Annotated in this window: 85 protein-coding genes (2 of these 85 cut by a window edge); 34 read left to right on the plus strand and 51 right to left on the minus strand. The window is 67.5% G+C overall.

Annotation, left to right across the window (positions count from 1 at the left end; all coding sequences use genetic code 11):
* Positions 1 to 720: the 3' portion of a metallophosphoesterase family protein gene (locus HNP51_RS13920; protein WP_260398523.1), read on the plus strand. 630 nt of this gene lie to the left of the window's left edge; the window shows 720 of its 1,350 coding nt (coding positions 631-1,350); its start codon lies off the left edge, out of view; its stop codon occupies positions 718 to 720.
* 122 nt (positions 721 to 842) lie between these two features.
* Here the strand turns inward: HNP51_RS13920 and HNP51_RS13925 are convergent, their stop codons facing one another.
* Positions 843 to 1,751 (minus strand): LytTR family DNA-binding domain-containing protein, encoded by a 909-nt coding sequence (locus HNP51_RS13925; RefSeq protein WP_184272192.1) that lies wholly within the window; start codon positions 1,749 to 1,751, stop codon positions 843 to 845.
* Between the two features lie 207 nt (positions 1,752 to 1,958).
* Here HNP51_RS13925 and HNP51_RS13930 point away from each other — a divergent pair, with 207 nt between their 5' ends.
* A complete protein-coding gene (locus HNP51_RS13930) occupies positions 1,959 to 4,343 on the plus strand; it encodes a TonB-dependent receptor (RefSeq protein WP_260398522.1) in 2,385 nt (794 codons plus the stop codon).
* Positions 4,343 to 5,977: a carboxylesterase/lipase family protein gene (locus HNP51_RS13935; RefSeq protein ID WP_184272185.1), complete on the plus strand. Its 1,635-nt coding sequence runs from the start codon at positions 4,343 to 4,345 to the stop codon at positions 5,975 to 5,977. Before HNP51_RS13930 ends, HNP51_RS13935 begins: the two co-directional genes overlap by 1 nt.
* Positions 5,978 to 6,217: 240 nt before the next feature.
* Here HNP51_RS13935 and HNP51_RS13940 read toward each other — a convergent pair whose 3' ends face one another.
* Together HNP51_RS13940 and HNP51_RS13945 are read right to left on the minus strand one after the other, a co-directional pair.
* Complete coding sequence (locus HNP51_RS13940) at positions 6,218 to 7,423, minus strand: acyl-CoA dehydrogenase family protein (protein WP_184272182.1); 1,206 nt, start codon at positions 7,421 to 7,423, stop codon at positions 6,218 to 6,220.
* On the minus strand, positions 7,420 to 8,490 hold the full coding sequence (locus HNP51_RS13945) for a phosphotransferase family protein (RefSeq protein ID WP_184272179.1): 1,071 nt from the start codon (positions 8,488 to 8,490) through the stop codon (positions 7,420 to 7,422). Before HNP51_RS13945 ends, HNP51_RS13940 begins: the two co-directional genes overlap by 4 nt.
* A gap of 112 nt (positions 8,491 to 8,602) precedes the next feature.
* Between HNP51_RS13945 and HNP51_RS13950 the strand changes: the two genes are divergently transcribed.
* The 3 genes from HNP51_RS13950 to HNP51_RS13960 all read left to right on the plus strand — a co-directional run bounded on the left by HNP51_RS13950 (position 8,603) and on the right by HNP51_RS13960 (position 13,271).
* The gene (locus tag HNP51_RS13950; RefSeq protein ID WP_184272177.1) at positions 8,603 to 10,099 is read left to right on the plus strand and encodes a carotenoid oxygenase family protein; all 1,497 of its coding nucleotides are present in this window, start codon (positions 8,603 to 8,605) and stop codon (positions 10,097 to 10,099) included.
* Positions 10,100 to 10,170: 71 nt separating this feature from the next.
* Entirely contained in the window at positions 10,171 to 12,033 is a 1,863-nt protein-coding gene (locus HNP51_RS13955; RefSeq protein ID WP_184272174.1) for an AMP-binding protein, read from the plus strand.
* Positions 12,034 to 12,050: 17 nt separating this feature from the next.
* Entirely contained in the window at positions 12,051 to 13,271 is a 1,221-nt protein-coding gene (locus HNP51_RS13960; protein ID WP_184272171.1) for an acetyl-CoA acetyltransferase, read from the plus strand.
* A gap of 21 nt (positions 13,272 to 13,292) precedes the next feature.
* On the opposite strand, the gene HNP51_RS13965 is transcribed toward HNP51_RS13960, so the two are convergent.
* The 10 genes from HNP51_RS13965 to HNP51_RS14010 all read right to left on the minus strand — a co-directional run bounded on the left by HNP51_RS13965 (position 13,293) and on the right by HNP51_RS14010 (position 25,448).
* The gene (locus HNP51_RS13965) at positions 13,293 to 13,778 is read right to left on the minus strand and encodes a PaaI family thioesterase (RefSeq protein WP_184272168.1); all 486 of its coding nucleotides are present in this window, start codon (positions 13,776 to 13,778) and stop codon (positions 13,293 to 13,295) included.
* Positions 13,775 to 14,722, minus strand: a complete 948-nt coding sequence (locus tag HNP51_RS13970; RefSeq protein WP_184272165.1) for a nitronate monooxygenase family protein — start codon at positions 14,720 to 14,722, stop codon at positions 13,775 to 13,777. Before HNP51_RS13970 ends, HNP51_RS13965 begins: the two co-directional genes overlap by 4 nt.
* Positions 14,719 to 16,446, minus strand: coding sequence for a class I adenylate-forming enzyme family protein (locus HNP51_RS13975; RefSeq protein WP_184272161.1), 1,728 nt, complete (start codon positions 16,444 to 16,446; stop codon positions 14,719 to 14,721). Before HNP51_RS13975 ends, HNP51_RS13970 begins: the two co-directional genes overlap by 4 nt.
* A 37-nt stretch (positions 16,447 to 16,483) precedes the next feature.
* Positions 16,484 to 17,962, minus strand: coding sequence for a class I adenylate-forming enzyme family protein (locus HNP51_RS13980; protein WP_184272158.1), 1,479 nt, complete (start codon positions 17,960 to 17,962; stop codon positions 16,484 to 16,486).
* Positions 17,959 to 19,188 (minus strand): thiolase family protein, encoded by a 1,230-nt coding sequence (locus HNP51_RS13985; RefSeq protein ID WP_184272155.1) that lies wholly within the window; start codon positions 19,186 to 19,188, stop codon positions 17,959 to 17,961. Before HNP51_RS13985 ends, HNP51_RS13980 begins: the two co-directional genes overlap by 4 nt.
* The gene (locus tag HNP51_RS13990) at positions 19,185 to 20,867 is read right to left on the minus strand and encodes an aldehyde dehydrogenase family protein (RefSeq protein ID WP_184272152.1); all 1,683 of its coding nucleotides are present in this window, start codon (positions 20,865 to 20,867) and stop codon (positions 19,185 to 19,187) included. Before HNP51_RS13990 ends, HNP51_RS13985 begins: the two co-directional genes overlap by 4 nt.
* A 2-nt stretch (positions 20,868 to 20,869) precedes the next feature.
* Complete coding sequence (locus HNP51_RS13995; protein ID WP_184272149.1) at positions 20,870 to 22,015, minus strand: acyl-CoA thiolase; 1,146 nt, start codon at positions 22,013 to 22,015, stop codon at positions 20,870 to 20,872.
* A 4-nt stretch (positions 22,016 to 22,019) separates the two neighbouring features.
* The gene (locus HNP51_RS14000; protein ID WP_184272146.1) at positions 22,020 to 23,480 is read right to left on the minus strand and encodes a carotenoid oxygenase family protein; all 1,461 of its coding nucleotides are present in this window, start codon (positions 23,478 to 23,480) and stop codon (positions 22,020 to 22,022) included.
* Between the two features lie 91 nt (positions 23,481 to 23,571).
* Positions 23,572 to 24,471, minus strand: a complete 900-nt coding sequence (locus tag HNP51_RS14005) for an SDR family NAD(P)-dependent oxidoreductase (RefSeq protein WP_184272143.1) — start codon at positions 24,469 to 24,471, stop codon at positions 23,572 to 23,574.
* On the minus strand, positions 24,468 to 25,448 hold the full coding sequence (locus HNP51_RS14010) for a DUF1295 domain-containing protein (RefSeq protein WP_260398521.1): 981 nt from the start codon (positions 25,446 to 25,448) through the stop codon (positions 24,468 to 24,470). The genes HNP51_RS14005 and HNP51_RS14010 overlap by 4 nt, the downstream gene beginning before the upstream one ends.
* Before the next feature lie 122 nt (positions 25,449 to 25,570).
* On the opposite strand from HNP51_RS14010, the gene HNP51_RS14015 reads away from it, so the two are divergent.
* A complete protein-coding gene (locus tag HNP51_RS14015) occupies positions 25,571 to 27,772 on the plus strand; it encodes a TonB-dependent receptor (protein ID WP_184272140.1) in 2,202 nt (733 codons plus the stop codon).
* 21 nt (positions 27,773 to 27,793) lie between these two features.
* On the opposite strand, the gene HNP51_RS14020 is transcribed toward HNP51_RS14015, so the two are convergent.
* Both HNP51_RS14020 and HNP51_RS14025 read right to left on the minus strand, forming a co-directional pair.
* The gene (locus tag HNP51_RS14020; protein ID WP_184272137.1) at positions 27,794 to 28,780 is read right to left on the minus strand and encodes a helix-turn-helix domain-containing protein; all 987 of its coding nucleotides are present in this window, start codon (positions 28,778 to 28,780) and stop codon (positions 27,794 to 27,796) included.
* A gap of 322 nt (positions 28,781 to 29,102) precedes the next feature.
* On the minus strand, positions 29,103 to 31,352 hold the full coding sequence (locus HNP51_RS14025) for a glycoside hydrolase family 88 protein (protein ID WP_311769958.1): 2,250 nt from the start codon (positions 31,350 to 31,352) through the stop codon (positions 29,103 to 29,105).
* Between the two features lie 151 nt (positions 31,353 to 31,503).
* Between HNP51_RS14025 and HNP51_RS14030 the strand changes: the two genes are divergently transcribed.
* The gene (locus tag HNP51_RS14030) at positions 31,504 to 32,880 is read left to right on the plus strand and encodes a glycoside hydrolase family 28 protein (RefSeq protein ID WP_184272131.1); all 1,377 of its coding nucleotides are present in this window, start codon (positions 31,504 to 31,506) and stop codon (positions 32,878 to 32,880) included.
* Between the two features lie 138 nt (positions 32,881 to 33,018).
* Here HNP51_RS14030 and HNP51_RS14035 read toward each other — a convergent pair whose 3' ends face one another.
* The 8 genes from HNP51_RS14035 to rhmD form a co-directional block, all read right to left on the minus strand.
* Positions 33,019 to 35,733 (minus strand): TonB-dependent receptor, encoded by a 2,715-nt coding sequence (locus tag HNP51_RS14035; RefSeq protein ID WP_184272128.1) that lies wholly within the window; start codon positions 35,731 to 35,733, stop codon positions 33,019 to 33,021.
* Positions 35,734 to 36,085: 352 nt separating this feature from the next.
* The gene (locus tag HNP51_RS14040; protein WP_184272125.1) at positions 36,086 to 37,555 is read right to left on the minus strand and encodes an oligogalacturonate lyase family protein; all 1,470 of its coding nucleotides are present in this window, start codon (positions 37,553 to 37,555) and stop codon (positions 36,086 to 36,088) included.
* A 25-nt stretch (positions 37,556 to 37,580) separates the two neighbouring features.
* On the minus strand, positions 37,581 to 39,863 hold the full coding sequence (locus HNP51_RS14045) for a hypothetical protein (protein WP_260398520.1): 2,283 nt from the start codon (positions 39,861 to 39,863) through the stop codon (positions 37,581 to 37,583).
* A complete protein-coding gene (locus HNP51_RS14050) occupies positions 39,863 to 41,128 on the minus strand; it encodes a sugar MFS transporter (RefSeq protein ID WP_184272122.1) in 1,266 nt (421 codons plus the stop codon). The genes HNP51_RS14045 and HNP51_RS14050 overlap by 1 nt, the downstream gene beginning before the upstream one ends.
* A gap of 64 nt (positions 41,129 to 41,192) precedes the next feature.
* The gene (locus tag HNP51_RS14055) at positions 41,193 to 42,095 is read right to left on the minus strand and encodes an amidohydrolase (protein WP_184272119.1); all 903 of its coding nucleotides are present in this window, start codon (positions 42,093 to 42,095) and stop codon (positions 41,193 to 41,195) included.
* A 10-nt stretch (positions 42,096 to 42,105) separates the two neighbouring features.
* The gene (locus tag HNP51_RS14060; protein WP_184272116.1) at positions 42,106 to 42,855 is read right to left on the minus strand and encodes an SDR family NAD(P)-dependent oxidoreductase; all 750 of its coding nucleotides are present in this window, start codon (positions 42,853 to 42,855) and stop codon (positions 42,106 to 42,108) included.
* Positions 42,852 to 43,715, minus strand: coding sequence for a fumarylacetoacetate hydrolase family protein (locus HNP51_RS14065; RefSeq protein WP_184272113.1), 864 nt, complete (start codon positions 43,713 to 43,715; stop codon positions 42,852 to 42,854). Before HNP51_RS14065 ends, HNP51_RS14060 begins: the two co-directional genes overlap by 4 nt.
* A 12-nt stretch (positions 43,716 to 43,727) precedes the next feature.
* Complete coding sequence (gene rhmD, locus HNP51_RS14070; RefSeq protein WP_184272110.1) at positions 43,728 to 44,933, minus strand: L-rhamnonate dehydratase; 1,206 nt, start codon at positions 44,931 to 44,933, stop codon at positions 43,728 to 43,730.
* Positions 44,934 to 45,083: 150 nt separating this feature from the next.
* On the opposite strand from rhmD, the gene HNP51_RS14075 reads away from it, so the two are divergent.
* The 5 genes from HNP51_RS14075 to HNP51_RS18885 all read left to right on the plus strand — a co-directional run bounded on the left by HNP51_RS14075 (position 45,084) and on the right by HNP51_RS18885 (position 49,867).
* Positions 45,084 to 45,881, plus strand: coding sequence for an IclR family transcriptional regulator (locus HNP51_RS14075; RefSeq protein ID WP_184272107.1), 798 nt, complete (start codon positions 45,084 to 45,086; stop codon positions 45,879 to 45,881).
* Between the two features lie 26 nt (positions 45,882 to 45,907).
* The gene (locus tag HNP51_RS14080) at positions 45,908 to 46,669 is read left to right on the plus strand and encodes an SDR family NAD(P)-dependent oxidoreductase (protein ID WP_184272104.1); all 762 of its coding nucleotides are present in this window, start codon (positions 45,908 to 45,910) and stop codon (positions 46,667 to 46,669) included.
* Between the two features lie 10 nt (positions 46,670 to 46,679).
* A complete protein-coding gene (gene lldD / locus HNP51_RS14085; protein WP_184272101.1) occupies positions 46,680 to 47,819 on the plus strand; it encodes an FMN-dependent L-lactate dehydrogenase LldD in 1,140 nt (379 codons plus the stop codon).
* Positions 47,820 to 47,915: 96 nt separating this feature from the next.
* Entirely contained in the window at positions 47,916 to 49,217 is a 1,302-nt protein-coding gene (gene pelA / locus HNP51_RS14090; RefSeq protein ID WP_184272098.1) for a pectate lyase, read from the plus strand.
* A gap of 38 nt (positions 49,218 to 49,255) precedes the next feature.
* Positions 49,256 to 49,867, plus strand: coding sequence for a GntR family transcriptional regulator (locus HNP51_RS18885; protein WP_184272095.1), 612 nt, complete (start codon positions 49,256 to 49,258; stop codon positions 49,865 to 49,867).
* Here the strand turns inward: HNP51_RS18885 and HNP51_RS14100 are convergent.
* The 7 genes from HNP51_RS14100 to HNP51_RS14130 all read right to left on the minus strand — a co-directional run bounded on the left by HNP51_RS14100 (position 49,864) and on the right by HNP51_RS14130 (position 56,880).
* Complete coding sequence (locus tag HNP51_RS14100) at positions 49,864 to 50,607, minus strand: methyltransferase domain-containing protein (RefSeq protein WP_184272092.1); 744 nt, start codon at positions 50,605 to 50,607, stop codon at positions 49,864 to 49,866. The two genes, HNP51_RS18885 and HNP51_RS14100, sit on opposite strands and share 4 nt — an antisense overlap.
* Entirely contained in the window at positions 50,604 to 51,230 is a 627-nt protein-coding gene (locus HNP51_RS14105; protein ID WP_221415935.1) for a pimeloyl-ACP methyl esterase BioG family protein, read from the minus strand. The genes HNP51_RS14100 and HNP51_RS14105 overlap by 4 nt, the downstream gene beginning before the upstream one ends.
* Positions 51,218 to 52,504 carry an adenosylmethionine--8-amino-7-oxononanoate transaminase gene (gene bioA / locus HNP51_RS14110; RefSeq protein WP_184272089.1) on the minus strand — a complete coding sequence of 429 codons (1,287 nt, stop codon included), beginning with the start codon at positions 52,502 to 52,504 and terminating at the stop codon, positions 51,218 to 51,220. The genes HNP51_RS14105 and bioA overlap by 13 nt, the downstream gene beginning before the upstream one ends.
* On the minus strand, positions 52,504 to 53,124 hold the full coding sequence (gene bioD / locus HNP51_RS14115) for a dethiobiotin synthase (RefSeq protein ID WP_184272086.1): 621 nt from the start codon (positions 53,122 to 53,124) through the stop codon (positions 52,504 to 52,506). Before bioD ends, bioA begins: the two co-directional genes overlap by 1 nt.
* Entirely contained in the window at positions 53,121 to 54,257 is a 1,137-nt protein-coding gene (locus tag HNP51_RS14120; RefSeq protein WP_311769957.1) for an 8-amino-7-oxononanoate synthase, read from the minus strand. Before HNP51_RS14120 ends, bioD begins: the two co-directional genes overlap by 4 nt.
* On the minus strand, positions 54,254 to 55,249 hold the full coding sequence (bioB, locus tag HNP51_RS14125; RefSeq protein WP_184272083.1) for a biotin synthase BioB: 996 nt from the start codon (positions 55,247 to 55,249) through the stop codon (positions 54,254 to 54,256). The genes HNP51_RS14120 and bioB overlap by 4 nt, the downstream gene beginning before the upstream one ends.
* Before the next feature lie 173 nt (positions 55,250 to 55,422).
* On the minus strand, positions 55,423 to 56,880 hold the full coding sequence (locus HNP51_RS14130; protein WP_184272080.1) for an alpha/beta fold hydrolase: 1,458 nt from the start codon (positions 56,878 to 56,880) through the stop codon (positions 55,423 to 55,425).
* Between the two features lie 110 nt (positions 56,881 to 56,990).
* Between HNP51_RS14130 and HNP51_RS14135 the strand changes: the two genes are divergently transcribed.
* Positions 56,991 to 58,436 (plus strand): LytTR family DNA-binding domain-containing protein, encoded by a 1,446-nt coding sequence (locus tag HNP51_RS14135; protein ID WP_184272077.1) that lies wholly within the window; start codon positions 56,991 to 56,993, stop codon positions 58,434 to 58,436.
* Positions 58,437 to 58,508: 72 nt separating this feature from the next.
* On the opposite strand, the gene HNP51_RS14140 is transcribed toward HNP51_RS14135, so the two are convergent.
* Positions 58,509 to 60,158 carry an ATP-binding protein gene (locus tag HNP51_RS14140; protein WP_184272074.1) on the minus strand — a complete coding sequence of 550 codons (1,650 nt, stop codon included), beginning with the start codon at positions 60,156 to 60,158 and terminating at the stop codon, positions 58,509 to 58,511.
* Positions 60,159 to 60,312: 154 nt separating this feature from the next.
* Positions 60,313 to 61,140 (minus strand): BLUF domain-containing protein, encoded by an 828-nt coding sequence (locus tag HNP51_RS14145; protein ID WP_184272071.1) that lies wholly within the window; start codon positions 61,138 to 61,140, stop codon positions 60,313 to 60,315.
* 273 nt (positions 61,141 to 61,413) lie between these two features.
* Between HNP51_RS14145 and HNP51_RS14150 the strand changes: the two genes are divergently transcribed.
* Positions 61,414 to 62,469, plus strand: a complete 1,056-nt coding sequence (locus HNP51_RS14150; RefSeq protein ID WP_221415934.1) for a chemotaxis response regulator protein-glutamate methylesterase — start codon at positions 61,414 to 61,416, stop codon at positions 62,467 to 62,469.
* Positions 62,466 to 63,302 (plus strand): protein-glutamate O-methyltransferase CheR, encoded by an 837-nt coding sequence (locus HNP51_RS14155; protein WP_184272068.1) that lies wholly within the window; start codon positions 62,466 to 62,468, stop codon positions 63,300 to 63,302. The genes HNP51_RS14150 and HNP51_RS14155 overlap by 4 nt, the downstream gene beginning before the upstream one ends.
* Positions 63,303 to 63,322: 20 nt before the next feature.
* On the opposite strand, the gene HNP51_RS14160 is transcribed toward HNP51_RS14155, so the two are convergent.
* From HNP51_RS14160 to HNP51_RS14170, 3 genes are read right to left on the minus strand one after another with little or no spacing between them, the layout of a single operon-like run.
* Positions 63,323 to 64,933, minus strand: a complete 1,611-nt coding sequence (locus HNP51_RS14160; RefSeq protein ID WP_184272065.1) for a methyl-accepting chemotaxis protein — start codon at positions 64,931 to 64,933, stop codon at positions 63,323 to 63,325.
* A complete protein-coding gene (locus tag HNP51_RS14165) occupies positions 64,930 to 65,454 on the minus strand; it encodes a chemotaxis protein CheW (protein ID WP_184272410.1) in 525 nt (174 codons plus the stop codon). Before HNP51_RS14165 ends, HNP51_RS14160 begins: the two co-directional genes overlap by 4 nt.
* Positions 65,451 to 68,315, minus strand: coding sequence for a hybrid sensor histidine kinase/response regulator (locus HNP51_RS14170; RefSeq protein ID WP_184272062.1), 2,865 nt, complete (start codon positions 68,313 to 68,315; stop codon positions 65,451 to 65,453). The genes HNP51_RS14165 and HNP51_RS14170 overlap by 4 nt, the downstream gene beginning before the upstream one ends.
* 340 nt (positions 68,316 to 68,655) lie before the next feature.
* Here HNP51_RS14170 and HNP51_RS14175 point away from each other — a divergent pair, with 340 nt between their 5' ends.
* Positions 68,656 to 69,042 (plus strand): response regulator, encoded by a 387-nt coding sequence (locus tag HNP51_RS14175; RefSeq protein WP_184272059.1) that lies wholly within the window; start codon positions 68,656 to 68,658, stop codon positions 69,040 to 69,042.
* A gap of 1 nt (position 69,043) precedes the next feature.
* On the plus strand, positions 69,044 to 69,352 hold the full coding sequence (locus HNP51_RS14180) for a hypothetical protein (RefSeq protein WP_184272056.1): 309 nt from the start codon (positions 69,044 to 69,046) through the stop codon (positions 69,350 to 69,352).
* A gap of 61 nt (positions 69,353 to 69,413) precedes the next feature.
* On the opposite strand, the gene HNP51_RS14185 is transcribed toward HNP51_RS14180, so the two are convergent.
* Entirely contained in the window at positions 69,414 to 71,018 is a 1,605-nt protein-coding gene (locus HNP51_RS14185) for a M20/M25/M40 family metallo-hydrolase (RefSeq protein WP_184272053.1), read from the minus strand.
* Positions 71,019 to 71,170: 152 nt separating this feature from the next.
* Between HNP51_RS14185 and HNP51_RS14190 the strand changes: the two genes are divergently transcribed.
* Positions 71,171 to 72,646 (plus strand): cobyric acid synthase, encoded by a 1,476-nt coding sequence (locus tag HNP51_RS14190; RefSeq protein WP_184272050.1) that lies wholly within the window; start codon positions 71,171 to 71,173, stop codon positions 72,644 to 72,646.
* On the opposite strand, the gene HNP51_RS14195 is transcribed toward HNP51_RS14190, so the two are convergent.
* The 5 genes from HNP51_RS14195 to HNP51_RS14215 all read right to left on the minus strand — a co-directional run bounded on the left by HNP51_RS14195 (position 72,643) and on the right by HNP51_RS14215 (position 80,806).
* The gene (locus HNP51_RS14195; protein WP_184272047.1) at positions 72,643 to 74,940 is read right to left on the minus strand and encodes an ABC transporter permease; all 2,298 of its coding nucleotides are present in this window, start codon (positions 74,938 to 74,940) and stop codon (positions 72,643 to 72,645) included. The genes HNP51_RS14190 and HNP51_RS14195 overlap by 4 nt on opposite strands.
* Complete coding sequence (locus HNP51_RS14200) at positions 74,937 to 75,992, minus strand: HlyD family secretion protein (RefSeq protein WP_184272044.1); 1,056 nt, start codon at positions 75,990 to 75,992, stop codon at positions 74,937 to 74,939. The genes HNP51_RS14195 and HNP51_RS14200 overlap by 4 nt, the downstream gene beginning before the upstream one ends.
* Positions 75,989 to 77,473: a TolC family protein gene (locus HNP51_RS14205; RefSeq protein ID WP_311769956.1), complete on the minus strand. Its 1,485-nt coding sequence runs from the start codon at positions 77,471 to 77,473 to the stop codon at positions 75,989 to 75,991. Before HNP51_RS14205 ends, HNP51_RS14200 begins: the two co-directional genes overlap by 4 nt.
* 218 nt (positions 77,474 to 77,691) lie before the next feature.
* On the minus strand, positions 77,692 to 80,457 hold the full coding sequence (locus HNP51_RS14210) for a TonB-dependent receptor (protein ID WP_184272038.1): 2,766 nt from the start codon (positions 80,455 to 80,457) through the stop codon (positions 77,692 to 77,694).
* Between the two features lie 91 nt (positions 80,458 to 80,548).
* Positions 80,549 to 80,806, minus strand: coding sequence for a hypothetical protein (locus tag HNP51_RS14215; protein WP_184272035.1), 258 nt, complete (start codon positions 80,804 to 80,806; stop codon positions 80,549 to 80,551).
* On the opposite strand from HNP51_RS14215, the gene uxaC reads away from it, so the two are divergent.
* Genes uxaC through HNP51_RS14230 form a run of 3 tightly spaced genes read left to right on the plus strand, consistent with a single transcriptional unit; the run spans position 80,805 to position 85,189 of the window.
* A complete protein-coding gene (uxaC, locus tag HNP51_RS14220; RefSeq protein ID WP_184272032.1) occupies positions 80,805 to 82,220 on the plus strand; it encodes a glucuronate isomerase in 1,416 nt (471 codons plus the stop codon). The genes HNP51_RS14215 and uxaC overlap by 2 nt on opposite strands.
* The gene (locus HNP51_RS14225; protein ID WP_184272029.1) at positions 82,217 to 83,686 is read left to right on the plus strand and encodes a mannitol dehydrogenase family protein; all 1,470 of its coding nucleotides are present in this window, start codon (positions 82,217 to 82,219) and stop codon (positions 83,684 to 83,686) included. Before uxaC ends, HNP51_RS14225 begins: the two co-directional genes overlap by 4 nt.
* Before the next feature lie 3 nt (positions 83,687 to 83,689).
* Positions 83,690 to 85,189, plus strand: coding sequence for a UxaA family hydrolase (locus tag HNP51_RS14230; protein ID WP_184272026.1), 1,500 nt, complete (start codon positions 83,690 to 83,692; stop codon positions 85,187 to 85,189).
* A gap of 19 nt (positions 85,190 to 85,208) precedes the next feature.
* Here the strand turns inward: HNP51_RS14230 and HNP51_RS14235 are convergent, their stop codons facing one another.
* The 4 genes from HNP51_RS14235 to kduI all read right to left on the minus strand — a co-directional run bounded on the left by HNP51_RS14235 (position 85,209) and on the right by kduI (position 89,683).
* On the minus strand, positions 85,209 to 86,870 hold the full coding sequence (locus HNP51_RS14235) for a pectate lyase (protein ID WP_184272023.1): 1,662 nt from the start codon (positions 86,868 to 86,870) through the stop codon (positions 85,209 to 85,211).
* A gap of 128 nt (positions 86,871 to 86,998) precedes the next feature.
* Positions 86,999 to 88,045: a sugar kinase gene (locus HNP51_RS14240; protein ID WP_184272020.1), complete on the minus strand. Its 1,047-nt coding sequence runs from the start codon at positions 88,043 to 88,045 to the stop codon at positions 86,999 to 87,001.
* Positions 88,046 to 88,066: 21 nt separating this feature from the next.
* The gene (kduD, locus tag HNP51_RS14245; RefSeq protein WP_184272017.1) at positions 88,067 to 88,825 is read right to left on the minus strand and encodes a 2-dehydro-3-deoxy-D-gluconate 5-dehydrogenase KduD; all 759 of its coding nucleotides are present in this window, start codon (positions 88,823 to 88,825) and stop codon (positions 88,067 to 88,069) included.
* A gap of 12 nt (positions 88,826 to 88,837) precedes the next feature.
* On the minus strand, positions 88,838 to 89,683 hold the full coding sequence (gene kduI / locus HNP51_RS14250; protein WP_184272376.1) for a 5-dehydro-4-deoxy-D-glucuronate isomerase: 846 nt from the start codon (positions 89,681 to 89,683) through the stop codon (positions 88,838 to 88,840).
* Positions 89,684 to 89,849: 166 nt separating this feature from the next.
* Here kduI and HNP51_RS14255 point away from each other — a divergent pair, with 166 nt between their 5' ends.
* Positions 89,850 to 90,491: an RpiB/LacA/LacB family sugar-phosphate isomerase gene (locus HNP51_RS14255; protein WP_184272015.1), complete on the plus strand. Its 642-nt coding sequence runs from the start codon at positions 89,850 to 89,852 to the stop codon at positions 90,489 to 90,491.
* 77 nt (positions 90,492 to 90,568) lie between these two features.
* On the opposite strand, the gene HNP51_RS14260 is transcribed toward HNP51_RS14255, so the two are convergent.
* Entirely contained in the window at positions 90,569 to 91,618 is a 1,050-nt protein-coding gene (locus HNP51_RS14260; RefSeq protein ID WP_260398518.1) for a LacI family DNA-binding transcriptional regulator, read from the minus strand.
* A 172-nt stretch (positions 91,619 to 91,790) separates the two neighbouring features.
* Here HNP51_RS14260 and HNP51_RS14265 point away from each other — a divergent pair, with 172 nt between their 5' ends.
* From HNP51_RS14265 to HNP51_RS14275, 3 genes are all read left to right on the plus strand, one after another.
* Entirely contained in the window at positions 91,791 to 92,618 is an 828-nt protein-coding gene (locus tag HNP51_RS14265) for a 2-keto-4-pentenoate hydratase (protein ID WP_184272008.1), read from the plus strand.
* A 140-nt stretch (positions 92,619 to 92,758) separates the two neighbouring features.
* Complete coding sequence (locus HNP51_RS14270) at positions 92,759 to 94,009, plus strand: MFS transporter (RefSeq protein WP_260398531.1); 1,251 nt, start codon at positions 92,759 to 92,761, stop codon at positions 94,007 to 94,009.
* 72 nt (positions 94,010 to 94,081) lie between these two features.
* Complete coding sequence (locus tag HNP51_RS14275) at positions 94,082 to 95,062, plus strand: alpha/beta hydrolase (protein ID WP_184272002.1); 981 nt, start codon at positions 94,082 to 94,084, stop codon at positions 95,060 to 95,062.
* Here the strand turns inward: HNP51_RS14275 and HNP51_RS14280 are convergent.
* Positions 95,059 to 96,615, minus strand: coding sequence for a carboxylesterase/lipase family protein (locus HNP51_RS14280; protein ID WP_184272372.1), 1,557 nt, complete (start codon positions 96,613 to 96,615; stop codon positions 95,059 to 95,061). The two genes, HNP51_RS14275 and HNP51_RS14280, sit on opposite strands and share 4 nt — an antisense overlap.
* 172 nt (positions 96,616 to 96,787) lie before the next feature.
* On the opposite strand from HNP51_RS14280, the gene HNP51_RS14285 reads away from it, so the two are divergent.
* From HNP51_RS14285 to HNP51_RS14300, 4 genes are all read left to right on the plus strand, one after another.
* Complete coding sequence (locus HNP51_RS14285; protein ID WP_184271998.1) at positions 96,788 to 97,681, plus strand: ABC transporter ATP-binding protein; 894 nt, start codon at positions 96,788 to 96,790, stop codon at positions 97,679 to 97,681.
* A 10-nt stretch (positions 97,682 to 97,691) separates the two neighbouring features.
* Positions 97,692 to 101,267: a M1 family aminopeptidase gene (locus HNP51_RS14290; RefSeq protein ID WP_184271995.1), complete on the plus strand. Its 3,576-nt coding sequence runs from the start codon at positions 97,692 to 97,694 to the stop codon at positions 101,265 to 101,267.
* A gap of 135 nt (positions 101,268 to 101,402) precedes the next feature.
* Positions 101,403 to 101,777 carry a BlaI/MecI/CopY family transcriptional regulator gene (locus HNP51_RS14295; protein ID WP_184271993.1) on the plus strand — a complete coding sequence of 125 codons (375 nt, stop codon included), beginning with the start codon at positions 101,403 to 101,405 and terminating at the stop codon, positions 101,775 to 101,777.
* Positions 101,774 to 103,489 carry a M56 family metallopeptidase gene (locus HNP51_RS14300; protein ID WP_184271990.1) on the plus strand — a complete coding sequence of 572 codons (1,716 nt, stop codon included), beginning with the start codon at positions 101,774 to 101,776 and terminating at the stop codon, positions 103,487 to 103,489. Before HNP51_RS14295 ends, HNP51_RS14300 begins: the two co-directional genes overlap by 4 nt.
* 6 nt (positions 103,490 to 103,495) lie before the next feature.
* Here HNP51_RS14300 and HNP51_RS14305 read toward each other — a convergent pair whose 3' ends face one another.
* Complete coding sequence (locus tag HNP51_RS14305; protein WP_184271987.1) at positions 103,496 to 104,380, minus strand: LysR family transcriptional regulator; 885 nt, start codon at positions 104,378 to 104,380, stop codon at positions 103,496 to 103,498.
* Between the two features lie 103 nt (positions 104,381 to 104,483).
* On the opposite strand from HNP51_RS14305, the gene HNP51_RS14310 reads away from it, so the two are divergent.
* On the plus strand, positions 104,484 to 105,986 hold the full coding sequence (locus tag HNP51_RS14310) for a CoA-acylating methylmalonate-semialdehyde dehydrogenase (RefSeq protein ID WP_184271983.1): 1,503 nt from the start codon (positions 104,484 to 104,486) through the stop codon (positions 105,984 to 105,986).
* 47 nt (positions 105,987 to 106,033) lie between these two features.
* Here the strand turns inward: HNP51_RS14310 and HNP51_RS14315 are convergent, their stop codons facing one another.
* Together HNP51_RS14315 and HNP51_RS14320 are read right to left on the minus strand one after the other, a co-directional pair.
* The gene (locus HNP51_RS14315) at positions 106,034 to 106,735 is read right to left on the minus strand and encodes a TetR/AcrR family transcriptional regulator (protein WP_184271980.1); all 702 of its coding nucleotides are present in this window, start codon (positions 106,733 to 106,735) and stop codon (positions 106,034 to 106,036) included.
* Positions 106,732 to 108,255 (minus strand): carboxylesterase/lipase family protein, encoded by a 1,524-nt coding sequence (locus HNP51_RS14320; protein ID WP_184271977.1) that lies wholly within the window; start codon positions 108,253 to 108,255, stop codon positions 106,732 to 106,734. Before HNP51_RS14320 ends, HNP51_RS14315 begins: the two co-directional genes overlap by 4 nt.
* 199 nt (positions 108,256 to 108,454) lie before the next feature.
* Here HNP51_RS14320 and HNP51_RS14325 point away from each other — a divergent pair, with 199 nt between their 5' ends.
* Positions 108,455 to 110,689, plus strand: a complete 2,235-nt coding sequence (locus HNP51_RS14325; protein WP_221415932.1) for a TonB-dependent receptor — start codon at positions 108,455 to 108,457, stop codon at positions 110,687 to 110,689.
* Positions 110,690 to 110,752: 63 nt separating this feature from the next.
* Here the strand turns inward: HNP51_RS14325 and HNP51_RS14330 are convergent, their stop codons facing one another.
* The gene (locus HNP51_RS14330; RefSeq protein WP_311770666.1) at positions 110,753 to 112,207 is read right to left on the minus strand and encodes a short-chain fatty acyl-CoA regulator family protein; all 1,455 of its coding nucleotides are present in this window, start codon (positions 112,205 to 112,207) and stop codon (positions 110,753 to 110,755) included.
* 86 nt (positions 112,208 to 112,293) lie between these two features.
* Here HNP51_RS14330 and HNP51_RS14335 point away from each other — a divergent pair, with 86 nt between their 5' ends.
* Positions 112,294 to 113,829, plus strand: coding sequence for an acyl-CoA carboxylase subunit beta (locus HNP51_RS14335; RefSeq protein WP_184271974.1), 1,536 nt, complete (start codon positions 112,294 to 112,296; stop codon positions 113,827 to 113,829).
* A 9-nt stretch (positions 113,830 to 113,838) separates the two neighbouring features.
* Positions 113,839 to 115,343, plus strand: the 5' portion of a protein-coding gene (locus HNP51_RS14340) for an acetyl/propionyl/methylcrotonyl-CoA carboxylase subunit alpha (RefSeq protein WP_184271971.1). It continues 472 nt past the right edge of the window; 1,505 of the gene's 1,977 nt are visible here — the first part of the coding sequence; the start codon lies at positions 113,839 to 113,841; its stop codon lies beyond the right edge, outside the window.

Below are 115,343 nucleotides of genomic sequence, written 5' to 3' on the forward strand. Positions count from 1 at the left end.
GCCGGCGGCTTCCTTTATGCCCAGACGCCGCAGATGCCGACGCCGGGCAATCACGAATACGGGCGCGGCCCGGTGCTGAACCCTCAGTGGCGGCGTCAGTACACCCTGCCGGAAACCGGCCCGGCGGGCGTCGAGAAGCTGAAGGAGACGGCCTGGACCGTTGACTATCAGGGTCTGCGCCTGATCTCGGTCGACGCCCCTCTGTTCCACGGCGACGAGGCCATGCGGGGCGAGATGGTGCGTTGGCTGGACGGACTGCTGGCCAACAATCCGAACCGATGGACGGCGCTCTTCCTGCACTTCCCTTTGTTCTCGATCGATCCGGATCGCGACAACTCGCGGGTGCGCGACGCGTTGAAGCCGCTGATCGACAAGTACGGCGTCGATCTGGTGCTGCAGGCCCATGATCACGGCTATGCGCGCGGGGCCATAGGAACCGGCCCCATGCTCAATGCGGGGCCGGCGCGTCCGTCCGATCACGGCTCGACCTATGTGGTCTCGGTCGCCGGGCCCAAGATGTATCCGGTCGCGGATCTGGGCTGGGCCTCGCGCTCGGCCTCGCGGACCCAGACCTTCCAGACCCTGGATGTGTCGCCGGACGCCGTGGTCTATCGCGCCTTCACCGCGACGGGCCGCGAACTGGACGCCTTCCGTCTGACCAAGGGCGCGGACGGCGTCGCGCGCGTGGAGACCCTGGCTGCCCAGCACGACGACGAATAGGGCTGGGCGGCGGATCAGTGAGGTCGGTTGTCGAGCAGACCTCATCCCACACTCGTGCAATCAAACCTCGGCCGACGGGAGGGAGCGGCGCCTTTCAGTCAATGAACCGGTGGAAGGGACGATCAGGTCGGACGGCTGTGCTGTTTCCGCAGGTTGTCCAGATAGGTCCGGCTGACAGGCAGAAGAGTCCCGTCGGCGATAAGGACGGAATAGGCGCCGCTGGAGGTTTTTTTGAGCTCAATGATCGCCGAGTAAGCTACCCAGAACGAGCGGTGAACCTGAGCGCCCCCAACAGGGTGGGCGGCCGTGATCGCGTCGCTGAAGCGGGAGTGGACCAACTTCTGGCCCGCTGTCGTCGCTACGCGAACATAGTGATCTTTAGCCTGGAGAAATAGCAGGTCCCCTTGAAGGTCATCGGATAGTCGATGGAGGATCGGTGGCGACGGCGGTTCTGCTGAGTGGCTCCGCGCGGCCTGAGGCAGATCGGGATAACGGTAGCGTGGCGTTCCAACCATTCTGTCAAAGAGGTAGTTCACGCCCACCCAAAGTACGGTTCCTGGCAGGATGTTGCGCAGAAACTGCATGGTGAAATCCAAGCTGAACGCCGGGGCTACTCGGGTCGCCGACATCAGCCCGCCTCCGCCCAGCGAGCGACCGAATTCCACCATGGGCGCATACACCCCCAGCATAAGGACCGCGATCGCTACGGGCCCGAGTACGGTAATCAGCCAGAGAGGCGGACGCCAGGGAGCCAGAAGGCGATAGACCAACTCGCTGCCCACCGCCGCTCCGATCCAGATCATCTGGATGAAGCCGTACCAAAAAGTCCAGGAGATGATCAGCGATGTCTCTGGCCCGACGACAGTGCGGTTCCAGCCAAAAGCCAAGGCGACCACAAATGGTATAGCAAGATGCAATGTGGCCGAGGCCAACCACGCTGACCCCACCTCCGCCGTCATAGCCTTGCTGTCTTGGATCATGCGCCCCGCCTCGCTCTTGCTCAGGCTAGAAGTGCGGCTGAGATGGGTCAAGGCTGGCTTCCCTAGTGACTCTTGGTCCTTCGAGGCCCCGATGTTCGCGACCGCGAGTGGCGCTGGCGCTGTGACAGGTCGTTATTCGCGAAACTTATTAGTCCGGACATTTACGTTGGCGGGATAGGTCTGGTCGAGCGTTTTTCGCCCTCATAGACAAAGAGCGGATGCGGCGCGTTTCGAACGTCGCACGAGGGGGAATCAAGGATGACAAAGCATCAGATATCCAAAGCCGTTCTTTTCGCGTCAGCTGGCTTGCCAATATTTCTGGCCTCTGGCCTTGCGTGGGGACAATCGAGCTCGCCAACGGAGCCGACCACCCAGGTCGACGACATTGTGGTGACGTCGCGCCGCACTGCAGAACGCCTTCAAGACGTCCCGCTCCCTATCACGGCGTTTAACGAGCGCATGATCGAGGATGCCGGCATCTCGAATCTCGACGACGTGGCGCAGATGACGCCGGGTCTGACTTTCTATTCTCCTTTCGGTGAACAGATTCCCACGCCGGTCATTCGCGGTATCTCCCAGACCAATATCTTTGGCGAAACCAACGCGGCGGTCTTTGTTGACGGCGTCTATGTCTCGGGGCGTCAGGGATTAAATCTCAGCCAACTGGACATCGCACGGATCGAGGTGGTGAAAGGCCCGCAAAGCGCCCTCTACGGCCGCAACAGCTTCAGCGGCGCCATCAACATCATCACGGCCGAGCCGTCGGACGTGTTCTCGGGCAAGGGTGAGGTGACGGTAGGCGATCATGGCCGCCGCGCCGCTCGACTGTCCGTCAGCGGCCCTCTGGTCGCGGATAAGCTCTCGGGCCGACTGGCGGTCGGCTACGACCGCTGGGACGGCGCTTTCGACAATACGATCAAGGACGGGCCGGACATTGGCGGCTCCACCTATCAGACCCTGCTGGCCAGTCTGGCGGCTCACCCGACGCCGCGGCTGGATCTGGGGGCCAGCCTGTACGTCTCGCATGATGAAATCGATCAGGCGGCGGTCGCCTCGGTTGCAGCCAACTGCGAGCGCAACAGCGCAGGCGCGTATCAGACGGTCTGCGGCGAGATCGCCCAGGCGCCGGTCAACGCCGCCTTTGGCGCCATTCGCGGGGCGACCGGCGACACACGCGACCTGACCAAGATCAGTCTGACCGGGGAATGGCGCGGCGACTTCCTGACCGTCAACGCCCTGACAGGGTTCAGCGACCTGACCTATGAATCCGTGACCGACGGATCGCGGACGGCGACCGGCTCCACCTTGTTCCTGTACGAAAAGACCGGCGGGCCGCCGTTCCGGTTGGGCGCTTTCGCGGTCGAGATGCTGCGTATCGCCCGGCCTGTCGAGGTCCAGGAGTTCAGCCAGGAAATCCGGGCCAGCACGCCCCAGGACCGTCGCGTGCGCGTCTCGCTCGGGGCCTTTTACTATGAGGTTGAAACCACGACCGGTGATGTCGGGATTCAGGCCCTGACGCCCAAGCCGGAGGATTTCAGCAGCTTTGCGCCGAACATTCGGCTGCCGTTCCCGCCCTTTGCCGTCGTGGCCCCGGTCGGCAATCTGGCCTTTGGCGGCTGGTTCAACGGTACGGACGTCGATCCCAACGCCAACTCGCGGGCGGACACCAAGGGCTGGGCCCTATTCGGCTCGGTCGACGGCGAGATCACGCCTCAACTGACGGCGCGGGCCGAGCTTCGCTACGCTTATGACGAGCAGTCTTTCGTCTCGCCCGCAGGTGTCGCCCAGTCCGACGACTGGAAGGCCGTGACCTCGCGCTTCACCCTGGACTGGCGGGCGCGGGACGGCTTGTTGGTCTATGCGACCGCGGCGCGCGGGGCCAAGCCGGGCGGGATTTCGTATGATGTCCAGTCGGCGCGGATCAACAGCTATGACCCCGAGACCTTGTGGAACTACGAACTGGGGCTGAAGACGACCAGCACCGACCGTCGGTTCACCAGCGATCTGTCAGTCTATTACATCGACTGGCAGGATATTCTGATCCCGCAGATCTATACGCCTGCGCCGCCGGCCTTGCCCTATGCGGTGGAGACCAATGCCGGTTCGGCCAGCGTGTACGGGGCGGAGCTGCAGTCTCAGATGCGCTGGACTCCCACATTCACGACATCGCTGGGTCTATCCTACAACGACGCACGCTTTGACGACGCGGTGCTGGCCACCTATGCGACCTTCCCCAGCTATGCAGCCACGGGCGGGGACGTGTCGGGCAATCAACTGGCCCAGACCTCGAAATGGCAGGCCAACGGCTCCTTCACCTATGAGCGGGATTTGACAGCGGACTGGCGATGGACCCTGAGAGGCGACGCCTTCTACCGGACCAAGCAGTTCAACGGGGCGGACAACCTGTCCTGGGTTCCGTCGCGCGGGACGGTCAATTTGAGGACCGGCGTGCGGTCAGATCGATGGACGATCGAAGCCTTCGTCGACAACCTGTTCGACGACGTCAAACCGACCGGCGCCTTCCGCGACGTTTCCTTCACCAACACGGCTGACGGAGCCAACGTCACTTTCTTCCCGTGGCGGATGTCGGTGTCCTATTCACCGGGGCGGACGGCGGGCCTGGTAGTGCGGGCGCGATTCTGATGAGGGGCTTTATCAAGCGTGGGACGGGCGGCGCCACGGTGACCTTGGCGATAGGGGCGGTGATCCTGCTGAGTGCGGCGGCGCCCGCGCCAGAAACAGCGACGGCGCCGGATCCGACGCCGGTAGTGCAAACCCGAAATGGCGCCGTCCAAGGCGTCGTGCAGAACGGCGTGGCCATTTTCCGCGGCGTCCCTTTTGCGGGATCAACCGCCGGTGAAGCTCGTTGGCGGCCCCCCGTTTCGGCCGAAAACTGGGAAGGGGTCCGTAGCGCCGTTTCACACGGCCCGGCGTGCCCTCAGTCCACCCGCATCAGGGATCGGGCGTCGGCGTTCGGCATGAGCGAAGATTGCCTTAGCCTGGCCGTCTATAGTCCGGATCTGCGGCCCGACGAGAAGGCGCCGGTGATGGTCTATCTGCACGGGGGTTCGGCGCGCTTTGGGTCGGGCGCGCTTTATGATGGACGCGCTCTCGCGCGTCGGGGCGTGGTGGTCGTCACCATCAACTACCGTCTCGACAGGCTGGGGTTGTTTGCGCATCCAGCCCTGTCCGCAGAGCACCCGGATGAGCCGCTGGCCAACTATGGCCTCATGGATATGGCCGCGGGCCTAGACTGGGTTCAGGCGAATATAGCGGCGTTTGGCGGCGATCCCGACAATGTCACCATTTTCGGCCAATCGGCAGGCTCCGTGGCCGTGACGGCCTTGATGGTGTCGCCGCTGGCGGAGGGAAAATTTCATAAGGCGATCGCTCAAAGCGGATCGCTTAGCATCGAGTATCCCCGCTATCTGCATCGGTCGACGCCCGCGTCTCCGTCGCTTGAAGGTGACGGAGAGACCATGGCGGCCAAGCTGGTTTCCGAGGCCCGTCCGGCGCCGAAAGGCGAAGACGCCGCCGCCTGGCTTCGAGCGTTGCCGTGGCAGGAGATCATCGCCTATTCCGATACTGAGATGGCTAACGCCATGCAGCCGGTTATCGACGGTCGTGTCATCCCGGAGAACATCGGCGTGATGTTCAGGGAGGGGCGAAACCATCGCGTTCCCCTCATGATTGGCTCGACGAGTTGGGAAGAAGGGATGGTGTCGCGTTTCCCCATGCCCTTGCGCGTGGTCCTGCGAGACATCGCACCGGAAGAAGCCCGCCAAGTTTACGGCAATATAGATGATCGCGCCTTGGCCGAGCAGTGGTTCGTCGATACCGCCTTTCATGTGCCGCCGAAGTTCTTCGCTACGGAAACGGCGGCTCAGGGGCAGCCTGCCTTCGTCTATCGGTTCGCCTATGTTCCGGAGTTCCTGACCCTGAAGAAGCCGGGAGCGAGCCACGGCGACGAGGTTCCTTATATCTTCGGCTATGATGGTGATAAACTAATCAGCGTTGTTGATCAGCGCGATGATCGTATTGATGAAGTTGGGCGAAAAATATCAAATATGTTAGGTGATTACTGGACGCATTTCGCCAGAACCGGAAATCCCAATGGACCGGGGCTGCCAAACTGGCCAGAGTATGATCCTAAAAGCGACCCCGTATTGTCGGTGGAACCGCATCCGGAGGTGCGCCCCGGCATTGAACAGCGACGCACCGACTATCATCGCCAGCGCTACGAGACGGTGATCCTTTCGTCTTCCGGATCAGACTGACGCAATTGCGTTCGGGCGCGACGAAAGACTAGATGTCCTTTGTCGCGCCTCGAGCGGTCAGGCCTGTTAGGCGTCTTCCGAGAAAGCCTGGATCGGCCCTGACGCCGCCTTATTGGCGAGACGCGCCCAGCGGCCCAGATCATTGGTTCACCCGCGCGACGAACCCGACCCTGACGCCGAAGCGCAGCGGGGGGAAGAATGGCGCGCACCCATCCCAGTCGTTACGGGTCTTGGTGATGACTATGCGAGTCCGAAGCCGTCAGCGGCGGCCTCGAGTGTCTCGCGCTTGATTCTTTTGGCCAGGCTCCAGCGGTGGACCTCGCTGGGGCCATCATAGATGCGGAAGGCGCGCACTTCGCGGAAGATCTGTTCGACCACGGTGTCGCCCGAGACGCCGGTTCCGCCCATGATCTGGACGCAGCGGTCGGCGACGCCGAACAGGGCCTCGGACACGGCGACCTTGGTCATGGAGCTTTCGGTCGTGCCTAGGGCGCCGGTGTCCAGCACGCCGGCGCACCAGTCGATCATCAGCTCAGCCTGCTTCAGTGCGATCAGGTTGTCGGCCAGCATGAAGCCGACGCCCTCATGGTCGATCAGCGGCTTGCCGAAGGCGTGGCGTTTGACGGCGTAGGCGGCGGCGATCTCGTGCGCGCGGCGGCAGGCACCGAGCCAGCGCATGCAGTGGCTGAGACGGGCCGGGCTGAGACGGACCTGAGCATATTTGAAACCCTGATGCGGGGCGCCGAGGATTTGGTCGCCGGGCACGCGCAGGTCTTCGAGGGCGATGATCGAATGGCCGCCGGGCATGGAGGAATCGATCGTCTCCATCACCCGCTCGACCCGCACGGCGGGGTCGGGCAGGTCCACCAGGAACATGGTGGCCGCGACCTTGCCGTCGCCCGCGTCCGTGCGGGCCATGACGATGCCGACCGAGGCGCCGACCGCGCCGGTGATGAAGGCCTTGCGGCCGTTGATGCGCCAGCCGTCGCCGTCCGGCACGGCGGTGGTCTTCAGCATGGAGGGGTCGGCGCCCGCGCCGTCGTCGTCGGCGGGTTCGGTCATGAAGAAGGCGGAGCGCGCCTGACCGCTGACCAGGGGGGCGAGGAAGCGGCGCTTCTGAGCCTCGCTGGCGACCTGGCCCAGCAGGTACATATTGCCCTCGTCCGGGGCCATGACGTTGAGGGCGACCGGGCCTAGCGGCGACAGGCCGGACGCCTGAAGCACCAAGGCCGTCGCCCGCTGCGACAGGTGCGAGCCGTCGGCCCCGATGTGCGGCGTCATCAGCCCGGCGGCGCGCGCCACGGTCCGCAGTTCGACGACCAGATCTTCGGTCGGACCGTGCGACGTGGCGCGCGGGTCCTTCTCATAGGGAATGACGACGTCGCGCACGAAGCGTTCGACGCGCGCGGCGATGGCCTGGCCCTGATCGAGATCGTTGCGGCTCATGATGTCGTCTCCGTCTGGGCCCAGGCGAGGGCGGCGAGGGCGGGCAGGTTGTCGGCCATGGTCTGGGCGTGGGCGGAGGCGGCGGTGCCGCGCGCGATCCGGCCCATGATCCCGTGGAAGATGGCCGCCAGCCGGAACATGTTGAACGCCATGTAGAAGCGCAGTTCGTCCGCCGTGGGTGGCGCGCGATCGACCCGCTCGCAATAGGCGGCCAGATAGTCGGCTTCGCTGGGAATCCCGAGGGCCTTCAGGTCGGCGCCGGCAAAGCCGCCGATCATGGACGGCGGCAGACGGTACATCATCAGGTGATAGGTGAAGTCGCCCATGGGATGGCCCAGGGTCGACAACTCCCAGTCCAGCACGGCCCGCACCTCGGCGCTGTCAGGGGCGAAGATGAGGTTGTCGGCGCGGAAATCGCCGTGAACCACGCATGCGGCGCCGTCGTCCTCGGGCATGTTCTCGGGCAGCCAGGCGACCAGCCGGTCCATGTCGGGATCGCGCCCCGCCAGGTCGTCTTCCTGATACTGCCGGGACCAGCGCTGGATCTGGCGCGCGAAGAAGGCGCCGGGGCGGCCGTAGTCACCCAGGCCGAGGGCTTGGATGTCTAGGCTGTGCAGGCGGGCAATGGTGGCGTTCAGGGCGTCGAAATGCGCGGCCCGCTGATCCGGCGTCAGATCGGGCAGGGTGGGGCTCCAGAAGATGCGGCCCTCGACCATCTCCATCACCATGAAGGTCGAGCCAATGACGGCCTCGTCCTCGCACAGGGCCAAGGGCGCGGGGACGGGAAAGCCGGCGGCGTGCAGGGCCGAGATCACGCGATGCTCGCGCTCGACCGCATGGGCGCCTTTCAGGACAGGGCCGCCCGGCTTGCGGCGCAGGACGTAGGATTTTCCCGGTGTGTCCAGGCGATAGGTCGGGTTGGACTGGCCGCCGTTGAACTGGCGGATGTCGAAGGGGCCGCGCACGTCCGGCGCCTGCTGTTGCAGCCAGGCCGTCAGGCGCTCGACTGGCAGCTCATGCCCCGCCCGCACGGGGCCGGACCCCTCGAAGGTGATGGTCTGGGACATGGGCGAAACCTTGTTGAATGGGTGATCACACGCCCGGCTCAGCCGCGCCGATCTATGACTTGCGTAAATAGACCAAAAAGGCGAGGCTTCGTCCAGAGCCAGGAGATGAGCCATGCAGATCGAGCGGTTGTCGCCCATCGTCGCGACCCTGAAGCCCAGTAATCACCCCTACCTCAGCGGGCCGTGGACGCCTCAGCATGAGGAGGTCAACGCCGTTGATCTGGAGGTGATCGAGGGGGCGATCCCGGCGGACATCGACGGCGTCTATATCCGCAACACCGAGAACCAGATTCACACGCCCCGGGGCCGTCACCATCCCTTCGACGGCGACGGGATGCTGCATCAGATCAGCTTCCGCAACGGCAAGGCCGACTATCGCAACCGCTTCGTGCGCAGCCGCTGTTTCCAGGCGGAGCAGCAGGCGGGCGAGAGCCTGTGGGGCGGGATGATGGACGGACCGGAAGTGTCGAAGCGGCCCGGCTTCGGCGCCCATGGCGGCATCAAGGATTCGGCCAGCACCGACGTGGTGGTCCATGCCGGCAAGGCGCTGGCGACCTTCTACCAGTGCGGCGAGGCCTATCAGCTGGACCCGACCTCGCTGGAGGATCAGGGCGTGGCGCCCTGGGCGCCGCTGGACGGGGTTTCGGCCCATGCGCGGGTGGACGAGCGGACCGGCGAGCTGCTGTTCTTCAACTACTCCAAGCACGCGCCCTATATGTATTACGGCGTGGTCGGCCCGGACGGGCGGCGCACCCACTACACGCCCGTTCCCTTGCCGGGCGCGCGTCTGCCGCACGACATGATCTTCAGCGAAAACTACACCATCCTGAACGACTTCCCGCTGTTCTGGGACGAGAAGGCGCTGAAGGCGGGCTATCACGCCGTGCGCTATCGCCCCGACATGCCGTCGCGTTTCGCCGTCATTCCCCGCTACGGCGAGGCCAAAGATATCCGCTGGTTCGAGGCGGCGCCGACCTATGTGCTGCACTTCCTCAACGCCTATGAGGAGGGCGACGAGATCGTCATGGACGGCTATTTCCAGGAAAAGCCGATGCCGGACCCGCTGGGCGACCTGCCCGAGATCTACGCCGAGCACGCCCACATGATGGCCTTCGTCGACGAGAACAGCTTCCGCCCGAAACTGCACCGCTGGCGCTTCAATCTGGTGGACGGGACGACCAAGGAAGAGCGGCTGGACGACCGGCTGGTCGAGTTCGGCACCATCAATCAGCAGTACGCCGGCCAGCCCTATCGCTATGCCTACAGCACCACGACCAAGCCGGGCTGGTTCCTGTTCAACGGCTTCATCAAGCACGATTTGAAGACCGGCGAATCCTGGACCGTGACCCTGCCCGATGGGCGTTACGCCAGCGAGGCGCCGTTCGCGCCGCGCATCGGGGCGACGGACGAGGACGACGGCTATCTGGTCAGCTTCATCATCGATGAGAACGCGGGCCGGTCGGAGTGCATCCTGATCGACTGCAAGCGGTTCGAGGACGGCCCCGTCTGCCGCATCGCCCTGCCGCACAAGATCAGTTCCGGCACCCACGCCTGCTGGGCCGACCGCCGCTTCCTGACCGCCGAGGCGGACGCCGCCGACGCGGCTTGACCCCGCGTCGTTCTGCATCTCATCTTGCTTTTATTAGCAGACCGTCTTGAGGCGGCGATCGGGAGGGTTTCATGGACGCATCGGATCAGATGTCGGAGCAGTGGCGCACCGCAGGCTTCCGCGACGCCGGGCTGATGCCCGTCGATCTGGACGTGCGGCGCGAGGCGGACGGGGCGATGGTGATGCGCTCGCGCGTGGCTCTGGCCGCGCATGACTGGAACCTGCCGCGCGCCTTTGCCGGGGTGGCGGCGCGCCGGGGGGCGGAGACGGCCCTGGCGCGGCGCGATCCGGCACAGGGCGGGGCCTGGTCCACGCTGGACTACGACGGTCTGAAGCGCCGCATGGACGCCGTGACCCAGTGGCTGCTGGATCATCCGCAGCATACGGGCGGGCCGCTGATGCTGATGGGCGCCAACAGTCCGGCCATGGCCGCCTTCCTGTTCGGGGCCATGGCGGCGGGCGTGCCGACCGCGCCCGTCAGCGCCCACTACGCCCTGCTGGGCGGCGATCTGGGGCGGTTGAACCACGTCATCCGCAGTCTGAAGCCGTCGATCCTGCTGGTGGAGGACGCGCGCATGGTCGCGGGCGCGATCGACGCCCTGGACCTGGGCGACGCCATCGTCATCACCGCGACGCCCGAGGCCCTGACCCGTCCCAGCCTGCCTCTGTCCGAGGTCATGGCGACACGGCCTGGCCCAGATGTCGCCGCGAGCATCGAGGGGTTGCAGCCTGATCAGGTCGCCCAGTTCATGATGACCTCGGGCTCGACCGGCCTGCCCAAGGTCGTGCCGCTGAGCCTGAAATCGGTCGCCGCCAACACCGCCCAGGCCGCTCAGGTGATCGGCGAAGGCTATGCCTGGTCGGGGCAGATGCTGGGCTGGATGCCGTGGAACCATGTGGCGGGGGCGGCGGTGCTGCGCGCCGTCCTGCTGGCGGGCGGCGCCTTCTACATCGACGACGGCAAGCCCATGCCGGGCCTGTTCGAGGAGTCGATCCGCAACCTGCGCGAGTTGCCGGTGCGCTACTATGTCAACGTCCCCACCGGCTACGCCATGCTGGCCGACGCGCTGGAGGCGGACGCCGAGCTGCGCCGGACCTTTTTCTCGGACCTGCGGGTCATGGTCTTCGGCGGCGCGGCCCTGAGCCAGTCGGTCAGCGACCGGATACAGGCCATGGCGGTGCAGGAAACCGGCCATCGCATCATGCTGACCTCGGCCTATGGCGCGACCGAGACCACGGCGGGCTTCATGGTGGTGCATCAGTACACCGACCGACTGGGGCTGGGTCTGCCGGTGCCGGGCGTCGAGGTGAAGCTGGTCCCGCACGACGCGGACAAGTTCGAGGTGCGGGTGCGTGGCCCCAACGTCATGGCCGGCTATCACGACGACGCGGCGCGGACCGCCGAGGCGTTCGACGCCGACGGCTATTACCGCATGGGCGATCTGGCGACCCTGGCCGACCGGGACGATCCGGCCCAGGGCGTCTTCTTCGCCGGGCGGCTGGCGGACCAGTTCAAGCTGTCTACCGGCTCCTGGGTGTTCGGGGCGCAGATGCGCGAAGCGGCCTTGCAGGCCCTGGCGCCTTTGGCCGCCGAGGTGGTGCTGTGCGACGACAACCGACCGTGGCTGGGCGTTCTGGCCTGGCCCTCGGCGGCCGGTATCAAGGCTGCGCTGGACATGGAGGTCGTTGAGGCCCTGACCTCGGGCGCCCTGGCGCAGGCGGCGCGGGAGCGGCTGGCCGCGCACAACGCCTTGGCCCACGGCGCCAGCGGCCGTATCGCCCGGTTGGCCTTCCTGACCACGCCGCCCGATCCGAACGCCCACGAGGTGTCGGACAAGGCCACCATCAACCGCCGCGCCGTCATCGACAACCGCAAGGCCCAGGTCGACGCCCTCTACACCGAGCCGCCGGGGCCGGGCGTGGTCGTCGCCTGAAACAGAGAGAATATCCGATGGTCTATATCCTGGGCGGTTGGCAGTCCGACTTCAAACGCAACTGGGCCCGCGAAGGGTTGGAGATCGGCGACGGTTTCGCCGAGGCCATGCACGGCGGTCTCGACGCCGTGGGCATGGCGCCGGGCGAGGTCGAGGTCGGCCATGTCGGCAACTTCGTCGGCGACCTGTTCTCGGGGCAGGGGCAGTTGGGCGGCTTCTTCGCCATGGCCGAGCCGACCTTCGACGGTCTGCCGACCTCGCGGCACGAAGCGGCCTGCGCCTCGGGCAGCATCGCCCTGCTGGCGGCGATGGCGGACATCGAGTCCGGCCGCTATGGAACCGCCGCCGTCCTGGGACTGGAGATGATGCGCAACGTGCCGGGCGAGACGGGGGCCGCCTATCTGGGGGCCGCCGCCTGGGTCGGGCATGAGTATCAGGGCGCGCGCTATGTCTGGCCGCGCGCCTTTTCGGAACTGACCGACGAATACGACCGTCGCTATGGCATCGACGAGGCGCACCTGCGCCGCATCTCCCAGATCAACTTCGCCAACGCCAGGCTGAACCCGAACGCCCAGACGCGGGATTATGTCTTCAACGACGCCAGCTTCTCGGCCGACGACGAGGCCAATCCGGTCATCGAGGGGCGGGTGCGCAAGAGCGACTGCGGCCAGGTGACGGACGGGGCGGCCATGGTGGTCCTGGCCTCGGCCGAGCGGGCGGCGGACTACGCCCGGCGGCGCGGCGTGCCGCTGGAATCCCTGCCGCGCATCAAGGGCTGGGGCCATCGCTCGGGACCGATCAGCTATCAGCGCAAGGTCGAGGCCAGCGCCGGGGCGCCTTACGTCTTCCCTCAGGTCAAGCGCGCCATTGACGAGGCGCGGGCGCGGGCGGGCCTGTCGCTGGACGGGATCGACGCGGTGGAGACGCACGACTGCTTCGCCATGACCGAATACATGGCCATCGACCATCTGGGCCTGACCGCGCCGGGCGAGAGCTGGAAGGCGATCGAGGCGGGGGATATCGAGATCGGCGGGCGACTGCCGATCAACCCGTCGGGCGGGCTGATCGGCTGCGGCCATCCGGTCGGGGCGACCGGGGTGCGGATGGCGCTGGACGCCTTCCGCCAGACGACGGGGACGGCGGGCGGCGGTCAGGTCGAGGGGGCGCGTAACGTCCAGACCCTGAACATCGGCGGCTCGACCACCACGACCGTCAGCCTGGTGATCGGCCGCGACTGAAGCCTCAGGCCTCGGGGCGGCTCAGCCGTCCTGAGGCCGGACGCGGATGGCGATGGCGGCGGAGCCGTGGGCGATGGTCAGGCCGTCGGGCGTCGAGACCGTCACCTCGGCCACCACCTTGCGCGGGTCGGCATAGACCGCGCGGCCCTCGGCTATCAGCCGTCCGCAGCCGATGGGGGCGGCGTTGAGGAAGCGCATCGACAGGTCGGTGGACAGCAGGAACTCGCCCGGCTTCAGCAGGGTCATGGCCGCCCCGCCGCCGACGATGTCGACCAGTGCCGCCGTCACCCCGCCATGGACCAGACCGACGAAGTTGGAGTGGCCGGGGTCGATGTCGCACTCGACCCGCATGAAGCCTGCAGCCGCCTCGACCGGACGGGCGGCCAGGCGGTTGACGAAACCGCCCGGCCAGACCGTTTCGATCCAGCGGCGCGCCAGCTCCAGCCCGCTCTGCGCCGGGTCGAGGGCGAAGGCGGGCGGCTGGATCATCTGGGGCGACGCGGTCATGCGGCGGTGCTCCGGGGCGCGGTCAGGCCGGCGAAGCGGGTGGCGGCGGCGCGGTATTCGGCCTCCAGCCGATCCACTACGACGGCGGTCGGCTCGACGGCGCCGACCTTTTGCAGGCCCTGACCGGCGGCCCAGATGTCGCGCCAGCGCTTGTGCGCGGCGTCGCCGGAATAGTCGCGGGTGATGGGACCGCCCAGGGCGTCCGGGTCCATGCCCGCCGCGCGCAGACTGGGCTTCAACCACGATGCGGGCGTGCCCGTGATGGCCGAGGAGACGATCAGGTCGTCCGGCCCGCAGTCCACGATCATCTGCTTGTAGGGGTCCTGCGCCCGGCTCTCGGCGGCGGCCAGGAAGCGGGTGCCCATATAGACCATGTCGGCGCCCGCCGCGACGGCGCCCGCCACGCCCGCGCCGTCGGCGATGCCGCCGCCGATGGTCAGCCAGCCGTCGAAGAACTCGCGCACCGCCGAGACGAAGGCGAAAGGCGACAGGTGGCCGGTGTGGCCGCCGGCGCCGGCGCTGATGCAGGCCAGGCCGTCCACGCCCGCGTCCGCCGCCTTCTTGGCCAGGGCCATGTTGACCACGTCGGCGAAGACCAGGCCGCCATAGGCCTTGACCGTCTCCATGACCGGCTTGGGCGAGCCCAGGGCGGTGATGACGATGGGCGGCTTGTACTGGGCCACCAGGGCCAGATCCTCGGCCAAACGGGCGTTGGTCGAATGGGTGATCAGGTTGGCGACCCAGGGACCGTCGCCCGGCGACAGGGCGTCGGTGATCTGGCCCATCCAGGCGTCGAGGTCGGCGACGGTGCGGCAGTTGGGCGTGGGAAAGGCGCCGCCGATCCCAGCCTTGCAGGCGGCGATGACCAGTTCCGGTCCGCTGACAAGGAACATGGGCGCCGCGATCACGGGCAGGCGCATCGGGTGAGGGAAGGCGGTGGTCATGCGGATTTCAGGTGTCCGGATTGGTCGCCCAGGGACTGGCGCAGTTCGCGCTTCAGCACCTTGCCGACGGGGTTGCGCGGCAGGAGGGCGATGACCTCCAGCCGTTCGATCTGCTTGTAGACGGCCACGTGCTTGTCGCCGGTCAGGAAGCGGTTGATGTCGCCCAGGTCAGCGCTCTGACCGGGCTTGAATACGACGAAGGCGCACAGGCGTTCGCCCAGGTTCGGGTCGGGCGCGCCGACCACGGCGGCGTCGGCCACGGCCGGGTGGCCGATCAGATGGCCCTCGATCTCCTCAGAGGAGATGTTCATCCCGCCGCGAATGATGACGTCCTTCAGACGCCCGACGAAGCGATAGAACTGCAGCCGGTCGCCGGCCAGTTCGAACAGGTCGCCGGTGCGGAACCAGCCGTCGCCGTCAAAAGCGCGGGCGTTGATCTCGGGTGCGCGCCAATAGCCGGAGAAGACTGTCGCCCCCTTGACCCGCAGCTCGCCGGGAAGGCCCGGCTCGGTGATCTCCTGCTCGGTCTCGGGATCGACCAGACGGGTGAAGATGCGGTCGTGCAGCAGGGCCTTCCATTCAAAGCCATCGCCCAGGCGGGGGAACAGGACGGCGCGTTCGGCGGCGTCGGGCACGTCCTTCTGGGCGCTCGGGAAGGAGGCGCCTTCGTTGGAGCCGAAATAGTTGACGATCTGGACGCCGTATTTCTCGTGGAAGGTGCGGACCATCCATTCAGACAGGGGCGCCGAGCCCGAGCCGATGGCGCGCAGCCGACCAAAGTCCACGCCCTCCAGCAGGGCCTCGTTCTGAAGCAGCAGGTTCAGGATGGCGGGCGGGGCGACGGTGTAGTCGATCTTCTCGTCGCGGACCTGTTGCAGGAAGATCTGCAGGTCGAACGGCTGATGCTGCACCAGCACCCCGCCCAGCAGCAGCCAGGAGACGAAGCTGGTCGAGATGCCCGCCATGTTCACCATGGGGAAGGGGTTCAGCAGGACCGCGCCGGGCTTCAGGTCGGCGGCGTCGGTGACGCCGGCGCCCATGATGATCCATTCGTTGTGGCTGCGCGGCACGCCCTTGGGCTCTGCCTCGGTGCCCGAGGTCCAGCAGATGGTGACGATGTCGTCGGCGCAGATGTTCGCCGCGCGGGCGGCGGCGCGACCGGCCTCGATCTCGGCCTCATCCAGCCCGGCGGCGCGGGCGTCGAGGTCGATGGTTCCGTCGGGCGCATGGCCGCCGACGACCAGAACGGTGTTCAGGGCCGCGGCGCCCGTCTGGACCGCCAGCATCATCTCGGCGTGGGCGTGCTTGCCGATGCGGGCGGCGGTGACGACGGCCTTGGCGTCGGTCTTGCGGAGAATATAGGCCAGTTCGTGCTCGCGGTACTGGACCGGAGCGGGGGTGACGATAGCGCCGAGCCGGATGCAGGCCAGATAGATCAGGCCCAGTTCAATGACGTTGGGCAGCTGCACCGCCACCACGTCGTCACGGCCGACCCCGGTTGCGTGAAGGACAGCGACATAGCGCGCCACCCTGTCCTCGACCTCGGCCCAGGTCAGGCGGGCCGGGGCCCCGCCCATGATGGCCTCGCGGTTGATCGGATCGACCACGGATTCGGCGTCGGGCATGGCGGCGACGTGGCGGCGGAACAGATCGTCCAGCGTCTCCTCGCCCCACCAGCCCCTGGCCTTGAAATCGCGGATGCGCTCCTCCGGCACGACGATCATGTCGGTCTTCTCCCTGGTTCTCTTTTACGTCTTCCGGTCATTGAGGCGCCGGATAGATCAGTGACTTCACCTCGCCGCGCACCACCTTGCCCACCGGATTGCGGGGCAGGGCGGCGACGATATGAAGGGTCTTGGGGGTGCGCACCGGGCCGACGGCCTCGCGCACGAAGGCGGTCAGGGCCTCGGGCGTCACCGAAGGGTCGTCCAGGGCCGCGACGGCCTCCAGCCGCTCGCCCCAGACGGGGTCGGTCACGCCGAAGGCGCAGGCCTCGCGCACGGCGGGGTGGGCGTTCAGCGCCGCCTCCACCTCGCCGGGATAGATGTTGTAGCCGCCGCTGATGATCAGTTCCTTTGAGCGGCCCAGCAGGAAGAGATAGCCGTCCGCGTCCAGCCGTCCGATGTCGCCGGTCTTCAGCCAGCCCTCGTGGCGGGCGGCGTCGGTCTGCTCCGGGTCGTCCAGATAGACGGTGGCGGCTAGGTCGCCGCGCACCAGGATCTCGCCCTCCGCCTCGCCCGTGCGGACCGCGCCGTCGGCGCCCAGCAGGGCGACCGGCGTGTCCGGGAACAGTCGCCCGACCGAGGTCCGCAGTTCGGGCCGGGCCATCTCGGCGGGCGACAGCCCGGCGATGGTCATGGGGGCTTCGGTCTGGCCGTAGAGGGTTGAGAGCACCGGGCCGAAGCGCGTGACCGCCTCGGCGATCCGGGCGGGCGGCATGGGGGCGGCGGAATAGGTCAGGTGACGCAGGCGGGCGAAGTCGTCGGGGCCGAAGCGGCCTTCCTCCATCAGCAGATAGATCAGGGTCGGCGGCATGAAGACGGTGGTGATCCGGCTCTTCAGCTCGCGCAGAATGGCCCCGCGCTCGGGCCGGTCCAGAAGGACATGGGCCCCGCCCGCCGCCAGCACCGGCAGGATGTAGTGGGAGGCCCCGTGCGTCAGCGGCGCGACGGCCAGGTTCACGTCATCGGGGCCGAAATCGTAGAAAGCGTGCAGCGAGCGCAGCGCCGCCGCCCCGCTGCGCACGCTTTGCAGCACCCCCTTGGGCACGCCGGTCGAGCCGCCGGTGAATTTCAGGGCGAAGGGACGTTCGGGATCGTCGGAAATCGGGGGCAGGGTCGCCGCATCGGCCGGGGCCGGGCGCCAGTCGTCGAGCGCAAGCGGACGGGCCGTCTCGCCCATGGCCTGGGCGTGTTCGACGTCGTGCAGGGTCAGGCTCAGACCGGCGCGCTGCTGGAAGAGGCTGTTCAGGCGCGGGCCGTTGCGCGGGTTCAGCGGCGTCCAGACCGCCCCGGCGCGCAGGATAGCCAGATAGGCGACGACATGGTCGGCGCTGTTCGCGGCGCACAGGCCGACGCGGTCGCCAGGTCTGACATCGCGCGCGATCAGGTCGGCGGCGGCGGCCTCAACCCGGTTGATTAGCTCGCCGTGGCTGAGGACGAGGTCGCCGTCGAACAGGGCGGGACGGTCGCGCTTGGCGGGCAGGTTGTCGTAGATGGCGCGGATCGGGTGTCGGATCATGCCGCCGGGCGCTCCAGAATGGTGACGACGGTCGCCGCCTCCTCGACGCCGAGGAAACCGCCGCCGTTCTCGGCGGCTGCGATGCGGGCGCCCGCGACCTGACGGTCGCCGGCCTCGCCGCGCAGGTGCTGGATCAGTTCATACAGCTGGCCGATGCCGGTGGCGCCGACCGGGTGTCCCTTGGCCACCAGACCGCCGGAGGGATTGACCGGGGTGCGGCCGCCCAGGGCGAAATCGCCCGCCCTCAGCCGCGCCCCGACCTCGCCGGGGACGGCTAGGCCCAGGTTCTCGATCTGCTGAAGCTCCGCATAGCTGGTGGCGTCGTGAACCTCGGCCAGGTCCACGGCCTCCGGCCCCAGACCGGCCTGCTCATAGGCGGCGCGGGCGGCGCGGCGGCCGATATGGTTGGCGTAGTCCTCGGGCGCGCGGTCGGTGGCGCTGACCAGGGCGCAGCCGCGCACCCGCACGGCGCGGGCGGCGGCGCCCAACCGCGACAGACCCTTGGCGGTACAGACCACCATGGCCGCCGCGCCGTCGCTGACGGGGGCGCACATGGCGCGGGTGAAGGGGAAGACGATGGGCTTGTCGGCCATCACCTGATCCACCGTCATCGGCGTGCGGTACTGCGACTTGGGGTTGAGGGCAGCGGCGGTGTGGTTCTTGGCGGCGAGGCGGGCGAAGTCTTCCTGGGTCGTCCCGAAGCGGGCCATGTGGGCGCGGGCCTGGGCGGCGTAGAGGTCCATGAACAGGCTGCGGCCTTCGCCCGGCGCTTCACCGCCCATGGCGGCGATATAGCCCAGCACGCCCTCGCGGTCGTGGATGTCGGTCCCGCCCATGAAGGCGGCGGCGACGCGCTCGGGCCGGTCGGGCCAGACCATCTTCTCAGCCCCGACGATCAGGGCGATATCGCCCGCACCCGCGCGCAGCCACTGGATCGCCTGATGCAGGGCCGTCGAGCCCGAGGCGCAGGCGTTCTCGACATTGACCACGGGAATGCCGGTCAGGCCCAGCGGCCGCAGGGCGATCTGGCCCCGCACCGTGTTCTGGCCTTCCAGCATGGGCTGGCGGGTGTTGGAGAACCAGGCGGCCTCGATATCGCCGACCTGCGCGCCCGCGTCGGCCAGGGCTTCGCGCACGGCCTCAGCGGTCAGGCTCTTCACCGTGTCGGCAGGGCGTTTGCCCAGGGCGGTCATCGACACGCCGGCGATGAAGACCGGCGTCGTCATGCTGTCGGACGACGACGCTGGACGATGCGGAAGCGCGCGGCGACGAAGGCCAGATCGGCCAGACAGGCGTTGCCCGCCGGGTTCAGTCCGCTGACGTGATAGTCGCTGTAGGCGGCGGCGAAGTTGATCCACATCGCTCCGGTCAGGTTGATCGTCAGATTGGCCCCGGCCTGCTCATAGAGCGGCGTCGAGCGGTCGATGAAGGCCTCATCCGTCGAATAGAGATAGGACGAGATCGAGCCCTTGGTGCGGGCCAGATGGGTCGCCTCGGCCACGGCGGCGTCGGCCTCCATCGTCACCACGAACAGGACCGGGCCGAAATGCTCCTCGGCGTAGAGGTCGGGCGCGGAGCCGGCGACGCCCAGCACCAGGGGCGTCAGGGTGCGCGCCTGGGGGAACTGCGGGTGGGCGTAGGGCGCGGCTTCGCGCAGGACGCGGACGCCGGGACGCCGCTCCACGGCCCCGCGCACGTCGGCCACAGCCTTCAGGCTGACCTCGCCCTGGACGGCGCCCATGATACCGGCGGCCAGGGCCGGGTCTTCGGCGATGGCGTCGATCTGGGCGACCAGGGCGGCGGCGAAGGGCTCGGCCAGAGCAAGGGTGACATAGACCACCTGCGGGCTGGTGCACATCTGGGCCGAGAACAGGCTGGCGGCGCGGGCAACGGCGCGAGCGGCGGCGTCCAGATCGGCGACGGATTCGACCACCACGGTGTTGACGCCCGCCGTCTCGGTGAACAGCAGCTTGCCCGTCACCGTCCGTTCCAGATGGCCGCCGTAGCGGGGGCTGCCGGTGAAATCGACGATCTGGACGGCGGGATGATCGACCAGAACCTGGGCCACCGGCTCGGCCAGGGTGTCGACGGCCAGGGTGATCAGGTTGGGATCGAAGCCGAAGTCGGCCAGCACCCGACGGCATTCGCGCGCGACGATGGCCATGGGCAGGGCGGCGATGGGGTGGGGCTTGAGGATGACCGGATTGCCGGTCGCCAGACTGGCGAACAGGGCCGGATAGGCGTTCCAGGTCGGGAAGCTGGCGCAGCAGATGACCAGGCCGATGCCGCGCGGGACCAGGACATAGGTCTTGTCCAAGCTGACCGCTTCGCCGGCGAAGTCGCGTTCGTAGCGGGCGCTGCGGGTCACGTCGCGCATAGCTTTGGCGGCGTAGGCCAGGGCCTCGATGCCCCGGTCCAGGGCGTTGGGGCCGGAGCCGCTGAAAGCTTGCGTATAGCTCTGACCCGCGACGTGCATGACGGCCTGGGCCATTTCGAAGTTCGCGTCGTAGAGGCGCATCGCCATCTCGGCGCACAGGGCCAGACGCAGTTCCGGATCGGCGGCACGCCAGTCGGGCCAGGCGGTCTGGCCGGCGGCGATCAGGGCCTCGGGATCGCAGCGCGGATAGGTGATCCCCAGCGCCTTGCCGGTGAAGGGCGAGACCTCGGAGCCGACGCGGTCGATCACGCCGGGCAGGTCCAGGTCGAAGGGACGATTGAGCTGGGCCTCGAAGGCGGCCTTGCCCGCGACGGGCTTGTCCGGGCCGTGGATCTTGGTCGAGGGCGAATCCTTGAACGGCGACCAGGCGGCGCGGGCGGATACGGCCTTGATCGCGGCCTCGATCAGGGGGGCGTGACGTTCGATGAGGGCGCGGCGGGCCTCGGCGGGCGGGAAGGGCGCGTTCATGCTCAGCCCATCCGCTCGACGATCATGGCCGAGCCGACGCCTTGCGCGCCCGCCGCCACGACCAGACCGTAGCGGCCTTCGCAGGCGTCCAGCGCATCGAGCAGGGACGACAGCAGGATGGCGCCCGTGGCGCCCATAGGGTGCCCCTTGGCCAAGTGGCCGCCGCCGACATTGACCTTGTCGCTCAGCGTCGGGTGTTCCCGCGTGAACTTGGCGATGGTGACGGCGAAGGCCTCCATGAACTCGATCCGGTCCATGTCGGCCAGGGTCAGCCCGGCCTGGTCCAGCACCCGGTCCATCGCCGTGAAGCCGGCGGTCAGGGAGGCGGCGGGATCGCCCCCGGCCTCGGCCCAGGCGAGGATGCGGGCGCGGGCGCCTTCGGCCTGGCTGGAAATCAGGGCCAGTCCGGCGCCGTCGCTCATCGGCGGGGCGTGCGACACGGTATGGCGGTGGTCGATGACCCGTCCCTCTAGCGCCTCGGCGTAGGGCGCGGCCAGGGCGGCGAAGGCCGGGGGCAGCGACGCCAGGCTCTCGCTGCTGGTCTTCGGGCGCGCCGCTTCCTCGTGCGACAGGCCGTTTAGCGGAATGCGCGAGGCGGTCAGCGGCGTGCCCTCGGCGAAGGCGGTGCGCTGCTGCGAGGTCAGGGCGGCGGCGTCCATCTCGGCGCGCGTGACGCCGATGTCCTCGGCCAGACGGTCGGCGGCGACGGCGACGGGGAGGTAGCGGGTGCGCGGCGGGAAGCTGGCGTCCTCGTAGTAGTCGGCCTTGTCGCCCATGAACGGGACGCGGGACATCATCTCGACCCCGCCAGCCAGGGCCGAACCCACGGCGCCGGTCTGGACCAGAGCCGCCGCCTGACCCACGGCGGTCAGGCCCGAGACGCAGTAGTTGTTCAGGGCGAAGGCGAAGGCGGCGTCGTCCAGCCCCGCGTGCATCTTGCTGACCAGGGCGACATTGGCCCCCTGGGCGCCGACCTGGCCCACGCAGCCCAGGATCAGGGCCTCGGCGGCGCGGGGCGCGTGGCCGCGCGCCTCCATGGCGTCGATCAGGCCCGTGACCAGTTCGTGCGGTTTCAGCACGGCCAGCCCGCCGTCGGGGCGGGCCTTGCCGCGCGGGGTGCGGACGGCGTCGTGAATATAGGCGCTCAACGGATCAACCCTTCGCCATCTGGTCGCCGCGCGCCCACGTGCCGTGGAAGCCGGCGGGCACCCGTGCGGGCAGCAGGACGCGCGCCACCGGCCCGGCCTCGAAGTTCTGGGCGTCGATCACCTGGACCTCGGACCGGCCCGTGTTTTCGTCGGTGACGAAGGCGATGACGTAGCCGTCGTCCTCGGCCCGCGCGTCGATGCGCGGGGCGAAGGCGGGTTCGGAGCCGAACATCTGCGGCTCGTAATCATAGGTCCGCGCGGCGCCCGTGGTCAGGTCGTACTTGATCAGACCCTTGAAGCGCTGAAGCTCCGTCTTCGACATGGCCACGTGATAGGACCACTGGGTCGGCTGGGCGGAATAGTCGAGGTTGACGACCGGGAACTCGCCAATGCGGTCGTCCAGCTGGCGTTTCTTGACCTCGCCGGTGCGCATGTTCATCCGCCATTCTACGGGCACGGCGTTCAGCGCCAGCACGTTCACCATGGCCGCATAGGGGCCGTAGGCCGGGTTCGGCGGATAGCCGTTGGGCGTCATCATGCAGGCGGTCATGACGACCTCGTCGCCGTCCTCCCAGCTGTTGACGACGTGGTAGATGTAGCAGCTATCCGTCTCGAACCAGCGGATCTGGTCGCCGCGGCCGCGGCGCGGCGCCACGCCGAAGCGGGCGGGCTGGTCGGCGAAGTGGATGTTCCACTGGCTGTTGCGCAGGCCGGCGTCGGTGAAGACCACCGGCAGGTCGTGCAGGATGACGTAGTTCTCGGTCAGCCCCATGTCGTGGGGCAGGCGCGGCCCCGGCAGCTCGACGCGCTCGAAATGGGTCAGCTCATTATCGGCGCTGACCGTGCCGTAGGTCATCCACGGCTCGTAAAGCGAATAGTCGAAGAAGACGAACTCGCCGGTGCGCGGATCGACCTTGGAATGGGCCGAGACGTGGCGCGGCAGCTTGCCGCCGAAGGTCTCGATTCCGACCGTTTCCAGCGTGCGCGCATCCACCCGGACCGGATGGCCCGAGATGTACCACAGCGCCATCAGCGAGCCGTTGTGCAGGACTACGTCGGTATTGGCCGTGTCCTTGTAAACCTTGTCGCCGCGCGTCGAGGCGGGATTGGCCCGCGTCGAGGGCAGCATGACCCCGCCCGCGCCGCAGCCGCCGTTCAGGTCCGCCACGTGGTCCGCCGAGCGGACGTAGCGATTGCGGTACTCGGCCTTGCCGTTCTCGAAATAGACAGCGTGCAGCATGCCGTCGCCGTCGAACCAGTGGTGCATCCCCTCGGGCGCCTGGGCCGGGTTCGGGCCGTTGCGATAGAAGCAGCCGTAGAGGTCTTTCGGGATCTCGCCGATCACCTCCAGATTCAGCGCGGTCGTCTCCTTCGCCACGGGCTCATAGGCCCCCTGGAGATAGGGGTTCAGCGTGTTCAACGGGCTGAGCGGTCCGGTTTCGATCCGGCGGGCGTCGTCGGCCATGACGGCTGTTCCTTCCCTGTTCGTGAGCGAGATCGCGCCTCGCTCATCCTTGTCTGCTGCGACCATGAGCGGTTAAGTCGCTTAACGCAAGTTACTTTGACAGCGTCGGCGACAGCGGCGCGGCCATCAGCTGATCAAAGGCGGCGTTGCCGTCGGTGAAGGTCTTCCAGCCGTGCAGATCCATCAGGGCGGCGGCGTGGGCGGTCAGGTCGTCGGGGGCGAAATCGGCGGCGAAGGCCAGGCCGGGCCCCTCGATTTGCGCGGCGGGCCGCACACGCCCGGCCCCCGCCACCAGGGTCTCGCCGTTCAACGGACAGTCCGGCGCCATCAGCCAGCTGGCGACCGGGGCGACCCGTTCCGGCGCCATGCGAGCGGCGCTGTCGGCGTCCAGATAGTCGGCGGTCATGCCGGTGGCGGCGTAGGGGGCGATGGCGTTGCAGGCCACGCCGTGCGCCGCGCCTTCCAGGGCGATGACCCGCATCAGGCCGATCAGCGCCGCCTTGGACGAAGAATAGGCGGCCATGCCGTGGACGCCGTGCAGCCCCGCCGCCGAGGTCGACATCAGGATGCGGCCCGAGCCCTGGGCGCGCAGATGGCGATAGACGGGCAGGGTCGGCGTCAGGGCGCCGAAGAAGTTGACCTCGAAAACCTGCCGAAAGGCGTCGGTGGTCTGCTTATGCAGGGTCTTGGCCTCGGGCGCGCCCGCGTTGTTCAGCAGGCCGTCGACGCGACCGAAGGCGTCCAGAGCGACGGCCAGCAGCCGCTCACCGGAATCAGCCTCCTCGACGGCCAGGGGCGCGCCGACGGCGCGACCGCCCAGGGCGAGAATCTCGGCCACGACCGCTTCCGCGGAGCCGGGCGCGTCGGCCGGGCGGGGGCGGGTGTTGACCACCACGGCGGCTCCGCGCCGGCCCAGGTCCAGGGCATAGGCCCGACCGAGGCCGCGTCCGGCGCCGGTGACGATGACGACCCGATCTTGAAGCGCGCTCATGCGTCTGCGCCTTCGGTCTTGATGGCGCTCTTGGGTCGCGGCCAGGGCAGGAAGCGGGGCGTGCGGGCGCAATAGGCGGCCCAGGCTTCGGGCCGGGTGCGCGCCATGTGCTGCTCCTTGAACGGCGCGGCGGAGGCGTAGCCCATGAACCAGCCGGTATAGAGGGGCGCGAAGATCGTGACCCAGCCCCACGGATGGGCCAGGGCCAGCACGAACCAGCCCGCCCACATGACGCTCTCGCCCAGATAGTTGGGGTGGCGTACGAAGGCCCAGGCGCCCGTATCCAGCAGGCCGCCTCGGTTGGCCGGCGCCCGCTTGAAGGCCGCCAGCTGGCGATCCGCCGTGCTCTGCAACAGGAAGCCGGCCAGCCAGACGACGACGCCCAGGGCCAGCAGCGCGCTCGGACGCGGCGTCGGCGCCGTCAGGATGAAGGCGAAGGGGGCGCACCACAGCCAGACAGTCACGCCTTGCAGCAGATGGACCTGGAAGCCGCTCCACCACAGCCAGCTGGGGCCGAAGCTCTTGCGCCAATGGGCATAGGGTTGGCGCTCGGCGTGGATGTTGTGACCCCAGGTCTGGACCGCCAGCCGGATCGACCAGACGCCGAGGCTGAGCAGGAACAGGCCGCTGAACAGGTCCAGCGGCAGGCCGGACAGGGCGAAACCCGTCCCCGCCGCCGCCGCCGGGGCCAGCGGATAGGCCACGTCCATCAGTCCGTGATTGCGCTTCACCGTCCCCGCCAGCCAGCCCAGGGCGACCACGGTCAGCACCCCGCCACCGCTGGCGAGCCAGATGAACAATGTTTCACGCAACAGGGAGGGCGGCGCGGCGAAGGCGGCGGCGAAGGCCGCCAGAGGCGCGGCCATCATGACGTAATGCCATGCTTTTCCGCGTGTTTTCGAGGGCATGACGAAGAGCCAGATCGCCACGAGCGCGACCCAGGCCGAGGCGGCCAGTATCCATCCATCCAGTCTCATGCGACGGCTCCCTTTATGACTTGCGTAAAAAGACTTGCAAACAAGGTTCGTTAGCGCAAGCTTCGGTTTGACCGCTGGAGCATCCGATCAACGGAGCCGGGGCGCGGTCGAGGGAGCGAAACATGAGGAAGACCGCATTCAGCGCGTCGGTCGCGACGCTGCTGCTGGCCACGGGGATGGCCGCACCCGCCATGGCCCAGACCACGCCGACCGAGGGCGCCGTCACGCTCGGCGACGTCGTCGTCACGGCCCAGCGTCGCGAACAGAGCCTTCAGGACGTGCCGATCGCCGTCACCGCCTTCAACGCCGAAACGCTGGAGCGCACGGCGGCGACGGGCATTCAGGACGTGGCGGGCAAGGCGCCGGGCGTGACCCTGACCCAGTTCAACATCGGCGAGCCGCAGATCTTCATTCGCGGCGTCGGCACCACCAGCGATTCCGCCGCCAGCGATCCCTCCATCGGCGTGTCGATCGACGAAGTCTCCATCGGCCGCGCGGGCGCCAGCTCACTGGCCTTCCTGGATGTCGAGCGGGTCGAGATCCTGCGCGGACCGCAGGGCACCCTCTACGGCCGCAACGCCTCGGGCGGGGCGCTGAACGTCTATACGAAGAAGCCGCGTTTCGAGAATTCGGCCCAGCTTACTGGCCGTCTCGGCAGCTTTGACGAGCGCGGCGTGGAGGCCGTGCTGAACCGCCAGCTGGGCGACGACACCGCCGGTCGTCTGGCGCTGCGCTGGAACCAGAACGACGGCTACGCCGAGAACGTGCCGACCGGCCGAGGCTTGGAGGGCGGCGAACAGTTCGGCCTGCGCGCCCAGGTGCTGCACAACGCCGGCGACTGGAGCTTCCTGGGCGGCGTCGACTACTCCAAGGACGACATGCAGGGCCACGCCCGCATTCCCGTTCTGGCCTCCTCCACGCCCGCGCCCTTCGTGACCTTGGTGAACAGCCTGCGCGCCGGTCTGGACGTGCGGCAGAGCTTCTCTTCGGCGGACAATTATCAGAAGCGGGAAAACTGGGGCCTGACCGGGCGCGCCCAGTGGTCTGGCGCCGAGAACTTCGACGTCATCTCCCTGACCTCCTATCGCGACAACGACTACAGCTGGCGCGACAACCTGGGCGGACTGCCGTTCCCGGGCTTCCCCCTGTCGGTCGATGACCGCGCCAGCGAGGCGGCCAAGCAGATCAGCCAGGAATTCCGTCTGACCTCCAAGTCCGGCTCTTCGATCGACTGGGTCGCCGGCGTCTACATGTTCCGCGAAGAGGTCGAGCGGTCCGAGCGGTTCGTGGTGCAGACGGCCCTGCCGATCGCACCGCCGTCGCTGGGCGGCGACACGACCTTCAATCAGGACGCCACCAACTCCAGCTACGCCGTGTTCGGCCAGGCCACGATCCCTTTCGCCGACATCTGGGAGCTGACCGCCGGCGCGCGCTGGACGCATGACGAGCGCGAAGTGCATCAGGTGGCCCTGGACAATGAGAACGGCGCCAACGCCCCTCCCGGCATTCCGCTGGGGCCGACGGGTTCGCCCTATAACGTCAAGGCCGACGCCACCTTCGAGGAACCGACCTGGAAGCTGGCGCTGGCGGTCGAGCCGATCGACAACATGCGGTTCTACGTCAGCTATGATCGCGGCTATAAGGCCGGCGCCTTCCCCAGCGCCGCCCAGACCGGCGCCCAGGCGACCAAGCCACTGCGTTCCGAACTGCTCGACAACTACGAGATCGGCGCCAAGACGACGCTGGCGGGCGGGCGGCTGCGCCTCAACGCGGCGGCCTTCATGCTCGATTACACCGACCTGCAGGTCTATGAGCTGCTGGGCCTGACCCTGGTCACGTCCAACGCCGAGGCCGAGGTGCGGGGCTTCGAGGTCGAGACGGCGCTGGCGGTGAACCACAACATCACCATCGGCGGCTCCTACACCCAGCTGGACGCCGAATACACGTCCAACGCAGTGTCGGGCTCCCTGGCCCTGCCGTACAAGGGCAACCGTCTGCCTCGCTCGCCGGAAAGCCAGTTCACCCTCTACGCCGACGGTCAGTGGGACGCCTTCGGCGGCACGCTCTCGGCGCGAGCGGACTATCAGTGGACGGATGACTTCTACTTTGACCCGTCGAACGCACCTGAGGTGCTGGTGCCGTCCTACGGCCTGATCAGCGCCTTCGCCTCCTGGGAAGCGCCGAGCGGACTGAAGGTCTCGGTCTACGGCAAGAACCTCGGCGACGAGGAATATCAGCAGCACATTATCAAGAACGCGAGCATCGGCTTCAGCGTCTTCGGCGCCCCGCGCTCCTTCGGCGTGGCGGTCAGCAAGACCTTCTGACGGTCCTTCCTGTCGTCAAAACTATCGCCCGTCCGGCTTCGCGTCGGCGGGCGATTTTTCTTTGCCTGACGCCCCGGTCGCGGCCTCGAGCTCCCAGCGGATGCGACGCGGGTCCAACGGTTCGCCGCTGTCCAGATCGCAGACCACGGGCGTGATCGCCTCACCGCTGGCTCGGTCCACCAGTGTTAGGGGGGCTTCGTCGGGTTCGATCAACCATCTCTGGCTCCAGCCGTGCATGGCCAGGACGATGGGGTAGAGGGCCAGCCCCGCCTCGGTCAGCCGATACTCGAAACGCACGGGCGCGGTCTGATAGGGCCTTTTCTCCAGTACCCCGTGAAGCACCAGGCGGTTCAGGCGGTCGGCCAGAATGTTGGTCGCCACCCCAAGAGCGGCGTGAATTTCGTCGAAACGCCGAAGGCGGAAAAAGGCCGCCGACAGCACCGCCCAGCTCCAGTAGTCGCCCATGATCTCCGTTGACCGGTCAATGATGGGGCGGTCGGTCTCGATCGGCGCCGACCGACGGCGGCGCGACGTTGGCGGAGGTATGATGATCAACCCCGGGCCCGGCTTCCAGTCGACCCTATCGGGTTTTACTTCGACGCCGTGCGCGCGTGTGAGGACGGCAGGCTTGAGGCGTCGACCCGACTCGCGGTCGAAAAAGGCGATGGCGTAGCGTTCCTGAAGGGGCGACTGGGCCCAGACCTTTTCCCATTGTCCCTGCACCACCGCGACGCCGAACATGTCGAGGCCCATCTCGGTCAGGCGATATTCCGTCCGCGTCCCGGTCGCGACCTGCTCCTGGCTGAGAAGACCGGCTGCGACCAGCTTCTGCAATCGGTCGGTCAGCACGCTGCGGGGCGTACCCAGGCGTTCACGCCACACCCCGAAGCGCCGCACGCCATAAAAGGCCTCGCGCAGGATCAACTGCGTCCAGGCGTCGCCGGTGATCGCAAAGGCGCGCGCGACCGGATTGCCCATGATCAGGGAGCGGATATCGGGTTCGGTCAACTGAGATACTCGTCCGCCGCGCGCTCTCATGCGCAGGCTTGATCCTCCCTATTTGCCCCTCTTGCTAGCCCGGCGCAATTCAATCGCTTGATGAACTCGGCCAGGACCTGAGGCCCGGTCGTGGACGGGCCGCCGTCCGGGGTTTCCGAGAACTGGCGGACCCGTTCGCTGTAGTCGAAGCGCCACGCGGTCGGCGGCGCGGCGGCGGCCTGTGGCGTCTGTCGGCCGAACCGGACGGCGGCTCGGCCATGACCATGGTCGCTCGCATCACCGAGAACCGCTGAAGGACGATATGGAGGGCGTCGGCCTCTTCTCGGAGCAGCTAGTAGCCGAAAGCCGTGTCGCGAACATGATTTTCCCAGGCCTCACGGGTCTTGAAGTCCAGACCGCCGTCCCAGGCGGAGCCCATATAGTAGGTGAAGGGCTGGCCGGGCGTGACGCGGACCAGGATCAGATAGTTGTCGGCGTCCTCGGCGAAGCCTTCGACCAGGGCCGGGTCGACGGCGATGGCGATGCCGATCGAGCCGTGCTCGGGGTTGGCGGGCTCCCAGAACATCAGGCGGCCGTTGGCGGCGTCGCGGGTGACGGCGCCGGCGCCCGCAGCGTTGCGGCGCTTGGAGATGCCGATGCCGACGATCAGGGGCTCGGTGGTGTCCGAGTTCAGCGTTGAGGTCATGCGGGTGAAGTTGGTGCCCAGCGGCAGGGAGAAGTCGCGCGTCTCCCAGACCTTGCGGGCCACATCGACGGGCCAGGGGCGGTAGTCGACGCTGAAGCGGGCCTCGTCGCCCCCGGTTTCCTCGATGCGGTAGGTCGAGAAGTTGCGGCTGGTCCACAGCTTGTTCTCGAACCAGATCCCCAGGCCGCCCGAGCCGCGCCCGCGACCGACGTCGTAGTAGTCCAGGCCCTCGCCGTGATCGACGTGGTAGTTGGGGAAGCGCAATTGGCGGTCCATGTAGGGATAGCGCACGCGCTTGGCCCAGACGTCGACGCCGGAGCCCGAGGGCGCCTCGCGCGCCTCCAGCGCCGGGCCGTAGATGCGGTGGGCGACGCGGTCGTTCTCCCACAACAGATCGTCCAGACGGTCGGGGGCGAAGCGGACCACGGCGCGGGGCTGCTGCTGGTCGGCGGGCGGCGGCGTCAGGCGCTCGACCTCGGCGGGGCGGGCCAGCGCAGTCGGGTCGTAGGAGAGGGCGCGGGTGGCGTGCATCTCCTCGGCGCGGCGCTTGATCTCGGCCTCGCCGACGACGGTGACGGGGGCGGGGGGCGTCGGGGTGGTGGCGGCGATGACCTCGGGCGTGTCGCGGGCGGGCTCGGCCAGGGGCAGGGCCTTTTGAGGCCCGTTCAGATCGGCGACCTCCAGCCCCGCCAGCAAATAGGTTCCGGTGGTGTAGAGGCCGACCTCGTTCGGGTCGGTCGGCACGGGCATGTCGCCGGTCTTCTGCGTGGCGCCGATCAGGCCGCTGGGCAGGACGTGGCGGTTCAGCGCCGCCCAGCCCTTGAGCACGGCGGGTTCATAGGTCGCGCGGTCCAGCAGACCGTGGTTGATGCCCCAGGCCATGGCGTAGACATAGAAGACCGAACCCGAGGTCTCGGCCTGCGGATAGAGGTCGGGGGCCAAGAGGCTGGCGCGCCACAGGCCGTCCTCCTGCTGCAGGTCGCGGACGCGCCTGGCCATGGCCTGGAAGATGTCGACGTAGTCCTGTCGGCCCGCGAAGTCGGCGGGCATGGCCTCCAGCGTGCGGGCCAGGCCGCCCATGACCCAGCCGTTGGCGCGGCTCCAGTAGATGGGCTGGCCGTTGGCCTCGGTGCGGCCTTCGAAGCGCTGGTCGCGCAGGAAGAGGCGCTGCTCGGGCACCCACAGGCGGTCGATGGTGCGGCGGAATTCCTTGTCCATGGCGCGGATGTATTTGGGATCGCCGGTCACGGCCGACATGCGCGCCAGCACGGGCGGGGCCATGTAGAGGGCGTCGGCCCACCACCAGATCGAGGCCTCGGTCTCGGCCGTGCGGTTCAGATGCGGCACCATGTAGTCCAGCCGTTGGCGCAGGGGCATCAGCACCCCGTCCTGACCCCGGCGCGAATAGAGCTCAATGTAGAGGTCGCCAATGGTCTGGTCGTCGGCATTCAGCATGGTCGGGCCGGAGCGGGCGCCGCGCAGGCTGTAGTTATAGTGCTCGGCCACCGCCGTCAGAAAGCGCAGGGTCTCGGGATCGTCCGACACGCGGGCCAGTTTCGCCGCGCCGATATAGAAGGTGGCGGCCACCCAGTTGGACGACATCTGCGTCAGGTTGCTGCCGGTCGAGAGGGCGAGTGGACGCTGCGCCATGTCCTTGATCTGTGACGAGGCGACGTATTCGACCGCCGCCATGGTCTGTTCGCGCGAAGGGCGGGCGTCGGCGCGGAAGTTCAGGTCGGGGCGCGGCCTGGCGGTCAGCCATTCGGCCTCGACGCCGGGGTTCGACTGCGGCGCCCAGGGCTGACCAGCGGCCGACTGGGCCAGTGCGGGAGAGGTCAGGACGGTGCTGGCCAGCAGGAAGGCGGCAATCGTCGGCACGGCGCGGCGTAGCGTCACAGGCGTTCTCTCCGGTACGAACCCCGATGGGTTTGGGGTTTCACTATTTGCTTTGTCGTACCATAAAATGGTGATCGAGCAGCGCAAGTCGGAATGACACCGCGCGACAAGACGCCGTCGCCCAAGGCGGCCAGTATATTGAGGAACGCCCATGCATCGCCGCTCCCTGCTGCAACTCGGCCTGACCGGGGCCATCGCCACCGCCGCACCGCCCGCCTTTGCGCAATCCACCGGCCGGACGTTCGACGCCGCCGACTTCGGCGCGGTGGGCGACGGGGAGGCGGTCAACACCCGCCCGATCCAGGCCGCCATCGACGCTGCGGCGGGCGCGGGCGGCGGGACCGTGGTGCTGAAGCCCGGAGTCTATATGTCCGGCTCGCTGTTCGTGAGGTCGAACGTGACCCTGCTGATCGGACGCGGCGCGACGCTGAAGGGGCTGCGCGATCTGGCCGCCTATCCCATGGTCCGCACCCGCGTCGCCGGGATCGAGATGGAGTGGCCGGCGGGCCTGTTGAACATTTACCAGCAGAAGAACGCCAAGATCACCGGCGAGGGTCTGGTGGACGGCGACGGCAAGGTCTTCTGGGACAGCTATTGGGCGCTGCGCCGCGAGTATGATCCCAAGGACCTGCGCTGGGCCGCCGACTATGACTGCCGCCGTCCGCGCTTGATCCACGTCTATGACTCCGAGGCGGTCGAGGTGTCGGGTCTGAACCTGGCGCGGTCAGGCTTCTGGACCGTGCATGTCTGCTATTCGCGCGACGTGAAGGTGTCGGACCTGATCATCCGCAACAACCTGGGCGGACGCGGTCCCTCGACCGACGGGATCGATATCGACTCGTCGGAGCGGGTGCTGGTCGAGCGTTGCGACCTGTCGGTCAACGACGACGCCATCTGCATCAAGGCCGGACGCGACTGGGACGGTCTGCGCGTGGCGCGGCCCTGTCGTCAGGTGAAGATCCGGGACTGCATCGTGCGCGACGCCCTGGCCGGCATGACCTTCGGCAGTGAGACCTCGGGCGGGTTCGAGGACATCGAGGTGTCGGGCCTGCGCATCGAGTACCCGGTGCCGCTGGGCATCTTCTTCAAGTCGGGCCACACGCGCGGCGGGGTGATCAACAACATCGCCCTGAAGAACATCCATTTGCAGGACGTGGCGACCCTGTTCCGGGTAAACCTCAACTGGTATCCGAACTACTCCTACGCCCAGATCCCGGCGGGCATGACCGACATTCCCGACTACTGGCGGGCGCTGGCCACCCCGGTGCCGCGCGAGCAGGGCATCCCTCGCATCCGCGACGTGCGCCTGTCGAACATCAAGGCGGTGGGCGGCAAGATCGGCTTCGAGGCCGCCGCCTATGAAGAGGCGCCCTTGCGCGACTTCACCTTCGACCGGCTGGACTGGGACGTGCGCGAGGCGGGGACCATCGCCAACGCCGAGAACTGGCGCTTCCGCGACTGCAGGATCGACACCCTGGACGGGACGGGGCCAAAGGTGACGGCGTCGCGCGGGATGGTCGGCCTGTAGCGCTCGACCGCTTCTGATATCAGAGCCCCGGCGCCTCAGGCGTCGGGGCTTTTTGCTGGCCGGATGCCGGACAAAAAAAGAGGCCCGGAGCGAGACGCTCCGGGCCAAGTCATGCACTGAAAGGTTCAGGGAGGAAGATCAGTATTTCCAGCGCAATCCGATAGCGACCTCGCGGCCGGTGTGACGGTAGTTCGACACGCGGTCCGTCGCATCGACGTAGCGGTCGTTGAACTCGTCGCTCAGGTTCAGGGCTTCCAGAGAGAAGGTCAGGTTGTCACTGATGTTGTAGGACATCGACGCGTCGAAGTTGACGGTGTCATTGACGCCTTCTTCCGAGTTGCCGTTCCCGCCCGGGAAGGCCAGCAGATAGCCGCTGCGATAGGCGGCTGAAACGCGGGCCTGGAACCGATCCACCTCATAGTAGAGGGTTGTGTTGAAGGCGTTCTTAGACTGGTTCGTCAGCGGGCCCTTGCGGCCGTCGCCATACTCGACCTCGGATTTCACATAGGTGTAGTTGCCGATGAATCCGAAGTTGGACCAGAAGCCGGGCAGGAAGCTGAAGGGCTGTTGATACTGGATTTCCAGACCGTGCAGGGAACCGCCGGCGCCGTTAACCTTGCGCGTGACGTCGAAGTTCTCGTCCGGCGAGGCGGGGGTGCCGGCCAACAGGCTGTCGTCCAGGCCCAGGCTGGCCCACGGCACCGTCTCGGTGACGGTGGTGATGAAGCTGTCGATCTCCTTGTAGAAGACGGCTGCCGCCAGTAGGCCCTCATTCTGGAAATACCATTCGGCCGCCACGTCGAAATTGGTGGCGCGGAAGGGCTTCAGCAGCGGGTTGCCGTATGAGACGCGACGCGTCGGCGTCGACAGGCTGCCGCCCGGCGTCAGGTCGCCCAGGGCCGGACGCGACATCACCTTGGCGGCGCCGAAGCGGATGACCAGATCGTCGCGCGGCTCGATGGCCAGGTTGAACGAGGGCAGGGTGTCTGCGTACTCGTTGTTCACCGTGACGTAGTCGGTGTTCAGGAAGCCCTTGGACGTCGTCTCCGTGATTGCACGACGAATGCCGGCGTTGCCGCGCACCGTCATGCCCAGCAGTTCCGTGTTGAAGTCGGCCTGGACGAAGATGCCCTTGTCCGTCTCCTCGACTTCACGGATGCCGTTGTAGGTCGGGACCAGTTCGTCGTCGAAGACGCTGAGGAACTCGTTGATCTTCCAGATATCGGGAACGATGTAGCTGAGGTCCGAACCGGTCGGGATATCGAGCTTGCCGTCGATGCTGACGATCTTGCCCAGGGCGTCCACGCCGACGACGCGGTCAGCGCCGGTCAGGACCGACGCGGCTTGCTGATAGCCGAAGGTGTCAAAGCCGTAGGTGCGATACTCGCCGCCCGCCTTGATCGTGAACTCGGGCGTGTAGTCGTATTCCAGCGCGCCGGCGAAGACGCTGTTCTCGAAGTTGGCGCCGCCCGAGCTTTTGCGGCGCTCGGTCAGGGTGAAGCGCGAGCCCGAGGTGACGTCGAAGCCGTAGTTGATCATCGGCAGGCGGTCGTTGCCGCGGAAGTCGTAGGTGAAGCCGTTCTGATTGTTGGCGTCGAACATGTAGGAGAACGACTGCGGCGTGCGGGCTTCGGACTTGTTGGCGCCGATCTTGGCGGTGCCGCGCAGGCGGTCGGTGAACTCGTGACGCAGGTTCAGCGAGGCCTGGTAGAAGTTGCTCTCATCGCGGGTGAAGCCGTTCTCCGAACGGATGTCGACATTGTCGAACACGCCGTAGGAGATGACGTTCTTGTCCTTGTCGATGGCGTAGTCGCGCACGATGGTGTCGCGCACGCCGCCAGCGGCGCGGCTAAAGCTGATGGCCTCGATGTTGGGGCTTTCCGCCTCGACGTTGAAGCGCGACCACATCAGGTCCAGCACGACTTCGGTGCGGTCTGACGGACGCCATTGCAGCGACGTGGTCAGGCCCAGGCGGTCCTCATTGAAGCTACCGAAGGTGTAGCGCGGGATGCGCGGATAGAAGGCGTTCAGCAGTTCGGTCCGCTGGCCGCTGGTGGTGCAGGGGATGCAGCCGGCGAAGTTGTTGCCCGCGCCATAGGCGGCGTTGGCATCGCCGGCCTGCCAGCGGGTGGTGTTGAAGCTCTCGCTGATCGGCGCGCGCTCCGAATAGGCGACGGAGGTCAGCACGCCGAAGGTGCCACTATCGTTCGACCAGCTCAGCAGGCCGGCGACGCGCGGGACGGTCTTTTCCGACAGATCATTGTAGGAGCCCTGAACCGACAGGGCCGAGTTGAACCCGCTGCCCTTGAAGTCCAGCGGACGGCCGGTCTGCAGATCGACAGTCGCGCCCAGCGAGCCTTCCTCGATCTCGGCCGACTGGGTCTTGCGGACCTTGATGCTGTTGAACAGCTCGGAGGCGAACATCGAGAAGTCGAAGCCGCGGCTGCGGTTGCCGCCGTAGGCCGCCTGGGCTTCCAGGCCGTTGATGCGGACGCGGGTGAAGTCAGCGCCCAGGCCGCGCACCGAGATGGTGCGGCCCTGGCCGTTTTCACGGTCGATGGTCACGCCGGGCAGGCGCTGGATGGCCTCGGCCAGGTTCTGGTCGGGGAAGTCGGCGATGTCTTCGGCGAAGATGGCGTCCACGGCGCCGGCTTCGCGGCGCTTGATGTTCAGCGCCTGCTGAAGGCTGGAGCGGAAGCCGGTGACGACGATCTCATCGACGGTGGTGGCTTCTTCCTGCTCGGGAGCCGGCGCGGCCTCCTGGGCGAAGGCGGGCGCAGCGCCCCACAGCAGGGCGGTCGCCGAGACGCCGGCGATGCACAGAGTCCGGGCGTGGTTGAAGGGCCGTTCCATGTTCTCTCCCCGCACCGAGGCTCGTGGCACCGGTGTCATTTGTTGGTATGGCGTCGCGCATAGTTGGATGCGGATGCGTGCCACTTCTTGCAACAGCTTCCCGTCTTTTGCAACACGCTGATGTCGGTCGGACATTCTGAGGGCATGAAGGCGTCAGAAATGTGTTTGTATCCAAAAGGATGATCGACCGTGAGACGCTTCGCCGTCGTCGGCCAACGCTGTCGTTTTCAAGAGCATGCTGCGCTGAAGACGGCTGGGATGCGATCTCGAATTGCGGAACGTTGGTATCTCGTTGGGCGTGATGGCGGCAAGGCCCCGGATCGCTCCGGACCTTGCCGCATGTCTGATCCCGTCAGGCCGCGCGCGCCACCTCGACGGCGTAGACGTGGTTCTTGCCGTGCATGTTGGACACGAAGACGATCCAGCGGCCGTCCGGCGTGAAGGTCAGATTGGGCTCCAGCCGGTAGTCGTGGTTGGACAGGTCCACCAGTCGCTCCGAGCGCAGGTATTCGACGCTGATCTGGTCCTCCTTGTCGCTGGAGGGGTCCTCGTCGACGATAGGCTCGGGGCGCAGCAGGACGATCCATTTGCCGTCCGGGGCGTGGGCCACCATGTCGCCGTCGCCGCCGTCGCCGGCGAACATCCGGCCGTCGGGCGAGACATTGTAGTGGACCGACCAGTCGTTCTGCTCGACCCGGCGATAGACGCGCTTGCCGGTTTCAAGATCGACCGAGGCGACCCAGAAGACCTGACCGCGCGGGGTCTGCAGATCGTACAGCACCTGTTTGCCGTCGGGGCTGAACCACTCGTGCCCGAAGATCTCGAAATTCATGGTCCGCGTGTGGGTCTTGCGCAGGTCCGAGCCGTCGACCTTCATCGTCCACATGCGATCGACCCGGTGCCAGGGGCCTTCGTGGCAGAAGATGATGCGGTCGGGATCGGTCGGCGAGAACTGGGTGTGGCCGATCCACTCGTTGGTCGAGTGGATGACGCGGCGCTCGCCGGTGGCCATGTCGATGACGAAGATCGCCATCGGATAGCGCGCGGCCCAGCGTTGCAGCATCCGCACCCCCTTGGCGCGGGCGAAGTTCAGCGGCTTTCCGTCCGGGCCGGTAGCTGCGTACTCAGCCTGGTCGAAGCGGCGGTTGCGCGGGTCGCCGACGCCCGGCTGTAGCGGCTCCGACCCATGGGCGACAAAACCCAGCAGCAGGGTCTCGTCGGCGTTGACCGAGTTGACGGCGCCGTTGGGGATTCGGGCGATCCGACGCGTGCGCTTCGTGTCCACGTCGATGACGTAGATCGTCTTGGCGCGGTCCATCAGCTGGGCCTCGCCCGGCTCGGTGACCGAGTAATAGACGTTGCGACCCTTGCGCCCGGTGAACATCAGGTCGGCGTTGCGATCGGGGACCAGGACGCTCAGCGCCCAGGTCTTCAGGTCCACCGTCGAGATGCCCTGGGGCGTTGAGATGACCATCAGGTCCGGCGCGCCCGCCTTCGCCGGCAGGAACATGTTCTTGTAGAAATAGGGCTTGCCGCCGCCGTCCGGCGTCAGGCGGCGGATGCGGTGGCCCGTCTTCTGGTCGATCCAATCCGTCGGCACGGGGCTGGACCATTGCGGCGGCTGGTGCGGCGTTTCCTGGGTCGACGGCGGGGCGGTGTTGGGCGCGGGCCATGCCGGAACCTGACCGGCCGGGGGCAGGGCGGGTTGCAGTTGTTGCGCGCCTGCGGTCTGGGCCGAGGCTGACGTGGCGGCGCCGGTGGCGGCCCCCAGAGCGGGGGCGGCCAACAGGGCCTTGAGGGCGGAACGGCGGGAGGTCGTCATGGGGCGGTCCTCTTGATCATCGTCATCAGGGCGCGGGGGTCAGGCCTTCGACCCGCACGCTCCAGCCTTCTTTCGGGAAGCCGGGCGCATGGCCGGTCGAGCCGTCCCAGCCGCCCGCCATCAGACCCACCGCCATCAGCAGCGAGCCGTTGGACGGGAAGTAGGTCTCGGCCGCGCGGCGATAGCCGGCGCCGTCCGGGTTGACCGCCATGGCGACGCCGCCGGCCCCGGCGGAGACAGGCACCAGTTCGTCGGCGTGCTCGTCCAGGTGGACGCGCGGCGTCATGCCGGTGACGCCCCACTGGTTGTTCTTCAGGTCGGCGAACAGCCAGTCGACGGCCTTGTCCGGCTCGCCGAGACGGGCGGCGGTCATGGCCATCATGGGGAAGTCCCAGCCCCAGGTCTGGCGCACGTCCCAGTTCTGCTCCACCGCCTCGAAGGTGCGGCGCATGGCGTTCGGGTCGATGCGCGCGCCGGGGATGAAGCCATAGGCCATCAGGAAGGAGGGGTGGTCGCGGTTCTTGCACTGACTGGCCGCCGCATGCTTGCGGCAGGCGTCGGACATGGCCGTGTACCAGAAGTCCGGCACGCTTTCGACCGGCAGGTAGAGGCCGTCCTTCATCGCGGGCGGGGCGATTTTCGCCAGCGCCTGATCCCAGTCGGCGCGGCGCGGCTGGTCCTGACGGAGCCGCCATTGCTGCGCGGTTTCCAAGGCCCAGCGGAAATACTCGACCTCGAAGGTCGGGTTGATCGTGGTCAGGGGATCATAGTTTTCCTGCGCCGGGATCAGGGGCGTGCCGAGGTTCAGGCGGCCGTTCTGCTCGATGGGCCAGGAGGCCAGAAGGTCGGCGGTGGTCTCGACCAGTTCGGCGTAGCGGCCGAGCACGGCAGGGTCCTTGTCCGCGCGCCAGACCAGTTCGGCCAGCAGGATGGGGTGCGGCTGCTGCCACATGATGAAGGGGGAGACGAGGCTGGGGCTGTTGCGGCCTTCCGGCCCGACCATCTTGGGCCACCAGGCGCCCTTGACCCCGTGACGCGCGGCCTCTGCGCGGGCGTTGTCGAGGTTGCCCAGATACCAGGGCAGGCTGCGCTCCAGCAGTTCAGGACGGCCCCACATGGCCTGCCAGCCGGCGTGCCAGGGGTGCATCTCCAGATGGAACTTGCCGTACCAGGAGTTGGAGAAGAGGCCCTCTTCCTGCGGCGGCAGTTCGCCCGCGCCGTTCACCGCCGACAGATATTGCGACAGGACCACCCGGCGCTCCAGCTCGGCGGCGCGCGGGTCGGTCGAGCCGGTGAAGTCGACGGCGCCGCCCTCAGTCCAGAAGGCGTTCCAGTGGCGGGTCACGGCCTGAACGCCGGAGGAATAGGCCGGGGCCTTCGTCGTGTCGGCCTCTTGGTCAAAGCGGACCATGACGGTCAGCCGCTCACGCCCATTGGCGACGACGCTGAAGCTGTCGGCGCCGCTCTGCTCGATCTTGCCCGAGGCGATGATGCCGGAATGATAGGCGGTGTCGTCCAGGGTGCGGCGGATCCGGACGTCGCCCGTGTCGAAGGCGACGACGTCCAGGCTCTGGGCGCCCGCGCCGTCGAAGCTGGTCGGATCTGGATTGATAGCGGGGTTCACGCCGGGATAGCGGACCTGAACGCCCAGACCCTGAGACGCGACGAGCGGCGACGCGATCTCGACCATCACCATGTCCAGCGTCGGGTGGACGCGGGTCACGACCTCGACCGGCTGGCCGTCATAGATGAAGCGGCTGGTCAGGGTTCCTGACCACAGGTCCAGCGTCTGGCGCGTGTCCGCCACCTTGGCGAAGTCCAGGGCGCGGCCGTCATTCAAAGTCAGGCCGATGCGGCTCAGCGAAATGCGATGCGGATTGGCCCGCAGCCAGGTGTAGGCGGGGTTGGTCTCGGCGTCGGCCCAGGACTTCATCCAGGCATAGGGCTGCTCGCCGCGCCCAGGGACCGGCACGTTTATGAGCCCGTTTTGCTCGGTATAGCCCTCAGGGTTGGGGAAGCTGTGCCAGGCCCACTGGGCCATGGTCAGCAGGGGGGCCAGTTCCGAATACTGCTCAGGGAAGGTCTGTAGGCCGGTGATGTCGGCGGTGAATCCCAGGTCGCCGTTGCCCAACTGAATCGGGGCGTGCCGGTTGATGGCGGTCAGCGTCACATTGTGACGCTGGGCCAGGGCCTGCCGGTCAATCGGGGCCGCTGGAGCGACCGCCACCGAGGGGGTGACGGTCTGGGCGCAAGCTGCAGTCGGGCCAGCCAGCAGGGTGAAGGCGAGGAGGGCGGAACGCAGACGCATCACTTGGCCTCCGCCCGACCCAGGCCGGCGCCCTTCCATCCATACCAGGCGACCACGGCGAAGCAGGCGGCGGGCAGCAGGAAGGCGATGTTGGCGCCGTAGAGGTCGGCCAGCTTGCCCATGGGCCAGGGCAGCAGGACGCCGCCGCCGATCGCCATGACCATGAGGGACGAGGCCTTCTTGGTGCCGGCGCCCAGACCGGTGGTGCCCAGGGCGAAGATGGTGGCGAACATGGTCGACATGAAGAAGAAGACGGCGATCAGGGCGATGGGCGACACCTTGTCGATGCCGGCCGCGACCACCAGGGTCAGGGCGACGTTGATGACGCCATAGGTGGTCAGCAGGGTGCGCGGCCTGACCTTGAGCAGCAGGCCCGTGGCGGCGAAGCGTCCGACCAGATAGCCGATGGCCGCCAGCGACAGCATGAAGGCGCCCTGCTGCGAGGTCAGGCCCTGCCAGTTGTGGGTCACCAGATTGATGAAGTAGGCGCCGATGCCGACCTGGGCGCCGATGTAGAGGGCCTGGGTCACCACGCCGGCGATGAAGTGGGGCTGCTGCGACAGAGGCTTGGCCGGGGCGTCGCCTGCGACGGCGTCGCCGTGATCGGCCAGGCCGGTCTCCGGCAGGCGGGCGCGCCAGACGACGGCGGCGAAGATCAGGACCGCGACGGCGATCAGGCCATAGACGATCTGGATCGAGCGGGTCGCGCCGCCCAGGGCCTCGGTGGTCGAGGGGCTGAAGAAGACCGCGCCGCCGATCATCGGGCCGATGAAGACGCCGAGTGCATTGAACGACTGGGCCAGGTTCAGGCGCTGCGAGGCCTTGGCCGGGTCGCCCAGGACGTTGACGTAGGTGTCAGCCGAGGTTTCCAGCACGCACAGACCGGCGGCCAGGACGAACATGGAGCCGACGAAGGGCAGGAAGCTGCCGGCGTTGGCGGCGGGGATGAACAGGAGGGCGCCGAACGCCGTCAGGGCCAGGCCCGAGACGATGCCGAACTTGTAGCCGCGTGCATTCAGCAACATGCCCGCGGGCAGGCTGAGCAGCAGATAGGCGCCGAAATAGGCGATCTGCAGCCAGGAGCTGTCCGCCTGGCTGATGCTGAGCGTCTCCTGGAAATGCTTGTTCAGCACGTCCAGCAGCCCATAGGCCAGGCCCCAGATCAGGAAGCAGCCGATGGCGAAGGCCAGCGGGCCGCGCAGGCTGCCGGCGGCGGGGAAGGCGAGACCGCCGGGGGTGTGGGCGGCGTCGGTTTCGATACTCATGTCGTCCTCTTGGGCTTCCTCGGGTCCGGCGCCGTCTTGATGCGGGCTCGGCGTATGATGGGGGTCAGATGCGGTAGATCGCCTCGGCATTGGCGGCGAACAGACGGTCGCGTTCATCGATCGAGAAGTCGGCCGTGATCGCGTCGAAGGCGGAGTAGAAGGCGTCGAAGCTGCCGTGGACCCGCTCGACCGGAAAGTCGCTGGCGAACATGGCGCGATGCGTGCCGAAGGCCTCAATGCAGGTCAGCACCACGGGCTGGATGCTGTCGGGGGTCCAGGCGCGGTCGGTGATGCCGAGGCCGGAGATCTTGATCGAAACCTGCGGGCGCTCGGCCAGGGTCTTCAGCCCGGCGCGCCAGACGGCCATGCCCGCCTCGTCGCGGTCGGTCGGCAGACCGGCGTGATTGATGATCAGGGGGGTGTCGGGATGGGCGTCGGCCAGTTCCACGGCGCTCGCCATCTGCGACGGATAGAGCTGCAGGTCGAAGGACAGGCCGTGACGGGCGAGCTTGGCGAAGCCTGAGCGCCACACAGGGTCGAGCAGGGGATCGGCGGGGTTGTAGGTTTTCAGCGGATCGGCGTGCCAGCAGACGATCTGGCGCACGCCCCGGACATTGGGGCGCGCGGCCTGGGCCTCCAGCAGGGCGTCCAGATCGGGATCGGTCAGGTCGGCGCCGGCGACGATGCCGTGCGGATAGCCGTAGTCGTCAGCCAGGGCTTGCAGCCAGTCGGTCTCGGACAACTGATGCCCGCGCGGCTGGCCGGCCTCGACGTGGACGATCTTGCCCACACGCCAGCCCGCCGTGTCGGCCAGATAGTCTCCCAGCAGATAGTCTTGGTGCGCGATCGGGGCCATGTCCCCCGCCGGATTGTTCGGCAGGGGATCGTCCTGCAGCCAGCCGTAGCGGGCGCGCGAGAGGTCCCACAGGTGGACGTGGCAGTCGACGATGCGAAGGTCGCGGCCCACCCGAAGCTCCCTAGTAGGTCGTGCGGCCGCCCGACGTATCGAACGTCGAGGCGGTGGTGAAGCTGCATTCTTCCGACGCCATGAAGCAGACCATGGCGACGCTTTCCTCGACCTCGCCCAGACGGCCCATCGGGATCTTGGAGCGCATGTAGTCGACCTGGCTTTGCGGCATCTGCGCCAGGATGGGGCTTTCGAAGGTGGCGGGGGTCAGGCTGTTGGCGATGACGCCCTTGCCGGCCAGTTCCTTGCCCAGCGACTTGGTGAAGCCGATCACGCCGGCCTTTGACGCCGAATAGGCGCTGGCGTTGGGGTTGCCTTCCTTGCCCGCGACCGAGGCCACGTTGACGATGCGGCCGTAGTCGTTGGCCAGCATGTAGGGGACGATGGCGCGCGAGCAGTAGAAGACGCCGTTCAGATTGATGTCGACGACGCGCTTCCAGCTGTCGAGCGGGAACTCGTGCACCGGAACCGTGGCGCCGGTGATGCCGGCCGAGGCGACCAGGATGTCGATGCGGCCCAGGGCCTCATGCGAGGTCTTGGCGGCGGCCTCGACGGCAGCGGCGTCGGAGACGTCCAGCGCGACGGTTGCGGTCGCGCCGACTTCCTCGGCGGCGGCCTTCAGCGCATCAGCATTGAGGTCCCAGAGGACCACCTTGCCGCCCTCGGCGACGATGCGGGCGGCCGAGGCCTTGCCGAGACCGGAGGCGCCGCCGGTGACGACGGCGGTGCGGCCGATGAAGCGACCTTGATAGGCGCTCATGCTGCGGCGTCCTTCGACCAGGCGACGACCGACTGGCGCTGGCGGCCCAGCTTCTCGATGCTCAGCTCCATGACGTCGCCGGCCTTCAGGTAGAAGGGCTCGGGCTTCTGACCCAGACCGACGCCGGGCGGGGTCCCGGTGGTGATCAGGTCGCCGGGCTCCAGCGTCATGAACTGGCTGACGTAGGACACGATCTCGGCCACGCCGAAGATCATGGTACGGGTGTTGCCGGTCTGCATGCGCTTGCCGTTGAGGTCCAGCCACATATCCAGGGTCTGGACGTCGCCGACCTCGTCCCTGGTGACGATCCAGGGACCGACCGGGCCGAAGGTGTCGCAGCCCTTGCCCTTGTCCCAGGTGCCGCCGCGCTCGGTCTGGAAGGCGCGCTCGGACACGTCGTTGATCAGGACGTAACCCGCGACATGGTCCAGGGCGTCGGCCTGTTCGACGTAGGAAGCCCGCTTGCCGATGACGATGCCCAGTTCGACTTCCCAGTCGGTCTTCTCGGAGCCGCGCGGAATGACAACGGTATCATTCGGGCCCGTCAAACAGGAGACGGCCTTGGTGAAGACCACGGGCTCGGCCGGGATGGGCAGGTTGGACTCGGCGGCGTGGTCGGCGAAGTTCAGGCCGATGGCGATGAATTTGCGCACGCCGTTGACCGGCACGCCGTAGCGGGGCGCGCCCTCCACCCGGGGCAGGGTCTCGGGATCAATCGCCTTCAGCGCGGCGAGGCCTTCGCCCCACAACTGATCCGGTGTGATGTCGGCGACCACGCCCGACAGGTCGCGGATACGACCCTCGGCGTCGAGCGTGCCGGGCTTTTCCTGGCCCACAGGGCCGTAACGCAGCAGTTTCATAGTGAGGCCTTCTTAGCGGGCGTAGGGGCGGTGCAGGGCGATGTCGCGGTTCAGCTCGACGCCGAAGCCGGGCGCATCAGGCACCTTGAGCTTGCCGTTCACGGGGACCGGCTCGCCGATGAGTTGCGGATGGAACATGGGCACGACCTCGTCGGCGCCCGGGGCCATCATCAGGAACTCGGCGAACGGGCTGTTATGGCGCGTCACGACGAAGTGGTAGGAATAGACGGACGATCCGTGCGGGATCATCAGCACGCCCTTGGCGTCGGCCATGGCGGAGATCTTGATCAGCTCGGTGACGCCGCCGCACCAGCCCACGTCCGGCTGGATGATGTCGCAGCATTCCATCTCCAGCAGCATGCGGAAGCCCCAGCGGGTGGCCTCGTGCTCGCCGGTGGTGACCAGCATCCCCTTGGGCGCGTTCTTCTTCAGCGCCTGATAGCCCCAGTAGTCGTCGGGGCTGAGCGCCTCCTCGATCCACTTCAGACCCATCTTGTGGGCTTCGTGCGCCAGGCGGGTGGCGTAGTTCAGATCCAGCGCCATCCAGCAGTCGAACATCAGCCAGAAGTCGTCGCCGCAGGCGTTGCGCATGGCCTCAAGCTCGGCCAGGTTCTTGCGCAGGCCTTCCTCGCCTTCTGCGGGTGCGTGGTGCAGGGGCATCTTGCCGCCGATGAAGCCGAGTTCCTTGGCTTTGTCGGGTCGGGCGCCCGTGGCGTAGAAGGTCAGCTCATCCCGCACCGCGCCGCCCAGCATGGCGAAGACCGGCTCCTGACGCAGGCGGCCGAGCAGGTCCCACAGCGCCAGATCGACGCCGGAGATGGCGTTCACCACCAGACCCTTGCGGCCATAATACTGGGTCGAGAAATACATCTGATCCCAGATCTTCTCGACCTCGGACGGATCGCGCCCTTCCAGGAAGCGGGCCAGGTGTTTCTCGACGATATAGGCGGCGGGCTCGCCGCCGGTGGTCACGGCGAAGCCGACCACGCCGTTGTCCGCCTCGATCTCGACGACCAGGGTGCCCAGCACATTGATGCCGAAGCTGCGGCGGCTCTGGCGATACTCGGGATACTTGGCCATCGGCGTGGCGATGTGGTCGTCGATCCAGTGACCGTCGCCCTGATCGTGATAGTCGGCGCCTCCCCCCTGATTGGCGCCCGTGCCGTCGTTCTTCACGACGAAGGCGCGGACGTGTTTGATCTTAGGCAGACGGCTCATTGAGAAATCACCGAGATGCGGTAATTCTCTCCCAGTATGCGGGATGTCACTGGCGTTCCTCCGTGCGACCCGTCAAACTTGCCAACCTTTTGAGCGGCCCGCTTGCGTGTTTTGCTACATTCTGGGAATGAGGATTACGAGATGGGACGAATGACGTCAATCAAGACCGAGCAAGTCGAGGGCGAAGAGGAAGTCGGGGTCAAGGCCTCCGGCAGCCAGACCCTGCTGCGTGGACTGGATGTCATCGACGCCCTGATGGAGGGTTCGCTGCCGCTGGCCGAGCTGTCCGAGAAGCTGGAGCTGACGCGCAGCACCACCCACCGCCTGGCCTCGGCCCTGGTGGATCGCCGCCTGCTGTCTTTCCGCCCGCGCGAAGGCTACAGCCTCGGCCCCAAGCTGCTGGAGCTGGGCCACGCCGCCAGCCAGCAGATGCACCTGCCGCGCGTGGCGCGCCCCTATCTGGAGCATCTGTCGGCGGTGACTGACGACACCGTCCATCTGGGCGTGCTGGACGGTCGCCATGCTCTTTATCTGGACAAGGTCGCCGGGCGTCGCCGGGTCAACATCGGCTCGCGCCTTGGGGAGCGTCATCCCATCGCCTCGACCGGCCTGGGCAAGGCCTTGATCCTCGACAAGTCAGAGCCCGAATGGAGCGACTTCTACGCCCCCGAGGGCACGCCGTTTGATTCCGCCGCCCGCGCCGTCTGGATGGAGCGGATGCGCGGATATGCGCAGAAGGGCTACGCCTTCGACCTGGAAGAGAACGAGGATCAGGTCCGCTGCGTCGCCGCGCCGATCCGTTCGGTCGACGGCCATGTCGTGGCCGCGATCAGCGTCTCGTCCGCTGCACAATATATGTCCGACGCCCGGATGGCCGAGCTGACCAAGACGGTCACCGATGCCGCCAACGCCATCAGCGGCGACCTGGGCTGGACCCCGAAACCCTGAAGCAACTGAGACTGTACGGAGCCCCCATGCTGCTTAAAGACAAGGTCGTCCTCATCACCGGAGGATCGCGAGGCATCGGGGCCGCCGTGGCCGTGGAAATGGCCAAGCAGGGCGCGGACGTCGCCATCAACAGCAACTCGGGCGGCGCGGCCGCCGCCGAAGTGATCGCCGCCGTCGAGGCCCATGGTCGGCGCTGCATCTCGGTCGAGGGCGATGTGGCCCTGCCGGAAACGGCGACGGCCTTTGTCAACGCGGCGGTCGAGGCCTTCGGCCGTGTGGACGTCTTTGTCTCCAACGCCGGCATCTGCCCCTTCCACGCCTTCCTCGACATGCCGGCCGAGACGCTGAAGCGTACGATGGAGGTCAACCTGCACGGGGCCTACTTCATGACCCAGGCGGCGGCGAACCAGATGGTGAAGCAGGGCAATGGCGGGGCCATTGTCGCCATCAGCTCGATCTCGGCCCTGGTCGGCGGCGAGTTCCAGACCCACTACACCCCGACCAAGGCGGGGGTGCACAGTCTGATGCAGTCCTGCGCCATCGCCCTGGGGCGTCACGGCATCCGCTGCAACTCGGTGCTGCCGGGCACCATCCTGACCGACATCAACCGGGATGATCTGTCCGATCCGGCCAAGCGCGAATACATGGAAGGCCGCATCCCGCTGGGTCGTCTGGGCCAGCCCGAGGACATCGGCGGCGCCGTCGCCTTCCTGGCGTCTGACATGGCGGCCTATGTCACCGGCGCGGCCCTGCTGGTCGATGGCGGCGCCTTTGTGAACCTGCAGTAGGGCGGGCGGCGTGAAGGCGGCCTCCATCACCGATTATCGCGAGCTGGCGCGTCGGCGCCTGCCGCGCTTTCTGTTCGAATACATCGACGGCGGCTCCTACGCCGAGACGACGCTGGGGCGGAACATCACCGACCTGCGCGACGTGGCCCTGCGCCAGCGGGTGCTGCGCGACGTGTCGAACATCGACCTGTCGACGACCCTGTTCGGCCAGAAGGTCAGTCTGCCGGTGGCGCTGGCGCCGGTCGGACTGGCGGGGATGAACGCGCGGCGCGGCGAGGTGCAGGCCGCCCGCGCCGCCGCCGCCTTCGGCGTGCCCTTCACCCTGTCCACGGTCGGCGCCTGTTCGATCGGCGAGGTGGCGGCGGGCAGTCCCGCGCCCTTCTGGTTCCAGCTCTATATGATCCGCGACCGCGCCTTCATGGCCGACCTGCTGGATCTGGCGGAACAGGCGAAATGCCCGGCCCTGATCTTCACCGTCGACATGCCGGTGCCGGGCTCGCGCTATCGCGACTACCACTCGGGTCTGGCGGGGGCGTCGGGCTTGTTTGGCGACATGCGGCGCGCGATGCAGGCCGTGGCCCATCCGGCCTGGGCCTGGGACGTGGGGGTCAGGGGCGGTCCGCACTCGCTCGGCAATGTGGCGCCGGTGCTGAAGGGCAAGACCGGCATCGACGACTTTTTCGCCTGGATGCGCGACAATTTCGATCCGACCGTGACCTGGGATGATCTGGCCTGGGTGCGCGAGCGCTGGAAGGGGCCATTGATCATCAAGGGCGTGCTGGACGCCGATGACGCCAGGCGCGTCGCCGACCTGGGCGCAGACGGTCTGGTGGTGTCGAACCACGGCGGGCGTCAGCTGGACGGCGTCCTGTCCTCGACCCGCGCGCTTCCGCCCATCGCCGATGCGGTCGAGGGGCGGCTGACCATTCTGGCCGACGGCGGCATCCGCAGCGGTCTGGACGTGGTGCGGATGCTGGCCCTGGGCGCTGACGGCGTGCTGATCGGTCGGGCCTGGGCCTATGCCCTGGCCGCGCGCGGCGAGGCGGGCGTCAGCCACGTTCTGAACCTGATGGCCGCCGAGATGAAGGTGGCCATGGCCCTGACCGGCGTCACGCGCGTGGACCAGTTGGACCGCAGCACCCTGGCCTGATCCTCCGTCCCGCACTTGCGACCTCATTTCCATTATGTAAGATCAAAATATACATAATGAGAAATGACACGGTTCTGCGTGTCTGGGGAACGTCTGATGAAGCATCTGTTTGCGACCGCCGCCCTGACCCTGAGCGCCTTGACCGTCATGGCCCCAGGCGCGGCGCGGGCCGAGGTCATCCGCGCCAACACCCCCGCCGTCGGTCTGACCATCGACCGGATCGGCGCCTTGCCAGATGCGGAGCGCGGCGCCTGGGCCGACTATCTGGCCCGTTCGCAGGCCCAGCATCTGGCGGACCGCGCCGCCCTGGCCGCCGAGCTGCCCGCCGGGGCGACGCCCCCTCCGCCGCCCTTGGCCATTCGCGGCAACAGCTCGCACATGCCGCTGGATCGCCCGGAGGAATGGTACGGCACGGCCGAGGCCCGCGCGGTCGCCGACGCGGTCGTCAGCTTCCAGACCCCTGCCGGCGGATGGAGCAAGAACCAGGATCGCAGCCTCAAGCGTCTTCCGGGGCAGCGCTTCTCCAACGACGCCGAGACCATGGAACAGAACCCGGCCAATTTTGACGCCCCGGCCGACCGCTTCTGGACCTTCGTTGGCACACTGGACAACAACGCCACCTGGACCGAAATGCGCTATCTGGCCAAGGTCGCAGCCCAGGCGCCGGGGCGTGAAGGCGACGCCTGGCGCGCCAGCATCATCAGGGGCGTCCACTATCTGCTGAACGCCCAGTATCCGAACGGCGGCTGGCCGCAGATCTGGCCGCTGGAGGGCGGTTTCCACGATTCCATCACCTTCAACGACAACGCCGTGGCCGAGGCCGCCATGGTGCTGCGCGACGTGGCCAACGGCGCCGAGGGCTTCGGCTTCGTGCCGCCGGAACTGGAAGTCCGCGCCGCCGAAGGGGTGAAGAAGGCCATCGACGTCACCCTGGCCGCCCAGGTGCGCAAAGGCGATCAGCTCTTGGGCTGGCCCCAGCAAGTCGAGCCCATGCGTCTGGTCCCCACCAGCGCCCGCAACTATGAGCCGCGCTCGATCGCCAGCGGCGAGACCACAGATATCCTCGAGTTCCTGATGGGCGAGCCCAACCCGTCGCCAGAGGTCAAGGCGGCGATCCGTGGCGGCGTGGCCTGGCTGGAATCGGTGCGCGTTTACGACAAATCCTTTGAGATGACCGACGACGGCCGCAAGCTGATCGACAAGCCTGGCGCCGGCCCCCTGTGGTCGCGCAACTATGACCTGGTCACCGGCCGCCCGATCTTCGGCGACAAGGACCAGACCATCCACGACGACGTCAACGGCATCTCGATCGGGCGCCGCAACGGCTATTCCTGGTGGCTGGCCGCCCCGCAGCGCGCGCTGGACCTCTATGCAAGGTGGTCGACCCTCCATCCGTAGGATGGACACTGCTATTATAGATAATCTATCAAGGCGGCGTGACCGCCAAGAATCCCAGCCTTTCACCGGACGGCATCGCCGACGAACTGACGGTTCGGATCGTGCGGGGCGACCTCGCGCCAGACGCCAAACTGCGGCAGGACCACATCGCGGAGGAGTTTCAGGTCAGCCACGTGCCTGTCCGAGAGGCCTTTCTGCGTCTGGTCGCCAGGGGGCTGGCGGTCAGCAAGCCGAATATCGGCGTCAGGGTCGCGCCGCTGGATCAGGCGGCGCAGCGCGAGGTCAAGCTGATGCGCGCGGCGCTGGAGCCCGTGGCCCTGATGCATTCGGTGCCCAACCTGACCCAGGACGAGATCGGCCGGCTTGAGGCTCTGCGGCTAACCTGCGATCAGGCCGACAATATCCATGACTGGGAGGCGGCCAATCGCGCCTTCCATCTGGGGACGATGGCCGCCTGCGGCATGCCGCGCCTGTTGGAAGAGGTGGGCAACCTGCAACTGCACGGCGCGCGCCATATGCTGGTCCAGTACAGGGCGCGGTGGAAGCCGCGGCCTGACGCCGATCATCGCGCCCTGATGGCGGCGATCCGCACGCGCGACGTGAAGGCGGCGGTGGCCACGGCCGAGCGCCATCTGGGGCGGTCGGTCTAGATCTTGCGCGCTATCAGCCAGACGGGCTGATAGGTCAGGGGGACGCGCCCGGATCGCCCGAACCTCTGGTCATAGTTCTGGCAGAAGGCGTCGAGGTCGCGGCGGCTCCACGGACGCTTGGCGCGGCCGTTGACGCCGGTGTCGCGCAGATGACGCAGCACCGCGTGCGGCGAGGCGAACCATAGAGCGCGGCTGTAGGACTTCGCCTCGTGGACGGTCCAGCCGGCCGGCAGCAGGTCGGCTATGCCGGACGCGGACAGCAGCGAGGGCGCGGCGGCCTGACTGCCCAGGGCCTGAAGCTCAGGGAAGTGATCGGGGCCAAAGCCGGACAGGGCCAGCCAGCCGCCGGGGCGGACGGCGCCGCATAGGCGCCGGGTCAGGGCTTGCGGGTCCGAAATCCACTGGATCATCGAGGTCGAGATCGCCAGGTCGAGGCTGTCGGGCAGGGGCAGGGTCTCGACGTCGCCAGGGCGGTAGTCGGCCTCTGGCGCAAAGGGCAGGGGCGCCGCCGCCAGATCATTCAGGTGCAGGGTCTCAATGGGCAGGCGCTGCAGCAGAAGGCGGGTCAGCTGGCCTGTGCCGTATCCGGCCTCGAAGACGCGGGCGAAGCGGGCGTCGGCGGCGTGATGCAGCAGGCGACGGGTCAGGCCTCGGGCGATCAGCTTCTGGACCAGGGCGCTGTCGTCATAGGTGGCGAAGCCGCGACGGAAGCTGCGCTGAATGCGAGCGGCGGGGTTCATGCCAGGAGGTCGCGCCAGTCGGCGAAGGCGGGGAAGGGATTGTGGCCGGTCTCGAGCCAGCGCACCCGGTCGGCCTGTTCGCGCCAGGCGGCCTCAAGATTTTCGGGCGGGAAGATGCGGTCGTTGCGACCGAGCCAGATGCGGTCGAAGCCCGGATCAGGGGCGGGACCGCGGGCGATGACGGCGAACAGCTCGTCTTGCAGGGCGGGAATGTCGCAGTCTTCGGGAAGAGGGCTGCCGGCGCGACGGGCGAACTGGCGCAGGCTGGTCTCCGACAGGTTCTCGGCGGTCTGGCGCACCCGCTCGGGCGGAATGCCGAAGCGCTCGTCGCTGGGATGCAGCGAGCCGCAGGCGGCGATCTTGCGGTGGAACTCCAGTTCCGTCGAGGCGAGCGCATGGCCCGCCGCCGCGACGCCGAAGGAGTAGGCGATCACGCTGCGCCGGGCGTAGGGCGCGAGCGGCTCAAGGTCGAAGTCCAGGGTGCGGTAGTCGCTGAGCAGCAAGACGTCGGCTGATCCGCTGAGGTGGGCGAAGGGCGCGTGGCCCAGGGCCCAGCCGCCGAAGACGACGATCAGCTCGTCGGCGCCGTTCTGTTGCAGCCACTGGCTCTTCATGCGCTCCATCCGGCGATGTCCAGCATGGCGGTGGTGATGCGCGTCAGCTCGTCGGGCCGGGTCACATAGGGTGGCATGGCGTAGAGCAGCCGACCGAAGGGGCGCAGGAAGACGCCGGAGGTCTTGGCGAAGGCGTGGACGCGGGACGTATCCAGCGGAGCCTTCATCTCGATCACCCCGATGGCGCCGAGGACGCGGACATCCTGAACGCCCGCCAGCGACCGGGCGGGGGCCAGTTCGGTCTGAAGCTGGGCCTCGATGCGGCGGACAGTTTCTCGCCAGTCGTCGCCTTGCAGGAGGTCCAGACTGGCGCTGGCGGCGGCGCAGGCCAGGGGATTGGCCATGAAGGTGGGGCCGTGCATCAGCACGCCGGGCGATCCGGCGGAGATGGACTCGGCCACTGTTTCATGGGCGACCGTGGCGGCGAAGGTGATGTGGCCGCCGGTCAGGGCCTTGCCGAGACAAAGGATGTCGGGGACGACGTTGACGAAATCCATGGCGAACATCCGCCCGGTGCGGCCGAAGCCGGTGGCGATCTCGTCGAAGATCAGCAGGACGCCATGCGCGTCGCACAGGGCGCGCAGGCCGGTCAGATAGGCGGGGTGATAGAAGCGCATCCCGCCCGCGCCCTGAACCACGGGTTCGAGGATGAAGGCGGCGATCCGCTCGCCGTGAGCTTGAAGCAGCTGCGCCACCTCGGACAGGCCGTTGCGGGCCGGGTCCTCGTCCCAGTCGGCGTCGAAGGGGATGGGCGGGGCGGCGACGAAGTGTTCGATCTGAAGCGCGCGACCGTACTGGCCGTGCATGCCGGTGTCGGGGTCGCACAGGCTCATCGCCTTCCAGGTGTCGCCGTGATAGCCGCCGCGCACGGTGGCGAAGGCGGTCCGGGCGGGAAAACCACGCGCCACCTGGGCCTGCAGCGCCATCTTCAGCGCGACCTCGACGGCGACCGAGCCGCTGTCGGAATAGAAGATGCGGTCCAGGCCCTCGGGCAGCATCGCCACCAGCCGTCGGCCCAGGTCGATGGCCGGGTCGTGGGTCAGGCCGCCGAACATGACGTGCGGCATGCGGTTCAGCTGGGCCGTCATGGCGGCGACGATCTGCGGGTGGCGATGGCCGTGGGCGGCGCACCACCAGGAGGACATGGCGTCGATCATGCGGGCGCCGTCGGCCAGCGTCAGCCAGACGCCCTCGGCCTCGACCACATGATGCACCGGACCGGGCTCGCGCATTCCCGCGTAGGGCCGCCACAGGTGGCGACGGTCGAACTGAAGCGCGTCCATCACAGGCTCTCTCGGATGGCGGCGACGTCGATGGCCTTGAAGGCGGCGACCAGGGCGTCAGGGGTCAGGTCGGCGAGGAAGGGCAGTCGTCCCAGATCGCGCACCTGGCCCATCTCGGCGATGGTGCGGCGGCTGTCGGCCATCTCGTCGCCGACGAAGGCGACACCCGCCACCGTGCAGCCCATGCTTCGCAGGGCGGTCAGCGACAGCAGGCTGTGGTTGATGGTGCCCAGGCTGGTGCGCGCCACCAGAACCACGGGGGCCTTCCATCCAGCGATCACGTCGAGGAAGAGGTGCTGACGCGTCAGCGGCACCATCAGCCCTCCGGCGCCTTCGATCACCAGCGGTCCCTCGACCGGAGGCGGTGCCAAGCGGGCGAGGTTGATCTCGACGCCTTCCGCCTCCGCCGACAGGTGGGGTGAGGCGGGCAGTTGCAGGCGATAGGCCTCGGGCAGGACGGGACGGCCCGACAGGTGGGCTACGGTCTCGCTGTCGGTGGCTTCATCCAGACCGGATTGGACCGGCTTCCAATAGGTCGCGCCCAGCGCGCGGGTCAGCCCGGCGCTGAAGACGGTCTTGCCGATGCCGGTGTCGGTTCCGGTGACGATGATGGTGCTCATAGGTAGGCGGATCCAACGTCGGACAGGGTTTCAAACAGGCCCGTGACGGCGGCCTGATCCGCGGCGCCGGTGAGCGAGATACGCAGCCGCGCCGTGCCCTTCGGCACCGTCGGCGGGCGGACGGCGCGCACGTCATAGCCGCGCGATTGCAGCGTCCGGGCCACGGCGACGGCCGCGCCGTCCGCGCCGATGCGCACGGGCAGAATCTGGCTTTCGAAGCCGTTCAGTCCGCACAGGCGTTTGGCCTCGGCGTGGGCGTGGGCGATGCGGGTCCAGGCGCGTTCGCGGATGTCGGGGCGGTGGCGCAGGGCCGCCAGGCTGGCCCGCACAATGGCGGCGTTCAGCGGCGAGGGGGCGGTGGCGAAGATGAAGGGGCGGGCCTTGTTGACCAGGGTCTCGATCAGCACCGCGTCGCCGCAGATCAGGGCGCCCGCTGCGCCCAGCCCCTTGCCGCAGGTGTGCAGGGTCAGCAGGTTCGGGTCGTGCAGCAGGGCCAGAGCGCGGCCCGCGCCCATGGGGCCGAACAGGCCGGTGGCGTGGGCCTCGTCCACCACCAGGACGGCGTCGTGGCGACGGGCTAGTTCCGAGAACTGATCCAGCGGCGCGAGATCGCCCTCCATGGAATAGAGGCTTTCGACCGCCAGCCAGACGCGGCCGGTCCCGCCCTCCGCGCGCCAGGACAGAATCTCGGCCTCGGCGGCGGCGACGTCGTTGTGGGCGAAGGCGCGTGTCTCGGCCCGGCCCAGCCGCATCCCGTCGTGGGCGCTGGCGTGGATCAGGGCGTCGTACAGGACCAGATCGCCCTGCATAGGCAGGGCCGAGAAGAGGGCGTGATTGGCCTGAAAACCGCCGCCGATGAAGAGGGCGGCCTCTGCGCCGAAGAAGGCCGCAGCTTCCTGTTCCAGGGCCTCGTGTTCGGGGTGGTTGCCGCGCAGAAGCCGCGACCCCGATGAGCCCACCGGCACGCCCCGGTTCAAGGCGTCGAGCGCGGCCTGTTTCAGCAGGTCGGACCCGGCCAGGCCCAGATAGTCGTTGGAGGCGAAGTCGAGGCCGACCGCCGGCGCCCGCGCCCGCAGCCGATCGCGTGCGGCCAGGGCGTCCAGGCCGGCGCGATGGCGCGGGTGGGAGATCACGCGGCCTGCTCTTGGGCCTGCTCCCGGGTCTGCTCCTGGGCGGGCTTGGGGCAGACAGGGGCGGTCTCGGCGCGCAGGTTCAGCTTGTTGAACAGCAGGGCGTCCTTGTCCTCGCCGGGGTTGTCGGCGGTCAGCAGGGTGTCGCCGACGAAGATGGAGTTGGCGCCGGCGAAGAAGCACATGGCCTGAAGTTCGTCGCTCATCTCCGAACGCCCGGCCGACAGGCGGACATAGGCGCGGGGCATCAGGATGCGGGCCGTGGCGATGGTGCGGACCATCTCGATCGGGTCCAGCGGGGCCATGTCGGCCATCGGCGTGCCCTTCATCGGCATCAGCATATTGATCGGCACAGATTCAGGCGGCTCTTCCAGCGAGGCCAGGGTGCGCAGCATGTCGATGCGGTCGTCGGCGGTCTCGCCCATGCCGACGATGCCGCCCGAACAGACGTTGATCCCCGCCGCGCGGACGCGGTCCAGGGTGTTCAGCCGGTCGGCGAAGGTGCGGCTGGTGATGACTTCGGAATAGTAGCGTTCCGAGGTGTCGATGTTGTGGTTGTAGTAGTCCAGACCGGCTTCCTGAAGCTTGGTCGCCTGATCGTCGCTGAGCATGCCCAGGGTCATGCAGGTCTCCAGACCCATGGCCTTGACGCCGCGAACCATGGCCAGGACGGCCGGCATGTCGCGTTCCTTGGGCGAGCGCCAGGCGGCGCCCATGCAGTAGCGCGTGGCGCCCGCCGCCTTGGCCTTGCGCGCCTCGTCGAGGACGCGCTGGACCTCCATCATCTTGGACGCCGACAGCTCCGAGTCGTAGCGCGCCGACTGCGAGCAGTAGGAGCAGTCCTCGGGGCAGCCGCCGGTCTTGATGGACAGCAGCTTGGAGCACTGGATCGTGCTGGGCTCGAAATGCGCCCGGTGCACCGTGTGGGCCCGGTAGAGCAGGTCCATGAAGGGTGCGTGGTAAATCGCGCCCGCTTCCTGTCGATTATCTATCATTTTGGCTTTTCGTGGAAAATGTCCGAATCTCAGCCAAAATAATAGATAGAATATCCGTAGTCTCGCTACGGTTGGTATATAATATATAATCTTCGCGCGGTGATCAGTAAGCGCCGACCTGTCTGATGCTGATAGCCCCCGCAGCCTGAGCTGCGGGGGCTTCGGCGGCCGGCTCAAGCGAGCGCGAAGGTCGGCGGCGGGACGCTCAGTTGGGTGTCGCTGACGGCGTCCTCACGGAAGAACTTCACCAGCAGCGTCTGCACCTCCGGGTGAGCCTCGAAAACATTGTGGCCGGCGTGCTCGACCAGCACCTGAGTCTTGCTCTGGAACTGGGCGATCACCTCGGCCTGTTCCTCCAGCGGGGTGCGGCCGTCGAGGGAGCCGGCGACCAGCAGGGCCGGGGTCTCGATGCGGAGAGGGGCGCGGAAGGCCTCGCCCAGATCAACCCCGGGGATGGCGCCCAGCAGATGCGGCATGGGCATATTGAAGGCGTCGCCCAGCACCGCCGTCTTCGCCTCGCGGGTGATCAGCGCCAGGCGTTCGGGCGAGACGCCTGAGGCCATATCCATGGCCTCGGACATGCCGCCGAGGTTGAAGAAGCGGTGCGGCGGCGGGAACAGCGGCGCCAGCACGTCGGTCTTGCCTGCGTCGAGCGCCATGTAGATTTTCGGCAGCATGGACAGGGAGGGCGGATTGGCGACCATGGCCGAGGCCATGTACTGGATGCCGAAGCCGCCCATCTGCATGTCGATCGTGCCGTTCTCGGCGGCCAGGGCCACAGTCACGGGGCTGGCCTCGAACCGCTCATGCACGCGGCGCATCAGGGCCGGCATGCTGGGGATGGCCGCGCGGACTGTCGGATCCTGTCCCATCAGGTGATCGACGCGGTTCAGGAACATGTCGATGTGGGCCGGGCGTTTAACGGTCTGGTCCTGACCTTCCAGGCTGGCCAGGGCGACGCGACCGATCGAGTTCGGGTGCCGCTTCAGCACCGACAGGGCCAGGTGGGTGCCGTAGCTGATGCCCCACAGATTGACCTTTTCCACGCCCAGATGGCGGCGCAGGTCTTCGATGTCGTCGGCGTTCTGCTCGGTGTTGTAGCCGGTCATGGCGATGCCGGCGCGGGTCCAGTCGATCCAGGCCTTCTGCATCTCCTCGCGGTACCAGGCGGTGATCCCGGCGTGGGTCATGGCGGGGAAGGGGGTGGTCGTGGCGCGGTCAGGAATATGGCCAGACAGCCCGACTCCGCGCTGATCCAGAGCAATGACGTCGGCCACTTCTCTCAGCGCCATGAAGATCGGAAAGCGCGGCCCCATGGCCGTGCGCGGGCCGGATCCGCCCGGTCCGCCGGCCAGATAGACGATGGGCGCTCCCGGGTTCTTCGCGGTCGAGGCGAAGCGCACATAGCCGATGCGAATGCGGCGCGAGCCGGGAATGCGGCGGTCTTCGGGAACCTCGAAGAAGCCGCGTTCGGCGTCGACTTCCTCGCCGTTGCCGGCCTTGAAGCGGAACGGGCCGGCCTCGGGCTGGCCGTCCTGCGCCCAAGCGGTTTTCGACAAAAGCGCCAACCCGGGAAGCGCGAGGCCGGCGGCGGCGAGGATGGAGCGGCGGTTCAGGGATGTGTGTTTCATGACCCCGGGTGAAGCAGGCTTTGCGGCGCTTCGGGGCGCAGTTCGGCGAATGGCGTTTCCCGGTCGGTGAACGGCAGCGCTCTACGGCCAATGGCGCTAGGGTCGCGGCCATGTGGCGGATTCTCTTCATCGCGATTCTCTGGACCTCGCTGCCGACGGCGTTGCGAGCGCAGACCCAAGGTCATGACTGGCAGGCTTGTCGCGGGGAGCCGGGGGCCGCAGCGCCCGTCCTGCACGACTGTCGCCCGATCCAGGGCGTCATCGATCCGCAAGGGCGTGAGCTTTGGCTGCGCTCTGTCGTTCAGCGCCCGAGCGGCGACGATCCTGTCGCTCTCTATGTCGTCGGCGCCGCCTCCTCGGAGGTCTGGCTTAATGGTCGGAAGCTGGGCGCAAACGGGCGCCCCGGCGCTTCGCCTTCGACGGAAACGCCGGGGCGTTATGAAACGGCCTTTCCGATCCCGCAGCGGATGTGGCGGGCCGCGGACAACGTCGTGGTGGTCCACATGTCGTCCTTCCACGGGGTGGTGCGTCTGGATAATCCGGTCGGCGGGCTCATGGTCGCCCCCTATCCCTGGCCGTCGCGCACGATCCCGGTGGCGATCACTTTTCTCTTGGCCGGCGCCCTGTTCGCCGCCGCCTTCGGCTTCGCGGTCATCTACAGCCTGCGCCGCTCGGGCTCGAGCCTGGCGCTGGCGGGTCTGGCCGGGGTCGCGGGTCTGCAAGCCGTGTTTGAGAGCCTGCGGGCGCTGATCCCCTACGCCTATCCCATTCATGGCCTGCGGCTGGTCGGCATCTGGGCCCTGACCGCCGTCTTCGCGGTTCTGTTGGTGTCCTATGTCGTGTCGCGCTTCTGGCCGCACGCGCGACGTTCCTTGATGGCCCTAGCCGTCGCCGCCGTGGCTGCGACCTGGCTGGCCCCCGGCTTCGATCTGAAGACGGCGCTGGCCCTGATGGTCGGTCTGGCGCTCGCCGGCGTCGCCGCCGTCGCGGGGGTGCGGCGCCGCCTGCCGTCCGCCCGCCTGACCCTGGCCTATCTCGCGATCTTCATGGCGATCGGCCTGCTCTTTCCCAACTGGCTGGTCGATCTGTCCTACTTCCTGTTCGCCGCAGGCTTTGTGCTGCCGCTCCTGATGGCCGAGGTGGTGCGGCTGGGACGCGAGGATCAGCAACGCGAAGTCGCCCTGTCTCGCGCGGTTGCGCGCCCCGATTGCCTGACGGTGGCGTCGTCACGCGGGGTGGAACGGATCCCGCTGGGCGACATCGTCGCTGTTGTCGGCGCGGACGACTATGTCGAGCTCCAACTCACCAACGGGCGAAAGAGGCTGCACGCCGCGCGCCTTGACCGGCTCGAAGCGGACCTGCCTGCGGGTTTCCTGCGGGTCCACCGTTCGGTGATCGCCAACCTCGTCCACGTCCGAGGCTTCGAGCGCAAGGGCGGGCAAGGCCGCTTGCTGATGGATGAGGGCGCGCCCTTGCCCATCAGCCGAAATCGCCTCCCGACGGTTCGTGACGCTCTGGATGAACCTCATCTTCAGGGCGCCGACGCAAACAGTTGAACCCGCGTCGCTGACCCCCTCTGCTCGAAGCTGGACGATCGCAATCCGGTGTCGAAGGCCGTCTGGAGCGCTTCACACCCGGGGAGCGATAGCCTGGGATATCGTGGCGAAGAGTTTGTCGATCTCGATGGGCTTGGCGACCAGGCCGTCCATGCCGGCCTGGCGATACTCGGCGACCTGGTGGTCCATGGCGTTGGCCGTCAGGGCGAAGATCGGAGTGCGGGCCTGTCCGTTGTCCCGTTCGCGCTGCCGGATGATGGACGTCGCTGTCGGCCCGTCCATTTCAGGCATCTGAACATCCATGAGGATCAGGTCCCAGGGGGTGTCCTCCCACGCGGCGACAGCGGCGCGTCCATCCGGCACGATCACGGGCGCGATGCCCACCTGTCGCAGCAGGGTGTCGATGACCAACTGATTGGCGCGGTTGTCTTCGGCCACCAGCAGGCGCACCTGCGGCTGGTATTGGGAGGCGGGGGGCGAGCAGGGCGTTTCCGGCAGGGGCGGGACATGGCCGACATGTTCCAGCGGCAGACGCACGGTGAAGGTCGCGCCCTCGCCAATCGCACTGACGGCGGAAATGTCGCCGTTCATCAGCCGGACCAGGTCTCGGCAGATGGCCAGGCCCAGACCTGTGCCGCCGAAGCGCCGTGTCGTCGACAGGTCGCCCTGCTCGAACTTTTCGAACAGGCGCGTCAGGGCCTCCGGCGAAATGCCCATCCCGGTGTCGCGCACGGCGATGACCAGCAGGCCGCCCTGGCGATCGACATCGACCTCAACCAGCCCGGTCTCGGTGAATTTGACGGCGTTCGAGATCAGGTTGTTCAGCACCTGGCGCAGGCGCAGCGGGTCGCCCAGGTAGGCGCCCTCGGCGCGGCGGGACACGTGCAGATCGAACTGCAGCCCCTTCTGAGCGGCCAGGGCGGAAAAGGTGTTGTGCGTCGCCGCGATCAAGTCGCCAAGGTCGAACTCGAGCGTCTCCATCTCCAGCTTGCCGGCCTCGATCTTGGACAGGTCCAGCATGTCGTTGAGGATGCCCAGCAGACTTTCGCCCGATTGGCGGATGACCTCCAGCCGTTCGGCCTGTTTCGCGGGCAGGACGTCGCGGGCCATGGCCTGGGCCATGCCCAGGACGCCGTTCAGCGGGGTGCGGACTTCGTGGCTCATGGCGGCCAGGAAGGCGGACTTGGCGGCGTTGGCGGCGGTGGCCTCGCTGACCGCCTGGTTCAACTCGGCCTCGGCCTGCAGGCTTTCCGAAATGTCGCGGATGATGGCGGTGTAGATCATGCCGGTGCGCGTCGTCAGCTTGGACAGGCCGACCTCGATCGGCGCCAGCCGGCCTTCCTTGGTCAGGCCGGTGACGTCCTGGCGATTGCTCATTCGGCGGCTGAGGATGGCGCCGGCGGCGAAGCTCTGAACCCGCTGCTGATGGGCGGCGCGGCGGTCTTGCGGGATGAGCAGCTCGATATGTCGTCCCAGGACCTCGGGCGCCGAGTAGCCGAAGATGACCTCGGCGCCCTTGCTGAACAGCAGGATCCGCATGTCCTGATCGGCGACGATGATGCCCTCGGACGAGATGTTGAGGATGCTGTTGAGGATGTCTTCCAGGGTTTCCGGCAGACCCGCCTGAACCGCCAGCGTCTTCTTCAGGGCGCCGCGAGCGTCGCGCCAGCGTGACCGGGAGTCGTGGGGGCCGGGCGGTCCGCTGCGATTGGCGCTCTTCATCAACGGGGGCTCCCCAGCAGGTCTCTTTTTCGAGCCCCCGACCATAGGGGAAAATGCGGAATTTAGAGCGACGTTCTCCGAACTTTTTGAAATTTAATTCAACAAATACATTGTGTTGCTCTTGAAGTGGCGGGTCTCTGGCTGTCGGGGCGTTTTAGTGCGCCTGAGGCGCATCATGGTGGCTCGGAGCCATGCGGGCGCGGCCGCAGGTGCTGTCCAGGCAGGCTGAGGCGAGGGTGCAGGCGCCGGGGTTTCCGCGGGTCTTCCGCGGCGGGGCCTGCTGCAGGTCGCGCGCCACCCCCAAGAGGTCCGATGCTGCGCCCGGCGTCAGGTCCGCGAGGTTGAAGCCGCCCTGCAAGGTCTGTTCCCCGTGCAGGCGTGCGAAATCTTCGGGGAACATGCCGCAGCAGAAGCTGAACCCGCTGAATTGGCGCTGTGCGGTGGGGCGATCCTCGATCAGGCGCAGGTCGCGGTGCTGCGGGTAGCAACTGATGGCGCGGTAGGCCTGATGCACGGCGTCCCTGTCGCCTTCCAGCGCCTGCAGGATCCGTCCTTCATGGACGTAGATGATGCCGGTGAGGCCGAGGCTGGCGTGCAGGATTCCGGCTTCGGCGTTGATGTAGGCCAGGGTCGGCCGCAGGCTTTCGGCGCCGCTATGGGCGATGTGGCTCTGATAGACGAGGCGGTGCAGGCGGGGGGCGTATGCGGTGTCGGGCGGGCGAGCCGAGGTCTCGGTCAGGCGCGCTTCAGAGAGACGGCGCAGCACCCCGATGTTGCCCGCGTCGTCGCCATCGAATTGCACGCCAAGGCCTTCGAAGGCATCGTGAATCGCACGCAGGGTGCGCGCGTTGGCGTTCACCGGTCCGCGAATGCGCTCCAGCCGCTTGATGGTCTCAAGGCTAAGCCCCGAGAGCCGCGCCAGCTCGCTTTGCTCGGTTCGCGAAAGCGCGCGAGCGGCCCGAATTTGCTCGCCCGTCAGCATCAGAATGTTGAATGTCATTTTGTATTTTAAGCAATCAGATTGCGCTTGAGGGGTAATACAATATTCCTGCGGTAAGGAAATTGGCATTTCTTATGTTGTTATTGCCTGTCGTGTAAGTGTTCTGCGTCTTCCATCATTGATCTATCTCATCTGTCTGCGAATTTAATCGTAACTTTTGATCCGCTATTCATTCTGAACGACTTCGTTTTCGGATCATTCATTTGAAGTGATTGCCCGGCGCGGTTGCAGTGACGCTGTTAGGGGAGGAAGGCAATGGCGAACGCCTCACAGGCGATCAAAGTGATGATCGTTGATGACTCCGCCGTCGTGCGCGGGGTCGTTCGACGTCTGCTGGAGGCGGAGTCCCAGATCGAGGTGACGGCGGCGGCGTCGAACGGCGAACTGGCGCTGAAGGAACTGCGCCAGTTCGCGGTCGATGTGGTGCTGCTGGATATCGAGATGCCGGTCATGGACGGGCTGCAGGCGCTGAAGCGGATCGTCGTCGAGCACCCCTCGGTCAAGGTGATCATGGTCTCGACCCTGACGCGTCGCAACGCCGAGATCAGTCTGGAGGCGCTGAAGATCGGCGCCGCCGACTATGTGGCCAAGCCCGAGGCCGGAATCGCCACGGCGACCGAGTTCGGTCGCGACCTGATCGCCCGGATAAAGGCCCTGGCGGCGCGCCGAGCTTCGCGCGTCAGCGACGCGCCCAAGCTCGTTGCGCGCTTTGCGCCGACACGTCGCCCTGTGGTGCGGGCCCTGGGCATCGGCGCCTCCACCGGCGGTCCACCCGCTCTGCTGAAACTGTTCCGGGCCCTGCAGGGCGGGGTCGGTTGGCAGCCGATCTTTGTGACCCAGCACATGCCCGCGACCTTCACCGCGCTGCTCGCCGAACAGATCGAGCGCGCAGCGGGGCGTCCCTGCGCCGAGGGCAAGGATGGCGAGCCGGTCCGGCCGGGGCGCATCTATGTGGCGCCGGGGGGCTGGCACATGACGGTCGAGAACGGCCCGACCTCGCCGGTCATCCGGCTGGATCAGGGCGCGCCCGAGCACTTCTGTCGCCCTGCGGTGGACCCCATGTTGCGCAGTCTGGCCGCCGTCTATGGCGACGGGGCGCTGGCGGCGATCCTGACCGGCATGGGGGCGGACGGGGGGCTGGGCTGCGAGGCGGTGGCGCGCGCCGGGGGGCGGTTCATCGCTCAGGATCAGGCCACCAGCGCGGTCTGGGGCATGCCTGCAGCGGCGGCGGCGACCGGGCTGGCCGAGGCGGTTCTGCCGCTGGACGACATCGGGCCCTGGCTTAGGCGCGTAACGGAGACCGCCGCGTGACCGGGCCGGATTTCGAGCACTTCTGTCGTCTGGTGAAGGACCGTTCGGGCCTCGTCCTGACCGCGCACAAGGGCTATCTGGTCGAGAGCCGGTTGAGCCCCTTGGCGCGCGCCGAGGGTCTGGCGGGCGTGCCGCAGTTGCTGGAGCGGCTACGCCTTGGCGGGGCGTCGGTGGAGCCGCTGCTGCTGCGCTGCGTCGAGGCGATGGCGACGCACGAGTCCTTCTTTTTCCGCGACGGCACGCCGTTCAACCTCTTGGCCGGGCGGGTTCTGCCGCAACTGGTCGAGGCGCGGGCGGCGACGCGGACGCTGCGGATCTGGTGCGCCGCCTGTTCCAGCGGACAGGAGCCCTATTCCATCGCCATCCTGCTGAAGGAGATGGGGGGGCAGCTGGCGGGCTGGCGGCTGGAGATCGTGGCCACCGACATGTCGCGGCCGATCCTGAAGAAGGCGGAGGAGGGGTTTTACAGCGACTTTGAGGTGCGTCGCGGCCTGACCGATGCGCGCCGCGACCGCTGGTTCGTGCGCGACGGTCACGGCTGGCGGGTCAGCCCCGAGCTGCGGTCTCTGGTCAGCTTTCGACCGCACAACCTGCTGAGCGACAGTCTGCCGGGCGTGTTCGACGTGGTCTTCTGCCGCAATGTGCTGATCTATTTCGACGTGGAACAGAAGCGGGCGGTGCTGCAGCGCATGGCGCGGACCCTGGCCGAGGACGGGGGTCTGTTTCTGGGTAGCGCCGAGACGGTGCTGGGCGTGACCGACGCTTTCGAGCTGACGCCCGGCGCATCGGGTCTGTTTCGTCGCGCCTCAGGCAAGGCCGCCCGCACCGCCTGAGCGGTGCGGGGGGTCATGTCCTAACCGCGCATGAAGGATTCGATCTCGGCGCGCAGGGTGTCGAGCTCGCGGGCCTTTTCCGTCAGGGCGGCCGTGGCGGACAGCATGTCGGTCGCCGCCTGAGCATTGTCCGAGGCGGCGGCGGTCACGGCCACGATGTTGGCCGAGACCTCGCGGGTGCCCATGGCGGCTTCCTGCACATTGCGGGTGATCTCCTGCGTGGCGGCGCCCTGTTCCTCGACGGCGCTGGCGATGGCGGACGAGGCTTCGCTGGCGCGTTCGATGGTGCGGCGGATGCTTTCGATGGCGCTGACGGCGGCGTGGCTGGCCTTCTGGATCGAGTTGACCTGATCGGCGATCTGCTTGGTCGCGCGGGCCGTCTGATCGGCCAGGTTCTTCACCTCGGAGGCGACGACGGCGAAGCCCTTGCCAGCCTCGCCCGCGCGGGCGGATTCGATGGTGGCGTTCAGGGCCAGCAGCTTGGTCTGGGCGGCGATTTCCTGGATCAGGCCGACGACCTCGCCGACCCGTTCCGCCGAGTCCGCCAGACCGCGCATGGTCTCGTCGGTGGACAGGGCTTCCTCGACCGCCAGACGCGAGATGCTGCTGGACTGCTCGACCTGACGGGTGATCTCCTGGATCGAGGCCGACAGCTCCTCGGCGGCGGCGGCCACGGTCTGGACGTTGGAGGAGGCCTCGTCAGAGGCCACAGCGACGGCGGAGGACTGGCTGTTGGTCTCTTCGGCGCTGGCGGCCATGCCCTGGGCCATGCTGCTGAGCGCGGCGGCGGCCCCGGCCACGTCTTGGCTGAAGTCGTTGACCCGGTCGATGAAGCGAGCCTGTTCCGTGACGACCCCCCAGGTCAGCATCATGCCCGTCATCCGCCCCTCGGGGTTCTTTACGGCGGCGATGTTGAGGTCCAGCTTTTGATCGCCCAGCTGGATCATGGCGCGGTGCGGCAGGCTGCGCGGATCGGCCAGCATCCGGCGCTGATGCTCGGGGTGCTTGTGGAAGATGTCGATGGACTGGCCGAGCATCTGATCGACCGGGATCGGCAGCAGGTGCTGAAGCGGGCGCAGGGTCTCGATGGAGCGACGGTTCACATAGGTCAGGCGCAGCTCTTCCGGTTCGCACAGCATGACGTTCAGCGGCATGTCGTCCAGCATCTGCAGCAGGCGCTGGTTGTCCCGCTCGGCCTTGACCCGTTCGGTCTGCAGCGACCAGGTCGTCATGGCGGCGACGTAGCGGCCCTGATCGTCCAGCACGGCGCTGACCAGCAGGTCCAGGTGCTCGCCGCCGATCTCGATGGTCGCCTTGTGCGGCAGGTTACGCGGGTCGGCCAGCATGCGGCGCTGATGCGCCGGGGCCTTGTGGAAGACGTCGATCGAGGCGCCGACCAGATCGTCGGCCCGGATCGGCAGAACGTGCTCGATCGAGCGCAGCGTCGTCAGCGTGGCCTTGTTGGCGTAGATGATCTGGAAGTCGATCAGGTCGCAGATCATGACGTTGAACGGGGCGTCTTCCAGCAGTTGCTGGAAGTCGGGCGTCCATTCCGCCGTCGCCTGAGCGGTCTGGTCCAGGTTGCGGGGGGCGAGGGGGCGGGCGCTGCGCGCCGTGGCTCCGCTGGTCATGATCGGTCTCCGTGGGTAGCGAGGTCCGCCGTACGGCGGGTTGAATCGGGGGTGTCGCCGACAGGCGGCGAGGCCAGGGTCAGGACCGCCTCGGTCCGCAGCACCAGCATGAGGTCGGTCTCCAACCGGTAGAGTCCGTCGCACAGGTCGCGCCAGGCTGGCGACAGGGTCGGCGGCGTCGACTCATGCGCCGAGGGCGGCAACCACAGCACGTCGCCGACGTCGTCGACCATCAGGGCGTAGAGCTCGCCCGAGGCCTGTTCGACGATGACCGAGACGCCGCTGGCCCTTTGGTCTTCGGCTTGCGGCGGCAGGCCGAGGCGGCGGCGCATGTCGATGGCGGTGACGATGCGGCCGCGCAGGTTCAGCGAACCTGCGATCTCTGGCGGGGCCAGGGGCACGCGGTTGATCGCGGTCTCGGCGATCACGTCCTGCACCTCCAGGACCGGCACGCCAAAGGTCTGGCCGCCGATCTGGACCGAGACCAGCCCGGCCTCAGTTGTTGGATTCAGCGCGTTCACGCCGCCGCGCTTTCGGGCGACAGGGCGCTGGAGACGGCGTCCAGCAGACGGGTGGCGTCCAGCAGACGGGTGGCGTCCAGCGCCGGACCGCCGCCGTTCAGCAGGGTCAGGCTGAGCAGAGGGGTGGCGTGCCATTGTTCGGCCCCGGCCAGGATGCGGGCGAACTCGCGCGCGCGGCTGGGCTGAAGATCGGCCAGGATCAGGTCGAAGACCTCGCTGGCGTCGTGATGGGCCAGGGCCCCTTCGGCGTCCGGGGCCACGGTCACGGCATAGCCGGCGCGCGCCAGCAGCGGGCCCAGCAACAGTTGGGTGAAGGCGCTGGGGTCAATGATCAGCAGGCGTTTCAGGCCAGGGATGGGGCCGTCGATGAGCGCGGCGGGTTGTCCGGCCTCCGCCGCCGAGGCGGTATCGAAGGCGCGGCGCCAGTAGGCGTCGACGTCGATCAGGTCGGCGGCCTGATCCATGACGATCAGGCTGCCCAGGGTCAGGCCGCCCGCGCTGTTGATCTCAGGCTGGGCGGCGGTCTCCACGATGTCCACGATCTCGCCGATCAGCATGCCCAGGGCCTGTTCGCCGCGCGCGAAGACCAGCAGGGGGCGACGGCCTGGGCCGCTCCAGTCGGGCGCGCGACCATCGGCGCCGAGGATGGGCATCAGACGTCCACGGTATTGCAGCACGGCGCGGCCTTCGACCTGTTCGATCTGTGCGGCCTCGATTTCTTCGATGCGGGAGACGGTGGTCAGAGGCGCAGCGCGCAGGGTTGCGTCGGCGGCGCGGAACAGGAGCATGGCTTCCTCCTTCGGCGGCGGGGCGGCGTCAGCCTTGCGGGCGGCGTCGTTGGCCAGCCCGGCCAGATGACCGGAAATCTGATCGACGCCGGCGGTGCGCGCCGTGCCCTTGGGGTCCAAGATCAGGATGACGGCCCCGTCGCCCAGGATGGTCGCGCCCGAATAGAGGTTGAGGTGACGCAGCACCCCGGCCACCGGCTTGACCACGATCTCCTCGATATCGAAGACCCGGTCGACGATGACGCCGAAGGTGCTGGCCCCGAAGTGGGTGACGACGATGCAGGTTTCGTTGGCGGCCTTGCCCTGGTTTTGGGCTGGGCTCTCGTCGTCCAGCTTGAGCAGACGTTGCAGCGACACCAGCGGCAACAGACGCTCGCGCAGCCGCAGGACGGGCGCGTCCTCGATCTGTTCGATGCTGCGGCCCGAGGCGCCGCTGGCGCTGACCAATTCGATGATCGACGACTGGGGCAGGGCGAACCGCTCGCCGCCCGCCTCGACGATCAGGGCCGAGACGATGGTCAGGGTCAGGGGGATGCGCACGGTGAAGCAGGCGCCCTGACCCTCGGTGGATCTCAGCTCGATCACCCCGCCTATCTGCTCGATGTTGGAGCGGACGACATCCATGCCGACGCCCCGGCCCGAGACGCTGGTGACCTGGGATGCGGTCGAGAATCCGGCGCGGAAGATCAGTTGCATCGCCTCGGCGTCGCTCATCTGTTCGGCTTCGGCGGCGCTGAGCAGGTCCAGGGCGACGGCCTTGGCCCGCAGGCGCGAAACCGACAGGCCGCGCCCGTCGTCGGACACCTCGATGACGATGGCACCGCCCTCGTGGCGCGCCGAAAGGGTGATGCGGCCCGCCTCCGCCTTGCCGGCGGCGCGGCGCTGTTCCGTTGTCTCCAGCCCGTGATCGGCGGCGTTGCGGATCATATGGGTCAGCGGGTCGCGGATCAGCTCCATGACCTGCCGGTCCAGCTCGGTCTCCTGACCGGACATGTGCAGTTCGATGCGCTTGCCGAGTTCCTGCTCGAGATCGCGCACCAGGCGCGGCAGCTTGGCCCAGGCGCCGCCGATGGGCTGCATCCGGGCGACCATGACCTTTTCCTGGATTTCGCTGGTCACCTGATTGAGGCGATGCAGCGGGCCTTTGAACGGGCTTTCCGGCTCCAGCCTCAGGGTCTGGATCATCTGGTTGCGGATCAGCACCAGTTCGCTGACCGAGCGCATCAGCTGTTCCAGCACCTCGACGTTGATGCGGATGGTGGCGGCGGACTTGCCGGCGCCCGCAGGTTGTGGGGCGTCGTCGCATGGCGGCGGCGCTGCGGCGGGCGTCTCTGTAAGGCTCAGGGCGCAGGCGCGCAGTTCCGCCACGTCCTCTGGCATGGCGCCGAGGGCGTCCAGCGCGACGGCGATGGCGGCGAACAGGGCGTCCTGCATCCCTTCTTCCAGACGGATGTCGGCGATGTCTTCCAGCGCGCGGATCAGGGCGGTGGGGTCGCCGCCGCGCGCCGCACCCAGCAAGCCTTGCAGCAGGGCGGCCTGCAACAGGATGGGGTCGGCGTCGCCAAACTGCGCCTCAAGCGCGGGCAGGCGCATCAGCGAGGGGGTGGCGGCTTCGGCGGCGGCGTCCAGGGTAGCGTCGCCGCCGAGGCGTTCGATCAGGGGGCTGGCCGTCGATGAGGTGGCGGGCGTTGGCCCCGCCACAACGCTGGCCGCCTCAAGCCGGGAAATCAGAGCGGCGTCTTGACCTTCAGGCTCGTCGCCTGTGGCGTCCAGGGCGTCGATCAGGCTGCGGATCAGGTCCACGGCTTCCAGAATGGTGGTGACGGCGGCGGCGCTGACGGTCAGGGAACCGTCGCGGAAACCGCCCAGAACTTCTTCCGCCGCATGGGCGACGCGTTGCAGCCGCACCAGGCCGATGAAGCCGCACGCGCCCTTGATGGTGTGCATCAGGCGGAAGACGCTGGCCAGGGGCTCGGGGTCGTGCGGATTGCGCTCGAACCGCACCAGTTCGCTGTCCAGCGCCTCGAGGCCCTCGCGTGTTTCCGCGATGAAGTCGCCCAGAACCTCGTCCACAGCCTCTCCCTGATCTCTGCGGCGGCAGTTCCGACGGAGGGCTGGCGCCAAACGCATAAACGCGTGGAATGGCGTTGTTATCTATAGATTCGATCCTTCGGCTATAAATAAACGTGTTCAGAGCCATAATAATTTTGCCAAAATTATAATGATATATGCTCGACTTATGCGCTAACGGCGCATGCTATTATCAAGTTCGTGGATATATTTGCCCTTCTGGTGTATTTGTCTGTTCTTGTGTTGTTCAACTCATGAAAATTGATCTGCATCAATGTCCAGACTTTATTGACGATATCGCCGTTCATCTTGCTGCGATCACGGAGGGTGATGGAGGGCGAGAATGGCTGTTGATCAATCAATGAAGATCCTGGTCGTCGACGACTACAAGACGATGGTGCGGATCGTACGGGGGCTGTTGAACCAGCTTGGCTTCATGAACGTGGACGAGGCGACGGATGGCCCGACGGCCTTGTCGATGATCGGCGCCAACGGCTACGGCCTGGTCCTGTCGGACTGGAACATGGCGCCGATGACGGGCTTCGAACTGTTGAAGCTGGTGCGCGCCGATCCCAAGACCAAATCGCTGCCCTTCGTTCTGGTCACGGCCGAGGCCAAGGTCGAGAACGTCATCGCGGCGCGTCAGGCGGGGGTGAACAGCTACATCATCAAGCCCTTCAACCACGCGGTGTTGAAGCAAAAACTGACGGCGGTACTGGGGGAGTTCTGAGATGTCTCAGACGGACGATATCGTCGCGGAGATCCGTCGGGACCTGGCGATGGCGGCGGAGGTGCTGATGGCCGCCAGCGAAGCCGGGCTGCGGGATGTCGCCCTGCTTCGCCAAGGCGACGACACGGCCCTGGCGCGGATCGAAAACGGCTTTCTCAGTGTTCTGGAAGCCTGCGCCTTTGAGGATCTGATCGGTCAGCGGTTGGCGCAGCTGCAGGGCGCGGCGGCGGCCGACAGCCTCGAAAACGGTCCCGCTCGACACGGCCAGGGGCTGGATCAGGCGGCGGCGGACGACCTGTTTGACGCTTGACAAAACGAAGCCCCCCGCACGAGGCATGCGGGGGGCTCGGCCGTTTCGCTTGTGAACGCCCTCAGTCGGCGGCCGGGTAGGCGAACGGATCGGTCGGCGTCGGCTCGGTCGGCAGCGGCATGCGCGGCAGGGGAGCGTCGCGGTTGGCCGCGTTCAGCAGGAAGCTGGCCAGGATGACCGCCGCCTGACGCAGATCTTCGGGCTTCAGGTGGTCATAGCTGTCGATGCTGGTGTGGTGGATGCGGCTGGAATAGTCGAGCGGGTCCTGGATGAACTGATAGCCGGGAACGCCCACTGCCTGCATATAGACGTGGTCGGTGCCGCCCGAGGGGCGCAGCGAGACGGTGGTCGCGCCCATGCTGGCGAACGGGGCCAGCCACTCCTGGAAGATGGGGGCGGCGGCGACATTGCCTTCGGCGTTGATGCCGCGGATCTTGCCGGAGCCGTTGTCCAGGTTGAAGTAGGCGACCAGGTCGCGATAGCCGGGGCGCGGCTCGACCGGCCAGCGGTTGCGCCAGGTGCGGTTGCCGGGCAGGGCGGCCAGGGCCGGGTCCGTCGCGGGCGCGCGCGTGGCCAGATAGCGGTCGACATAGGCCAGCGAGCCGAGGATGCCTTGCTCTTCGCCATTCCACAGGGCGAAGCGGATGGTGCGCTTGGGCCTGACCTTCATCTGCGACAGGATGCGAGCGGCCTCCATGACGACCGCGCTGCCGGCCGCGTTGTCCTGGGCGCCGTCCGAAGCGACCCAGCTGTCCAGGTGGGCGCCGGCCATGACGTATTCGCCCGAGCGGTCCGAGCCCGGAATGTCGGCCAGGATGTTGTAGGCGTTGACGTCCTCGTCGTGGAACTGGACCTCGCTTTGCAGCGACAGCATCGGCGGGGTGTCGGTCAGAGCCAGGCGGGCGAGGCGGCGATAGTCCTCGGCGGCGATCTCCATGCCCGGCAGCTTGGGCGTGGCGCCGACCTGATAGGTGTAGCCCGTGCCGTGCAGCAGGCCGCCGTCGCGCTGGGACATACGCACCCAGGCCAGAGCGCCTTCCTCGGCCAGGAAGGCGTCGAGACGGCCGGCGAATTCGGCCATCTTCACCTGGCGTTCGACGGGGACGTGGGCGTGCTGCGGCTGGACGTAGGTGTTGCGGTCGCGCAGTTCGGCGTCGGTCCAGCGGCGGAAGGCCGGCTCGGTCGGCTCAGAGCCGGTGTTAGGCAGGGTGAGCATGACGATCTTGCCCGACAGCTTGCCGCGCCACTTGTCGAAGTCCTCGACCTTGGTGATCGGGGCGACGACGACGCCGGCGCTGATGGTTCCGTTGGTCGAGGGCGTCCAGGCCACTGGAATCGCGCGCAGATCGATGGCGCGCGGCGCCGTCATGCGGGCGCTGGAGTGGACGATGGACCAGCCGCGGCCGAACTCGAAGCCCTCGGCGCGGACGTTCGACAGGCCCCAGTCGCGGAAGCGCTGCTGGCTCCACTGCTCCGCCTGACGCATCTGCGGCGAGTTGGTCATCCGCCCGCCGATCCGATCGGTCAGATAGGCGGCGGTCTGCATGACCTCGCTGTGGTTCAGGCCCTGGTCGATGATGCCGTTGATGGCGACGCGGTCGACCGACTGGGCCAGGGCAGGCGTGGCGATGCACAGCGCCGACAGGCCGACGAGCAGACGTTTCATGTGTGGAAGCCCCCGAGAATCAAAACTGCGGGGATTTGACGCCATGCGCGGGCGCTCTGCAAATCACGGCGACGCTGGCGCGGGTCTTTGGTTGACCCGGACAAGGGCGCGGCCCTAGGTCCAGTGATGAGACGGATGTGCGCGGAGGGCCAATGGCGGCGCTGATGATTCAGGGCTGCGGCTCGGACGTGGGCAAGTCAGTGCTGGTGGCGGGCCTGTGCCGGCTGTTCGCCAATCGCGGCCTGACGGTGCGGCCGTTCAAGCCGCAGAACATGTCCAACAACGCCGCCGTCACCGCGGCCGACGCCGAGGGCCGGGCGGGCGAGATCGGCCGCGCCCAGGCGCTTCAGGCCCTGGCCTGTCGCACCCCGCCGACGGTCGACATGAACCCGGTCCTGCTGAAGCCGCAGAGCGACACGGGCGCGCAACTGATCGTGCGCGGGCGCGTCGAAGGCGTGTGGCAGGCGGCGGGCTATCAGGACCGCAAGGCCGCTCTGCTGGACGTTGTGGTGGACAGCTTCCGTCGTCTTCAGGCCGAGGCGGATCTGGTCATCGTCGAGGGGGCGGGCAGTCCGGCCGAGACCAATCTACGCGCCGGCGACATCGCCAACATGGGCTTCGCCCGCGCGGCCGAGGTGCCGGTGGTGTTGGTCGGCGACATCGACCGGGGCCATGTCATCGCGGCTCTGGTCGGCGCTCACGCCGTGCTGGACGAAGGCGACCGGGCGATGATCCAGGGCTTCCTGATCAACAAGTTCCGGGGCGATCCTGCCCTGTTTAACGAAGGCCGGGCCGAGATCGAACGCCGCACCGGCTGGGCTGATCTGGGCATGGCGCCCTGGCTCATCGATGCGCGCTCCCTGCCGGCCGAAGACGCCGTTGTGCTGGACAGGGCCGTCGGGACCGGGGCGGGGCGGCGCGTGCGCATCGCCGTGCCCATGCTGTCCCGCATCGCCAATTTCGACGACTTTGATCCGCTGCGGCACGAGGCGGGGGTGGACTTCGGCTTCGTCCCGCCGGGTACGGCCCTGCCGGGCGACGCCGATTTGATCATCCTGCCGGGGACCAAGGCGACCCTGGCGGACCTGGCCTTTCTTCGGACCCAGGGCTGGGACATCGACCTCGCCGCCCACGTGCGGCGCGGCGGTCGGGTGCTGGGCGTCTGCGGCGGCTATCAGATGCTGGGCCGCACCATTAGCGACCCGGATGGGGTCGAGGGCGTGGCCAGATCGGCGCCGGGTCTGGGTCTGCTCGACGTCCAGACTGTGCTGGCGGGCGAGAAGACGCTGCGTCAGACCAGCGGGCGGTTGGCGATTTCGGACGCGGCGTTCGCCGGTTACGAAATCCACATCGGTCAGACCGGGGGGCCGGACACGGCGCGTCCTTACGCTCGGATCGAAGGGCGAGCCCATGGCGCGACGTCCGCCGACGGGCGGATCACGGGCCTCTATGTCCACGGCCTGTTTGATAGGGTCGAAGCGCGGGCGGCGATCCTGGCTGACCTCGGCGCATGCTCCGACGGAGTGGATCAGACGGAGCGGGTCGACCGCGCGCTGGACCGCATCGCGGCGGTGCTGGAAACGCATTTCGACATCCCAGCGCTCAGCCGGATCGCGGGCCTGACCTAGCCGACGGCGGGGTTGGACGAACGGTCGCCGAGCCTCCGCCAGGCGACCGCGCCGAAGGTCACGGCCAGTACGGCCAGCGTCAGCAACTCCGGCGCGACCTCGGCCACGTTCGCGCCCGCCGCGTTCAGCTTGACGAAGGCCTGGATGGCCGAGGTCGAGGGCGACAGGCGGGCCAGCCAGGCCAGCGGTTCAGGCATCAGGAACAGGGGCCAGGCGGCGCCGCCGAGGAAAAACAGCGGCACCGAGGTCGCGACCAGGATCTGCATGGCCCGCTCATGCCGGTCGAACAGGCTGCCGATGGCCAGACCCAGGGCTGAGACGCTGGCGGCGAAGACCGGCACGGCCAGGAAGATCCCGAACAGGTCGCCCATGCGCGGATAGTCCTGAAACCAGAAGACGAAGCCGAAATAGAAGAGGCTGGCGACGCAGCCGATCAGGGTCAGGGCGGCCCACAGGCCGAGGAAGCTGCGGGTCGAAAGCGGTTGCGCGCCCGTCTCTCGACGCAGTCCGGCGAACAGGGCGGCGCCCAGCAGAAGAGTCTGTTGCAGGATGATGGCGCTGACCGCAGGGACCGCATAGCTGCCGTAGCCGTCCGTCGTGTTGTAGAGCGGGCGCTGCACCACGGTCGGGGCGCGTTCCAGCAGACGCGTCGCCTCGATCACCGGGGTCAGGGTCTGTTCGGCGGCGGCGGCTGCAGCTCCGCCCAGCGCCTTGCCCATGGCCGTGGCGCGAACCAGATAGGCGCCGTTCAGATACAGACCGACCCCCTTGGCGTCGCCGTGGATCAGCGACGACTCGAACCGTTCGGGGATGTGCATGACCGCGTCGACCTCGCCGTTGCGCAGCATTCGTTCGGCCTCGGAAGGCGAGGCGGTGACGACCGAGGCGTCCAGAGCGCGTGTGGCGTTCATTTCCTGAACCAGTCGTCGGCTCAGCGCCGAATGGTCCTGATCCACGACGGCGACGGGCAGCTTGACCGGCGTCTGACCCACATAGGCCATGGGGTAGTAGAAGGCGTAGGCGACCACGGCCAGAAGGATGGTGCTCGACAGGGGCCGGTGCTTGAAGATGCCGGCGAAGGTCCCGACGAAGGCGCCGCCGAAGCTGCGCGTGGGCAGGGACAGGCTGAGGTCTTCCGGCTTGGGCGCGCGTCGGGCGCGGCGATGGGCCAGGGGGACCGACAGGGCGAAGGTCCCGACCGCGACAGCCAGCAGGATCAGCAGAGGCTCTATTGATGCGGCGATGTCCGAGCCCAGCACCATCTGTTCGTTCTGCAGCCGCAGGTAATGGGTGAAGGGCAGGACGGCGCTCCACACCTGGGCGAAGGCCGGGCCGTGCAGCAGGGGCAGGGTGCCGTTGGAAAAGGCGATGGCTGACCCGGCATAGACCGCCGTGGCCGAGAAGCTGACGTCCATGTCGCCGGTCAGCGTGACCAGCAGGGCCGAGATACCCGCCGTGGCCGCCATCAGGGCGAACAGGCCGCCCAACAGCACCAGCAGGCTGCCTTCCACGCCCCAGCCGCGCCAGCCGCACAGCCAGGCGATCCAGACCGCGCCCCACAGGGTGAAGGCGAGGACATAGGGCGTCAGCTTGCCCGCCAGCGCCGCCGCCAGCCGTCCATCCATACGCGCCGACCAGGCCTGCAACGACCCGCCGCGCAGTTCGCGTCCCACTCCCATGACGGCGGCGCAGGCCATCAGCAGATGCAGGACGCCGGGCATGATCAAGCCGCCGAGGAAGAGCTCGAAACTGAGGTGCGGATTGCCCAGGATGGTGACTTGCACGGCGGGCGTCTTCAGTCGGGCGGCGGGAACCCCCAGCGCCCGCGCCCGGTCCAGGATTAACGGAGCGGCGGCGCTGGTCAGGGCCGTGGTCTGGGCCGAGGCGGCGAGCGAACCGACGGTCTGGAAGGCGCCGGTGAAATAGACGATCACCGCGTCCGGCTGGCGAAAGGCGTTCTTCTCCGCGCCGCGCGGGATGTAGGCGAGGCTGTAGATCTTGCCCGAGCGCATCAGGGGCCAGGCGGCTTCCAGATCGGTCGGCTGGGCCACGACCCGCACGCCGGGGCTGGCCTCCATGTGGCGGATGGCGGCGCGGCTGAAGGCGGAATGGTCCTGATCGACCACAGCGACCGGCACGTCGCGCACCACGCCTTGGTACAGCATGGCCCCGACCACGACCATCAGCACGACCGGCATGACGATCAGCAGGATCAGGTCCCAGCCGCTGCGGGCCAGATGCGCGACCTCGGCGCGCAGGGCGCGGCCGAAGACGCCGCCGGTCGGCGTCGTCACCGGGCGGGCCAGTCGAACAGGACGCTCATGCCGGGACGCAGGCCCTGGACCGGGGCGACGGGCTTGGCGTGGATCTCGAAGCTGCGCACGTCATAGCCGCGCGACTGGCGGGTGGCGCGCCAGGTGGCGAAGTCGCCCTGGGGGCTGATGAAGCTGACGCGGAAGGGCACGCCTTTGCGGTTCAGCGCGGGAATGTCGCCGCGCACGGTGTGGCCGATCTTCAGGCCGTTGAACTGGTCCTCCCGCAGGTTGAAGGCGACCCAGGCGTGATCCAGATCCACCACGGTGAAGACCGGCACCCCGATCAGCACCAGTTCGCCGGGGTTGGAGAAGCGTTCGGCGATCTCGCCGGCTGAGGGCGACGTCATTCGCGTTTCAGCCAGCAGCGACGCCGTTCCACCGAGGCCGGCGCGGGCGGCGGCGACTTGGGCGTCGGCGATGGCCTTTTCCTCGCTGCGGGTCCCCGCGACGGCTTTCAGGTATTGCTGCCGGGCGGCCTCGGACTGGGCGGCGGTGGCGGCGCGGGCGGCGACGGCCTCGTCGCGACGCTGGGTCGAGATAACGCCCTCGGCGTACAGGTTTTCAGCCCGCCGCGCGGTCTGGGCGGCCAACTGGGCCGCGGCCTGGGCGCTGCGCCAGATGGATTCCAGCGAGCGGATGTCTTCGGGACGGGCGCCGACCCGGCTGAGTTCCTGCACCGCCTGGGCGCCTTGCAGGGCGGCGGCGGCCTGTTGATCGGCGGCGGTGATCTCGGGGCTGGAGAGGATGGCCAGCACCTGTCCCGGAACGACGCGGTCGCCGGCCGAGGCCAGCATCTTCTCGACACGGGCGGGGGCCTTGGTGGCGACGGTGAAGGTCTCGGCCTCGACCATGCCCTGCACCTGCGGCGGGGCCGGGCGCGCCGCCAGGAACAGGCCGATGACGACGAAGGCCAGCACGGCCAGCGCCGCCACGGCGATCAGCAGGGTCCGGACGGGCGGTGCGCGGTGTGGACGGGGCGGCGGCGAGGTCGGGTCAGCGGCAATATCAGCGACGGGGGCGGTCTCGGTCATGGGGCGATCACCCGGTCGGCGCGTTGCAGATAGCTGATGAACTCGTCGCTGCGGTCGCTGGCGGCCAGCAGGGCGGCCAGCGCCAGCTCATACTCATAGGCCGCCGCCGCGCGCTGCAGCCGGGCCGCGCCCAGCAGGGTGCGGGCGTCGATGACGGCGGAGGCGGGCGCTTCGCCCTCCCGGAAGGACAGGTCCTGAACCCGCAGATTCTCGGTCGCCGCCTCCAGACTGGAGTCCAGCGACAGGAACTGACGGCGCGACAGTTCGACCAGATTGTAGGTGCGGATGATCAGGATGCGCACCTCGTCGCGAGCCTGACGCTCCAGCTGTTCGGCGGCTTGCGACCGGGCGCGGGCGGCGCTGATCATCCGCCCGCGATCCAGCGAGGACATCAGGGTGTAGCGGGCGCCGACGCCGACGGCCCAGTCCGGCTCTGTCGGCAGGGCGTCCTCGCGGTTCAGGTTGTAGGCGCCGAAGGCGTAAACCGACGGACGCAGCCGCGACCGCGCCAGATCGACGCCTGCCTCGGCCAGATCGCGGCCCGCGCCGGCCAGAGCGACGCGGGGATTGTCGGCGGTCCCGGCTTCAATGAAGTCGTCGACAGGGCCGGGCGGGGTCGAGTTGACAAACAGCGGGCTGGTCGGGGCGACAGGGGCGGTCACATCCAGCATCCGGGCCAGGCTCTGGACCGCCGTGTCATGCTCCAGTTCGGCGCGATCTACCTGACGCTGGGCGGCGTCGCGGGCCACCTGAACCTGTAGGCGTTGAGCGGCGCTGAGGAAGCCCTCGCGTTCCATAGCCTGGGCGTTGCGCAGGTGCAGGTCGAAGCCGTCGCGCGTGTCGCGGGCGATGGTCAGGGCCTCGCGCGTCAGGATCTGGCCGAAATAAACCCGCACCAGATTGACGCTTTCCAGATTGCCCGCCTCGGCCTGCCGGGCGCGCGCCATGTCGACATTGGCGCCGGCCGCGTCGCGCAGGGCCGGGATGGCGCCGCCGGTGTAGATCGGCATGACGGCGGTGGCGACGGGACGGAAGCTGGTATCGGCGGTCTTCAGCCGCACGCTGCCGGGCAGACTGGCGAAGAACTCGGGCAGGGCGGTTTCCAGCCGGTCGTTGATGGCTTGCAGGATGTCGCCGGGGACCCCGGGCAGGTCGCCGATGATGCCGGGCAGCAACTGATTGGCGACGGACTCGGCCTGGCCGAGGGCGTCGGACAGCGAGATGTCGAAGGTCTTCTGATAGCGCAGCACCTGGGCGTCGACGGCGATGGTCGGCCGGTTCAGCGTGCGCGCCGCGGCCGCCTGTTCCTCGGCCGCCGTCACGTCGGCGCTGGACGCGCGTCGGATGCTGGAGGCAGCGTCAAGCCGAGCGGCGGCCGCTTCGAAGCTGAAAGGAACGGTCTCCTGGGCATGGGCCGCGGACGCCAGAAGGGCGGGTGTTGCAAGCGCCAGAGCGACCAGGCCGACGCCGCGCCGCCACACGCCCCGAGCTCTCCGTCCTGATCTCACCATCGAGGCGACATCCCCCTGAAGGATCAGACGGTCAGCCGACCGTCGGGCCAGCGCAAGGCACGAGCTTGGCTATAAATCGCGCGAGAGGGCTTCGGGTTGCATGCCTTCGAAGGTCCAGAAAAAAAGAGGCGCCGACGATCAGATCGTCGGCGCCCAGTTCACCGCTCAGGAGTGCGGTGGAAGTCGGCTCAGAACTTGTATCGGAAGCCCGCGAAGACCTGACGACCGGTGTGGTGGTGGACCGAGACCAGGTTGTAGTCGCCGACGTATTGGGTCGGGACCTCGTCGGTCAGGTTGATGCCTTCCAGCGTCAGGGTGAAGCTGTCGCTGACCTGCCACGAAGCCGAGGCGTCGACGTTGAAGGTATCGACCACGCCCTCGATCGCATTGCCGTTCCGGCCCGGAACCTGGGTCAGATAGCCGTCGCGATAGGTGCCCGAGACTCGGGCGCTGAAGCGCTCGTCCTCATAGTAGAGCGTGCCGTTGTAGGCGTTCTTGGACAGTTCGGTCAGGGTGTTGGTCGTGCCGTTCGGATACTCGATTTCCGAGTCCACGAAGGTGTAGTTGGCCATCACGCCGAAGTTCGACCAGATGCCCGGCAGGAAGGTGAAGGGCTGCTGATACGAGACCTCAAAGCCGGTCAGGTCGCCGCCGTCGGTGTTGACCGGCTTGTTGAACACCCAGTCCGCTGAGGCCGAGCAGCCGACGACCGTGCCGCAGGCGGCGGTTGCGACGCTGTCCGGTATGCCCAGGCTGTTGCCGGTGAAGGGACCGGTGGTCGTCTGGGTGGCGATGAAGGTGTCGATCTTCTTATGGAAGACGCCGAGCGACAGGATCGACTCCGGCGCGAAGTACCATTCAATCGCGGCGTCATAGGTCGTGGCTTTGGTGGCTTCCAGCATGGGGTTGCCCGAGCTCACGGTGCGATTGTTGCCGGACACGGAGACGCTGCCGCCGGGGGTCAGATTGCCCAGGCCCGGTCGCGACATGACCTTGGCGGCGGCCAGGCGAACCAGCAGGTTTTCGCGGGGCTCGATGACGATGTTGGCCGAGGGCAGCCAGTCGGCGTAGTTGCGCGAGGCACGCACCTCGATCGGCGCGCCAGCCGCGATTTGATAGCCCTTGGACGACTGGTCGGTCGAGACGTAGCGCGTGCCGATGTTGCCGCGGATCGGGATGGTCGTGTCCAGATCGAAGTCGATCTGGGCGTAGGCGCCGGTGGTCTTTTCCTGAACCGAGCGGTTGTTGCCGCTGGCCGGTTTCCAGCTCAGGGCGTAGCCGTCCAACCCGAACAGGTCCGAAGCCTTCTGATAGTCCGGGATAAGCCAGTTCAGCGCCGTGCCAGAGGGAATGTCCCAACCGTCGGAGAAGCCGACCGTGCGGCTGTAGCCGCTGATCGCGGCAGCGGCCACCGAGGCGGGGATGCAGGCTTCGGCGTTCGCCGTCACCGCCAGGGGCGGCGTGCAGGAGGCCGGATCGCGACGCTGCTCGGTCGTGGCGAAGCTGTAGTCCTTGAAGAAGTAGCCGGTCTTCAGCTGGAAGCGATCACTGATGTCGAAGGTCGTGTTGACCTGAACCGTGTCATAGGTGTTGTCCGCCGTCTGGGGACGCATACGGATCTGCGTCAGCTTCCACTGGGCCGGATCGTTGACGTCGAAGCCGTAGGTGATCAGCGGCAGGTTCGAATTTTGACGATAGTCATAGACGTAGTTCTGCGAGTCGACCTTGTCGAACAGGAGCGTCGTCTGGATCGGGTTGTCGTGCTCAGACTTGCTGGAGCCGACCAGGGCGTCCATGCGGAAGCGGTCGTTGAACTCGTGCTTGAAGTTCAGGGTGACCTGGGTGAACTCGGTCGACAGTTCATCGTAACGCGACTCCGAACGAACATCGACGTTGTCGAAGCGCCCGTAGAGCATATTGCCATTGGCGTCGACGAACGAGTCGCGAACGATGATGCCGTTGCGTCCAGCGTTTCCGCTGGCGCTGAAGTCCGGCGCCTGCAGGAAGTGCTCGAAGCGGGTGGCGCTGAAATCGGCGTAGAGGACGTCCAGACTGACTTCGGTCGCGTCGCTGGGCCGCCATTGCAGGGCGGCGGTCAGGCCCAGGCGGTCCTGATCGTGTTCGAGGATACCGTAGCGCGGCAGGCGCGGCGTGAAGGCATTGATGACGCCCTGGCCCTGGCCGGCGCGACCGATGTTTCCACCCTGCCAGCGCACGGTGCTGTGCCCTTCTTCCAGGGCTTCGCGGCTCGAATAGGCGACCGAGAGCAGGGCGCCGAACTTACCGTCGGCCCAGGTGTTGGAGATCAGGAAGGCCCCGCGCGGGTCCGCATTCTGAGCCAGATCATTGTAGCCCATCTGACCCGAGACGGCGATGGTCAGGCCGTCCTTGTAATCGAACGGGCGCGCAGCGCGCAGGTCGACGGTGGCGCCCAGCGAGCCTTCCTCGGTTTCGGCCGAGGCGGTTTTGCGCACCGTGATGCTATTGAACAGGTCAGAGGCGAAGACGTTGAAATCGAAGCCGCGTCCGCGGTTGGTGCCGCCTGAACTATCGGTGCCGCCGGTGGTGCCCAGGGCCTCCATGCCGTTGATGCGGATGCGAGTGAAGTCGGGGCCGAGGCCACGCACGGAGATGTTGCGGCCTTCGCCCGCGTCACGCGTGATAGCGACGCCCGGGATGCGCTGGATGGCCTCCGCCAGATTCTGATCCGGGAAGTCGGCGATGTCTTCGGCGACGATGACGTCCACCGCGCCGGCTTCGCGGCGTTTGACATTCAACGCCTGAGCCAGACTGCCGCGGAAGCCGGTGACGACGACTTCATCGACGGTGGTGGCCTGGCCGTCGGCGGAGTTGGCGTCCTGGGCGTAGGCGCCGCCAGCCATTGCGAGCGTTAGGGCGCCCAGCGAGGCGCCAAGGGTCAGCGCGTAACGCGCACGGGTAGCGTGGTGGGTCATCTATGTCCTCCTCCCAGTTGGGCCTTTCGAGGATCGTTGCGTCCCCGTTCCGGCCTCCGCGATCGCGGGAACCGGTGTCATTTGGCGTTTGTCAGCCTGTGCCACCGGTGTCATACAAAGCTACGCACAGTTTTTGACGTGTGGCAAGACGAGGGCGAACGCCGTTTCCGTCAATGTCGCAGGCCGGAGCTGGGCCCAGCGAAATACGACCGATCGACCGCAGCAGACGGTCGGCGAACAGGGAGACGACCATGCCGCTGCTGATTGCCGCGACCGCAACCAGGGTCGAATCAGGGTTCGTCCGACCGTTGTTTCCGACCGCCTGACTCCTTGCTTCGAGTATCTGCATGACCCAGCCGCTTCGCCTGAACCCCGACCGCCTGTTCCCGGCCGACGCCGACACGCGCGCAGTCGCGCGTCGTCTCTACGCCGAAGTGAAAGGCCTGCCGATCATCAGCCCGCACGGTCACACGGACCCCAGCTGGTTCGCGGGCAACGAGAACTTCGCCAACCCGGCCGAACTGCTGATCACGCCCGACCACTACGTCTTCCGCATGCTGCACTCGCAGGGCATGGCGATGGAGGACCTGGGGGTGCCTCGCGCCGACGGCGGTCCGGTCGAGACTGATCCGCGCACCATCTGGCGGCGCTTCGCCGAGAACTATCACCTGTTCCGCGGCACGCCCTCGCGCATGTGGCACGACTGGGTCTATGCCGAGGCCTTCGGCATCGACGTGCGCCTGTCGGCCGAGACGGCGGACCACTATTACGACGTCATCGACGCCGCGCTGAAGACCGACGCCTTCAAGCCGCGCGCCCTGTTCGACCGCTTCAACATCGAGGTGCTGACCACGACCGAGAGCCCGCTCGACACCCTGGAGCACCACAAGGTCATCAAGGCCTCGGGCTGGAAAGGGCGGGTGCTGACCGCCTATCGCCCCGACCCGGTTCTGGACCCGGATTACGAGGGCTTCCGCGACAATCTTAAGGTTCTGGCTGAACAGACCGGCCGGGATACCCAGAGCTGGGAAGGCTACCTCCGGGCCCTGCGCGACCGCCGTGCCTTCTTCATCGAGATGGGGGCCACTTCGACCGATCACGGCCACCCGACCGCCTTCACCGCGGACCTGTCGAAGGGCGAGGCCGAGGCCCTGTTCAAGCGGGTCTCGACCGCTCCGGCCAGCGCCGCCGATGCTGAACTGTTCCGTGGCCAGATGCTGACCGAGATGGCCGCCATGTCGGTCGAGGACGGGCTGGTGATGCAGTTGCACCCTGGCAGCTTCCGCAACCATTCGGCCACGGTCTTCAACCGCTTCGGCCGCGACAAGGGCTGCGATATTCCGACCCAGACCGACTATGTCCGGGCGCTGAAGCCGCTGCTGGACCGGTTCGGTTCGGACACTCGCCTGACCCTGATTCTGTTCACGCTGGACGAGACCTCCTACAGCCGCGAACTGGCCCCGCTGGCGGGCCACTATCCCGCGCTGAAGCTGGGCCCCAGCTGGTGGTTCCACGACAGCCCCGAGGGCATGCGCCGCTTCCGCGAGCAGGTCACCGAGACGGCGGGCTTCTACAACACCGTTGGCTTCAACGACGACACGCGGGCCTTCCTGTCGATCCCGGCCCGGCACGACGTGGCCCGGCGCATGGACTGCGGCTACCTGGCCAAGCTGGTGGTCGAGCACAGGATGGAAGAGGACGAGGCGCATGAGCTGGCCCACGCCCTGACCTATGGTCTGGTCAAGGCGGCCTACAAGCTGTGACCCGCCTCAACGACGCGGCCCTGTCGAGCCTGCCCGCCGACGTCGCCCGTCCGGCCTATGACCGCGCCCAGGTGAAGACCGGCGTGGTCCATCTGGGCATTGGGGCCTTCCACCGCGCCCATCAGGCGGTGGTGTTCGACGATGTGCTGGCCAGCGGCGACCTGCGCTGGGGCGTGCTGGGGGCCTCGCTGAGGTCGCCAGGCGTGCGCGACCAACTGAACCCTCAGGACGGGCTCTACACCCTAGTCGTGCGCGACGGGCCGGCGGAGCATCTGCGGGTGATCGGCGCCGGACGCGGGGTTCTGGTGGGGCCGGAAGACCCTGCGGCCCTGGTCGCGGCCATGGCTGACGCCGAGGTTCACATCGTCACCCTCACGGTGACCGAGAAGGGCTATCGCCTTGATCCGGCGACCGGCGACCTGCTGCTGGACGATCCCGAGGTGGCCGCCGATCTGGCGGACATTGAGGCTCCGCGCACCGCGCCGGGCTTCATCGTCGCGGCCTTGCGGGCGAGGAATGCCAAGGGGCTGAGGCCCTTTACCGTCATCAGCTGCGACAACCTTCCGCACAACGGCCAGCGCATCCGCGCTGGGGTGCTGGCCATGGCCCGGCGGATCGACCCGGCTCTGGCTGGCTGGATCGAGGCCGAGGGGGCTTTCCCCCAGACCATGATCGACCGGATCGTGCCGGCGACCATTCCCGACGACATCGCCCGCCTGACCGCTCGTCTGGGCGTCGAGGATCAGGGCATGGTCAAGGCTGAGCCCTTCACTCAGTGGGTAATCGAGGACTGGTTCGCGGGTGAGCGGCCCGACTTTGCGGCCTTCGGGGTTCAACTGACCGATGCGGTCGAGCCCTGGGAGGACGCCAAGCTGCGCCTGCTCAACGGCGCCCATTCGGCTGTGGCCTATCTCGGCGCCCTGTCGGGCTATGAGCATGTGCATGAGGCCGTGGCCGTTCCCGCTTTCAGGGCCTTTATCGAGGCCCTGTGGGACGAGGCGCAGACCACGCTGAGCCCGCCGCCCGGGCTGGATGTGGACGCCTATCGCGCTGAGCTGATGGCCCGCTTTTCCAACTCGGCCCTGATGCACCGGACGCGGCAGATCGCCATGGACGGGTCGCAGAAGCTGCCCCAACGCCTGCTGGCGGGGGCGGCTGAACGCCTTGCCGCCGGCCAGGGCGTCGAGGCGCTGGCGCTCGGCGTCGCCGCCTGGATGCGCTGGCAAGAGGGCGTGACCGAGGGCGGCGAGGCCGTGGTGGTTGATGACCCGCTGGCGGCGCGCACCGCCGAGCTGATCGCGGCGTCGGAGAACGACGAGGCCGAGGTCCGCGCCCTGCTGACCCTGTCGGCGGTCTTCCCTCAGGCTCTGGCGACCGACCGGCGCTTTGTCGAGGCGGTGACCGGGGCCTTTCTGTCGTTGAGAGAGCACGGCGCGGTCGAGGCCGCTCGCCGGGTGACGGAGTAGAGCATGAGCCGCGTCCTGGTCCTGAACCCTGCCGATGATGTCGCCATCGCGCTGGATGACATTGCCTTGGGCGACACGCCCGAAGGGCTTGAAGCGCCCGCGCGCGCCGACATCGCCACCGGGCACAAGATCGCTCGCCATGCGGTGGAGGTGGGCGGATTGGTCCGCCGCTATGGTCAGGTCATCGGGCGGGCCAGAGCCGCGATCGCCGCCGGGGATCACGTTCATGTCCATAACCTGGCCATGGCCGAGGACGGGCGCGAGGCCGAGGTCGGCGCGGATGTGCGGACGCCGGAGCCGCTGTCGGGGGCGACCTTCAACGGCATCATCCGCGCCGACGGTCGGGTCGGGACGCGGAACTATATCGGCGTCCTGACCAGCGTGAACTGTTCGGCCACGGTGGCGCGGCGGATCGCCGACGCCTTCCCCGACGCCAGCCTGCCCAAGGGCGTGGACGGCGTCGTGGCCTTTACACATCAGGGCGGTTGCGGCGGGTCTTCGCTGTCCAGCGATACGACCCTGTTGCAGCGGACGCTGGCGGGCTATGCCCGGCATCCGAACTTCCATTCCATCCTGATCGTCGGTCTGGGCTGCGAAGCCAATCAGATCTCGGCCTGGCTGGTCAACGAAGGCCTTGAAGCCGGTTCGACCCTGCGTGCCCTGACCATTCAGGAAGCCGGCGGCACGGCCCGCGCCATCGAAGCGGGCATTGAGATTGTCCGCGAACTGGTGGCCGACGCGGCCAAGGTTCAGCGCCAGCCGGTGTCGGCCTCGCACCTGACGGTGGGTCTGCAATGCGGCGGCTCGGACGGTTGGTCCGGAGTGACGGCCAACCCGGCCCTGGGGGCGGCGGTGGACCTGCTGGTCGCGCACGGCGGTTCGGCCATGCTGTCAGAGACGCCCGAAATCTGGGGCGCGGAACATCTGCTGCTGCGCCGTGCGGCCTCGCAGGACGTGGCGGATCGGCTGAACGCCCGTCTGGAATGGTGGCGCGCCTATGCCGACAAGCACGGCATGGAGCTGAACAACAACCCCTCGCCCGGCAACCTGAAGGGCGGTCTGACCACCATTCTGGAGAAGTCGCTGGGGGCCGTGGCCAAGTCCGGATCGACCCCGCTGAACGACGTGATCGGCTATGCCGAGCCGCTGACAGCCAAGGGCCTCAGCTTCATGGACAGTCCCGGCTATGACCCCTGCTCGGCGACGGGGCAGATCGCGTCGGGCGCCAATCTGATCGTCTTCACCACGGGGCGGGGCTCGGTCTTCGGCGCCAAGCCCGCGCCGTCGATCAAGGTGGCGTCGAACGCCAAGCTGGCGAATTGGATGGACGAGGACATGGACATCGACGCCTCGCCGGTGCTGACCGGGACGTCGATGGAGGAGGTCGGTCGCGCCATCTTCGAGCGGATGCTGGCGGTGGCCTCGGGCGAACCGTCCAAATCCGAGGCCCTGGGCATCGGCGACAACGAGTTCGTGCCCTGGCAGGTCGGCGCCTATCTCTAGGCGCCGCCGCTACCCCTGATCAGCCCTCCAGCGCCTCGATCAGTTCGCCCATGTTGCGGATGAAGACCTGGGTCGAGACGCACTCGACCGGATAGTCGGTGTTGTAGGGCGAGGTGTCCCACAGGTCGCCGACGCGGGTGGTCTGATACTCGCCGCCGGTCACCGCCGCCGGGGCCTCGCCGATATAGGGGTTGGAGGTCGTGGTCAGGGGCGAGGGCCAGTAGCCGCGCGCGTTCAGCCCGGCCACCAGTTCGGCGGCGCGACCCGGCGCGGGCTTGGCCAGACGGCGCGCGTCTGACGACATGTCCCAGACGTCCACGTCCTGAAGGGTGAAATACTTCGGCAGCTTCAGCGACCCGGCGCGGGCCTTCAGCGGCGAGTTGCGGCTGACTTCCGCGGGCGACTGGGCGGCCAGTTCTTCGTACTCGCGACGCAGGGCGGCGGTGTCGACGCTGCGGAACGAGCCGTAGTGGACGATCAGATTGTTGGGGTTCGTGTCGGCGTAATACTGGCCGTTGGTGATGTTGGACCCGCGCCGGTGGATATAGACCGGGGTGTTGGAGCCCTCGAGGATGAAGGTCGGATGGGTCCGGCCCGGCGCGATCAGGTTCTGCGGCGTCTTGACCTGATCCAGCCAGTCCAGGGCCTCCGGCAGGCGGGCGATGAACTTGCGGTCGCCGGTCAGGCGGTAGAAGCCCAGCATCGACCTGATGTTCGTGCCGGTGGCGTGGGTGGCGAAGGCTTGGGGCTCTATGGTCCGCGCGCCCGCGGGCTTCAGGGTGTCAGGGAAGTGTTGCAGGCCCCAGGCCGGCTGCGGCTGCGGCTGCTGGGTCTTCACGAAGATGTCCATGCCGCGCTGGATGGCGTCCAGCACGCGGGCGTCGCCGCGACCGTTCACCGCCAGACCATGCCAGGCGTAGAGCAGGAACTCCAGGTTCTCGCCCGCCACGTCGTCGTTGAAGGTGATGTAGGGGGTGTAGTCTTCGTGGCCGTGGACGCCGCCGCCCTGGACGAAGGGGAAGCGTTGGGGCCAGCCGCCGTTGGCGTACTGGGCGTCGAGGACAAACTGGATCGCCTTGTCCAAGGGCGCGCGATATTTACGCTCGCGCTTCTCCAGATAGATGCGCAGCAGCAGTTGCGAGGCCTCGGCCGTACCCGCGTCGTCGAAGGTGGCGTTGCCGTAGTAGCGATGGAATTCCTCCATCCGCCAGGCGTTCTTGCCATAGGTGGCGTACCAGCGTTTCAGCGATTCCTCGCCCGCCGTGTCGATGACGTAGTTCCAGCCGCCCGCCGGGTGCTGGCCGCGCACCAGGGCGTCGGCGGCGGACTTGGCGGCCTGATAGAACTGTTCGTCGCCGGTGGCGTGATAGGCGTCCAGATAGAGGTGGCCGACGGTGGCCGTGCCGGGCGGCTGGACCCAGATCATGGTCGGCGAGGCTTCCAACTCGCCCCACCGGCGCGAGAAGTCGGGCAGGACGTTCCAGACATAGCCGCCCTCGACGGCGGCCTCGTCGGTCATGAACCGGGTCGCGCGCTTCATCGCGGCGATGACGGCGGCGCGCTCGGGCGCGGCCTGCATGACGGTTTTTGCCAGAGCAGGGGACAGGGCAGGGGCGGAGGCGGCCGTGAAGGTCGCGGCGGCGCCGGCGGCCAGCAGGGCGCGGCGGTTCATGAGCGTCATGGTGTCTTCCTCGGATGCGTCGCCTCGCAGCTCTGGCGGCTGCTTGAGTTCAGCGAAGCTAATCACGACTGACACCGGTTTCCTAGTGCTGGAGCGCAGCAGGAAACCCGTCGATTTTCACGAATCCGTCAGCGGCGAATGTCGAAGCCGCCGTCGCCCATGGCCGCGCGCACCTCGGCGGCGGTGAACAGGTTGAAGTCGCCGGGGACCGAGTGTTTCAGGCCCGCCGCCGCCAGACCGAAGTCGAGCGCTTCCTGATCGGACCAACCGCTCCACAGGCCGAACAGCACGCCCGACGCAAAGGCGTCGCCGCCGCCGACCCGGTCCACGACGCCGGTCATGTGGAGGGCTTCCGCGCAGGTCTCGATCACAGTGTCATCGGGGCCGCGCGTCAGCATGACGGCCGACAGGGCCTGATCGGCGACGCTTTCCTGGACGCGCAGGGTGCAGGCGATGCGTTGCAGGCGGGGGAAGGCCTTGAAGGCGGCGGCGGCGGCCAGACGGCGGCGCGCATTGGGATCAGCGTCTTCGAACTTCGTCTTCAGCACCAGGGCGAAGTCGCGGTCGTCGGCGAAGGCGATCTCGGCGCCGGCCAGCATCTTGCCGAGGGTGGCGGGCGGATCGCCGGCCCACTGCTCCCACAGCTTGCCGCGGAAATTGCCGTCATAGCTGACGCGGACGCCCTTGCGCACGGCGGCCTCGACCAGTTCGACCGCCGCGCGCGACCCGTTCGGCCCAGTGGCGGGGGTCACGCCGGAAACGTGCAGCCACTCATAGCCGTCGAGCAGGGCGTCCCAGTTGAAGGCGTCGGCGACGCGCTCGACAAAGGCCGAACCGGCGCGGTCGTAGAGGACTTCGGACGGGCGACGCACGGCGCCCGGCGTCAGGAAATACAGACCCATGCGGCCGGGGGCGAAGACAATGGGCGCAGTGTCCACGCCATAGCGGCGGACCTCGTCGCGCGCGGCCTGACCCAGGGCGTTGTCGGGCAGGACGGTGGCCATCGCCGCCGGCGCGCCGAAGCGGGCCAGGGCGACGGCGACATTGGCCTCGGCCCCGCCCGGACGCGCGGTCAGGGCCGGGGACTGAAGCAGCAGTTCGTTCTGGTTCGGACTGAACCGCAGCAGCATCTCGCCGAAGCAGAGGATGCGGCCGCCCGATTTCGTCTGGGTCATGGTTGGGACGCTAGCGCGGGATCAGCGCGCCAGCCAGCCGCCGTCGACCGGCAGGGTGATGCCCTGCACATAGTCGCTGGCGCGGCTGGCCAGGAAGACGGCGGCGCCGCCGATGTCCGACGGGTCGCCCCAGCGGCCAGCGGGAATGCGGCCCAGGATTTCCTTCGAACGCACCGGGTCCTCTTGCAGGGCCTGGGTGTTGTCCGTGGCGAAGTAGCCGGGCGCGATGGCGTTGGCGTTGATGCCGTGCTTGGCCCACTCGTTGGCCATCAGCTTGGTCAGGCCCGCCACGCCGGACTTGGACGCGGTGTAGGACGGCACGCGGATGCCGCCCTGATAGGACAGCATGGAGGCGGTGTTGATGATCTTGCCGCCGCGCTGGTCCGCGATCATCCGCTTGGCCGTCGCCTGGCTGAGGAAGAACAGCACCTTGAGATTGACGTTCATGACGTCGTCCCAGTCCTGCTCGGTGAAGTCCACGGCGTCGTTGCGGCGGATGATGCCGGCGTTGTTCACCAGGATGTCGACGGGGCCGAGGGCGGCGGTCGCCTCGTCCAGAACGCGCTCGACCGGTTCGATCGAGGTCAGGTCGGCCTGGATGGAGACGGCCTGGCGGCCCTTGGCCAGCACCTTGCCGACCGTGTCGTCCGAGGCGCGGCGGGCGACCGAGGCGATGTCGGCGCCCGCTGCGGCCAGAGCCAGGGCTATGCCCTGACCGATGCCCGTATTGCCGCCGGTGACCAGCGCGACCTTGCCGGTCAGATCAAAAGGATTGGCCATGCCCATAGGTCCTTATTTCAGCTGACAGATGTCGAGCTTGTCCATGTCAGTGTAGTCGAGGTTCTCGCCGCCCATGCCCCAGATGAAGGTATAGTTCGACGTGCCCGCGCCCATGTGGATCGACCACGGCGGGCAGATCACGGCCTCGCCGTCGGCGACGACGATGTTGCGCGACTTGTCCGGCTCGCCCATGAAATGGAAGACGCGGTCGTCCTCGCCCAGGCCGAAATAGAGGTAGGCTTCCGAGCGGCGGTCGTGAATGTGCGGCGGCATGGTGTTCCACACCGAGCCCGGCTTCAGCACCGTCACGCCCAGCAGCAGCTGGCAGGACTTGACCTTGGCCGGGACGATATACTGGTAGATGGTCCGTTCGTTGGACGTCTCCAGCGCGCCCATCTCCAGCGGCACAGCGTCGGCGATGGAGATCCTGGTCAGGTCGTAGCGGGCGTGGGCCAGGGTGGAGACCAGGTAGAATTTGGCGGGATTTGCCGCATCCTTCGAAGTGAAGGAGACCTCGACCGAACCCATGGGCACATAGGCGCCGTCGCGGAAGTCCAGCTCGAGCGTTTCGCCATCGACCGTGAGCAAGCCGGCGCCGCCGATATTGACCACGCCCAGTTCGCGCCCCTGGAGGAAGGGCGCGCCGGCCAGCGACGCTGGGACAGAATGGGTCGGCAGGGTCAGGGGGGCGTCGGTCGGGGTCGCGCCGCCCATGATCATCCGCTCGTGGTGCGAATAGTTCAGGCTGATCTTGCCCGGAACGAACAGGCCCTGGATCAGGTAGCGATCCCGCAGCTGCTGGTTCGTCGCGCCGTCCATCATGTCGGGATGGGTGGCCTGATAGACCTTGTCGTACATCGGATCGTACAAGCGGGGCTCCCTAGGAACTCATGACGCGAGCAGTGGGCCGGATCTTGCGTCCGTCCTTCGGTGGACTAGGTAACCGGTGTCATATAATGATGCAATCGCTTAGACCATAATCGCCGACATCCATCCGGCATCGCTTCGTCTTGAGGACACCGTTATGAAAATCGCTCTCATCATCGAAAACAGCCAGGCCGCGAAGAGCGAAGTGGTGCACACCGCCCTGACCAGCGTTGCAGAACCTCTGGGCCATCAGGTCTTCCACTACGGCATGTACGCGCCCGAGGATAAGGCCTCGCTGACCTACGTGATGAACGGCCTTCTGGCCGGCATCCTGCTGAACTCGGGCGCTGCCGACTTCGTCGTCACGGGCTGCGGCACGGGCATGGGATCCATGCTGGCCGCCAACTCGATGCCGGGCGTCTTCTGCGGCCTGGTCATCGATCCGACCGACGCCTTCCTGTTCGGCCAGATCAACGACGGCAACGCCATCTCCATGCCCTACGCCAAGGGCTTCGGCTGGGCCGCCGAGTTGAACCTTCAGGACGTCTATCGCAAGCTGTTCGAGGGCGAGCGCGGTCTGGGTTATCCCAAGGAACGCGCCGAGATCATGGCCAAGAACCGCGGCATCCTGAAGGATCTGAAGGCTGTCACCTGCCACGACATGCTGACTGTCCTGAAGTCCATCGACCAGGACCTGCTCAAGGCCACCATCGCCGGTGAAAAGTTCCAGGAATACTTCTTCGCCAACGCCACCGACGAGGGCATTCGCGAGTACCTGAAGGGCGTCGTCAGCGCGTAAATCCGCGCTCTAGAACGGCTCTAGAAGAACAGGCGGTCGGCGCGCAGGCATCGACCGCCTTTTTTGCAGGTGGTTCGCTATCCCAGGGGTATGGCGGAGCGGCGGACCACCAGGGCAGGGCGCACCTCGGGCTGCTGTAACTTGGCGGGATCGACGCCGCGGGTCGGGGCCAGCAGCTTTTCTGCCGCCATTCGCCCCATGTCGCGGATCGGCAGGCGCACCGAGGTCAGGTTCGGCCAGACGCGGGCGGCCATCGGCAGGTCGTCAAAACCGACGATCGACAGGTCGCGCGGCAGTTCCATGCCCCGTTCGCGCGCCGCCTGCATGACGCCCAGGGCCATGTCGTCGTTCAGGGTGAAGATGGCGGTCGGCGGTTCGGGCAGGGACAGCAGGGCGTGGCCCGCTTCAACACCGGATTCGTAGGTATAGGCGCCCTGCAGGTCATAGGCGGCGGGGATGTCGATGCCACGTTCCGCCAGGGCGTCGATGAAGCCCTGACCACGCACCACAGACGAACGGAACGAGGCCAGACCGCGGACCAGGGCGATGCGACGGTGACCCAGGTCGGCCAGATGCTGGGCGGCCTCGGCGGCCCCGATCCAGTCGTTGGTCACGACCATATTCTGCGGCTCGTCCAGCGCCAGCGAGGCGATGCGGACATAGGGGCAGTCCAGTTCCTGCAGCAGTTCGATCACCGAATCATCCTCGGACACCGAGGGCGGCATGATGACGCCGAACAGGCGCTGGCGCTCGACGAAGCCGCGAATGTCCTTGAGCAGGGTGGGGGAGTTGCGGCTGCACGGATGGACGACCAGTTCGAACCCCGATCCCTTGAGCGCGTCCAGGATGCCCTGCTGCATATTGACGACATAGGTCGGGCTGGGCTGATCGTAGATCATCCCGACCAGGAAGGACCGGCGGAAGGCCAGGCCGCGCGCCTGCGGGTCGGGGACAAAACCCAGTTCGTCGATGGCGGCCTGAACGCGCTCACGCGTGTCCTCGCGCACGAAGGGCGACTGGTTGATGACCCGCGACACCGTCTTCTTGGAGACCTCAGCCACGCGGGCGACGTCGTTGATGGTGGCTCGCTTGCCCGGTTTGGCTGAGCGCGAATCGTCTTCCGACAACAGCGTTCCCCTTCGTGTTCTTGTTGACGCTAGGCATAGCCCCGCTCGACGTCGCGCGCCATGGGCAGTTTTCAAGGCGCATTGACACCGGTTTCCTAAGCCGCCCATTATCCGGTGTTTTCCAAATGGGGCGTCACTTGACCGACCAGATCATTCTTTCGGAGGGCCGCGCATGACGGCGGCTCCCGTGCAGACGCCGGACGCCGATCAGGCCGTCGCCGAGACCTTCGTCAGCGCGCGCTTGGCGGCGCGCGCCGTGGTCGATTATCCGGGCGAGAAGCCGGAGCAGATGGCGCGTTCCTATGCCATTCAAGACGCCGCCATCGCCCTCTACCCGGACCAGGTTGTGGGCTGGAAGGTCGGCGGCGTGCCCCCCGCGCAGCAGCCGGCCCTGGGCATCCATCGCCTGGCCGGCGCCATCTTCGCCGGCAATGTGTGGCTCGCCGGCGAGGCGCCGACGCCTCTGCCGGCCATCGAGGGCGGCTTCGCCGCCGTCGAGGCCGAGTTCATCGCCCGTATCGGCGCCGACACGGACCCCGCCAAGACCGACTGGACCGTTGCAGAGGCCGCCGATCAGATCGACGCGGTCTTTATCGGCGTGGAACTGGCGGGCAGTCCGCTGTCGGCCATCAATGATCTGGGCTCGGCGGTCGTCGCCTCGGACTTCGGCAACAATGGCGGTCTGGTGATCGGTCCGGAGCTGACCGACTGGCGTGACCGCATGGATGCGATCCAGGTCGAGACCGTCATCGACGGCGTCAGCGTCGGCAAGGGCGGCTCGCTGTCGCTGGCCGGGGGCGCTCTGGAATCCGTGCGCTTCCTGTTGGAGCACTGCGCCCGCTGGGGGCGCCCCCTGACCGCAGGGACGCTGGTTTCGACCGGCGCCGTGACCGGGGTTCACCGCATCTACGCCGGAAGTGAATCGACGTGCCTGTTCGAAGGCGTGGGAGAAGTGCGCTGCACGGTCGTGAAGGCCGCGCCGCATCCGACGTCAGACTAGTATTTAATCACAGCGCGAACCCGTCCGCCGTTCAGGGCGGTCAAGAAGACGGGGCGTGCGAGGAAACCAAAGGGAATGGGTCTCGTACCATGAGTGACGCTTCGAAAGCCGCACCCGCCGGGGAGGGGCCGATCCGCGTGATGGCGCCGCCGGCGGGCAAGTACCGCTGGATCGTGATGTGGCTGCTGTTCGCAGCCATGGTCATCAACTACGTCGATCGTCAGATGATCGGCTTCCTGAAGCCGACGCTGTCGAGCGAGTTCGGCTGGTCCGAGACGGACTATGCCGACATCGTCTTCTGGTTCCAGGCCTCCTACGCCGTCTTCTACCTGATCTTCGGACGGGTGATGGACAAGATCGGGGCGCGCTGGGGTCTGGGGATCGCTTTCCTGATCTGGCAGATCGGCCACATGATGCACGGCGCCGCGCGCGACCTGTCGCACTTCATCATGGCCCGGATGCTGCTGGGCGTCGGCGAGGCCGGCGGCTTCCCCGGCGGGATCAAGGCCGTGGCCGAGTGGTTCCCCAAGAAGGAACGCGCCTTCGCCACTGGCCTGTTCAACGCCGGCACCAACATCGGCGCCATCGTGACGCCTCTGGTCGTGCCCATCCTGGTGCTGAGCTTCGGCTGGCAGGCGGCCTTTGTCGTCACCGGCGTGCTGGGGCTGGTCTGGCTGCCGATCTGGCTGATCGTCTATCGCCGCCCGCGTGAAGTGAAGACCCTGACCCAGGGCGAGCTGGAATGGATCGAGCAGGATCCAGCCGACACCGTCGAGAAGATAGGCTGGAAGAAGCTGCTGACGGTCAAGGAGACCTGGGCCTATGCTGCGGGCAAGTTCCTGATCGACCCGATCTGGTGGATGTTCCTGTTCTGGCTGCCCGACTTCCTGGGCAAGAACTATGGTCTGGACCTGAAGACCTTTGGTCCGCCGATCGTGGCCATCTATCTGCTGTCGGACGTCGGTTCGGTCGGCGGCGGCTGGATGTCCGGGCGCTTCATGAAGAGCGGCATGAGCCTGAACAAGGCGCGCAAGCTGACCATGCTGATTTGCGCCCTGTGCGCGGTGCCGGTCGCCTTCGCCGCCTTTGCGTCCAACCTGTGGGTGGCGGTGCTTATCATCGGTCTGGCCACGGCGGCGCACCAGGGCTTCTCGGCCAACCTCTACGCCTTCCCCGGCGACGTCTTCCCGCGTTCGGCGGTGGGCTCGGTCGTCGGCATCGGCGGGATGCTGGGCGGCATCGGCGGCATGATCATGGCCAAGTACGCCGGCTTCGTCCTGGACAAGATCGGCACCTACACCCCGATCTTCGTGGTGGCGGCCTCGGCCTATCTGGTGGCCCTGCTGGTGGTCCACCTGATCTCGCCAAGATACGAACCGGCCAAGGTCTGATGATCTGAGGCCCAGGAGGGCGCTCGTCTGAGGGGGCGAGCGCCCTTCTTCAATTCTGGACAGGAGGCGGGCATGGATCTGCATCGACGCGGTTTGCTGATCATGGGGGCGGCGGCTCCGGCCCTGGCGGCGGCCCTGCCGACGATGACGACGGCCCAGAGCCTCGCGCCTGCGGACCCGACCGAGGTGATCCGCCTGTGGCCGGACCGAGCGCCGGGCGGGGAGGGGGTGACGGTCACCCCTATTGTTCCCGAACGTTCGACCGACCCCGCCTATCGCGACCGCTACGCCCAATACACCACTGACCCGATCATGACGGTGATGCGGCCCGAGAAGCCCAATGGCTCGGCCATGCTGCTGATTCCCGGCGGCGGCTACCGTTGGGCCGTTCTTGACAAGGAAGGCTTCGACGTCGCCCGCGTATTCGCCGCCAGCGGCACGACCTGTTTCGTCCTGCGCTATCGCCTCCCCGCCGACGGCTGGGCGGCGGGGGCGGATGCGCCCTTGCAGGATGCGCAGAGGGCGATCCGACTGATCCGCAGTCGGGCGGCGGAGTTCGGCGTGCGGCCGGATCGGATCGCCGTGCTCGGCGCCTCGGCGGGCGGGCATCTGGCGGGACTGGCCAGCGCGCGGACGGACGCCGCCTATGCGCCGATCGACGAGGCGGATGTTGTATCGCTGCGGCCCGATCTGAGCCTGCTGATGTATCCGGTGGCGACCATGGCGGACCCGCATGTTCACGCCGGATCGCGGACGCACCTGCTGGGCCAGACGCCGAGCGAGGCCCGCATCGCCGCCTATTCGCTGGAGCGGATGAACTGGAGCGGCGCGGCGCCCGTCTTCCTGCTGCACGCGATGGACGACGTCTCTGTCCCGGTTGAAAACAGCCTGATGCTGTTGACCACGCTGAAGGCGGCGTCGGTCAAGACCGAGGCCCACCTGTTTCAGGAAGGCGGCCACGGCTTCGGCATCCGCCTGATCCAGGGGCGGCCGGCCCAGGTCTGGCCCGAGCTGGCGCGCGCCTGGGCCGCGCGTCTAGACTTCGCTCTTTAAGTCCCGGGCTGGATGTAGGGGATGGCCGAGAAGAAGGCCCGCTCGTCGCCGCGGGGGTCATTGGCCATCCTGGGCTTGATGTCGAACAACAGGGTCTGGCGCGTCGGCAGTTCGTAGCGATCCCAGTGCGGCAGGCCCGCGTGGTTGGGATCGCCGTTGCGGGCCAGGGCGATGAAGGCGTCGCTCATCTGATCCGCCACGTCTTGCGCGCTCGGTCCCCTGGTGCGTGATCCGGCGGCGTTCACGTTGTCGAACACCAGAGGGATGTCGGCGGTGTGGAAGGCGCCCTTGCGGCCCGAGGCCGTCTCCCCGGGGAAGTCCAGTTGATAGACCCAGGCGGGCGCGCCGGCCTTGGCGCGCTCCTCGGCCTCGATCACCGCGCCGCGCCACGAGCGTCCGGCGGTGGTGGCGGCGATCAGAACCTGATCCGGCGACCAGTCGGGATGCATCCGGCGATAGGCGGCGATGACGGCTTCGGGCGTGACGTCGATACGCATGACGCCGGGCGACATCCGCGCGGCCAGCGTCTCCCAGGTCAGGCCGACATTCTTCGGATCATTGCCCATGAAGCCGAGGGTTTCTTCGCGCGTATTGCCGATGATCATGGGGATGCCGAGGCCCTGCGGCGCGGCGTCGGGATAGAAGGGGTGGCGCGGCAGGCTGCGGAAATCCAGCACCGGCCCGAAATAGAGCCCGCCGTAGCCGAGGATGGGGTCCTCCACGCCCTGGGCTTCCAGCAGACGCTCCACCGGCAGGGCCGCGGCTTCGTGGGCGCGATCCGGCGTCAGCCCCAGGGCCTTCAGCCATGTGGTTGCGCGGGTCGTGGCGTTGATGGGGCCGGACGCCGTGACCTGTTGACCGCTCATGGTCGCGGCGCGGTGGAACAGGCCCTGGGCGGCGGGCGTGGCCATCAGGGTGGCGATCTTGGCCCCGCCGCCCGACTGGCCGAAGACCATGACGCGGTTGGGATCGCCGCCGAAGGCCGCGATGTTGTCGCGCACCCAGCGCAGGGCCAGGATCAGGTCCAGTTGCCCGACATTGCTCGAGTCCTCGAACCCCGGCGTCAGCCGCGCCAGATAGGCGTAGCCAAGGGCGTTCAGGCGGTGGTTCAGCGTCACCACCACGACGTCGCCGCGCGTGGCCAGCCGCGTTCCGTCATAGAGGGGATCGGAGCCTGATCCGCTCGAATAGGCGCCGCCGTGGATATAGACCATGACCGGCCGACGACCTGAGTCCAAGCCCGGCGTCCAGACGTTGAGGAACAGGCAGTCCTCGCTCTGGTTCGGCTCATTTCCTCGCTGCGGACTGGCGGCGCCATAGTCGAAGGCTGGAGCCGGATCGCGCCAGGGCGTGGGCGCCTCGGGCGGCTGGAAACGCCGCGTCGGCGCGCCGTAGCGCACGCCCTTGAAGACGTTGAGCCCGTCCTGACGGCGGCCGATGACCGGCCCGGCGGTTGTGACGGCGCGGGGGGCTCGCGGCGCGGCATGGCTGGCGGTGGCGGTGGCGGTCGCTGTGGCGGCCAGGCCTGCGAGAACCGCCGCGCGTCGTGTCATCCCCATGGCCGCCCCTCCAAAGAAACCGGTGTCATAGCTGTAGCAGGCAATTCAGCGCGGGCTCCAGAGGCCTGTCGCGAGAGCACGTCGCCAAACCTGTCCAATCTGTAACTTGTCGAGGGGGGCGGGAAGCCGTCAGTGTGAAGTCTCTTTTACATCGCGGGGGCGCTTCATGCTGACGATCAACAATCTGGTCCATGTCTACGGCAACGGGACACGGGCCTTGGGCGACGTCAGCCTGACGATCCCCACCGGCATGTTCGGCCTGCTGGGCCCGAACGGCGCAGGCAAATCGACGCTGATGCGGACCATCGCCACGCTGCAAACCCCGACCTCGGGCGAGATCCGCTTCGGCGACATCGACGTGATCCGCCAGCCTGAGCTGCTGCGCCGCACGCTCGGCTATCTGCCCCAGGATTTCGGCGTCTATCCGCGCGTCTCGGCCTACGACATGCTGGACCACATGGCGGTGCTGAAGGGCATTGCCGATGGCAAGGAGCGCAAGCAGACGGTCGAGGCCCTGCTGAACCAGGTCAATCTTTGGAGCGTCCGCAAGAAGGCCCTGGCCGGCTTCTCGGGCGGGATGCGCCAGCGCTTCGGCATCGCCCAGGCCCTGATCGGCAATCCCCGCCTGATCATCGTCGATGAGCCGACCGCGGGTCTGGACCCGGAAGAGCGCAACCGTTTCTTGAACCTGCTGGCCGAGATCGGCGAGAACGTGGTGGTCATCCTGTCGACCCACATCGTCGAGGACGTGGCCGACCTGTGCCCGCGCATGGCGGTGCTGGCGGGGGGCAAGATTCAGCTGGAGGGCGCCCCGTTGGAGCTGATGAAGCAGATGTCGGGTCGCGTCTGGAAGAAGGCCATCGCCAAGGAGGCCCTGCCGGAACATCGCGCCCGCTTCGAGGTCATCTCGACGCGTCTGTTCGCCGGTCAGACCGTGATCCACGTCCTGGCCGACGCCCAGCCGGGCGAGGGCTTTGAGCCGGCTTCGGGCGGTCTGGAGGACGTCTATTTCTCGACCCTGGCCGCCTCGCGCCGCCCGGCCGTCGCTCAAGCCGCCTGAGGCCCGGATCATGTTCGGGAAAGTCGCGGCCTTCGAGTTCCGCTATCAGCTTCGCCAGCCCGCCTTCTGGGTCATCTCCATCCTCTTCTTCCTGCTGAGCTTCGGCCTGGTCGCCAGTCCGAACGTCAGCCTGGGCACGGGCGGCAACGTCTTCAAGAACGCCCCCTATGCGATCGCGCAGGCCCATCTGGCCTTCAATCTGTTCTTCATGCTGGCGACGACGGCCATTGTCGCCAACGTCGTGGTGCGTGACGCCACGACCGGCTTCGGCCCCATGATCCAGGCCAGCCGATTGTCCAAGTTCGACTACCTCTATGGTCGTTTCCTCGGCGCATTCGCCGTGGTGGCCCTGGCCTTCCTGTCGGTCGCCCTGGGCATCCTGATCGGCACGCTGATGCCGTGGGTGGACAAGGAGACGGTCGGGCCGTTCCGTCCGCTGGACTACCTCTATGGTTTCGTCGTCATGGGCCTGCCGGGCCTGCTGTTCAGCTCGGCGGTCTTCTTCACCCTGGCGACCGTGACGCGCTCGATGATGGCCACCTATGTCGGCGTCGTCGGGGTCTTCATCCTGTATATGACGACCACCTCGGTGTTCGGTTCAAAGCCGGAGCTGGAGACCCTGGTGGCCTGGCTCGAACCCTTCGGGGCCGGCGCCTATGGCCTGGCGACCAAGTACTGGACGGCGGCTGAGCGGAACACGATCAACGCCCCCCTGACCGGCCTGCTGCTCGGCAACAAGCTGTTGTGGCTGGGCGTCAGCCTGGCCTTCCTCGCCGCCGCCTGGCCCCTGTACAATCCGTCGCCGCGGGGATCGAAGCTGCGCAAGCAGGAGAAGCTGAAGGCTCTGGCCGAGGCCTCGCCCGATACGGCGGCGCCCATCGCGCCCCTGGCTCAGCCCTCCTACGGCTTCAAGGCCGGGTGGACGCAGCTGATCTCGCGCACCGCCTTCGAGATGAAGACGGTGTTCAAGAGCCCGGCCTACTTCGTCATGCTGGCCCTGGGCTTCGCCTTCGGCATCGCCGTCCTGCTGTTCGCGGGCGAGCTGTATGGCGCGCCGGTCCTGCCGGTGACGCGGGTGGTGATCGAGACCCTGGGCGGCTCGTTCGGCCTGATCGTCATGATCATCTCGATCTACTATTCCGGCGAACTGGTCTGGCGCGACCGCGAGCGGCGCACGCATGAGATCATCGATTCCACCGCGACGCCCGACTGGACCTTCCTGCTGCCCAAGACGCTGGCGTTGATCCTGGTGCTGGTGTCGACCCTGCTGGCCGCCTCGGTGGCGGGCATGATCGTGCAGACGATCAAGGGCTACACCAACTACGAGATCGGCAAATACCTGTTCTGGTATGTCGTGCCCCAGTCCATCGGCTTTGCGTTGACGGCGGTGCTGGCCATTGTCGTCCAGTCGCTGTCGCCCAACAAGTTCGTCGGCTGGGCCGTCATGGTGGTCTATCTGATCTCGACCATCGTCCTGTCCAACATGGGCTTCGACCACGTGCTCTATCGCTACGGCGCGGGGACGGGGATGCCGCTGTCGGACATGAACGGCCTGGGCAAGTTCGCCGGCTATGCGGCGTGGATGCAGGCCTACTGGTCGGCCTTCGCCATCGTCCTGCTGGTCATCGCCTATGGCCTTTGGCGTCGCGGGGCGGAGACGCGCTTCATGCCGCGCCTGAAGCGTCTGCCGCGTCGCCTGATGGGGTCTGCGGGCGTCATCGGCGGCGTCGCCCTGACCGCCTTCGTGGCCCTGGGCGTCTACGCCTTCATCAACACCAACGTCTGGAACGAGTACCGCACCCAGAATCAGCAAGAGAAGCTGATGGCGGACTATGAAAAGACCCTGCTGAAGTACGAGAAGACGCCTCAACCCTCGATCACCGACGTCAAGCTGGACCTGGACCTCTATCCGCACCAGCCGCGCCTGACGACCAAGGGCGGCTATGTCATCGAGAACCGCACGGACGCGCCTCTGAACGAGGTTCACCTGCGCTGGAACTACGGTCTGAAGATCGCCAGCCTGGATGTGCAGGGCGCCACCCTGGCCAAGGAATGGCCCGAGTTCGAGTATCGCATCTATCGCTTCGCCACGCCCATGCAGCCGGGCGAGAAACGCACCATCGCCTTTGAAACCGTGCTGGAGCAGCGCGGCTTCAAGAACAGCGGCGACACCACGCGGATCGTTGACAACGGCACCTTCGTCAACAACGGCGAGTTCGGCCTGACCATCGGCATGGGGCGTGACGGTCTGCTGTCGGATCGTTCAAAGCGTCGCAAGCACGGCCTGCCGGCCGAGCTGCGGATGGCCAAGCTGGAGGACGAAAGCGCGCGGGCTCACAACTACATCGGGGCCGACTGGGTCAACGCCGACATCACTGTGACCACGGTGGCCGATCAGACCCCGATCGCGCCGGGCTACAAGGTGTCGGACGTGACCAAGGACGGCCGCCGCACGGCCCGCTTCGTCACCGAGGCGCCGGTGCTCAACTTCTTCTCGGTCCAGTCCGCCGACTATCAGGTGGCCAAGGAGCAGCACGGCCCCATCGAACTGGCCGTCTATTACCACAAGGGTCACGAGCAGAACGTGGCGCGGATGCTGGCCGGGATGAAGGCGTCGCTGGACTACTACGGTACCGCCTTCAGTCCTTATCAGTTCCGTCAGGCCCGGATCATCGAGTTCCCGGCCTACCAGAGCTTCGCCCAGGCCTTCGCCAACACCATGCCCTACTCGGAAGGGATCGGCTTCATCGCCGACCTGACGGACGAGGAGAAGATCGACTACGTCACCTACGTCACCGCCCACGAGGTCGGCCACCAGTGGTGGGCCCACCAGGTGGTGGGTTCGGACCAGCAGGGCTCGACCCTGTTGTCGGAATCCCTGGCGCAATACTCGGCGCTGATGGTGATGGAGAAGCTGTACGGACCCGACAAGATCCGTCGTTTCCTCAAATTCGAGCTGGACCGCTACCTGCGTTCACGCGGGATGGAGCGGCTGGAGGAGATGCCCCTGCTGCGCATCGAGAACCAGCAGTACATCCACTATCAGAAGGGCGGCCTGGTCATGTATCTGCTGCGCGATCAGATCGGCGAGGAGGCGGTGAACCGCGCCCTGCGTCGGGTGCTGGCGCAGTATGCCTTCAAGTCCGCGCCCTATCCGCGCTCGCTGGATCTGGTCAACGCCATCCGCGCCGAGGCGCCGGCGGACAAGCAGGCCCTGATCACCGACCTGTTCGAGAAGATCACCCTGTATGATGTGGCGGCCAAGTCGGTCACGGCGACCAAGCGGGCCGACGGCAAGTGGGACGTCGCCCTGACGGTCGAGGCCCGCAAGCTGTACGCCGACGGCAAGGGCGAGGAGACCGAGGCCCCGCTGAACGAGAGCTTCGACGTCGGCCTGTTCTCGGCCGAACCGGGCAAGGGGGCGTTCGACCAGAAGTCGGTCATGCTGATGGAGCGCCGTCCCCTGCGTAGCGGAACCCAGGTCTTCCGCTTCGTCACGGACAAGAAGCCGACGTTTGCAGGCATCGATCCCTACAACCGCTGGATCGACCGCAACTCGGACGACAACGTCAAGCCGGTCGGCTGACGTCAGGGCCTTCTCCTCCCGCTGCTAGGCGGGAGGAGGGGCCTACGGCGAGTTAATCTCGCCGCCTCATTTTAGACTCGATCCGCTACGCATGTAGCGCTACAAATGTAGCGTCAACCGTTGCGGAGAGTCCCAGTGATCGAGTCCCTGCCCAGACGCGAACGCGAGGTGTTCGAGACCCTGTGTCGCCTGGAAACCGGCACCACGGCCGGGGTGCGCAATGCCCTGACCGATACGCTCAGCGATTCCGCCATCCGCACCCTGCTGGCCCGTCTGGAGAGCAAGGGACTGGTCGAGCGTGAGGCGGGGACGGACGGCTTCGTCTACCGCCCCGTGCCGCGCACCGAGACGGTTGCAGCGGGCGCGCTGCAGCGGATGATCGACACCTTCTTCGCCGGGTCCGCCGCCAGCGCCGCCACGGCCCTGCTGGGCATGGGCCAGCGTCTGACGCCCGATGAGGCCGCCGCCCTGGAGCGCGCTATCGACGAAGCGGTGGAGCGCCAGCCATGAGCCTGGCCCTGTTTCTGTCCCTGCTGGTCAAGTCCAGCCTGATCGCGGCGGCGGGTCTGATCGTCGCGCGCTTTGTCGCGCGGCGGGCCGCCGACCGCGTAGACATCCTGCGCGCGACCGTCTGCCTCTTGCTGGCCCTGCCGGTTCTTGCGGCTGTCCTGCCCGCCGTCGAGCTGGCGCTGCTGCCCGCCTCATCCGTCGAAACCGTCAGCGCGCCGATGACGCCGCTCTGGTCGGGCGAGGTCGGTCCCGTCTCGGGCGTCGCCGTCTCGGCCAGCCTGCCTTGGCCGTCGCTGAAGACCGTGGCTGTTGGTCTGTGGCTGCTGGGCGCGGCGGTGCTCATCGGTCGGCTGCTGCTGGGCCTGAACACCCTGAGCCGTTGGACCGAGCAGGGCCGGGCGGTCCAGTGCCCCGCCTGGCGTTCGCCGCTGGAGCCCCTGGCCCCCGCCGCGCGTCCGCGTCTGGTCAGCAGCGAGCGGGTGTCCAGCCCGCTGAGCTGGGGCGTGGCGCCGGGCGTCATCGTCCTGGACCCCGCCAGCCTGGCCGCGTCGAACACCGCCTCCGCCGTTCTGGCGCACGAACTGGCCCACCTGCGGCGCAAGGACTGGGTCTTCCTGATCCTGTCGCGGCTGGCGCTGGCGCTGTTCTGGTTCAACCCCTTGGTCTGGCGCCTGTCGGTCGTCCTGTCCGAGGCGTCTGAGGAAGCCGCCGACGCCGAGGCCGTTCGCACCGTCGATCGCCGCGACTACGCCCGCGTCCTGGTCCGGCTGGCCGCCCATCCGACCCGTTCCACCTCTTGGCCCGCGACCGCCATGGCCGCCGACACTCACACGCTCGAAAGAAGGATCGCCTGCATCATGACGAACACCTCTGCTCGCCGTCGCCCGCTGGCGGTCGCCCTGACCGTCGCCGCCCTGGCCGTCGTGGCCACGCCGCTGGCCGCGCTGGAACTGCGGGAGCAGGCGTCCGCCTATGCGCCGCCGCCGCCGCCGCCGCCGCCGCCGGCTCCAGCGGCTCCGCCCGCGCCCCCGGCTCCGCCTGCGCCGCCGGCACGGCCCGCCTTCCGGGCGCCCCCCGCGCCCCCTGCGCCTCCGGCCCCGCCCGCCCCGCCGGCTTCGCGCCGTGGCGTCAGCTATTATTACTACGAGGCCGCCACGCCCGAGCAGCGCGCCGAGGCTGATGCCGCCCGCGAGAGCGCGAGGGAAGTCAGAGCCCAGGCCGCCGAAGCGCGTCGTCATGCGGCGGTCGCTCGCGAACAGGCCGCGCGTCACGTCATCGACGCAGCCCAGGTTCGCGCCCAGGCCGGCGTCGCTCGCCAGCAGGCCGTTCTGGCTCGACAACAAGGCGAGGAAGCCCGCGCCCAGGCCGTCCTCGCGCGTCAGCAGGCGGCGGAGGCGCGCGCCCATGCGGCAGTTGCCCGCCAGCAGGGCGAACGCGCCCGGGAAATGGCCGCGCGCAGCCACGCCGAAGCCCGCGTGCAGATGGGCAAGGGCGCCGAGCAGATGCACCGGGGCGCGGACGAAATGCGCCGGGAAGCTGTCCGCCTGCGCGACCCCGCCTATCGGCTGGAGGTGATCGCCCGCAACCGTGAGGAAGGGCACACGACCACTGACGCGGAACTGATCGCGCTGAGCCCCCGGCTGATGGAACGCGCCGAAGATCTGGATCGCCGTGCGGTCGAACTGGCCGAGCGAGCCAAGGGCAAGGCCTGATCCGCCTTAGCTGGGATAGGGCGACAGGCGTTCGGCGGCGTCGCGGCACAGGCTCTTGATCCAGCGCCGCGCCGCTTTCAGCCGCGCGGCGCCGTGGACCTCGCGGTGGGTGCTGAGCCAGAAGCGGCGCTCGATCAGCACCTGATCCGGCAGAACCCGCGTCAGTCCCTCGGCCAGGAAGCAGGGCAGGACCCCGATGCCGCCGCCCGCCGCGATCATGTCCCGCTGCGCCCGGATCGAGGAGGAGGCCAGGCGCGGGCGCAGGTTGGGCCGTATCTCGTCCAGATAATGCAGTTCCGGCGCATAGATAAGGTCATCGACATAGCCGACGATGTCGAAGCGGGGCAGGTCGTCCACACGCTCCGGCGCGCCATGTCGTTCCAGATGCTCGGACGAAGCATAGAGCGCCAGCTGATAGGGCGTCAGCGGCTCGACGATCAGGCGCGGGCTGGCGGCGGGGCTGAGGGTGATGGCCATGTCCACCTCGCGGCGGCTGGGCGACAGGAAGCCGGAACTGGCGGCCAGTTCGATATTCAGCCCCGGATGCGCCGCCAGCAGGCCGGGCAGGGCGGCGGCCAGGACGGCTCCACCGAAGCCTTCCGAGGCGCTGATCCGCACCGTGCCGGCGATCAGGTCGGGCCGCGTCACCCGTTCGGCGGCCTCCATGGCGCTCTCGGCGTCCAGCGCCGTCTCCAGCAGTTGCGCGCCCGCCGCCGTCAGCAGCAGACCCGACGCCGAGCGCACCACCAGGGTTGATTTCAGCGCCGTCTCCAATCGCGCCACGCGCCGCCCGACCGTGGCCGCGTCGATGCCCAGCCGCTGCGCCGCCGTCGCCAGCGAGCCCGCCCGCGCGGCGGCGATGAAGATGCGAACGTCGTCCCAGTCGAACATTGCAGGAATGCACAGCATAGGATGCAAGATTGCAATGGGTAGTCTCGCGTCGGTCTGCTAGGCCATGCTGGAACGAACAACGACATCACAGGGAAACGCCTCCATGCGCGACATTCGCCACTTCATCGACGGTGCGGCCTTCGACGGCGCATCGGGCCGTTTCGGCGACGTGTTCAACCCCAACACCGGCGAGGTTCAGGCCCGCGTCCAGCTGGCGACCGTCAGCGAGATGGACCGCGCGGTTCAGGCCGCCCAGGCCGCCTTTGAGGGCTGGTCCAGCACCAACCCCCAGCGCCGCGCCCGCGTCATGTTCGAGTTCAAGCGCCTGGTCGAGGCCAATATGAACGAGCTGGCGGAGCTGCTGTCCTCGGAACACGGCAAGGTCATCGCCGACTCCAAGGGCGACATTCAGCGCGGCCTGGAAGTCATCGAGTTCGCCTGCGGCATCCCCCACGCGCTGAAGGGCGAATACACGCAAGGCGCCGGCCCCGGCATCGACGTCTATTCCATGCGTCAGCCGCTGGGCGTGGTGGCGGGCATCACCCCGTTCAACTTCCCCGGCATGATCCCGATGTGGATGTTCGGCATGGCGATCGCCGCCGGCAACACCTTCATCCTGAAGCCGTCGGAGCGTGATCCGTCGCTGCCGGTGCGCCTGGGCGAACTGATGATGGAGGCGGGCGCGCCCAAGGGCGTGCTGAACGTCGTGCACGGCGACAAGGTGGCGGTCGACGCCATCCTGACCCACCCCGACATCCACGCCGTCAGCTTCGTCGGTTCGTCCGACATCGCCCATTATGTTTACCAGATGGGCGCCCAGCACGGGAAACGCGTCCAGGCCATGGGCGGCGCCAAGAACCACGGCATCGTCCTGCCCGACGCCGACATGGATCAGGTGATCAAGGACCTGACCGGCGCGGCCTATGGCTCGGCCGGCGAGCGCTGCATGGCCCTGCCGGTCGTGGTGCCGGTCGGTCAGCGCACCGCCGACGAACTGCGCGAGCGCCTGGTCTCGGAAATCCCCAACCTGCGCGTCGGCGTCTCGACCGACGCCGAGGCCCACTACGGCCCGGTCGTCACCCAGACCCACAAGGACAAGGTCCTGGGCTGGATCAACAAGGGCGTCGAGGAAGGCGCCGAACTGGTCGTCGACGGCCGTGAGTTCAGCCTGCAGGGTCACGAGAAGGGCTTCTTCATCGGCCCGTCGCTGTTCGACCACGTTAAGCCGGAGATGGAATCCTACAAGGAAGAGATCTTCGGCCCCGTGCTGCAGATCATGCGCGCCGCCAGCTTCGAGGAGGCGTTGAGCTTGCCCAGCAAGCACCAGTACGGCAACGGCGTCGCCATCTTCACCCAGAACGGCCGCGCGGCCCGCGACTTCGCCGCCCGCGTCAACGTCGGCATGGTCGGCATCAACGTGCCGATCCCGGTGCCGGTGGCCTATCACTCGTTCGGCGGCTGGAAGCGCTCGGCCTTTGGCGACATCAACCAGCACGGCATGGAAGGTCTGCGTTTCTGGACCAAGACCAAAACCGTTACGGCCCGCTGGCCTGATAGCGAACTGGAGCACGCCGACAGCTCCTTCGTCATTCCGACGATGGCCTGATGAGACCGGAACCCGACCTCAGGCTCTGAGGTCGGGTTTTTCTTGGTTTATCGCCGGATAGCCTCGAAGCCGCCGGTGAAGACGGCCTCCATGGCGTCGCAGATGGCGCCCATTTCCGAGGACTTGCACAGGCCTCCGGACAGGACGTCGATACGGCCGGTCTGGGCCAGCGACAGGGTCAGCGACCCTGACAGCAGGTGATAGAACCAATAAATCTGACGCGGCGGCGTGTCGGGCGCGATGCGTCTCAGCACGCCGATGAAGCGGTCGATCACCGGGTCGAAATGCTTGTGCATGGTGTCGCCGCCCCAGACCGGGGTGTTGTTCACCTGAGCCACCAGGGCGGCGTAGTTCAGCCAGGCCGGGTCGCCGTTGTCGAACAGGACGAACAGCGGGCGCAGGAAGGCGTCGATGGCCCCGCGCACGGTCATGGCGTCGCCGTGCTCGGCTTCATACTGGTCCAGACTGTCGAGGCGCAGTCGGTTCACCACCTCGGCGCGGCGGCCGAAGACGGTCGAGAACAGCCGGTTCTTGTCGTCGAAATAATAGTGCAGCAGGGCCGTATCGACGCCCGCCTCCTTGGCCACGGCCTTCAGGGTGACGCCGTGCAGGCCGTCGCGCGCGAACAGGGCCTCGGCCACATCGAGGATACGGGTCGTCGTCTCCTCGCGGCGCTGGGCCTTGGGCTTGGGCGGGGCTTTCGCTTTCGGCGTCGCCCTGGGGCGCGGCTTGGTCTCGGCAGCGGTCATCGCGCGACTTTAGCCGAGAACAGGGTTCGCAGGCGATCCCGCGCCCGCAGCAGCAGGATCAGCAGCCCGCCTTTGCGCCCATGGTGGTCCAGGGCGGCTTTCCACCAGCCGCGCTTCACCTCTCCGCCGGGCGTGTCGTTGAACACCATCCAGGCGTCGTCGGCGGGGACATAGGCGGGCCAGTCGGCGCCCGGCGCGCCCGTCCTGGCGAAGTCGATCCAGCGGGCGTGCATGGCGGCGCTGATCGCGCGGTCGGCCTCGGTCGGGGGCGGTGCGCCGTCGGGGCGGTGGTCCAGGGCCTCGAAGACGTGGAAGATCTCGGCGGCATGGGCGGCGCGCGACATGGTCTCGCGCCGGGCTTCCTCCACATAGTCAAAGGCATAGAGCCAGGCCTTCGAGCGACGCGGGCGCGAGGCGACCCAGCGCGCGGGGGCGGCGAAGGCGAAGTCGCGGAAGCCGAGGCGGATCAGTTGCTCCGCGTCGCCGTTCGCCTCGGGATAGAGGGCGGCCAGTTTGGCGTTCGGCTTGATCAACTGACCAAAGCGTTTCAGCCCGCCGCCGTAGTTGAGCAGGGAATCCTCGCCGCTGTTGACCCCGATCATCAGCGGCACGTCGGCGAAGTCCCCGCGCGCGAAGGCGCTGATCGGATCGCGGTCCAGCAGCCGGCCGTCGATGACCGGGCCAAAGGCGCCTTCGATCGCCGTCAGGTGCTCCGGCGCGAGGGTGCGCAGGGCGGCGGCGTCGGGATTGCTCAGGCCCAGGGCGGTCGCCGCCGCCGCGCCGCGCTCGTGCGCGGTCTTCAGCGGCGTTGCGGGCAGCCAGCCGCCGCCGGACTGAACGACAGCCTTGTGGAACAGGCCGCGCGCCCGCCTGGCCGTCATCAGGGCCAGGATGTCGAGGCCGCCGGCGGACTCTCCGAACAGGGTGACATTGGCCGGGTCCCCGCCGAAGGCGCCGATGTGGTCGCGCACCCATTCCAGGGCCGCGATCTGATCCAGCAGGGCGTGGTTGCCTAGCGGCTCATCGGGCGCGGCTTCGGCCGTCAGCGCCGGGTGGGCGAAGAAGCCGAGTTGGCCCAGGCGATAGTTGACGCTGACCAGCACCACCCCGTCGCGGGCGAAGGCGGCGCCGTCATAGAAGGGCAGGGAGCCCGCCCCCATCCGGTTCGACCCGCCGTGCAGCCAGACCATGACCGGCGCCGGTCCGGTCGTCTCGGCGGGCGCCCAGACATTCAGCGTCAGGCAGTCTTCGCCGGTTGGTTCCGGCGCGCCGCCGATGGACACGATGTCGGCCACGTCCGCGGGACCGGCCTGAGGGGCCGATGGTCCGAAATCCGCCGCCTCGCGCACGCCGTCCCAGGCCGGAACCGGCTGCGGCGCTCGCCAGCGCTGCTCGCCCACTGGGGCAGCGGCATAGGGCACGCCGCGAAACACGTTCGCCGAGCCTTCGCGACGACCGCGCAGGTCGCCAGACGGGGTGCGCGCGACGGGCGAGGTCGCGGCCAGATTGATCTGATCCATAATTCCGTCCCTTGAGGCGCGATCTTCGCCGCGCTCGTTCATTTGAGAATGAACAACGCTCGCCCGGCTGTCGAGCCGCTTCGTGAAACATCATTCATGCAAGAATGAATGATGTTGACAGCGGGGCCGTTCGCGGACCACCGTCGGCCCAACACAGATCAGCGGCGACCAAACGACCGCGCGTGGAGAGGAAACGAGAATGCGAACGACAGGACAGTTGCGTCTGGCGCTGATGACCAGCGTCTTCATCACGGCCTCGCTGTGCGCGGCGCCGAGCTTCGCCCAACAGGCGTCGGACACCGAACAGGCCTCCAGCGTCGACGACATCGTCGTCACCGCCCGCCGCCGCGAGGAAAGCCTGAAGGACGTCCCGGTCGCCGTCTCCGCCGTCAGCGCGGAGCGCCTGGAACAGACCGGCGCCGCCGACATCACCACCCTGCAGCAACAGACCCCGAACGCCACGGTCCAGATCGCGCGCGGCACCAACTCGACCCTGACCAGCTTCATCCGCGGCGTCGGCCAGCAGGACCCGCTGTGGGGCTTCGAGCCCGGCGTCGGCCTCTATGTCGACGACGTCTATGTGGCCCGTCCGCAGGGCGCGGTGCTGGACATCTTCGACATCGAGCGTCTGGAGGTCCTGCGCGGCCCGCAGGGCACCCTCTATGGCCGCAACACCATCGGCGGCGCGATCAAGTACGTCACCAAGCGTCTGGGCCAGGACCCGGAACTGACGCTCAAGGGCGCCTACGGCAGCTATAACCAGGTCGATCTGATCGCCTCGGGCTCGACGCCCCTGACGGACACCCTGCGCATCGGCGGCGCTGTGGCCCGCTACACCCGCGACGGCTACGGCACCAACCTGACCACGGGCGCCGAGCACTACAACAAGGATGTCACGGCGGGGCGTCTGAGCGTCGAATGGACCCCGACCGACGACCTCTTCTTCCGCCTGGCGGGCGACATCACCGAGGACGAGTCCAACGCCCGTCACGGCTATCGCCTCAAGGCGCCGACGACGGACGGCATCTACGACACCCGCGCCGGCATCGGCGACGACGGCTATGTCCGCACGCGCGGCCTGTCCTTCACCGGCGAGTGGAACGTCAACGACGCCCTGACCTTCAAGTCGGTCACGGCCTGGCGCGACGGCGACACCAAGGGCGACGGGATCGACTTCGACGGTCTGCCGCAACCGATCCTCGACATTCCCGGCTACTACGCCGACAGCCAGTTCACCCAGGAATTCCAGCTGCTGTTCGAAGGCGAGCGCTGGCAGGGCGTGGCGGGCCTCTTCTATATGGACGCCTCGGCCGAGGGGGCGTTCGACACCGTCATCGGCCTCTATCCCAGCATGGGGCCGGGGCTGCCGGCGGGCCTGACGACCTTCACCGGGGGCAAGGTCGACACCGAGAGCTTCGCCGTCTTCGCCGACTTCAGCTACGACCTGACGGACCAGCTGTCGCTGTCGGTCGGCGGCCGCTGGACCCAGGACAAGAAGAGCGTCGATCAGCTGCGCCAGAACTATCTGGGCATCAAGAGCCCGTTCTTCGGCAACAGCGTGCCCATCCCGGCGGGCCGTCCCTCGACCGACTACACCAACTCGGACACCTATTCGGAGTTCACGCCCCGGATCAGCGCCAGCTACAAGTTCACGCCGGAACTGACGGGCTACGCCTCCTACGGGCGCGGCTTCAAGTCGGGCGGCTTCGACATGCGCGGCGACGCCAGCCTCTATCCCGAGACGATCAACGGCTATCAGCCGGAACTGGTCGACACCTACGAGGTCGGCCTGAAGGGCTCGCTGCTGGACCGGCGGATCAACTTCGCCACGGCCCTGTTCAAGTCGGAGTACACCGACCAGCAGATCACCTCGCAGTTCTTCATCCCGCCCGCTTCGGTCGTCAGCTTCGTCGACAACGCCGGATCCAGCGAGATCTGGGGCTGGGAGCTGGAAGCCAGCGCGCGGATCACTGACAGCTTCATCCCGCGCCTGACGCTCGGCTACCTGGACGCCAAGTTCAACGAGTTCGTCACCTTCAACCCGGTGACCGGCAAGCGGGAGAACATGGCCGACCAGCGCCAGTTCCAGAACACGCCCGACTGGACCGCCAATATCGCGCTGCCCTACAGCGTCGATTTGGGCGATCGCGGCTCGGTCATCTTTACCCCGATGGCCTCCTATCGCGGCGCGACTCAGATGTTCGAGACGGCCATTCCGCTGCTCGATCAGGGATCGTACTGGCTGTACGACGCCACCCTGATGTGGACCGCGCCGGACGCGCGCTATCGCGTCAGTCTGGCCGGGCGGAACCTGGGCGACGAGCGTTATCGCGCGGGCGGCTACAACTTCCCGGGCGCCATCACCGGCGATTCCGTCATCGGCTTCTACGGCGCGCCGCGCACGGTGACGCTGAGCGTGACCGCCAACTTCTAGGGTTTCCAGCCCCGGAAAAACTGAAGCCCCGCCGGTCCGCCCGGCGGGGCTTTCTTTTGAGCCTCAGCTCAGGGTGTAAGGGATCACGCCGCGCTCGTTTTCCGGCACGCGCAGGGTCCGGTCGATGGGCGGGAAGGCGCGCTGGGCGCAGTCGGTGCGCTCGCAGATGCGGCAGCTGACGCCCATTCGCGTCGGCGGACCGTTCAGGTCGAGGCCGGCCGCATAGACCAGCTGATCCGCGTGCTCGATTTCGCAGCCGAGGCCGAGCGCATAGCGGCGATCCGGTTCGAGGTAGGAACCGCCCGGCTTGGACACGCTCTTGGCGATGCAGATGTAGCGCGAGCCGTCGGGCATCTCGGACAGGTTGACCAGGATACGGTCCGGCGCGCCGAAGGCCTCGTGCACGTTCCACAGGGGGCAGGCGCCGCCGAAGCGGGCGAACTGGAAGCGCGTGGCGCTGTGCCGCTTGGTGATGTTCCCGGCCATGTCCACCCGCGCAAAGTAGAAGGGCACGCCACGCCAGCCGGGGCGCTGAAGCGTGCTGAGCCGGTGGCAGACCTGCTCGAAGCTGACGTGGAAGCGGTTGCGCAGCCGGTCCACGTCGTGACGCAGCTCGCGCGCCGCCTCCAGGAAGCGACGATAGGGCAGCAGCAGGGCCCCTGCCGCATAGTTGGCTAGACCCACACGGCAGACGTCGCGCGCGGCGGGAATGTCGAAGGCGGCGCGGTCCAGTTCGTGCTCGATCAGATCGTGAAACCGCAACAGCACCAACTGGTGCGCCATCAGGAAGGACCGCGTCGCGCCGGGCAGGCTGGCGTCGACGTAGAGGATGCGCGCCGCCGGATCGAAGCGCCGCATGGCCCCGCGCCCTTCGCCGGTGGCCAGGCGCACCCCGCACAGGTCGTTCAGCGCCGCCTCCAGATCGCGCTCGGGATGACCGCCCGCGCCCAGCCCCAGCTGCTCGGCCAGGGCCTCCGCCGCTTGATCCAGAACGTCGATGTAGTTGTCGCGATAGTGGAAGAAGTCGCGCACGGCTTCGTAGGGCAGGGCAGGGGCGGCTTGCGCCCGCTCGTCGCGACCCAGGGTCTCGTTCAGCGTCTTCAACCGCTCGTCCAGCCGGCGATAATCCTGATGCAGGGCCAGGAACTGACGCGCCAGTCGCGGCGTCGTCGTCACCGCCTGCTTCAGCTCGACGGCGGACGGCGCCTCGGCGTGACCGGCCACGTCGGTGACGGCCTCGCGCAGGTCGGCGATCAGGCGGGCGTCGCCGTCCAGATCAAACAGGCTGGCGTCCACGTCGAAGGCCCGCGTCAGGGCGATCAGAACCCGCGCTGTCGCCGGGCGTTGATTGGTCTCGATCTGCGACAGATAGCTGGGCGACAGGGCCAGCCGTCCGGCGCAGGCTTCCAGCGTCCAGCCGCGCGCCTCGCGCAGCTTGCGCACCTTGGCCCCGAGGTAGAGTTTTTCCGCCATCGCAACTTTGCAAAACAACCCGTCGACCTTGGCAGGCTTACGCACTTACGCCCCTTTTGCAAAGTTGCGATTGCCTTTTTGCAACGAAGCGTCTCAGTGATCACCAAAGATTACAGGGAGCAGCCCAAACCATGAGCCAGGCCATCCTCGAGGAACTCGAGCGCCGTCGCGCCGCCGCCAAACTGGGCGGGGGCGTCAAGCGCATCGAGAGCCAGCACGCCAAGGGCAAGCTGACCGCGCGCGAACGGATCGAAGTCCTGCTGGACGAAGGCAGCTTCGAAGAGACCGACATGTTCGTGGAGCACCGCAGCCACGACTTCGGCATGGACCAGCAGCGCATCCCCGGCGACGGCGTCGTCACCGGACGCGGCACCATCGGCGGCCGTCTGGTCTATGTCTTCTCCAAGGACTTCACCGTCTTCGGCGGCTCGCTGTCGGGCGCTCACGCGGCCAAGATCGTCAAGATCCAGAAGATGGCCCTGACGGCCGGCGCCCCCATCATCGGTCTGTTCGATGCGGGCGGCGCCCGCATTCAGGAAGGCGTGGAATCGCTGGCGGGCTACGCCGACATCTTCCTGCAGAACACGCTGGCCTCGGGCGTCATTCCGCAGATCTCGGTCATCATGGGCCCGTGCGCGGGCGGCGACGTCTATTCGCCCGCCATTACCGACTTCATCTTCATGGTGAAGGACACGTCCTACATGTACGTGACCGGCCCGGACGTGGTGAAGACCGTCACCAACGAGGTCGTCAGCCACGAGGACCTCGGCGGCGCCCGCGTCCACGCCGGCAAGTCGGGGGTCGCCGACGGCGCCTTCGAGAATGATCTGGAGGCCCTGTCCGAAGTCCGCCGCCTGATCGGCTTCCTGCCCCTGTCGAACCGCGAAAAGCCGCCGGTCCGCGACAGCTATGACGAGGCGGATCGCGACGAGGCCTCGCTGGACACCCTGGTCCCGACCAATCCGAACCAGCCCTATGACATGAAGGAGCTGATCCTGAAGATGGTCGACGAGGCCGACTTCTTCGAGATCGGCGCCGACTTCGCCAGGAACATCATCTGCGGCTTTGGTCGGCTGGACGGCCAGAGCGTCGGCATCGTCGCCAACCAGCCGCAGGTGCTGGCGGGCGTCCTGGACATCGACTCGAGCCGCAAGGCCGCGCGCTTCGTCCGCTTCTGCGACGCCTTCCACATCCCGCTGGTGACCCTGGTGGACGTGCCGGGCTTCATGCCTGGCACCAAGCAGGAGTACGGCGCCCTGATCAAGCACGGCGCCAAGCTGCTGTTCGCCTATGCCGAGGCCACCGTGCCCAAGCTGACGGTCATCACGCGCAAGGCCTATGGCGGCGCCTATGACGTCATGAGCTCCAAGCACCTGCGCGGCGACGTCAACTACGCCTGGCCCACCGCCGAGATCGCGGTCATGGGCGCCAAGGGCGCGGTCGAGATCATCTTCCGCAAGGAGGCCGGCGACCCCGAGGCTCTGGCGGCGCGCGAGGCCGAATACAAGGAACGCTTCGCCAACCCCTTCGTGGCGGCCGGCCTGGGCTACATCGACGACGTCATCATGCCCCACGGCACCCGCCGTCGCCTGATCAAGGCCCTGAAGACGCTGAAGAACAAGACCCAGGAAAATCCCTGGAAGAAGCACGACAACATTCCCCTGTAAGGCCCAGAAATGTTCAAGAAAATTCTGATCGCCAACCGGGGCGAGATCGCGGTTCGCATCATCAAGACCTGCCGCAAGATGGGCATCAAGACGGTGCTGGTCTATTCGGACGCGGACGCCGGTTCGCTGGCCTGTGAGATGGCTGACGAGACCATCCACATCGGGCCGTCGCCCGCCGCCCAGTCCTATCTGATCCAGGACAAGATCGTGGACGCGGTGCGCCAGTCGGGCGCCGAGGCGGTGCACCCCGGTTTCGGCTTCCTGTCGGAAAACCCGGTCTTCGCGCGTCGTCTGGAGGCCGAGGGCATCACCTTCATCGGCCCGAACCCGCACGCCATCGAGGCCATGGGCGACAAGATAACGTCCAAGAAGTTCGCGGCTGAAGCGGGCGTCTCGACCGTGCCAGGCCACATGGGCCTGATTGAATCGACCGAGGAGGCGGTGAAGATCGCCAACGAGATCGGCTATCCGGTCATGATCAAGGCCAGCGCCGGCGGCGGCGGCAAGGGCATCCGCGTCGCCCATTCCGACGCCGACATGGCCGAGGGCTTTGCGGCCGTGAAGGCCGAGGCTCTGACCGCGTTCGGCGACGACCGCGTCTTCCTCGAGAAGTTCATCGTCAATCCGCGCCACATCGAGATTCAGGTGCTGGGCGACAAGCACGGCAACATCGTCTCGCTGTTCGACCGCGAATGTTCGATCCAGCGTCGCAACCAGAAGGTCATCGAAGAGGCCCCGTCGCCCCTGCTGGACGACGCGACGCGCAAGGCCATGGGCGATCAGGCCATCGCCCTGGCGCGGGCCGTGAACTACGACTCGGCCGGCACGGTCGAGTTTGTGGCCGGGCAGGACCGCAGCTTCTACTTCCTGGAAATGAACACCCGTCTGCAGGTCGAGCATCCGGTGACGGAGTTGATCACCGGCGTCGATCTGGTCGAACAGATGATCCGTTCGGCGGCGGGCGAGACCATGGCCTTCAAGCAGGAAGACCTGTCTATCAACGGCTGGGCCATCGAGAGCCGCATCTACGCCGAGGACCCCTATCGCGGCTTCCTGCCGTCGATCGGTCGTCTGGTGCGCTATGAGCAGCCCGAGGAAGGCGATCAGGGCGACTACACCGTCCGCAACGATTCCGGCGTCCGCGAGGGCGACGAGATCAGCATGTTCTATGACCCCATGATCGCCAAGCTGTGTTCCTGGGGCGAGACGCGCGACGCCGCCGTCACCGGCATGGCCCGTGCGCTGGAGGACACCCACCTGTCGGGCGTCGGCCACAACGTGCCCTTCCTGTCGGCGGTGATGGATCAGGAGCGCTTCAAGTCCGGTCAGCTGTCGACCAGCTACATCAAGGACGAGTTCCCCGACGGCTTCCGCGGTCTTGAGCCCAGCGAAGAGCAGAAGGACATCTTCATCACCGTGGCTGCGGCGATGAACGAGGTCCTGGCCGAGCAGGCGGGCGATCCGTCGGAGCGCACCGACTGGACCGTGCTGATTGACCGCGAGGCCCACGAGGT

This window comes from Brevundimonas bullata (genome assembly GCF_014207965.1).
Lineage (GTDB): Bacteria > Pseudomonadota > Alphaproteobacteria > Caulobacterales > Caulobacteraceae > Brevundimonas > Brevundimonas bullata_A.

What these genes read in the sequence shown, in the direction of transcription:
- HNP51_RS13930 (WP_260398522.1), top strand. Translation starts at nt 1,959, where the DNA reads ATGACAAAGCATCAGATATCCAAAGCCGTTCTTTTCGCGTCAGCTGGC.
- HNP51_RS13935 (WP_184272185.1), top strand. Translation starts at nt 4,343, where the DNA reads ATGAGGGGCTTTATCAAGCGTGGGACGGGCGGCGCCACGGTGACCTTG.
- HNP51_RS13940 (WP_184272182.1), bottom strand. Translation starts at nt 7,423, where the DNA reads ATGAGCCGCAACGATCTCGATCAGGGCCAGGCCATCGCCGCGCGCGTC.
- HNP51_RS13945 (WP_184272179.1), bottom strand. Translation starts at nt 8,490, where the DNA reads ATGTCCCAGACCATCACCTTCGAGGGGTCCGGCCCCGTGCGGGCGGGG.
- HNP51_RS13950 (WP_184272177.1), top strand. Translation starts at nt 8,603, where the DNA reads ATGCAGATCGAGCGGTTGTCGCCCATCGTCGCGACCCTGAAGCCCAGT.
- HNP51_RS13955 (WP_184272174.1), top strand. Translation starts at nt 10,171, where the DNA reads ATGGACGCATCGGATCAGATGTCGGAGCAGTGGCGCACCGCAGGCTTC.
- HNP51_RS13960 (WP_184272171.1), top strand. Translation starts at nt 12,051, where the DNA reads ATGGTCTATATCCTGGGCGGTTGGCAGTCCGACTTCAAACGCAACTGG.
- HNP51_RS13965 (WP_184272168.1), bottom strand. Translation starts at nt 13,778, where the DNA reads ATGACCGCGTCGCCCCAGATGATCCAGCCGCCCGCCTTCGCCCTCGAC.
- HNP51_RS13970 (WP_184272165.1), bottom strand. Translation starts at nt 14,722, where the DNA reads ATGACCACCGCCTTCCCTCACCCGATGCGCCTGCCCGTGATCGCGGCG.
- HNP51_RS13975 (WP_184272161.1), bottom strand. Translation starts at nt 16,446, where the DNA reads ATGATCGTCGTGCCGGAGGAGCGCATCCGCGATTTCAAGGCCAGGGGC.
- HNP51_RS13980 (WP_184272158.1), bottom strand. Translation starts at nt 17,962, where the DNA reads ATGATCCGACACCCGATCCGCGCCATCTACGACAACCTGCCCGCCAAG.
- HNP51_RS13985 (WP_184272155.1), bottom strand. Translation starts at nt 19,188, where the DNA reads ATGACGACGCCGGTCTTCATCGCCGGCGTGTCGATGACCGCCCTGGGC.
- HNP51_RS13990 (WP_184272152.1), bottom strand. Translation starts at nt 20,867, where the DNA reads ATGAACGCGCCCTTCCCGCCCGCCGAGGCCCGCCGCGCCCTCATCGAA.
- HNP51_RS14000 (WP_184272146.1), bottom strand. Translation starts at nt 23,480, where the DNA reads ATGGCCGACGACGCCCGCCGGATCGAAACCGGACCGCTCAGCCCGTTG.
- HNP51_RS14005 (WP_184272143.1), bottom strand. Translation starts at nt 24,471, where the DNA reads ATGAGCGCGCTTCAAGATCGGGTCGTCATCGTCACCGGCGCCGGACGC.
- HNP51_RS14010 (WP_260398521.1), bottom strand. Translation starts at nt 25,448, where the DNA reads ATGAGACTGGATGGATGGATACTGGCCGCCTCGGCCTGGGTCGCGCTC.
- HNP51_RS14015 (WP_184272140.1), top strand. Translation starts at nt 25,571, where the DNA reads ATGAGGAAGACCGCATTCAGCGCGTCGGTCGCGACGCTGCTGCTGGCC.
- HNP51_RS14030 (WP_184272131.1), top strand. Translation starts at nt 31,504, where the DNA reads ATGCATCGCCGCTCCCTGCTGCAACTCGGCCTGACCGGGGCCATCGCC.
- HNP51_RS14035 (WP_184272128.1), bottom strand. Translation starts at nt 35,733, where the DNA reads ATGGAACGGCCCTTCAACCACGCCCGGACTCTGTGCATCGCCGGCGTC.
- HNP51_RS14040 (WP_184272125.1), bottom strand. Translation starts at nt 37,555, where the DNA reads ATGACGACCTCCCGCCGTTCCGCCCTCAAGGCCCTGTTGGCCGCCCCC.
- HNP51_RS14045 (WP_260398520.1), bottom strand. Translation starts at nt 39,863, where the DNA reads ATGCGTCTGCGTTCCGCCCTCCTCGCCTTCACCCTGCTGGCTGGCCCG.
- HNP51_RS14050 (WP_184272122.1), bottom strand. Translation starts at nt 41,128, where the DNA reads ATGAGTATCGAAACCGACGCCGCCCACACCCCCGGCGGTCTCGCCTTC.
- HNP51_RS14060 (WP_184272116.1), bottom strand. Translation starts at nt 42,855, where the DNA reads ATGAGCGCCTATCAAGGTCGCTTCATCGGCCGCACCGCCGTCGTCACC.
- HNP51_RS14065 (WP_184272113.1), bottom strand. Translation starts at nt 43,715, where the DNA reads ATGAAACTGCTGCGTTACGGCCCTGTGGGCCAGGAAAAGCCCGGCACG.
- rhmD (WP_184272110.1), bottom strand. Translation starts at nt 44,933, where the DNA reads ATGAGCCGTCTGCCTAAGATCAAACACGTCCGCGCCTTCGTCGTGAAG.
- HNP51_RS14075 (WP_184272107.1), top strand. Translation starts at nt 45,084, where the DNA reads ATGACGTCAATCAAGACCGAGCAAGTCGAGGGCGAAGAGGAAGTCGGG.
- HNP51_RS14080 (WP_184272104.1), top strand. Translation starts at nt 45,908, where the DNA reads ATGCTGCTTAAAGACAAGGTCGTCCTCATCACCGGAGGATCGCGAGGC.
- pelA (WP_184272098.1), top strand. Translation starts at nt 47,916, where the DNA reads ATGAAGCATCTGTTTGCGACCGCCGCCCTGACCCTGAGCGCCTTGACC.
- HNP51_RS14100 (WP_184272092.1), bottom strand. Translation starts at nt 50,607, where the DNA reads ATGAACCCCGCCGCTCGCATTCAGCGCAGCTTCCGTCGCGGCTTCGCC.
- HNP51_RS14105 (WP_221415935.1), bottom strand. Translation starts at nt 51,230, where the DNA reads ATGGAGCGCATGAAGAGCCAGTGGCTGCAACAGAACGGCGCCGACGAG.
- bioA (WP_184272089.1), bottom strand. Translation starts at nt 52,504, where the DNA reads ATGGACGCGCTTCAGTTCGACCGTCGCCACCTGTGGCGGCCCTACGCG.
- bioD (WP_184272086.1), bottom strand. Translation starts at nt 53,124, where the DNA reads ATGAGCACCATCATCGTCACCGGAACCGACACCGGCATCGGCAAGACC.
- bioB (WP_184272083.1), bottom strand. Translation starts at nt 55,249, where the DNA reads ATGATAGATAATCGACAGGAAGCGGGCGCGATTTACCACGCACCCTTC.
- HNP51_RS14130 (WP_184272080.1), bottom strand. Translation starts at nt 56,880, where the DNA reads ATGAAACACACATCCCTGAACCGCCGCTCCATCCTCGCCGCCGCCGGC.
- HNP51_RS14135 (WP_184272077.1), top strand. Translation starts at nt 56,991, where the DNA reads ATGTGGCGGATTCTCTTCATCGCGATTCTCTGGACCTCGCTGCCGACG.
- HNP51_RS14140 (WP_184272074.1), bottom strand. Translation starts at nt 60,158, where the DNA reads ATGAAGAGCGCCAATCGCAGCGGACCGCCCGGCCCCCACGACTCCCGG.
- HNP51_RS14145 (WP_184272071.1), bottom strand. Translation starts at nt 61,140, where the DNA reads ATGCTGACGGGCGAGCAAATTCGGGCCGCTCGCGCGCTTTCGCGAACC.
- HNP51_RS14150 (WP_221415934.1), top strand. Translation starts at nt 61,414, where the DNA reads ATGGCGAACGCCTCACAGGCGATCAAAGTGATGATCGTTGATGACTCC.
- HNP51_RS14160 (WP_184272065.1), bottom strand. Translation starts at nt 64,933, where the DNA reads ATGACCAGCGGAGCCACGGCGCGCAGCGCCCGCCCCCTCGCCCCCCGC.
- HNP51_RS14175 (WP_184272059.1), top strand. Translation starts at nt 68,656, where the DNA reads ATGGCTGTTGATCAATCAATGAAGATCCTGGTCGTCGACGACTACAAG.
- HNP51_RS14180 (WP_184272056.1), top strand. Translation starts at nt 69,044, where the DNA reads ATGTCTCAGACGGACGATATCGTCGCGGAGATCCGTCGGGACCTGGCG.
- HNP51_RS14185 (WP_184272053.1), bottom strand. Translation starts at nt 71,018, where the DNA reads ATGAAACGTCTGCTCGTCGGCCTGTCGGCGCTGTGCATCGCCACGCCT.
- HNP51_RS14190 (WP_184272050.1), top strand. Translation starts at nt 71,171, where the DNA reads ATGGCGGCGCTGATGATTCAGGGCTGCGGCTCGGACGTGGGCAAGTCA.
- HNP51_RS14200 (WP_184272044.1), bottom strand. Translation starts at nt 75,992, where the DNA reads ATGACCGAGACCGCCCCCGTCGCTGATATTGCCGCTGACCCGACCTCG.
- HNP51_RS14210 (WP_184272038.1), bottom strand. Translation starts at nt 80,457, where the DNA reads ATGACCCACCACGCTACCCGTGCGCGTTACGCGCTGACCCTTGGCGCC.
- uxaC (WP_184272032.1), top strand. Translation starts at nt 80,805, where the DNA reads ATGACCCAGCCGCTTCGCCTGAACCCCGACCGCCTGTTCCCGGCCGAC.
- HNP51_RS14215 (WP_184272035.1), bottom strand. Translation starts at nt 80,806, where the DNA reads ATGCAGATACTCGAAGCAAGGAGTCAGGCGGTCGGAAACAACGGTCGG.
- HNP51_RS14230 (WP_184272026.1), top strand. Translation starts at nt 83,690, where the DNA reads ATGAGCCGCGTCCTGGTCCTGAACCCTGCCGATGATGTCGCCATCGCG.
- HNP51_RS14235 (WP_184272023.1), bottom strand. Translation starts at nt 86,870, where the DNA reads ATGACGCTCATGAACCGCCGCGCCCTGCTGGCCGCCGGCGCCGCCGCG.
- HNP51_RS14240 (WP_184272020.1), bottom strand. Translation starts at nt 88,045, where the DNA reads ATGACCCAGACGAAATCGGGCGGCCGCATCCTCTGCTTCGGCGAGATG.
- kduD (WP_184272017.1), bottom strand. Translation starts at nt 88,825, where the DNA reads ATGGCCAATCCTTTTGATCTGACCGGCAAGGTCGCGCTGGTCACCGGC.
- kduI (WP_184272376.1), bottom strand. Translation starts at nt 89,683, where the DNA reads ATGTACGACAAGGTCTATCAGGCCACCCATCCCGACATGATGGACGGC.
- HNP51_RS14255 (WP_184272015.1), top strand. Translation starts at nt 89,850, where the DNA reads ATGAAAATCGCTCTCATCATCGAAAACAGCCAGGCCGCGAAGAGCGAA.
- HNP51_RS14265 (WP_184272008.1), top strand. Translation starts at nt 91,791, where the DNA reads ATGACGGCGGCTCCCGTGCAGACGCCGGACGCCGATCAGGCCGTCGCC.
- HNP51_RS14270 (WP_260398531.1), top strand. Translation starts at nt 92,759, where the DNA reads ATGGCGCCGCCGGCGGGCAAGTACCGCTGGATCGTGATGTGGCTGCTG.
- HNP51_RS14275 (WP_184272002.1), top strand. Translation starts at nt 94,082, where the DNA reads ATGGATCTGCATCGACGCGGTTTGCTGATCATGGGGGCGGCGGCTCCG.
- HNP51_RS14280 (WP_184272372.1), bottom strand. Translation starts at nt 96,615, where the DNA reads ATGACACGACGCGCGGCGGTTCTCGCAGGCCTGGCCGCCACAGCGACC.
- HNP51_RS14285 (WP_184271998.1), top strand. Translation starts at nt 96,788, where the DNA reads ATGCTGACGATCAACAATCTGGTCCATGTCTACGGCAACGGGACACGG.
- HNP51_RS14290 (WP_184271995.1), top strand. Translation starts at nt 97,692, where the DNA reads ATGTTCGGGAAAGTCGCGGCCTTCGAGTTCCGCTATCAGCTTCGCCAG.
- HNP51_RS14300 (WP_184271990.1), top strand. Translation starts at nt 101,774, where the DNA reads ATGAGCCTGGCCCTGTTTCTGTCCCTGCTGGTCAAGTCCAGCCTGATC.
- HNP51_RS14305 (WP_184271987.1), bottom strand. Translation starts at nt 104,380, where the DNA reads ATGTTCGACTGGGACGACGTTCGCATCTTCATCGCCGCCGCGCGGGCG.
- HNP51_RS14310 (WP_184271983.1), top strand. Translation starts at nt 104,484, where the DNA reads ATGCGCGACATTCGCCACTTCATCGACGGTGCGGCCTTCGACGGCGCA.
- HNP51_RS14315 (WP_184271980.1), bottom strand. Translation starts at nt 106,735, where the DNA reads ATGACCGCTGCCGAGACCAAGCCGCGCCCCAGGGCGACGCCGAAAGCG.
- HNP51_RS14320 (WP_184271977.1), bottom strand. Translation starts at nt 108,255, where the DNA reads ATGGATCAGATCAATCTGGCCGCGACCTCGCCCGTCGCGCGCACCCCG.
- HNP51_RS14325 (WP_221415932.1), top strand. Translation starts at nt 108,455, where the DNA reads ATGCGAACGACAGGACAGTTGCGTCTGGCGCTGATGACCAGCGTCTTC.
- HNP51_RS14335 (WP_184271974.1), top strand. Translation starts at nt 112,294, where the DNA reads ATGAGCCAGGCCATCCTCGAGGAACTCGAGCGCCGTCGCGCCGCCGCC.